This window comes from Gracilibacillus orientalis (assembly GCF_900114645.1).
Taxonomy (GTDB): Bacteria; Bacillota; Bacilli; order Bacillales; family Amphibacillaceae; genus Gracilibacillus; species Gracilibacillus orientalis.
This window is the reverse complement of the sequence record NZ_FOTR01000003.1, coordinates 1-115,343: the sequence shown is the minus strand read 5'-3', so window position 1 is coordinate 115,343 and position 115,343 is coordinate 1. Positions and strand designations below refer to the sequence as shown.

102 protein-coding genes and 2 riboswitches (1 of these 104 running past the window's edge) are annotated in these 115,343 nt (G+C 36.9%); of the genes, 79 read left to right on the top strand and 23 right to left on the bottom strand.

Annotated elements, in window-relative coordinates; translation table 11 throughout:
- From BM121_RS06640 to BM121_RS06615, 6 genes are all read right to left on the bottom strand, one after another.
- Positions 1 to 642, bottom strand: partial view of a phosphoadenylyl-sulfate reductase gene (locus BM121_RS06640; RefSeq protein ID WP_091482619.1) — the 5' portion only. It extends 84 nt beyond the left edge of the window; only the first 642 of its 726 coding nucleotides appear in the window; its start codon is at positions 640 to 642; its stop codon lies off the left edge, out of view.
- A 68-nt stretch (positions 643 to 710) separates the two neighbouring features.
- Positions 711 to 824, bottom strand: a riboswitch (SAM riboswitch).
- Between the two features lie 121 nt (positions 825 to 945).
- The gene (locus BM121_RS06635; RefSeq protein WP_091482617.1) at positions 946 to 1,890 is read right to left on the bottom strand and encodes an aldo/keto reductase family protein; all 945 of its coding nucleotides are present in this window, start codon (positions 1,888 to 1,890) and stop codon (positions 946 to 948) included.
- Between the two features lie 121 nt (positions 1,891 to 2,011).
- Positions 2,012 to 2,626, bottom strand: coding sequence for a PH domain-containing protein (locus tag BM121_RS06630; RefSeq protein ID WP_091482616.1), 615 nt, complete (start codon positions 2,624 to 2,626; stop codon positions 2,012 to 2,014).
- Positions 2,627 to 3,529: 903 nt separating this feature from the next.
- Positions 3,530 to 4,837, bottom strand: a complete 1,308-nt coding sequence (locus tag BM121_RS06625) for a hemolysin family protein (RefSeq protein ID WP_091482614.1) — start codon at positions 4,835 to 4,837, stop codon at positions 3,530 to 3,532.
- A gap of 221 nt (positions 4,838 to 5,058) precedes the next feature.
- The gene (gene gdhA, locus BM121_RS06620; protein WP_091482612.1) at positions 5,059 to 6,420 is read right to left on the bottom strand and encodes an NADP-specific glutamate dehydrogenase; all 1,362 of its coding nucleotides are present in this window, start codon (positions 6,418 to 6,420) and stop codon (positions 5,059 to 5,061) included.
- Positions 6,421 to 6,762: 342 nt separating this feature from the next.
- Complete coding sequence (locus BM121_RS06615) at positions 6,763 to 8,043, bottom strand: MFS transporter (protein WP_245780766.1); 1,281 nt, start codon at positions 8,041 to 8,043, stop codon at positions 6,763 to 6,765.
- 138 nt (positions 8,044 to 8,181) lie between these two features.
- Here BM121_RS06615 and BM121_RS06610 point away from each other — a divergent pair, with 138 nt between their 5' ends.
- The 4 genes from BM121_RS06610 (at position 8,182) to treR (ending at position 12,832) form a co-directional block, all read left to right on the top strand.
- On the top strand, positions 8,182 to 8,529 hold the full coding sequence (locus BM121_RS06610; protein WP_091482609.1) for a hypothetical protein: 348 nt from the start codon (positions 8,182 to 8,184) through the stop codon (positions 8,527 to 8,529).
- Between the two features lie 167 nt (positions 8,530 to 8,696).
- Positions 8,697 to 10,139: a PTS system trehalose-specific EIIBC component gene (gene treP / locus BM121_RS06605; RefSeq protein ID WP_091482607.1), complete on the top strand. Its 1,443-nt coding sequence runs from the start codon at positions 8,697 to 8,699 to the stop codon at positions 10,137 to 10,139.
- Positions 10,140 to 10,425: 286 nt separating this feature from the next.
- A complete protein-coding gene (treC, locus tag BM121_RS06600; protein WP_091482605.1) occupies positions 10,426 to 12,099 on the top strand; it encodes an alpha,alpha-phosphotrehalase in 1,674 nt (557 codons plus the stop codon).
- Positions 12,100 to 12,118: 19 nt separating this feature from the next.
- The gene (gene treR, locus BM121_RS06595) at positions 12,119 to 12,832 is read left to right on the top strand and encodes a trehalose operon repressor (RefSeq protein ID WP_091482603.1); all 714 of its coding nucleotides are present in this window, start codon (positions 12,119 to 12,121) and stop codon (positions 12,830 to 12,832) included.
- A gap of 159 nt (positions 12,833 to 12,991) precedes the next feature.
- On the opposite strand, the gene BM121_RS06590 is transcribed toward treR, so the two are convergent.
- From BM121_RS06590 to BM121_RS06580, 3 genes are all read right to left on the bottom strand, one after another.
- Positions 12,992 to 13,240, bottom strand: a complete 249-nt coding sequence (locus BM121_RS06590) for a hypothetical protein (protein ID WP_091482601.1) — start codon at positions 13,238 to 13,240, stop codon at positions 12,992 to 12,994.
- A 106-nt stretch (positions 13,241 to 13,346) separates the two neighbouring features.
- Complete coding sequence (locus tag BM121_RS06585) at positions 13,347 to 14,177, bottom strand: DUF2268 domain-containing putative Zn-dependent protease (protein WP_091482599.1); 831 nt, start codon at positions 14,175 to 14,177, stop codon at positions 13,347 to 13,349.
- Entirely contained in the window at positions 14,158 to 14,871 is a 714-nt protein-coding gene (locus tag BM121_RS06580; RefSeq protein WP_175495351.1) for a methyltransferase domain-containing protein, read from the bottom strand. Before BM121_RS06580 ends, BM121_RS06585 begins: the two co-directional genes overlap by 20 nt.
- A 143-nt stretch (positions 14,872 to 15,014) precedes the next feature.
- On the opposite strand from BM121_RS06580, the gene BM121_RS06575 reads away from it, so the two are divergent.
- From BM121_RS06575 to BM121_RS06565, 3 genes are all read left to right on the top strand, one after another.
- Entirely contained in the window at positions 15,015 to 15,512 is a 498-nt protein-coding gene (locus BM121_RS06575) for an Lrp/AsnC family transcriptional regulator (RefSeq protein ID WP_091482595.1), read from the top strand.
- The gene (locus BM121_RS06570) at positions 15,509 to 16,693 is read left to right on the top strand and encodes an aminotransferase (RefSeq protein ID WP_091482593.1); all 1,185 of its coding nucleotides are present in this window, start codon (positions 15,509 to 15,511) and stop codon (positions 16,691 to 16,693) included. The genes BM121_RS06575 and BM121_RS06570 overlap by 4 nt, the downstream gene beginning before the upstream one ends.
- 119 nt (positions 16,694 to 16,812) lie before the next feature.
- Positions 16,813 to 17,973 carry a glycoside hydrolase family 43 protein gene (locus tag BM121_RS06565; protein WP_091482591.1) on the top strand — a complete coding sequence of 387 codons (1,161 nt, stop codon included), beginning with the start codon at positions 16,813 to 16,815 and terminating at the stop codon, positions 17,971 to 17,973.
- A 143-nt stretch (positions 17,974 to 18,116) separates the two neighbouring features.
- On the opposite strand, the gene BM121_RS06560 is transcribed toward BM121_RS06565, so the two are convergent.
- Positions 18,117 to 18,404 carry a HesB/YadR/YfhF family protein gene (locus BM121_RS06560; RefSeq protein WP_091482589.1) on the bottom strand — a complete coding sequence of 96 codons (288 nt, stop codon included), beginning with the start codon at positions 18,402 to 18,404 and terminating at the stop codon, positions 18,117 to 18,119.
- A 178-nt stretch (positions 18,405 to 18,582) separates the two neighbouring features.
- On the opposite strand from BM121_RS06560, the gene BM121_RS06555 reads away from it, so the two are divergent.
- The gene (locus BM121_RS06555; protein WP_091482587.1) at positions 18,583 to 18,909 is read left to right on the top strand and encodes a MerR family transcriptional regulator; all 327 of its coding nucleotides are present in this window, start codon (positions 18,583 to 18,585) and stop codon (positions 18,907 to 18,909) included.
- A gap of 112 nt (positions 18,910 to 19,021) precedes the next feature.
- Here the strand turns inward: BM121_RS06555 and BM121_RS06550 are convergent, their stop codons facing one another.
- Positions 19,022 to 19,246 (bottom strand): Fur-regulated basic protein FbpA, encoded by a 225-nt coding sequence (locus BM121_RS06550; RefSeq protein ID WP_091482585.1) that lies wholly within the window; start codon positions 19,244 to 19,246, stop codon positions 19,022 to 19,024.
- Positions 19,247 to 19,570: 324 nt separating this feature from the next.
- On the opposite strand from BM121_RS06550, the gene BM121_RS06545 reads away from it, so the two are divergent.
- The 29 genes from BM121_RS06545 to larC all read left to right on the top strand — a co-directional run bounded on the left by BM121_RS06545 (position 19,571) and on the right by larC (position 52,592).
- Positions 19,571 to 20,383 (top strand): glycosyltransferase family 2 protein, encoded by an 813-nt coding sequence (locus BM121_RS06545; protein ID WP_091482584.1) that lies wholly within the window; start codon positions 19,571 to 19,573, stop codon positions 20,381 to 20,383.
- Between the two features lie 11 nt (positions 20,384 to 20,394).
- Positions 20,395 to 21,729 (top strand): MATE family efflux transporter, encoded by a 1,335-nt coding sequence (locus tag BM121_RS06540; RefSeq protein ID WP_091482582.1) that lies wholly within the window; start codon positions 20,395 to 20,397, stop codon positions 21,727 to 21,729.
- A 67-nt stretch (positions 21,730 to 21,796) separates the two neighbouring features.
- The gene (locus BM121_RS06535; protein ID WP_091482581.1) at positions 21,797 to 22,780 is read left to right on the top strand and encodes a Gfo/Idh/MocA family protein; all 984 of its coding nucleotides are present in this window, start codon (positions 21,797 to 21,799) and stop codon (positions 22,778 to 22,780) included.
- Between the two features lie 60 nt (positions 22,781 to 22,840).
- Complete coding sequence (locus tag BM121_RS06530) at positions 22,841 to 23,581, top strand: CAP domain-containing protein (protein ID WP_091482580.1); 741 nt, start codon at positions 22,841 to 22,843, stop codon at positions 23,579 to 23,581.
- An 826-nt stretch (positions 23,582 to 24,407) separates the two neighbouring features.
- Positions 24,408 to 24,716, top strand: a complete 309-nt coding sequence (locus BM121_RS06525; protein WP_091482578.1) for a hypothetical protein — start codon at positions 24,408 to 24,410, stop codon at positions 24,714 to 24,716.
- Positions 24,717 to 25,010: 294 nt separating this feature from the next.
- A complete protein-coding gene (locus BM121_RS06520; protein WP_091482577.1) occupies positions 25,011 to 25,823 on the top strand; it encodes a transporter substrate-binding domain-containing protein in 813 nt (270 codons plus the stop codon).
- Positions 25,824 to 26,006: 183 nt separating this feature from the next.
- Positions 26,007 to 26,663, top strand: a complete 657-nt coding sequence (locus tag BM121_RS06515; RefSeq protein WP_091482576.1) for an amino acid ABC transporter permease — start codon at positions 26,007 to 26,009, stop codon at positions 26,661 to 26,663.
- Complete coding sequence (locus BM121_RS06510; RefSeq protein ID WP_091482574.1) at positions 26,660 to 27,382, top strand: amino acid ABC transporter ATP-binding protein; 723 nt, start codon at positions 26,660 to 26,662, stop codon at positions 27,380 to 27,382. The genes BM121_RS06515 and BM121_RS06510 overlap by 4 nt, the downstream gene beginning before the upstream one ends.
- 744 nt (positions 27,383 to 28,126) lie before the next feature.
- On the top strand, positions 28,127 to 29,044 hold the full coding sequence (locus tag BM121_RS06505) for a fumarylacetoacetate hydrolase family protein (protein WP_091482573.1): 918 nt from the start codon (positions 28,127 to 28,129) through the stop codon (positions 29,042 to 29,044).
- Between the two features lie 314 nt (positions 29,045 to 29,358).
- Positions 29,359 to 30,954, top strand: coding sequence for a xylulokinase (locus tag BM121_RS06500; RefSeq protein WP_091482571.1), 1,596 nt, complete (start codon positions 29,359 to 29,361; stop codon positions 30,952 to 30,954).
- Positions 30,955 to 31,727: 773 nt separating this feature from the next.
- Positions 31,728 to 32,765 (top strand): N-acetyl-gamma-glutamyl-phosphate reductase, encoded by a 1,038-nt coding sequence (gene argC / locus BM121_RS06495; RefSeq protein WP_091482569.1) that lies wholly within the window; start codon positions 31,728 to 31,730, stop codon positions 32,763 to 32,765.
- Between the two features lie 16 nt (positions 32,766 to 32,781).
- Entirely contained in the window at positions 32,782 to 34,005 is a 1,224-nt protein-coding gene (gene argJ / locus BM121_RS06490) for a bifunctional ornithine acetyltransferase/N-acetylglutamate synthase (RefSeq protein ID WP_091482568.1), read from the top strand.
- 12 nt (positions 34,006 to 34,017) lie between these two features.
- Entirely contained in the window at positions 34,018 to 34,821 is an 804-nt protein-coding gene (argB, locus tag BM121_RS06485; protein WP_175495350.1) for an acetylglutamate kinase, read from the top strand.
- Positions 34,814 to 35,986, top strand: a complete 1,173-nt coding sequence (locus BM121_RS06480; protein ID WP_091482564.1) for an acetylornithine transaminase — start codon at positions 34,814 to 34,816, stop codon at positions 35,984 to 35,986. Before argB ends, BM121_RS06480 begins: the two co-directional genes overlap by 8 nt.
- Positions 35,987 to 36,053: 67 nt before the next feature.
- The gene (purU, locus tag BM121_RS06475) at positions 36,054 to 36,953 is read left to right on the top strand and encodes a formyltetrahydrofolate deformylase (RefSeq protein ID WP_091482562.1); all 900 of its coding nucleotides are present in this window, start codon (positions 36,054 to 36,056) and stop codon (positions 36,951 to 36,953) included.
- 142 nt (positions 36,954 to 37,095) lie between these two features.
- Positions 37,096 to 37,842 carry a C40 family peptidase gene (locus BM121_RS06470; protein WP_091482560.1) on the top strand — a complete coding sequence of 249 codons (747 nt, stop codon included), beginning with the start codon at positions 37,096 to 37,098 and terminating at the stop codon, positions 37,840 to 37,842.
- Positions 37,843 to 37,951: 109 nt separating this feature from the next.
- Complete coding sequence (locus BM121_RS22395) at positions 37,952 to 38,161, top strand: hypothetical protein (RefSeq protein WP_245780755.1); 210 nt, start codon at positions 37,952 to 37,954, stop codon at positions 38,159 to 38,161.
- A gap of 175 nt (positions 38,162 to 38,336) precedes the next feature.
- Positions 38,337 to 38,492, top strand: coding sequence for a hypothetical protein (locus BM121_RS22390; RefSeq protein WP_245780754.1), 156 nt, complete (start codon positions 38,337 to 38,339; stop codon positions 38,490 to 38,492).
- A gap of 131 nt (positions 38,493 to 38,623) precedes the next feature.
- On the top strand, positions 38,624 to 39,319 hold the full coding sequence (gene araD / locus BM121_RS06465) for an L-ribulose-5-phosphate 4-epimerase (RefSeq protein WP_091482559.1): 696 nt from the start codon (positions 38,624 to 38,626) through the stop codon (positions 39,317 to 39,319).
- A gap of 110 nt (positions 39,320 to 39,429) precedes the next feature.
- Entirely contained in the window at positions 39,430 to 40,914 is a 1,485-nt protein-coding gene (araA, locus tag BM121_RS06460) for an L-arabinose isomerase (RefSeq protein ID WP_091482557.1), read from the top strand.
- Between the two features lie 358 nt (positions 40,915 to 41,272).
- Positions 41,273 to 42,388, top strand: coding sequence for a GntR family transcriptional regulator (locus tag BM121_RS06455; RefSeq protein WP_091482555.1), 1,116 nt, complete (start codon positions 41,273 to 41,275; stop codon positions 42,386 to 42,388).
- 298 nt (positions 42,389 to 42,686) lie between these two features.
- A complete protein-coding gene (locus tag BM121_RS06450; RefSeq protein WP_091482553.1) occupies positions 42,687 to 43,811 on the top strand; it encodes a GntR family transcriptional regulator in 1,125 nt (374 codons plus the stop codon).
- 311 nt (positions 43,812 to 44,122) lie between these two features.
- Positions 44,123 to 45,643, top strand: coding sequence for an arabinosylfuranosidase ArfA (arfA, locus tag BM121_RS06445; protein ID WP_091482551.1), 1,521 nt, complete (start codon positions 44,123 to 44,125; stop codon positions 45,641 to 45,643).
- A 146-nt stretch (positions 45,644 to 45,789) separates the two neighbouring features.
- Positions 45,790 to 47,268 carry an alpha-N-arabinofuranosidase gene (locus BM121_RS06440; protein ID WP_091482549.1) on the top strand — a complete coding sequence of 493 codons (1,479 nt, stop codon included), beginning with the start codon at positions 45,790 to 45,792 and terminating at the stop codon, positions 47,266 to 47,268.
- Positions 47,269 to 47,747: 479 nt separating this feature from the next.
- Complete coding sequence (locus BM121_RS06435; RefSeq protein WP_091483157.1) at positions 47,748 to 48,629, top strand: carbohydrate ABC transporter permease; 882 nt, start codon at positions 47,748 to 47,750, stop codon at positions 48,627 to 48,629.
- Positions 48,629 to 49,471, top strand: coding sequence for a carbohydrate ABC transporter permease (locus BM121_RS06430; protein WP_091482547.1), 843 nt, complete (start codon positions 48,629 to 48,631; stop codon positions 49,469 to 49,471). The genes BM121_RS06435 and BM121_RS06430 overlap by 1 nt, the downstream gene beginning before the upstream one ends.
- Before the next feature lie 26 nt (positions 49,472 to 49,497).
- Complete coding sequence (locus BM121_RS06425) at positions 49,498 to 50,121, top strand: YesL family protein (RefSeq protein ID WP_091482545.1); 624 nt, start codon at positions 49,498 to 49,500, stop codon at positions 50,119 to 50,121.
- Positions 50,122 to 50,382: 261 nt separating this feature from the next.
- Complete coding sequence (locus BM121_RS06420; RefSeq protein ID WP_091482543.1) at positions 50,383 to 51,717, top strand: ABC transporter substrate-binding protein; 1,335 nt, start codon at positions 50,383 to 50,385, stop codon at positions 51,715 to 51,717.
- A 107-nt stretch (positions 51,718 to 51,824) separates the two neighbouring features.
- Positions 51,825 to 52,592, top strand: coding sequence for a nickel pincer cofactor biosynthesis protein LarC (gene larC, locus BM121_RS06415; protein WP_091482541.1), 768 nt, complete (start codon positions 51,825 to 51,827; stop codon positions 52,590 to 52,592).
- A gap of 900 nt (positions 52,593 to 53,492) precedes the next feature.
- Here larC and BM121_RS06405 read toward each other — a convergent pair.
- Positions 53,493 to 55,796: an AraC family transcriptional regulator gene (locus tag BM121_RS06405; RefSeq protein WP_091482537.1), complete on the bottom strand. Its 2,304-nt coding sequence runs from the start codon at positions 55,794 to 55,796 to the stop codon at positions 53,493 to 53,495.
- 44 nt (positions 55,797 to 55,840) lie between these two features.
- Positions 55,841 to 56,500: a YesL family protein gene (locus BM121_RS06400; protein ID WP_245780753.1), complete on the bottom strand. Its 660-nt coding sequence runs from the start codon at positions 56,498 to 56,500 to the stop codon at positions 55,841 to 55,843.
- Positions 56,501 to 56,887: 387 nt separating this feature from the next.
- On the opposite strand from BM121_RS06400, the gene BM121_RS06395 reads away from it, so the two are divergent.
- The 20 genes from BM121_RS06395 to BM121_RS06300 all read left to right on the top strand — a co-directional run bounded on the left by BM121_RS06395 (position 56,888) and on the right by BM121_RS06300 (position 77,239).
- Entirely contained in the window at positions 56,888 to 58,420 is a 1,533-nt protein-coding gene (locus BM121_RS06395) for an extracellular solute-binding protein (RefSeq protein ID WP_425432215.1), read from the top strand.
- A 371-nt stretch (positions 58,421 to 58,791) separates the two neighbouring features.
- Positions 58,792 to 60,300 carry an extracellular solute-binding protein gene (locus tag BM121_RS06390; RefSeq protein WP_091482531.1) on the top strand — a complete coding sequence of 503 codons (1,509 nt, stop codon included), beginning with the start codon at positions 58,792 to 58,794 and terminating at the stop codon, positions 60,298 to 60,300.
- Between the two features lie 248 nt (positions 60,301 to 60,548).
- Complete coding sequence (locus tag BM121_RS06385) at positions 60,549 to 61,523, top strand: ABC transporter permease (RefSeq protein ID WP_091482529.1); 975 nt, start codon at positions 60,549 to 60,551, stop codon at positions 61,521 to 61,523.
- A gap of 29 nt (positions 61,524 to 61,552) precedes the next feature.
- Positions 61,553 to 62,431 (top strand): carbohydrate ABC transporter permease, encoded by an 879-nt coding sequence (locus BM121_RS06380; RefSeq protein ID WP_091482526.1) that lies wholly within the window; start codon positions 61,553 to 61,555, stop codon positions 62,429 to 62,431.
- A gap of 24 nt (positions 62,432 to 62,455) precedes the next feature.
- Positions 62,456 to 63,601: a hypothetical protein gene (locus tag BM121_RS06375; protein WP_091482524.1), complete on the top strand. Its 1,146-nt coding sequence runs from the start codon at positions 62,456 to 62,458 to the stop codon at positions 63,599 to 63,601.
- 3 nt (positions 63,602 to 63,604) lie between these two features.
- Positions 63,605 to 64,816 carry an MFS transporter gene (locus BM121_RS06370; protein WP_091482522.1) on the top strand — a complete coding sequence of 404 codons (1,212 nt, stop codon included), beginning with the start codon at positions 63,605 to 63,607 and terminating at the stop codon, positions 64,814 to 64,816.
- Positions 64,816 to 65,127, top strand: coding sequence for a cupin domain-containing protein (locus tag BM121_RS06365; protein ID WP_175495349.1), 312 nt, complete (start codon positions 64,816 to 64,818; stop codon positions 65,125 to 65,127). The genes BM121_RS06370 and BM121_RS06365 overlap by 1 nt, the downstream gene beginning before the upstream one ends.
- Positions 65,128 to 65,138: 11 nt before the next feature.
- Complete coding sequence (locus BM121_RS06360) at positions 65,139 to 66,632, top strand: glycoside hydrolase family 28 protein (protein WP_091482519.1); 1,494 nt, start codon at positions 65,139 to 65,141, stop codon at positions 66,630 to 66,632.
- Positions 66,632 to 68,200 (top strand): glycoside hydrolase family 43 protein, encoded by a 1,569-nt coding sequence (locus tag BM121_RS06355; RefSeq protein ID WP_091482517.1) that lies wholly within the window; start codon positions 66,632 to 66,634, stop codon positions 68,198 to 68,200. Before BM121_RS06360 ends, BM121_RS06355 begins: the two co-directional genes overlap by 1 nt.
- 170 nt (positions 68,201 to 68,370) lie before the next feature.
- Entirely contained in the window at positions 68,371 to 69,045 is a 675-nt protein-coding gene (locus BM121_RS06350) for a rhamnogalacturonan acetylesterase (RefSeq protein WP_091482515.1), read from the top strand.
- A 94-nt stretch (positions 69,046 to 69,139) separates the two neighbouring features.
- The gene (kduI, locus tag BM121_RS06345) at positions 69,140 to 69,970 is read left to right on the top strand and encodes a 5-dehydro-4-deoxy-D-glucuronate isomerase (protein ID WP_091482513.1); all 831 of its coding nucleotides are present in this window, start codon (positions 69,140 to 69,142) and stop codon (positions 69,968 to 69,970) included.
- Positions 69,971 to 69,982: 12 nt separating this feature from the next.
- Positions 69,983 to 70,765: a 2-dehydro-3-deoxy-D-gluconate 5-dehydrogenase KduD gene (gene kduD, locus BM121_RS06340; protein WP_091482511.1), complete on the top strand. Its 783-nt coding sequence runs from the start codon at positions 69,983 to 69,985 to the stop codon at positions 70,763 to 70,765.
- A gap of 294 nt (positions 70,766 to 71,059) precedes the next feature.
- On the top strand, positions 71,060 to 71,905 hold the full coding sequence (locus BM121_RS06335; protein WP_091482509.1) for an amino acid ABC transporter substrate-binding protein: 846 nt from the start codon (positions 71,060 to 71,062) through the stop codon (positions 71,903 to 71,905).
- Positions 71,889 to 72,593 (top strand): amino acid ABC transporter permease, encoded by a 705-nt coding sequence (locus tag BM121_RS06330; protein WP_091482507.1) that lies wholly within the window; start codon positions 71,889 to 71,891, stop codon positions 72,591 to 72,593. Before BM121_RS06335 ends, BM121_RS06330 begins: the two co-directional genes overlap by 17 nt.
- A 12-nt stretch (positions 72,594 to 72,605) precedes the next feature.
- Entirely contained in the window at positions 72,606 to 73,355 is a 750-nt protein-coding gene (locus BM121_RS06325) for an amino acid ABC transporter ATP-binding protein (protein WP_091482505.1), read from the top strand.
- A gap of 94 nt (positions 73,356 to 73,449) precedes the next feature.
- Positions 73,450 to 73,914, top strand: a complete 465-nt coding sequence (gene larC2, locus BM121_RS06320) for a nickel pincer cofactor biosynthesis protein LarC2 (RefSeq protein WP_091482503.1) — start codon at positions 73,450 to 73,452, stop codon at positions 73,912 to 73,914.
- 158 nt (positions 73,915 to 74,072) lie between these two features.
- A complete protein-coding gene (locus BM121_RS06315; RefSeq protein ID WP_091482501.1) occupies positions 74,073 to 74,717 on the top strand; it encodes an FMN-dependent NADH-azoreductase in 645 nt (214 codons plus the stop codon).
- Between the two features lie 153 nt (positions 74,718 to 74,870).
- A complete protein-coding gene (locus BM121_RS06310) occupies positions 74,871 to 75,701 on the top strand; it encodes a PepSY domain-containing protein (protein ID WP_091482499.1) in 831 nt (276 codons plus the stop codon).
- Between the two features lie 306 nt (positions 75,702 to 76,007).
- Positions 76,008 to 76,871, top strand: a complete 864-nt coding sequence (locus tag BM121_RS06305) for a polysaccharide deacetylase family protein (protein WP_217649305.1) — start codon at positions 76,008 to 76,010, stop codon at positions 76,869 to 76,871.
- Positions 76,872 to 77,017: 146 nt separating this feature from the next.
- The gene (locus tag BM121_RS06300) at positions 77,018 to 77,239 is read left to right on the top strand and encodes a hypothetical protein (protein WP_091482495.1); all 222 of its coding nucleotides are present in this window, start codon (positions 77,018 to 77,020) and stop codon (positions 77,237 to 77,239) included.
- 61 nt (positions 77,240 to 77,300) lie between these two features.
- On the opposite strand, the gene BM121_RS06295 is transcribed toward BM121_RS06300, so the two are convergent.
- Positions 77,301 to 78,293 carry a LacI family DNA-binding transcriptional regulator gene (locus BM121_RS06295; RefSeq protein WP_091482493.1) on the bottom strand — a complete coding sequence of 331 codons (993 nt, stop codon included), beginning with the start codon at positions 78,291 to 78,293 and terminating at the stop codon, positions 77,301 to 77,303.
- A gap of 141 nt (positions 78,294 to 78,434) precedes the next feature.
- Between BM121_RS06295 and BM121_RS06290 the strand changes: the two genes are divergently transcribed.
- Together BM121_RS06290 and uxaC are read left to right on the top strand one after the other, a co-directional pair.
- The gene (locus tag BM121_RS06290; protein WP_091482491.1) at positions 78,435 to 79,925 is read left to right on the top strand and encodes a tagaturonate epimerase family protein; all 1,491 of its coding nucleotides are present in this window, start codon (positions 78,435 to 78,437) and stop codon (positions 79,923 to 79,925) included.
- 541 nt (positions 79,926 to 80,466) lie between these two features.
- On the top strand, positions 80,467 to 81,867 hold the full coding sequence (uxaC, locus tag BM121_RS06285; protein ID WP_091483156.1) for a glucuronate isomerase: 1,401 nt from the start codon (positions 80,467 to 80,469) through the stop codon (positions 81,865 to 81,867).
- An 84-nt stretch (positions 81,868 to 81,951) separates the two neighbouring features.
- Here the strand turns inward: uxaC and mgtE are convergent, their stop codons facing one another.
- Both mgtE and BM121_RS06275 read right to left on the bottom strand, forming a co-directional pair.
- A complete protein-coding gene (mgtE, locus tag BM121_RS06280; RefSeq protein ID WP_091482489.1) occupies positions 81,952 to 83,310 on the bottom strand; it encodes a magnesium transporter in 1,359 nt (452 codons plus the stop codon).
- A gap of 131 nt (positions 83,311 to 83,441) precedes the next feature.
- Positions 83,442 to 83,843, bottom strand: coding sequence for a secondary thiamine-phosphate synthase enzyme YjbQ (locus BM121_RS06275; RefSeq protein WP_091482487.1), 402 nt, complete (start codon positions 83,841 to 83,843; stop codon positions 83,442 to 83,444).
- A 102-nt stretch (positions 83,844 to 83,945) separates the two neighbouring features.
- On the opposite strand from BM121_RS06275, the gene BM121_RS06270 reads away from it, so the two are divergent.
- Both BM121_RS06270 and BM121_RS06265 read left to right on the top strand, forming a co-directional pair.
- Positions 83,946 to 84,323 (top strand): RidA family protein, encoded by a 378-nt coding sequence (locus BM121_RS06270; protein ID WP_091482485.1) that lies wholly within the window; start codon positions 83,946 to 83,948, stop codon positions 84,321 to 84,323.
- Positions 84,324 to 84,491: 168 nt separating this feature from the next.
- Positions 84,492 to 85,397 carry a DUF1002 domain-containing protein gene (locus tag BM121_RS06265; RefSeq protein WP_091482483.1) on the top strand — a complete coding sequence of 302 codons (906 nt, stop codon included), beginning with the start codon at positions 84,492 to 84,494 and terminating at the stop codon, positions 85,395 to 85,397.
- A gap of 86 nt (positions 85,398 to 85,483) precedes the next feature.
- Here BM121_RS06265 and BM121_RS06260 read toward each other — a convergent pair whose 3' ends face one another.
- From BM121_RS06260 to BM121_RS06240, 5 genes are all read right to left on the bottom strand, one after another.
- Positions 85,484 to 86,935, bottom strand: coding sequence for a polysaccharide deacetylase family protein (locus tag BM121_RS06260; protein WP_175495347.1), 1,452 nt, complete (start codon positions 86,933 to 86,935; stop codon positions 85,484 to 85,486).
- A 156-nt stretch (positions 86,936 to 87,091) separates the two neighbouring features.
- Entirely contained in the window at positions 87,092 to 87,895 is an 804-nt protein-coding gene (gene phnE / locus BM121_RS06255; RefSeq protein ID WP_091482479.1) for a phosphonate ABC transporter, permease protein PhnE, read from the bottom strand.
- On the bottom strand, positions 87,895 to 88,695 hold the full coding sequence (phnE, locus tag BM121_RS06250) for a phosphonate ABC transporter, permease protein PhnE (RefSeq protein ID WP_091482477.1): 801 nt from the start codon (positions 88,693 to 88,695) through the stop codon (positions 87,895 to 87,897). Before phnE (BM121_RS06250) ends, phnE (BM121_RS06255) begins: the two co-directional genes overlap by 1 nt.
- Positions 88,688 to 89,464 (bottom strand): phosphonate ABC transporter ATP-binding protein, encoded by a 777-nt coding sequence (gene phnC / locus BM121_RS06245; RefSeq protein WP_091482475.1) that lies wholly within the window; start codon positions 89,462 to 89,464, stop codon positions 88,688 to 88,690. The genes phnE (BM121_RS06250) and phnC overlap by 8 nt, the downstream gene beginning before the upstream one ends.
- Before the next feature lie 67 nt (positions 89,465 to 89,531).
- Positions 89,532 to 90,527: a phosphate/phosphite/phosphonate ABC transporter substrate-binding protein gene (locus BM121_RS06240; protein WP_091482473.1), complete on the bottom strand. Its 996-nt coding sequence runs from the start codon at positions 90,525 to 90,527 to the stop codon at positions 89,532 to 89,534.
- 285 nt (positions 90,528 to 90,812) lie between these two features.
- Between BM121_RS06240 and BM121_RS06235 the strand changes: the two genes are divergently transcribed.
- From BM121_RS06235 to BM121_RS06215, 5 genes are all read left to right on the top strand, one after another.
- Positions 90,813 to 92,534 carry an ABC transporter ATP-binding protein gene (locus BM121_RS06235; protein ID WP_091482470.1) on the top strand — a complete coding sequence of 574 codons (1,722 nt, stop codon included), beginning with the start codon at positions 90,813 to 90,815 and terminating at the stop codon, positions 92,532 to 92,534.
- Positions 92,527 to 94,344, top strand: a complete 1,818-nt coding sequence (locus tag BM121_RS06230) for an ABC transporter ATP-binding protein (RefSeq protein WP_091482468.1) — start codon at positions 92,527 to 92,529, stop codon at positions 94,342 to 94,344. Before BM121_RS06235 ends, BM121_RS06230 begins: the two co-directional genes overlap by 8 nt.
- Positions 94,345 to 94,405: 61 nt before the next feature.
- Complete coding sequence (gene helD / locus BM121_RS06225; RefSeq protein ID WP_091482466.1) at positions 94,406 to 96,775, top strand: RNA polymerase recycling motor HelD; 2,370 nt, start codon at positions 94,406 to 94,408, stop codon at positions 96,773 to 96,775.
- Between the two features lie 269 nt (positions 96,776 to 97,044).
- Positions 97,045 to 97,884: an aldo/keto reductase gene (locus BM121_RS06220; RefSeq protein WP_091483155.1), complete on the top strand. Its 840-nt coding sequence runs from the start codon at positions 97,045 to 97,047 to the stop codon at positions 97,882 to 97,884.
- 775 nt (positions 97,885 to 98,659) lie between these two features.
- Positions 98,660 to 98,899 (top strand): ferredoxin family protein, encoded by a 240-nt coding sequence (locus BM121_RS06215; RefSeq protein WP_091482463.1) that lies wholly within the window; start codon positions 98,660 to 98,662, stop codon positions 98,897 to 98,899.
- A gap of 169 nt (positions 98,900 to 99,068) precedes the next feature.
- Here the strand turns inward: BM121_RS06215 and thiW are convergent, their stop codons facing one another.
- On the bottom strand, positions 99,069 to 99,569 hold the full coding sequence (gene thiW / locus BM121_RS06210; RefSeq protein ID WP_091482461.1) for an energy coupling factor transporter S component ThiW: 501 nt from the start codon (positions 99,567 to 99,569) through the stop codon (positions 99,069 to 99,071).
- A 91-nt stretch (positions 99,570 to 99,660) separates the two neighbouring features.
- A riboswitch (TPP riboswitch) is annotated at positions 99,661 to 99,776 on the bottom strand.
- Between the two features lie 123 nt (positions 99,777 to 99,899).
- Here thiW and BM121_RS06205 point away from each other — a divergent pair.
- The 13 genes from BM121_RS06205 (at position 99,900) to BM121_RS06145 (ending at position 114,755) form a co-directional block, all read left to right on the top strand.
- The gene (locus tag BM121_RS06205) at positions 99,900 to 100,865 is read left to right on the top strand and encodes a ring-cleaving dioxygenase (RefSeq protein WP_091482459.1); all 966 of its coding nucleotides are present in this window, start codon (positions 99,900 to 99,902) and stop codon (positions 100,863 to 100,865) included.
- Between the two features lie 103 nt (positions 100,866 to 100,968).
- Positions 100,969 to 101,829, top strand: a complete 861-nt coding sequence (locus BM121_RS06200; protein ID WP_091482458.1) for a Cof-type HAD-IIB family hydrolase — start codon at positions 100,969 to 100,971, stop codon at positions 101,827 to 101,829.
- Between the two features lie 165 nt (positions 101,830 to 101,994).
- Entirely contained in the window at positions 101,995 to 102,309 is a 315-nt protein-coding gene (locus BM121_RS06195) for an L-rhamnose mutarotase (protein ID WP_091482456.1), read from the top strand.
- 77 nt (positions 102,310 to 102,386) lie between these two features.
- Positions 102,387 to 103,157 (top strand): DeoR/GlpR family DNA-binding transcription regulator, encoded by a 771-nt coding sequence (locus BM121_RS06190; protein WP_091482445.1) that lies wholly within the window; start codon positions 102,387 to 102,389, stop codon positions 103,155 to 103,157.
- 201 nt (positions 103,158 to 103,358) lie between these two features.
- Positions 103,359 to 104,285: an ArsR/SmtB family transcription factor gene (locus BM121_RS06185; RefSeq protein ID WP_091482443.1), complete on the top strand. Its 927-nt coding sequence runs from the start codon at positions 103,359 to 103,361 to the stop codon at positions 104,283 to 104,285.
- 190 nt (positions 104,286 to 104,475) lie between these two features.
- On the top strand, positions 104,476 to 106,245 hold the full coding sequence (locus BM121_RS06180) for a glycoside hydrolase family 2 protein (protein WP_175495346.1): 1,770 nt from the start codon (positions 104,476 to 104,478) through the stop codon (positions 106,243 to 106,245).
- 24 nt (positions 106,246 to 106,269) lie between these two features.
- A complete protein-coding gene (locus BM121_RS06175; protein ID WP_091482441.1) occupies positions 106,270 to 107,817 on the top strand; it encodes an arylsulfatase in 1,548 nt (515 codons plus the stop codon).
- A gap of 276 nt (positions 107,818 to 108,093) precedes the next feature.
- The gene (locus BM121_RS06170; protein WP_091482439.1) at positions 108,094 to 109,824 is read left to right on the top strand and encodes a cache domain-containing sensor histidine kinase; all 1,731 of its coding nucleotides are present in this window, start codon (positions 108,094 to 108,096) and stop codon (positions 109,822 to 109,824) included.
- Between the two features lie 13 nt (positions 109,825 to 109,837).
- Positions 109,838 to 110,617 (top strand): response regulator transcription factor, encoded by a 780-nt coding sequence (locus tag BM121_RS06165; protein ID WP_091482437.1) that lies wholly within the window; start codon positions 109,838 to 109,840, stop codon positions 110,615 to 110,617.
- 106 nt (positions 110,618 to 110,723) lie between these two features.
- Entirely contained in the window at positions 110,724 to 112,049 is a 1,326-nt protein-coding gene (locus tag BM121_RS06160; protein ID WP_091482435.1) for an extracellular solute-binding protein, read from the top strand.
- A gap of 151 nt (positions 112,050 to 112,200) precedes the next feature.
- Positions 112,201 to 113,079: a carbohydrate ABC transporter permease gene (locus BM121_RS06155; RefSeq protein ID WP_091482433.1), complete on the top strand. Its 879-nt coding sequence runs from the start codon at positions 112,201 to 112,203 to the stop codon at positions 113,077 to 113,079.
- An 18-nt stretch (positions 113,080 to 113,097) separates the two neighbouring features.
- Positions 113,098 to 113,964 (top strand): carbohydrate ABC transporter permease, encoded by an 867-nt coding sequence (locus BM121_RS06150; RefSeq protein WP_091482431.1) that lies wholly within the window; start codon positions 113,098 to 113,100, stop codon positions 113,962 to 113,964.
- 362 nt (positions 113,965 to 114,326) lie between these two features.
- Positions 114,327 to 114,755, top strand: coding sequence for a CBS domain-containing protein (locus BM121_RS06145; RefSeq protein ID WP_091482429.1), 429 nt, complete (start codon positions 114,327 to 114,329; stop codon positions 114,753 to 114,755).
- A gap of 367 nt (positions 114,756 to 115,122) precedes the next feature.
- On the opposite strand, the gene BM121_RS06135 is transcribed toward BM121_RS06145, so the two are convergent.
- On the bottom strand, positions 115,123 to 115,343 hold a 221-nt coding region (locus tag BM121_RS06135), incomplete at its 5' end, for a transposase (protein ID WP_175495345.1).

The window sequence follows — 115,343 nt, the reverse complement described above, 5'->3', positions numbered from 1 at the left end:
AGTAACTTGTGTAGTACATGGGATACAGCCGATACTAGGATAATTTTGATCATGTAGTTTATTATAAGGTAAATGATGTTGTTCAATATATTCCCATACATCATCCCAAGACCAATAAATTAGTGGACAAATTTTAATGGATTGGAAACGGTCATCCTTGTTAATAAAGTTGGTGTTGGCTCTCGTCGGAGATTGTGCTCTTCTTAACCCCGAAATCCAAGCAGTTGCTCCACTAAGTGCGTCTTCCAATGGTTTTACTTTCCTAATATAACAACATTGGTCAGGATTTCTGCTCCATAATGCTGATCCATACTGTTCTCGTTGTTCATCAACAGTAAGGGAAGGCTTCTGCATCACGATATCTAATAAAGGATAACGTTCTTTGACCTCATCAATCAGGTCATAGGTTTCTTGAAAATGCAAACCAGTGTCTAAAAATACTAATTTAGCACTTGGTTGGACAGTTGCAATTAAATCGATTAAAACCATACTTTCTGCCCCAAAACTACAGGCGTAGACTAAAGATTCACCATACGTTTGATAAGCCCAATCAAGGATTTCCTGAGCTCCTTTTGTAGGATCTTGTTGGTCAGGAGTCTTATTGTTCAACGGGCTGTCATAAAAATTTTCATAAGTCAGCATTTGTTGCTTCCTCCTCGTTAAAAAACCTTCTTATCGTGTGATAAGAAGGTAAGCATGTGTAGTCTTCCTTCTTATCTTTCGGGTTCAGTTTATGCTGTCCCGCAGGATTTGGCACAGTATTATCTTTCTAACCTGTTGCCGAGGATTCACAGGGCCTGCCCCTCCACCTCTCTGGATAAGAATTCCATTTATTGTCCGTTTAATATCATAGTAACATGAATAGAGAAAAAGTCAATGAAATTATTGTAAATATTGTAAAAATTAATACCAAGTAACTAGGTTTTTTATTTGGTGTGGATATTATTACCTTTGTAATATATCTTCCACTTTCGCAATGGTTTCCTTAGAGAGTGTTACACCAGAAGCTTTTGCGTTTTCTTCAATTTGTTCTGGTTTACTTGCACCGATAAGTGCACTAGATACATTGTCTTGACGTAAGATCCAGGCAATCGCTAATTGAGCTAATGACAAGCTCTCGTTAGCAGCAATTCCTTTTAATGCTTCGACACGTTCTAAGTTTTCCTCTGTTAATACACGCGATAAGTCTAAGTCTTTTTGAGCGGCACGACTACCTTCAGGAATGGCTTCTCCTTTTTTATATTTCCCGGTTAATACACCTTGGGCAAGTGGAGAGAAGACAACCTGGCCAATACCATGCTTCTCGCTTACAGGAATGACTTCATCTTCAATATTACGATGAAGCATACTATAGTTTGGCTGGTTTACGACAATGCGGTCTAACAGTTTTTTGTCAGCAAGATGAACGGCTTCTGTCATTTGCTCGGCAGTCCATTCACTGACACCGATGTATAACATTTTTCCTTGGCGAACAAGATCTTCTAAGGCACGTAACGTCTCTTCTAACGGTGTATCAGGATGGTAGCGGTGGCAATAGTAAACATCGATATAATCGAGTCCTAACCGCTGCAAACTAGCGTCACACTGCTCCACGATATGTTTACGTGAAAGACCTTGATCATTGGGGCCATCTCCCATTTTTCCAAATACTTTTGTAGCAAGGACATAGGAACTGCGTGGATATTTTCTTAAAGCTTTCCCCACAACTTTTTCAGCTTCCCCACGCATATAGACGTTTGCTGTATCAAAAAAATTAATCCCGAGGTCATAGGCTTTATCAATGGAAGCTTCTGCATTTTTTTCCTCGACATAGCCTCCATATGTAAGCCAACTTCCTAAACTAATTTCGCTTACTTTCAGACCAGTTTTACCTAAATGACGATATTGCATTATTTACTACCTCCTTGTTAAGCGTTTACAACATTATAAAAGAATGAGAGAAGAGAAGCGAATCATCTGTTTGTAGAGTTCCTTTCATAGAATAGAAAAAAGCACTTTTAAAAGTGCTTTTTTAGTTCTGTATATATCTCTCAAAAATTTCACTGAAATCTTTTCTTGTGTTGTCATTATAGGTGGATTGAAACCAATCGAAGGCAAATTTAGTTGCTTGTTCAAATTCACTAGATACCTTTCCTTCATGGAATCTATTATCGGTAAACAGAGACTGGGAAGCTTGCAAACTATCTTTTGCAAATCCTTTGATTCTTTCATTCTCATCCTGGATGTGTGAAATAGTTACTAATGATTTATAAAGGTCTGCAATAGCTTCACCTTCTTTTTTGTCGATATCGACAGAAAGTGACTGGCCTCCAAGCGAAAACTTGATTTCGAGATCTAAGTCGATCGTTCCGGCTGTTTCAACGGATACATTTTTAATATGGTTTAAGTAATAATCATACCGATAAATATTTCGTTTACTACTAGATGCTTTTTCTCCATCGAGGTGAATTAAGGCACGATTGGTAAAGCAGTATTCATCTGATTTTGACTTGATCAAAAAGTGGATCCGCTCGCCTTCTTCATGTAGCACATAATCATCAGATTCTGTCTTATCAAAGTCTTCTGGAAGGATAATTTTCCCTATATCACTTAACCCTAACGCATCACTTGCTAATTTTTTGAACATGAAGATCTACCTCCTAATATGTGTATCTCCATTCTATCATACCTTATAAACATAGAAAAAAATCATTTTTGGGGCAAAATGACACAATATTAGTGCCTAATGGTCTAAGCTAATTTTTTCTCACATGCCATAACAAACAGCCTAAACATGACTATTAGTGTTTTTATTACCCACCCAAACCTCTGAAGAAATCTCTTCACCTTATCCAAAAATTTAAAATTAGAAAATAAAAGTAAGTCGGATGGAAAAAAAAGAATGTCGAAAAACTCTATTAAATTCACTTAAATGTTATACTAGAATTATCAATAGATCGGCTTCATATGAGGGGTGGCACACCGGTATTACCTTCTTAAATATTTTCAAGAAGGAGGTGTCGCTTATGGATATCGAAAACGTTTTGACAATAATGATTTCTTTTTTGTCACTAATGATCTCTTTTGGGATGTTAGTTGCGTTTATCATGTCCAATAAAAATGATAAAAAATAACCCCTCATATGCTCTGGACAGGCTCTGAGGGATTATCTTCCTAATAGTGCCGCCCCTCTTAACGGGGTTCGGTCTATTGTAACCGTAGACGTACCAGCGTCTGCGGTTTTTATTATGATATGTCTTTCCTACTTACATTATACCCGATTGCATAATTTTTAACAACTGACTTTATCATTAAGAATAATGTCCGCCGATTTTTTCATTTCTATTGAGTGCTATTCCCTCTTTTATATTTTAATCCCTTTTTTAGTAGTGGGTTACGAAACAATGGTTCACCGGCGATAAAAGAGATTGTCTCATCTACAAAGAGATTAATATTGTGATTCACTCGAATCTTGAAGTGGGGGATTTACGGAAGATTAGCACCGTGATAAATGGCTATTTTAATGTAAGTGAAAATTATTAACATAACATTATTCGTGTTTTTTTTCTTCTGTGTTTATTTGTTTAGCTTCAATTAACCTTATTTGATGGCCGTCTACGTCTTTGATAGTAAACTTATAATTGTTGTACTCCATAGTAGTACCTTTCACAGGATCTAATCTTTGATTAAGAAACCAACCGCCAATTGTATCAATCTCATTGTCATCAATATCAGTATTGAGTAACTCATTCGTTTCAGAAATAAGAAGTTTGCCATTTAATAAATAAGTATATTCATTTATTTTTTGATACATAGGGCGTTCGTCTACATCAAGTTCATCTTGAATTTCTCCAAAAACTTCTTCAATAATGTCCTCCATTGTAATAAGTCCAGCTGTGCCGCCGTATTCATCTACAACAATAGCCATATGATTTTGTCGCTTTTGTAATCTTTTTAATATTGCATTTATCGGTGTATTTTCTGTAGCATGAATTATGGGTTTAATATAATTTGTTAAACCTTTTTGTTCTTCCTTAAGAAAGTCTTTAAAAAATTCTTTTGTATTGATAATACCTACAATATGATCTTTATCTTTATCTGCCACCGGATATCTTGTGTATTTTCCTGCTTTTAGTATATCTAGGTTAGCTTGATATGTATTATCTTGGTATAAACATATAATTTCAGTTCTTGGAATCATGACTTCTTTTGCAACACGTTCGTCAAATTCGAAGACATTATTTAAATACCTTATTTCGGAAGCATTAATTTCTCCACTCTTATAACTTGTTGCTAGGATAGAGCGTACTTCATCCTCCGAGTAGATCTCTCCACTTTCTGAGGCAGGCGGCAAACCAAACATACGTACAATTATACGAGCAGAACCATTTAAAGCCCAAATAAAAGGATACATCACTTTATGAAATATAACTAATAAAGGAGAAAGTAGCAGAGTAACTTTTTCTGTTTTTTGGATCGAAAAAGACTTTGGCGCCAGTTCACCGATAACAACATGTAAAAATGTGATAAAAAGAAATGCGATTATAAAGGAAATCGTTGAAATAACTGTTGCAGAAAAACCAAGTGATTCAAAGACAGGGTGCAGCAGTTGAGCTATTGCTGGTTCACCCAGCCATCCAATACCAAGTGCTGTAACTGTAATTCCTAACTGGCAAGCAGCTAAATAACCATCTAAGCTATTTGTGACTTTTTCAGCAGATTTTGCTCCCGCTTTTCCTTGTTTCACTAATGATCTAACTCTAGACTTTCTTATTTTAACAATCGCAAACTCTGATGCAACGAAAAATGCGGTTAATATAATTAAGATCGCAACAATGATTAAATTTATTATCTCCAAAACATCCCTCGCAAAATAATATGCAAGGGTTCCACCTCCTGGTAAAAATTTAATTTATGTTGTATTATCTCCTTAATTTTTATTATTAGTCATTTTATAGTCTCCTAAAGTTTTTGAATATCTAATGGCTTGCAAAATAAAAAGCATACACTCGTTCCATTTTTGAAAGGAACGAGTGTATGCTTATTGTGCTAAAACCTATTTATATCAATTAAGAATAATTAAATAACACCCTGTGCTACCATAGCATCAGCAACTTTGATGAAACCTGCAATGTTTGCACCAACTACCAGGTTACCAGGCTGACCATATTCTTCTGCAGCTTCGACACTGTTTTTATAAATGTTTGCCATAATCTCTTGAAGCTTTTCATCCACTTCTTCAAACTTCCAAGAAAGACGTGCACTATTTTGTGCCATTTCTAATGCAGATACGGCTACACCACCAGCATTTGCTGCTTTTCCAGGACCGAATAATACATTATTTTCTAAGAATACGTCAATCGCTTCTAGCGTTGAAGGCATGTTCGCACCTTCACCAACTGCTTTTACACCATTTGATAGAAGTGTTTTCGCAGCATCGTCATTTAATTCGTTTTGTGTTGCGCAAGGAAGAGCGATGTCACAAGGGATGTTCCAAATGCCTTCAAAGCCAGCAGTATACTCTGCTTCTGGATGTTCGTTAACATATTCTTTAATACGCTTTCTTTCTACTTCTTTTAGACGTTTTACTGTCGCTAGATTAATTCCATTTTTGTCATATATATAACCACTGGAATCACTACATGCAACAACTTTAGCACCTAGTTCTGTTGCTTTGTCGATAGCATATGTAGAAACATTACCAGAACCAGAAACAACTACTGTTTTACCATTGAAACTGTCACCTTTACCTTTTAACATTTCGTTTACGAAATATACTGTACCATATCCAGTGGCTTCCGTACGTGCTAAACTTCCGCCAAAGTTGATACCTTTACCAGTTAGCACACCAGCTTCATAACCGCCACGCATTTTTTTGTATTGACCGAATAAGTAACCAACTTCACGTGCACCTACACCGATATCACCTGCAGGAACGTCTGTGTCAGGACCGATGTGTTTAGAAAGTTCACTCATGAAGCTTTGGCAGAATCGCATAATTTCGCCATCAGATTTACCTTTCGGATCAAAGTCAGATCCACCTTTACCACCGCCGATAGGTTGACCGGTTAAAGAGTTTTTGAAAATCTGTTCAAATCCTAAGAATTTAATAATACTAGCGTTTACAGATGGGTGGAAGCGAAGACCACCTTTGTACGGTCCGATAGCACTATTGAATTGAACACGAAAACCACGGTTAACTTGTACTTTTCCTTCATCGTCAACCCATGGTACACGGAAAGATACTATTCTTTCAGGTTCAACAATTCTTCCCAGAATGTTGTGCTCCATGTATACGGGTTGTTTTTCGAATACTGGAACTAAGGAATCAAATATTTCCTTTACCGCTTGATGGAATTCATTTTCGTTTGGATTACGCTTTTTTACTGTTTCGAATACGTCATTCACATAATTTTGAGCAACTTGGTTTGCATTTGTCATATCTTATTTGTTCTCTCCTTACGTTTTTGTTTTTATCACGGACGCTAGCACCCTGATAACTTTCACTAACCATCAACGGGGGATCGCCCCCACTGATAGAAGTTTTAGCTTTATATAGTTTAAGCATAAGCGTGACACCAATTTTTGTTCTACCTGTTTTATGTTGTACTATCATACAGCATAAAATTTAAATGTTGATAGTATAAGAAAACTAAGGCTTTCGCCAGTACTTGGCGATAAGCCAAGTTTTTCTTTATCTAATTATTTTGAAAATAACTCATTAATTTAAAGTGTATTATATCAATTCGGTCTAAACAATGCTCAGGTGAGATGTAATTGATATCATTTTGAGATAGGTTGTGTTAGCGTCGCCAATTTTTTGTCGGAAGGAACAAAATAAAGAATAATCATACCAATGACAAATAAGATAATAAGACTTAAAATGCCTGCGTTCGATCGACCGGTAATTTGCGCAGTTGCACCTAAAAGCAGTGGACCGGTTATTGAGGCAAATTTACCGAATATATTATAGAAACCAAAAAATTCGTTCGCGTTATTTTTAGGAACTAGTTTGGCGAAATAGGACCGACTTAATGCTTGAATTCCACCCTGTGAAGAAGCAACAAGCATGGCGAGAATCCAAAAATCAATAGCGGTTTCTAGAAAATATCCATAAATACAAACAATGATATAAATGAAAATACCAACATATAACATGCTTTTAGCAGAGAAACGATTGGCTAATTTACCATAGATAATAGAAAAGGGGGCAGCAACGACTTGTGTGACCAATAAAACCACTAGTAATACAGTGGAACTAAGACCGACGTCTGTTCCGTAAGCTGTGGACATTGAAATAATCGTACCAACACCATCTATATAGAAAAAATAAGCGATTAAAAAAATAGTTAAGTATTTATATTCCTTCACATGTTTGAAGGTTTGAAACAACCTCTTGAAACTTTGACGAACCGGTTGAGAATCGCGTTTGATAAAATGCTTTTGCTTTACATTTTTAATCATAGGTACAGCAAATATTATCCACCATATACAAGTAATCAAGAACGCTATTTTACTCGCTGTGGTGCTACTAATCGGTAGCATACCCTGTTGAGCTAATAATATAATGGCAATGCTTATCACAAAAGGAATGGCACTACCGATATACCCAAGTCCAAATCCACGGGCAGATACTTGGTTCATTCGTTTATCATCGGTGACATCTACTAGGAAACCATCATAAAAAACATTAGCCCCGGTAGATCCGAGTGATGCTAGCGTAAAGAAAATCAGTAAGAGTAACCATTGACCTTCCGGTACAAAAATAAGAGCAAAAGTGGAAAAAACACCCATCCCCATAAAGCTTAAAAAGAATTTCTTTTTTAATCCCTCGTAGTCTGCTAGTGTTCCTAAGATCGGTCCAAGCATAGCCAAAATAAAGGTGAAAATAGCAATGGTGTAACCGAGGTATGCAGTAGAATTTGCTCCTGAAATACCAGCAGTGGTGGCTTGTGCTTTATAATAAATAGGAAAAATAGCCGTGGTGATAATGACCGAAAATGCCGAGCTTCCCCAATCGTAGAACATCCAACTATTTTCTTGTTTCGTAAACTTTTTCATAATTTCACCCATCCTTTTCTTTTATTTTACTAGAACCGACAAAGAAACACACATATGTACTGATAATTTACAGAAGTTTAATATTGCTAGAAACGGGTACATTAAAATCAACACTATATTAAAATGGAAAGGATGATGATGATGTATAAAGCTATTCAAGCGTTTTTCAAGACGGAAGATGATGCTGAAACAGTGAAAGCGGAGCTAAATAAACTGAAAACAAATGATATTAGAATTGATCATTTGCCAGACGCAGCTCAAACATTATTATTAACCCCATTAGCATACTCAGGTAATAATACTTCAGGGATGGGTACAGGTGGTGGCTTTGTAGCTGCATTTACAAGGACAGATAATGGTGAAACGGTCGATAATACGTCTAGGGAACATACGGTAGAATGCGAAGTAGAGGAAAATGATTACCCGGAAGCATTGAAAATTATTATGGATAATGACGGTTACGTGGATAAAGATGTATTGGAAGGATAAATTAGGAAAAGCAAAGGTCATTTCGACCTTTGCTTTCTTTTTTTAGTTAAATAGGATTTCGTATTTTAAAAGGTATATTTTATGTTGACATACATGTATATACAGGTTAATATGAAAACGTAACCACTTGTATATACAAGAATGCTGTTCATCGAGGAGGAAATGAATTGAGTAAGTTTACCGATCCTGCAAAAGAATTGTTGGATAAAGTTGGCGGTAGTGAAAATATCTCAGTTGTTACACACTGTGCAACAAGAATGAGATTCGTATTAAATGACCAGAACAAAGCGGATGTTGCTGCAATTGAAGATATTAATATAGTCAAAGGAACATTCACACAAGCAGGTCAATTTCAAGTCATTGTTGGAAATGACGTAGCTTCTTTTTATAATGAATTTACCAAAATAGCGGGAGTAGGAGATACTTCCAAAGAAGATGCAAAAGAAGCAGGCAAGCAAAATATGAATATTGTCCAACGTTTAGTAGCACATTTAGCTGATATCTTTACGCCGATTATCCCTGCTTTAGTTGTTGGTGGTCTTATTTTAGGTTTTCGTAATGTTATCGGCGAAATTGATATGGTGAGTAATGGGACGATGACTTTAGCGGAATCGTCTCAGTTTTGGCAAGGGTTATATGATTTCCTTTGGTTAATAGCTGAAGCGATATTCCACTTCTTACCTGTTGCGATTACTTGGTCTATTTCACGTAAGATGGGCACAACACAAGTATTAGGTATTATATTAGGTATTACATTAGTTTCTCCGCAACTGCTTAATGCGTATGGAGTACCGGGTGCTGAAGATATTCCGGTATGGGACTTCGGTTTTGCGCAAATTGATATGATTGGTTATCAGGCACAAGTTATTCCGGCGATTTTGGCTGGTTTCGTATTGGCATATTTAGAGATTTGGTTACGTAAAGTAATTCCGCAAGTAGTTTCCATGATTTTTGTACCGTTTTTTGCCCTAATTCCTGCTGTTTTAGTGGCTCATGTTGTATTAGGCCCAATCGGCTGGGAAATTGGTTCTTGGATTTCCACTATTGTGTATGATGGTTTAACTTCTGCATTTGGCTGGTTATTTGCAGCTGTATTTGGTTTTGCATATGCACCTTTAGTTATCACTGGTTTACACCATATGACGAATGCGATTGACCTCCAGCTTATGAGTGAATTTGATGGAACAAATCTCTGGCCTATGATTGCATTATCTAACATTGCTCAAGGTTCTGCGGTTGTTGCGATGATTTACCTAAATCGAAAAGACAAGAAAGAACAACAAGTATCTGTTCCAGCGGCAATTTCCTGTTATTTAGGTGTAACGGAACCAGCATTATTTGGTATTAATTTACGTTATCTATTCCCATTTATTGCAGGTATGACAGGCTCTGCGATAGCGGCAGTAGTCTCAGTTGGATCCGGCGTTATGGCAAATTCGATCGGTGTAGGCGGTATACCTGGGATTTTATCTATTCAAATTCCACATATGCTCATGTTTACCGTAGCCATGTTGATAGCGATTGTAGTCCCATTTATCTTAACAGTTATATTAGCAAGAACAAAAATGGGTAAAGACGCATACGAACGTCTAGGAAAACCAAGGCCATAAAAACATAAACCGAGAAATAACTTTACTTTCTTCCATTCTGAATTTTGATGAGTCTTGTCATACGCTTTGGCAGAATACTGCGCTTGGGTGAAAGGGAGTATATTACCGTAGCGACGAATTAACACTTAACTTCAGAAGAATGGAAGAAAGTAACATCAAAAGAATTATCACTGGTTCACAGTATTTTCTCTGGTTCGAATTAGAATTGGCCTTTTTTATAAATTGTTAAAAAGCGGAATGCAAGTATTCTAAATATTCAACACAGATCAACAGGAGGGTGTAATATATGGACGAGAAATGGTGGCAAAAATCTGTTGTCTACCAAATATATCCGAAAAGCTTTAATGATACGACAGGAAATGGTGTTGGGGATATCCAGGGTATTATGGAAAAATTAGATTACCTGAAAAAATTAGGAATCGATGTTATCTGGCTGACACCTATTTACGCATCACCCCAAAAAGATAATGGGTACGATATATCTGATTACTATTCCATTCACCCTGAATATGGCACGATGGAAGACTTTGAAAAATTATTAGATGAAGCACACTATCGAGAAATGAAAATTATCATGGATCTTGTGGTGAACCATACTTCTACAGACCATCAATGGTTCAAAGAAGCAAGGAGTTCAAAAGATAATCCATATCGAGATTACTATATTTGGAAAGAAGACGATACTCCGCCATCCAATTGGCAATCAAAGTTCGGAGGTTCTGCCTGGGAATTTGATGAAAGAACTGGTGAGTATTATTTGCATCTATTTGATGTCACACAAGCGGACTTAAATTGGGAAAAGGAAGTAGTACGGGACGATGTGTATCAAATGATGAATTTTTGGCTGGATAAAGGGATAGACGGATTTCGTTTAGATGTTATCAATTTGATTTCAAAAGACCAGCGTTTTCCTAATGATGATGGCAGTGTGCCTCCAGGAGACGGGAGAAAGTTTTATACGGATGGACCAAGAGTACATGAGTTTTTACATGAAATGAATCAACAGGTTTTTACGAATCGCGAAACGATGACTGTAGGGGAAATGTCTTCCACAACAATGGATAATTGTATTCAATATTCCAACCCAAAAAGCGAAGAGTTAGATATGACTTTCTATTTCCATCATTTAAAAGTCGATTATCCCGATGGTGAAAAATGGACAAAAGCACCGTTTGATTTCTTAGAGTTAAAACAAATCCTCTCCAAATGGCAAGTAGGAATGCAACAAGGTGGAGGTTGGAATGCATTGTTCTGGTGTAATCATGATCAGCCAAGAGTTGTGTCCCGATTCGGTGATGATCAACACTATCACAATGAATCTGCGAAAATGTTAGCAACAACTATTCATTTGATGAAAGGGACACCCTATATCTATCAAGGTGAAGAGTTAGGTATGACAAATCCCGGATTTAATAACATCGAACAATATCGTGATGTAGAATCGATTAATATGTATCACATGAAAAAAGACGAAGGTGTGTCAGAAGAAGACATTATTGCGATTCTAAAAGAAAAATCACGTGATAATTCCCGGACACCAGTACAATGGAATGATGGGAAAAATGCCGGTTTTACAGAAGGGACACCATGGATAGGTGTGCCAGATAATTTTACGACGATTAATGCTGAACAAGCTATAGCGGATGCAACATCTATTTTTTATCATTATCAAATATTAATCCAAATGAGAAAAGAGTATCAGGTCATAACAGATGGAAGTTATCAGCTGATTTTACCGGAGGATCTTGCCATTTTTTCTTATGTACGAGAAAATGATCAAGAAAGCATGCTAGTAGTAAACAATTTTTATGGTGACGAAGTGACATTAGAATTACCGGAAGAAGTGAAAGAGCAATTTGAAGGTGGAGAAGTTATTCTTTCTAATTACCAGCATCCGCCTACTCAATTGGAGCATATCACACTGCGTCCTTATGAATCATTTGTCTACTATATTAAGTAATAAATGGGGATAAGATGGAATGAGAAATAAGTATTTAGTAATTTATCAGGAAATGGTTCAACAAATCGAACAGGGGAAATTTAAAGCCAATCAGTTTTTGCCATCTGAGAACGAACTGACAGATAAATACGAAACGTCCAGAGAAACAATAAGAAAAGCATTGAACCTGTTAGCACAAAATGGCTATATACAAAAAATTAGAGGAAAAGGTTCGATGGTAATTGATCGTAGTAAATTTGATTTCCCTGTTTCAGGGCTTGTCAGCTTTAAAGAGTTAGCGGATAAAATGGGGGAAAAACCGGTGACTACGGTACATCGTTGTCAGCTTATTAAACCTGCACATTATGTCAAAGATCAATTAAAATTGAAAGGGAAGAACCAGGTATGGGAAGTGATTCGTTCCCGAGAATTCTCTGGGCAAAGTATTATATTAGATAAAGATTATTTGGTTGACAAATATGTTCCATATATCTCAAAAGATATTGCGAAAAAATCGATATATGCCTATCTTGAAGATGAATTAGATCTGATCATCAGTTTTGCAAAGAAAGAAATTGTTGTGGAAGAGCCAACAGAAGAGGATCGGAATTTATTAGATTTAGATGGATTTCACAATGTTGTAGTCATCAAAAATTATGTCTATTTAGATGATGCTAGCCTGTTTCAATATACTGAATCAAGGCACCGTCCAGATAAATTTCGGTTTGTCGACTTTGCAAGACGAAATCATTAAAGAACTTGTCTCATGCAACTATAGAAATCCAAGGCTTTCGCCCATTTGACGTATGCCTTAGATTTCTTATGCCAGTTTTATAATTAACAGTGTTAGATAGACAGACTTTCTTGTAAGACACTTTCGTTGGCTAGTACTTTGTATAGCAATTTCTAATCATTACCAAAAGAAAAATGGTAGAAAAGCAATTGTTGCGATAGCGCCGAGAGCAACACCAAGGCCTAGGCCTCTTCCATATCCGAAAAAGCCATAGCCATATCCTCCAATTCCTCGTTGTGCATCAAGTGGATCTATAAAAACTTTAGAACGATTGACTCCTCTAATAACACCTCTATGGACTGCCCCGTCGTGTGTAACAATTTTTACGGGACGACCTACATTTTGACAGCAGAAATCATAATGTGACATTATGAACCTCCTTTCTCCATATCAAGCAGTTCATGGAATAACTACTAATAGATTATGTGAGAAAGGAAAAAAGTTGTGGTCACCTGTTCTTCGGCATTTGCACTAATTATTTTTCTGTTAGAGAATCCACCTCTGCCAATATTTGATGATTTGGGGTGTGCAATAATGTGGTTATGGAGCCATTTTGTTTTGTCATATACCGTTGAATAATGTTGTAACCGATAATATAACCGATATTTCTAGGAACACCATGTAATCCGTACATAATCATGTTGTGTTTAGGATGATCTCTTGTCAATTGTTGAAGAGGTTCAATCCATTTTTTCCATAAATCTTCTAATAATTCATCTGTTACCATTTCTATTCTTTTGTTTCCATAAGCTGCTCCCACTTTTTTTCGTACGATCCATTCAGCAATGCCTTCTAATATGACAGCGTCTAGTAATGTATACTCCATTTCTTTCTTCGGAAAAAGATTTAGCCTACAAATATGACTGTATTCATGAAGAAATAAAGCAACTATTTCTCGATTTTCGGCATTCTTTTGTAAGAATAAGAACAGCTTGTCAGGGTAGCTTAAGCCTGCATTACTGTTGTACCATTCTTTCAGTTCCCTGATTTCTTCATTAGAGGGAAAAATAAATATATCAGGCTCAGGTCCGTTCCATGCGTTTTTGCATTTTTTATAGAGGATGTTCACTTTAGATAAATAGTTTTGTTGTAACCATTTTTGAGCATCTTCTTTCTTTAGATTGGATGAAAATAAACCATGGCGTAATAGGTGTTCCTGAATTGCTTCTGGTGGGAGTTCTTTAAAATACTTTGTTAATGGTTCGCAAATAACGGATTGATGTAAAAGATTCTGATCTTCTTGGTCTTTGACCCCTTTTTTATCCGTAAATCTCTTCATCCACTTATCAGTTGCGTGTATGGTCATGGGTATCTCCTCGCTTTTTAGCTATGAATAAATAAGTATGAAGGTCATGAGCATATTCAGTATTGAACTGGTAATGTTGATTTAATGTCTGCAACATATCAATGGATAGATGTTGAGGAAGTGTGACCGGCGTTTTTGTCTCTTTCTCGACTTTTTCTATATAGACGGTTTCATATCCATTGTCTAATAACTGCTTCAACCAGTCTTCTTTTGATAATAATTGAGGAAATTGATAAAATATTTTCATTTTTTCTTCAGCTATATGGGGTAAAGTCTGGGATTTTGCCATTTCTAATAGTATGATTTGTCCATTCGGTTTAAGTAAGTTCGTAAGTTTCGGGAGGCAATTATCGATAGGTGTAAAAGCCAACACAGATTCAGAAATTATCAGGTCGAAGAATTGATGTGTAAATAACAGATCTTCTATATTTTGCTGCATGACTTCAATATGGTGAAGGTGACTAGTTTTGGCTTTGGCTTTTGATACCATTTCGGCTGAGCTGTCGATACCGTACAAAAATGCAGCTGTTTGATGTCGTAAGTTTCGGAGAGTTTCACCGGTTCCACAGCCTACTTCTAATACGTTCTCCAAATTTTCAGGTATTTGTTTTACCCATTTTTGCGTTGCTGCTTTTCCTCCTGGATGTGTATAGTCTATACCGAGTTGTGTTATAAGTTCATGATAGCTACTCATTTCATACATTCCTTCCTCGGATTCGAAGTTTTCCTTTTGTGATGGTTTATATTTGGGATTAATTGTAGTATTATTAAATATTAGTAAGAATAAATAACAAGTTGTATATAGTGTATACACAACATCTAAAGAAGGTGAATGGATTGGAACAAAAAGAGATTGAATTATTGAAATTATTAGAAAAAAACGGTCGGATGGATAATGATACCATTAGTAAAATGTTAGATGTATCTTCTGCTGAAGTGGATGAAATGATAAAAAAATTAGAAAAGGAGCACGCTATTCTTGGTTATTCTACACTTGTAGATTGGTCTAATGTCTATGAGTATGAAGGAGTAGCAGCTTTAATAGATGTAAAGGTAACACCGGTGCGAGGTGTTGGCTTTGATAAAATCGCTTCCAGAATTTATCGTTTCCCGGAAGTGAAGGCAGTCTATTTAATGTCAGGAGCTTATGATTTAAGCGTTTCTGTGGAAGGGAAAACGATGATGGAAGTTAGTCGTTTTGTATCGGATAAGTTATCTACATTAGATACTGTACTCTCCACTACGACTCACTTCATCCTGAAGAAATATAAGCATGATGGTATTATTTTTGATGAAGGTGACGATGATGACAAACGAATCATGGTGACACCATGAGTGAATCATACTTAGCAAACCATGTGAAGGAATTACAGCCGTCAGGTATTCGGAAGTTTTTTGACCTTGCTTCTCAAATGGAGAATGTTATCTCTCTAGGGGTTGGGGAACCGGATTTTGTAACACCTTGGAATGTAATAGAAGCAAGTTATCATTCCTTGGAGCAAGGGTATACTGCATATACAGCTAATGCTGGTTTAATCGAATTACGAGAAGAGATCGGTAAGTATTTGCGGGAAACATTCTCTATTTCCTATAATCCGGAAGATCAAATCTTAGTCACAGTAGGTGCTAGTCAGGCGATTGATTTAGCTTTACGAGCAATTGTGAATGCTGGAGATGAAGTGATTGTTGTAGAACCGTGCTTTGTTTCATATAGTCCTACTATTTCGCTGGCAGGTGGTGTGTCTGTATCAGTAAGTGCTACAGCAGATAATGAGTTTAAAGTTACACCAGAACAAATCGAAGCAGCGATAACGCCAAGAACGAAAGCAATTGTTTTGTGCAGTCCGAACAATCCGACCGGTTCGGTATTAAGTAAGGAAGAACTGTATGAAATAGCGCAGGTTGTACAAAAACATGACTTAATTGTTTTATCTGACGAAATCTATGCAGAACTGGCTTATGATGAAGCGGTATCCAGTATCGCATCTGTTGATGGAATGGAAGAGCGTACAATTGTGATTTCTGGATTTTCGAAATCTTTTGCTATGACAGGTTGGCGACTCGGTTATGCTGTGGGTCCTGTAGCTATTATGCAAGCTATGACAAAAATCCATCAATACACGATGATGTGTGCACCTACTATGGCACAGCATGGTGCGTTAGAAGCGTTACGCCATGGAAATGAAAGTGTTAGAGAAATGAAAACAAGTTATCGCCAACGTCGAAATTTTGTGGTGAAGGCATTAAATGAGATGGGTTTATCGTGCCATTTACCTGGTGGTGCTTTTTATGTATTCCCGTCTATAAAAGAAACAGGATATAGCTCGGAGGAATTTGCGCAAAGATTATTAGAGGAAGAAAGAGTAGCCGTTGTACCGGGGCAAGTTTTTGGTGAAAGTGGAGAGGGATATATCCGTTGTTCCTACGCTACATCCATTAAACAATTAGATGAAGCTATGAAAAGAATGAATCGATTTGTTAAACGTAATAGTGAAACAAATGAACCAACAGTATAATATGCTGTTGGTTTTTGTTTGTTAATATAGGTTTTTATTTGTGAAATTAACTGTATAGTTGTAAGTACAAGTTGACTCGTTTATAATAGTAATTAATGAAAATGGAAAGGATGTCATATATGGATGTTAAACATATACATGAGGTCGAAATCGATGTTTCCAGAGATAAAAACATTCAATTACCGGAACGAGTGCTTGTAGATCTGAATGATAACATTACCGCAGAGTTTAATGTAAACTGGGACTCTGTTGATAAAAATGAACTTTTAGATAAAGGATATCTTGAGGTTGAGGGTAAGGTAGAACATAAAGATTACCCTAAGCCTTTTATTGAACAACGAGCTGATCCATATTTATATAAGCATACAGATGGGTATTATTATTTTACAGGCTCATACCCCTTGTATGACCGTGTTGTCTTAAGAAGAGCCAAAACAATTGATGAGTTACCACAAGCAGAGGAGAAAGTGATCTGGTGGAAGCATGAATCAGGTATAATGTCTGAACATATCTGGGCACCAGAGATCCATTTTATTGATGGAAAATGGTATGTTCATGTTGCTGCTGGAGACAAAGATGATGTTTGGGCAATTCATCCGTATGTCTTAGAATGTGATGCAGAAAACCCATTAGAAGGTGAATGGGTGGAGAAAGGACAAGTTAATACGGAATTTCAAAGTTTCTCTTTAGATGCAACAACATTCGAACATCAAGGAAAGCGGTATTTGGTGTGGGCGCAAAAGGTGGATAATGATCAAATTTCGAACCTTTATATCGCTGAGATGGAGAATCCTTGGACGATTAAGAAGCAAGTTCTCTTATCCACTCCAGAATATGATTGGGAAGTAATTGGTTTTGATGTGAATGAAGGTCCTGCTATGATTAAAGATGATAAGAAGATTTTCATAGGCTTTTCTGCGAGTGCTACAGATGAAAACTATGCGATGGGATTATTACATGCCGACGTAAATAGTGATTTATTAGATCCAAGCTCTTGGACGAAAAAGCAGGTTCCTGTGCTTGTTTCCAGTGATAACACGAGGGAGTATGGACCGGGCCATAACAGTTTTAGTGTTGATGAGGATGGTTACGAGCTTTTAGTTTACCATGCTCGCCCATATAAAGGGTTTAATACAGAGAATCCATTATATGATCATAATCGGCATGCACGTATTCAACGCCTGTTCTGGACAAAAGACGGTTTCCCTTACTTCGGTGAACCAGGTTATCAACTAGATTTTTCTAACTATAAAGCAAAAGCGAAAATTAGGTTGAAATAAGAAAAAAGCCGAGTGCTGAATGATCAGCACCCGGCTTTTTTAAGAAAAGAAATATAAAACTGTACACATGGATTTGCATACGGAAAAAAAAGAATATTTCAACCACTTTCTGTTTTAAATAGAGTGCAGTGAAATGTCCCGGATTAGTCGATGATATATTCGATTTCGTCGTACTTTCTTGAATATTTAATATGGAAGTTTTTCTCGTCGAAGTACCAGATGTCTGATTCTTCGACAAAGAAGTGAATCCCTTCCTCTGTTACTTCGGCTCCAGGGTTGTTGGGTTCTACGTTATCCAACGCAAGGGAAAAACCTTTATGTACACCGCCAAATCCACCGTATCTGGCAAAGAAGCGGATAGCATCTCCTTCAATTAAATCCAATTCTCTAATAAACCATTTTGCTGCTGGTTTTGTAATGGACATTTCCATTTGTGTTCACCCTCCTTAATTCAATACTAACGAAAATGTGATGATGAAGCTAGTAGTAGCATTTGTAAGATAATTACTGTAAGATTATCTAACAATACTTTGTGCAACACCAAGTTATCACTGTATACTGTTACTAAGGTTAGCTTACAACGGTATACGTAATTAGGTGGTGAATTACATGGCAGAAAGTCCTTCCTATAAAGAGCGAAAAGTTATAACCATTGGTGTCGTGAGTGAATTGACGGGTTTATCAGAACGTCAAATTCGTTACTACGAAGAAAGAAAATTAGTATTTCCAGAACGTTCACAAAAAGGAAATCGAAAATACTCTTTCGCTGATGTAGAATTGTTAATTGATATTGCGAATAAGCGAGAAGAGGGCGTTCAAACTTTTGAAATCAGACAAGATATGATTAGGGAAGAGAAAAAGAAGGAAAAAAGAATGCGCAAACAATTGTTGCGTGGGGAAATCAATGCTCGATTTGGTATCCAAAAAGAAAGATAAAGAAAAAAGCGGCTTATCGCCAAATACTGGCGAAAGCTTTAGTTTTCTTACATTTAATTTTGTTTCACTAACCATCATTATGTTTTCTGATGTTATAAAAAAGAAGAGAAGCCTAGTGGACATTGGGCTTCTCTTCTTTTCTTTCGGGATTATAACGAGTGAATTTCAAGGCGTTTTGCTTTTCGAATTCCAGACAAAATTTTTCATAATCATTGACAATTTCGCTAATTGGTTTGTTGTAAAGCTCTTGATTATTCTTATCCACAATACCCTTGGCCATCAACTGTTGAATTAAATAAACTTTTTGTTTTTCAACTGCTTCTCGTAAAAAAGCCATTGGATTAGCCTCCTAATTGTTTAATTCATAAGCATATTGAATGTAAGAAAAGTATTACCAATTTTGTTATATGTTATACAAAAAAGGATCATGTCATTTTATTCGAATTGTGTTTGAATTGTATAAATTTTGAAATATATTTAATATGAATGAAATGGATGATTTCGCTGATATCATAAATTGATATATAATTAAGGAAATAGTAAAGGTAGTAGAGTTATGAAGTAGAGTATGTCTTTACTATATGCCATAATTTTAACTTTGTCATGGCTAATGTCAACAAAGTTTACATACTTTTAAAGAATTTTATTAAGGGGTTTACAAATGTCTAAAGAAAACGTGTCAATTATCATAACAACTTATAATCGTAGGGTAGCACTTGCAGAGTTATTAGCAGCACTTGTCAAGCAATCTTATCAAGAATTTGAAGTGATTATTATTAATGATGCGGGTGAAAAAATCAACGATGTGGCTGAATTATATCCTGAATTAGATACAACCATCATCGATTTACCAGAAAATCGTTATCATGTATATGCAAGAAATAAGGGAATTGAAAAAGCAAATGGAGACTTAATTATGTTAATGGATGATGATGATTTGCCATTACCTACACATTTAGAAACGATGATTGAGCAGATGGGAGGTGCTGATCTCGTATATTCTGATGTGGAAATTGTTAATTATTACGAAACCAGTGAGAAAAGAATGCCAATTGATCATTACTTATTTGCCTATCACTGTGATGTCGAAGCTATGAGAAAGTATTCCACTTATGTACCATCTGGCAGTATTTATCACAAATCAATACATAAGGAAATTGGCCTTTTCGACGAAAATGTCCGTAACTATTGGGATTGGGATTTCTTTCTACGGGTGGCAGAAAAGCATCGGATTAAAAGAGTGCCAGTAGCAAGTGTCCTATATGAGTTTTCAGAGTCAGGAAATAATCAGTCAAAGAAACTTGATAACATGCGTTATTATTTAGACCGGCTTAGTGCTAAACATCAATTAGGAGACTTGCCTACCAAAAATTTTTATTTATTATTAGAAGAACCAGATGTGAAGAGAAGAGAGGCACCAAGTGAACGGATTTGGGATGGCGTGACGATGCCTGAATCAAGACTTGGAAGCTAGGGGGATTTTTCTTGAGTAGACACCGTGATTTCACCAATGGGAATATATGGGTAGATCTGTTTTACTTTTCTTCTCCCATTATGTTGGCCCAGCTCTTGCAGGTCTCTTATCAATTTATTGATAGCTTGTGGGTGGGGAATCTTATTGGAGCAAACGCATTAGGAGCGGTAAATATAGCAGGAACTGTTATTTTTACTGTACTCGCCTTTATTATCGGAATCAATAATACGACGTTAACGGTATTATCCCAACAAAAAGGAAAGGGGAATGAAGAAGGAGTCCAAACCTATGTGAATGCTTTTGTCGTGACACTGTCAGCTTTAGCTATTGTCATGGGTATATTGGGCTTTATTTTCGCCCGACCAATTTTGTTATTGCTAGGAACACCGGACACAATGATGCCAGAAGCAATAGCCTATTTGCGTATTAATGCGATAGGGATTCTCTTCTTAGTAGGTTACAACTTTATCAGCACAGCTTTACGTGCTGTGGGAGACAGTAAAACACCATTACAATTTGTTGCGATTGCGGTTCTGTTAAATATCGGGCTTGATCCGTTGTTTATTTCTGTACTTGACCTCGGTGTACAAGGTGCAGCCGTTGCAACCATTTTATCACAAGGTTTTTCTTTTGTTTATGGTGTTATGTTTGTAATCAAAAAGAAAATTATACCGTTGAAATGGCCGACATTACCATTATGGTCAGAAGTAAAGTTGATTCTTAATCTCGGAATTCCGTCCGGTTTGCAAATGGCTGTTATTTCTGCAGGTGCTGCAGCCATTATGAGTGTTGTTACATCACACGGTGAAGCGGCTGTTGCTGGTTACAGTGCTGCACAGCGTTTAGACAGTCTGTTTTTACTGCCGGCACATGCGCTGGGCGCCACTGTTAATAGTATGGCCGGTCAGAATATTGGTGTGGGCAAATGGGACCGCGTCAAACAAATCGCAACGTACAGTGTGATCTACAATACCGTGATGATGCTTCTATTTGCCGGTTTAATTGTTTTGTTTGCTGAGTTTGGTATCAGCCTATTTATCCAAGAAGAAGCAGCGGTACAGTTTGGTGCCAAATATTTAATAATTATTGCCTTCTTTTATCCATTTCTGGGAATTAATTTCGTCTTGAACGGGATTGTCAGGGCTTCAGGGGCAATGTATCAGATTTTGATATTAAACCTACTTTCCTTTTGGGCGCTTCGTTATCCATTAGCATATCTTTTCTCCGAAAAAATGGGGGAAGATGGCATTGGTTACGGAATTGGTGTAAGCTTTATGTTAAGCAGTGTAATAGCCTTTTTATATTATCGCTTTGGAAAGTGGCGTGACAAACGTATCTTTTCCTAAGGCACCTCCGATACGGGAGGTCACATAAAATGTAACCGTTTAATTTCAGGAGAAGGAGTGAATGTAAATGATTCGAGTTGGATTCATCGGTACTGGCGGATTTACGAAGCATCATGCGGATATTTTACAGGGAATTGAAAATGTGAAAATCGTAGGATTTGTTGGCTCGAGCCAGGAGAAAGCAGAGCATTTTGCTGAAAGGTATTATGAAACAACCGGTTATCAGAATCTAGAATCAATGCTAGCTTATGAACGATTAGATGCCGTGTATATTTGTGTCCCTCCAATGGCTCACGAAAATTATGAAGAAATCCTAATGGAACACAACATCCCCTTTTTAGTAGAGAAACCATTAGGAGTCGATGAAGATAAAGTGCGGCAAGTAAGAAAAAAAGTAATCGAAAAAAATCATCTTACAGCAGTTGGATACCATTTTCGTTATGCTGATACGGTGAAGAGATTTCAGGAGATGCTGAAAGAATCTGATGTAGGTACAGTTTTGGGAAAATGGATGGGTTCTATGCCTGGTGTTTACTGGTGGAAAAACCAAGCGCAATCAGGTGGACAATTTAATGAGCAGACAACCCATATCGTTGATTTAATTCGCTTTTTATTTGGTGAGGTGAAGTCTGTCTATGCACAAGAGAGCAATGCAGTTACTGCAAAAAAAGATCCATCCATAACTGTAGGGGATGTCGGGTTGTTCACGTTAACATTAGAAAATGGTTTGTTAGTCCAAATATCGAATACATCTGTTTTGCCAGGCGGGAGTGGAGATGTGGGTATTGAAGCATATACAGACCAAGGGATTATTGAATGGCAAATGGGTCATATTGAAAAGAAAACGCCTGTTAAATTAGAGAAATATATTGCAAGGCAAAATCCTTATAAAAGGGAAAATGAAGCGTTTCTGCATGCTGTAAAAACCGGTGATCGCTCTAAAATTCTTTCAGATTATGAGGATGGCTGGCATTCCTTTAAAGTCGCATTGGCAGCCCAAAAATCGATTCGTGAAAACAGGGTTATAAACTTAAGTGAATGGGACGAATAAATAAATATGTTTCGTACATAGTAAACCTACAGGTAAAAAAATTCCTTGAGGTGATTATATATGTACAAACATATGGTTTATTTAGTCCTGTTTTTAATGATTGGTTTAATGGTTGGCTGTAATGAGTCTTCATTAGAGCCGGAAGATCAAAACATTGAACCAGAGAATGTTGGTTTTGGTGGAAATCAACAAAATAGAGGAGACGATAACGAAATCCCAGTTAATCCTGGTCGAGAGCAAAATATTTTTGAAGATGCTAACCCAGGTGAGTGGTTTGGTCAGGAAGAGCGCAATAATGGAGAAAATCAGCAACAAACCACACAACAAAAACAGCAGACAACTGAGAATAATCAACAAACAGAGCAACAAAATGAGAATTATGTAGATCAAAATGAAGAGCCCCAATCATTTGACAGAGAATCGTTAGATGGGCTAAGACAAAAAGTGGTCGAGTTAACGAATCAGGCACGTAGTGAAAATGGTGCCGGAACTTTAAAATTCAACCATGAGTTAGGAAATGCAGCACAGAAAAAGTCTGAAGATATGGCAAAGAATAATTATTTTTCTCATACTTCGCCAACATATGGGTCTCATTCTGATATGTTACAACAGTTTGGTATTGACTATTCAAAATCTTCTGAGAATATTGCAGCTGGCCAGAAGTCGGCAGAAGAAGTCGTACAAGCCTGGCTGGATAGTAAAGGGCACCGTAAGAACCTGTTAGACCCTGAGGTTACTCATATTGGTGTCGGCTTTACTTCTGATGGGAACTATTGGACTCAGCTTTTTATTAAGAAATAAACTGAACCAGAAATATTTGATTTGTGAGATAACACGAACATCAAAGTGATGTTCGTGTTTTTTACATGTGCCGGGCATACATTTAAACTATGGGGTTAAAGTCCCGAGCAGGGAAGGCAGTATTAGGACAAGGGTGTTGTTTAGGGTGACCTAAAATCTGGAGGAAGTCGGAGGCAAATTCCTAACCCTGAAAAACACGAACTTCATAGAAGGCGAAGAGGTTGCCTAAAACAAACAATTCATGACGCATTAGCAGATGACAACTATCAATTCACCAGAACATTTAACGCTGCACCATTCTTTGGTGAACGTGCCTAGATGTATTAGGGATTGACATGGACACCCACACAAATCCGGCCATTCCGATCGATACGGTGTGGAGAAGTTCCTATGATGATAAGGTATTCAACCACCAAATGTCTTTGATGTATTACATGTAATCGGACAATACTTGGAATCGGAGAAACTAGGTCGAGAAATCACTGCCTTTGATTACAAAAATGGTGGAGATGTATTAGACGAACAAGATATTGACTTTGACATATTAACTGATATTATATGCAACATATGAGGAAGAAAAAGGCGAAATCGAAGCATGGAATCGATTAGAACTTGCTCGAGAATTATATTACCTTAGTAAATGGATTACAGATCAAGCAGAAAGTGATCCGGATTTCCAAGCACAATTAGACGAATTAGCAAGTTCTAGCAATGAATTAGTGAACGCACATGCATTAACTAATTTCTATCCATTTTTGAACCAGATACAATAAGAGCAATGGTGAGGAGGAAACCCTCCTCACCACTTTTAAAAGGAGGATGGATTATGTTAAAAACTAGTCTTATCTATATTTTATTAAATCTTCTATTATCTCCAGTATATATTTTTTATGGCTTTTTAGGCTTTTTCAGCTTTACCCTATTAGGTGACGATGCCAAACTAACAGACTTACTTCTATCTTTTGTTATTACACTTAGTCCTAATATAATTACTTTTTTAATCATTTACAAATGGGCAAATAAATTCAATTTGAATAGAAAAGTAAATCTTGTATGGTTTATAATCATTACCATTATGTTACTTTGTTTTATCATTTTAAATCCACTAGAATTTGGAGAAGTATGGAATCCTTAAAACGCATGTCAGGTCTTTTAATACTATCTTATCTCCATGTGTGTTCTGTATACTATTAGAATTATCGCTAATGCCCCCTCATAATTTGGAATTCAAATATTTGTTATAAAACATTCATCTTTTTTCTGAAATTTCTAAATCAGTTTAAAATTAATAAGAATGTAACATAATAATTATACAAATATTCAGAATTGTTTTAACTTTAGAATTTCTGACAAAAGTATTGAATTTGCAGACTGAATGCTATATGATAATCGTTATAAAATGTATAAATACAAAACGGAGTGAATATTTATGAATAAATGGATGATAAAAGGATTTGCTGTCTTTTTATTAGCAATTCTTGTAGCGTGTGGTACCGATGACAGCTCAGATCAAGCGGAAGGAACGAATGATTCAGATGATAAACCAACTCTTTCTGTTGTAACAGAGGCTGGATTTATGCCTTTTACGTATTTAGATAAAGGGGAAGTAGTAGGATTTGATATTGATTTATTAGCTGCTATCATGCAAGAAGCAGGTTATGACTATGAATTAGATAATGTAGGCTGGGATGCGATGTTACTTTCCGTAGAGGATGGCGAAGCTGACCTAGCTATTGCGGGGATCACAGTAGATGAAGACCGTAAACAAGAATATGATTTTACTGCACCATATTTTGAATCTACACATAAGGTAGTTTTCCGTGAAGGAGAAGATATTACAAGTGGTGAAGATATTAAGGAATTAAATGTTGGTGTTCAATCAGGGACAACTGGTGCAGCAGCAGTGGAAAAGATTTTAGGGAAAAATCATGAAAATATCTCAAAATATGATTCCAACACGTTAGCATTAATGTCACTTCAATCAGGTGATGTCGATACAGTAGTAACCGACAATGTAGTAGCGGAGGAATATGTTGCCAATAATCCAGATGCTAATGTTGAAATGATTGCAGATCCTGATACGTTTGAATCAGAATTTTACGGAATCATGTTCCCGAAAGGAAGCGAAATTCAGGAAGACATTAATGAAGCTCTTCAAACTGTAATCGATAATGGGACATATGCAGAAATCTATCAAGAATGGTTTGGAGTAGAGCCAAACATAGAAGTGCTAACCCAATAAAACACCAATCAAAAAAGCGTAACGACCCTGTTACGCTTTTCATTTGTGTGAAGGGAAGAAAACGCAAAGTACCTGTTAAGAAACATAGCGACTGAACTGAGTCATTATTTTTACGAAATATAGATATTTCCCGGCGTAACCAGGAAAACTAAAAGCAAAGCAAGTAAGAAAGGAGCCAATAATATGGATTTTAGATTTGATATAATCGTCGAGTACTTCCCATTTTTTATGGAAGGTATGGGTTTAACCATCCTTATGTCAGTAGTCGGTGTCTTAATGGGTTGTATACTCGGCTTTTTTATAGCATTAGGGAAAATGTCGCCGATTCTGATTGTTCGTCTACCATTTATTTGGTATATTAACTTTTTAAGAGGTACCCCTCTACTCGTGCAATTATTTTTATTTCATTATGCTGTTTTACCAACATTACTCGGATCAACCACTCCTGTAATCTCCGTAATGGTGACCTTGTCACTCAACTCCTCAGCATATGTTGCAGAGATATTCCGTGCAGGGTTACAGTCGATTGACAAAGGCCAGGCAGAAGCGGCACATTCATTGGGTATGAATAAATTCCAAGTAATGCGCCATGTTCTCCTGCCACAAGCATTTAAACGTTCGATCCCGCCATTAGGTAATGAATTTATCGTTTTACTGAAAGATTCGTCACTAGGTGCGATGATCGCAGCGCAAGAATTATTATACTGGGGGAGAGCAGCATCCGGACAATACTTAAGGGTATGGGAGCCATACTTAATGGTTGCTTTAGTCTACTTAGTGTTAACCCTTAGCTTAACGTACTTATTAAATTATCTAGAAAGAAGGTTTGATGTAAAATGATTTCTGTCAAACATTTAAAAAAATCCTTTGGCGATTTAGAAGTGCTGAAGGACATTAATGTAGATATCGGTCAAAAAGAAGTTGTCGTTGTAATCGGGCCTTCAGGTTCAGGTAAATCAACATTTCTGCGCTGTCTTAACTTAATTGAATCAATAACAAATGGAACGGTATCAATTGATGGTGTGGAGTTAACAGATAAAAAAGTAGACATCAATAAACTAAGAGCAGAGGTTGGGATGGTATTTCAACAGTTCAACCTTTTTCCGCATAAAACCGTTTTGGAAAACATCACCTTACCAATTGTCACAGTAAAAAAAGAAAGTAAACAAGATGCAGAAAAAAAGGCAAAAGATTTACTTCAAAAGGTTGGTTTATTAGATAAAGCAGATGCATACCCAGAATCGCTTTCAGGTGGTCAAAAGCAACGTGTGGCTATTGCAAGAGCCTTGGGCATGGAACCGAAAGTAATGTTATTTGATGAGCCTACTTCTGCATTAGACCCAGAGATGGTTGGCGAAGTGTTGGGCGTTATGAAGCAGCTAGCTGAAGAAGGAATGACGATGGTAGTTGTTACCCATGAAATGGGCTTTGCAAAAGAGGTAGGAGACTGTGTTATTTTTATGGATGAGGGTTATGTCGTAGAAGAGAAAGAACCAAAACAACTATTCGAAAACCCGCAACATGAACGAACAAAAGCATTTTTAAGTAAAATATTATAATAGCTTCAATATGTATGAACCCGTTTCGATCACTGATGAAACGGGTTTTTGTTTGAAATTATTTAACAATGTACAAAAACCATAAACTGCGTAATAACTCTATAAATGAATTGCTTCCTTCCATTCTGCATTTTGATGGTTGCTGCAATACGCTACGGCAAGATACTGCGTTTTTACCCAAGGGCACAAGTGCGACATCTGCTCAAGCAAGCTTTCACAGTGTCTTCTATGCCACTGGGCACGGCCTTAGCCTCCTCAGAAAACAAAGAACGTTTTCTTGCGGGGTCTTCGGCTCGCGCTGTTCCCGTAGGAGTCTACGTATATTGCCTCCGCTTTGCGTAGTGTTCTGGTTTTAAAAAGAAGTAATACATGGGAATTAGTTTCCGAGTATTTTCACTTTTAAAAAGATAGAATCATGTTATTAGCGGAGGCAGAATACGGAGACTCCTGTGGTAACAGCATGGCTGAAGATCCACTTGGTAAAGTGCTTTTCTTTACCAAGTTAGCTGAAGCCGTGCCCATGGAAAGCGCAGTGTTCTGCCGAAGCGTTTCCCAGCACTCACCATCAAAAAGGTGGAAGAGCAAATCTACGCAATAAGTTGTTGCGCCAGTTTGTATCTACTGCGAATGAGATGGGGGAGACTACTGTGGTACGATATAGGTGACAAACTGAGCAATTGCTTTCTTTCCATCTCTATGCTTGTTCTGTGATAAAATGATCTTAAATCAGAGGAGGGTTATTAAATGAAACTTGTTAATTATCAGTTGAAACATCCATATGCACAAAACAGAATCGGAGTAATAGAAGAAAATAAGATTATTGATTTACATGCTGCACAACAAGAGTTACTCGAACAAAATAAAATTGCTGCAGACAGTCACATCATCCCAGCTGATCCTCATACATTTTATGAACAGGCAAACGTACATATCAAACATGCAGAAGCTCTTCTAGAACAAATCACAAACCATTCCACAGTACACGTTTTTGACCGCGATGAAGTTGTATTAAAAACACCAAGCCCTACGCCATCAAAAATTATTTGTATCGGAACTAATTATGCAGATCATGTGAAGGAGATGGGCAGTGAATTGCCGGAATATCCCGTATTATTCTCTAAATTTAACAATGCCTTAATTGGACCTGAAGCTGACATTCATAAATCAGAAGCTACAGATAAGCTAGATTATGAAGTGGAGTTAACAGTCGTTATTGGTGAAAAGGCATCGAAAGTAGCAAGAGAAGAGGCATTAGAATATGTAGCAGGTTATACTATTGGGAACGATATTTCAGCACGTGACCTACAAAAGCGTACACCGCAATGGTTGCAAGGAAAGTCATTAGATCATACCACGCCAATCGGTCCTTGGTTGGTAACCCCATCTGAATTAGCAGACCCAAGCAATCTGGCAGTCAAATCCTATGTTAATGGTGAATTACGTCAATCCTCTAATACAGAACATTTAATATTTGATATCTCGGATTTAATTAGTTTTATTTCCAATTTAATCACTTTAGATCCAGGAGATATCATTTTAACGGGAACACCTGATGGAGTTGGTTTTGCGATGAATCCACCTAAACTGCTTCAATCCGGGGATATCGTCACGCTAGAGATTGACAAAATCGGCACATTAGAAAACAAAGTGATAGCGAAATAGCGATAAATTCCACCCGTAGATGAACAATCTGCGGGTAGTTTTAACAATGTTAGACCCTAATCATTTTTCAAGCAATACACGTACGTACAAATTCAGATTGACGCTTACGTAGATTTGATGGTATGATGAGTAGAGAAACAATTGACGTTGATTATATGTACAGATAAGTTGAAAGACTTTTTACCCAAAGACAATTGTGGTGTGATGTAGACTAGCTTTTCAGCACATGAATTACAATGAAAGCGCTAATATATTTACTGTGACAGGTTTAACTCTGTATTTACATAATTTTTTTTATATTGGAGGAAAATGATATGAATGATGTGAAAAATGCTATTCAAAATGGAAAGACAGTGCTTGGTATTGAACTCGGGTCAACACGGATTAAAGCAGTTCTTGTCGGAGAAGATCATACAGCGATTGCTTCTGGCAGTCATGATTGGGAAAACAGTTATGTAGACAATATGTGGACTTATAGTATTGATGAAGTTTGGAAGGGGCTACAAGACAGCTACCAGAAAATGGCGAATGACGTAAAACAAAAACATGGCATCACACTGAAAAAAATAGGTGCTATCGGCTTTAGTGCCATGATGCACGGTTATATGGTGTTTGATAAAGACGAACAGCTACTCGTTCCTTTCCGTACTTGGAGGAACAATATTACAGAACAGGCTTCCACAGAACTGACAAAACACTTTACTTATAATATTCCGCAGAGATGGAGTATTGCTCATTTGTATCAAGCTATTTTAAATCAGGAAGACCATATTCATAATATCCAATTTCAAACAACACTTGCCGGTTATGTTCATTGGAAACTGACAGGGAAGAAAGTTCTTGGAGTTGGGGAAGCATCTGGTGTATTTCCTATTGATCTGGATACAAAAAGCTATAATCAAAAAATGATCGATCAGTTCAATGAAATGATTGCACCACAAAATGCACCATGGAAGTTGGAAGATATTTTACCAGAGGTTTTAGTAGCAGGTGAAAATGCAGGAACTCTTACAGAAGAAGGCGTGAAATTATTAGATGTTACAGGTGAATTGGAGGCAGGTATTCCACTATGTCCGCCAGAAGGTGATGCAGGAACAGGAATGGTTGCAACAAACAGTGTAGCAAAGCGCACAGGTAACGTTTCTGCCGGTACTTCTGCATTTGCAATGGTTGTAATGGAAAAGGATTTATCAAAAGTACATCCAGAGATTGACCTAGTGACAACACCTTCAGGTAATCTTGTAGCAATGGCACATTCGAATAATTGTACATCAGACTTGAATGCATGGGTTGGATTATTTGAAGAGTTTACCCAAGCTATCGGTTTTGACGTGGATAAGAATAAGTTGTTCGAAACGTTATTTGAAAAAGCACTACAAGGAGATGCTGATGGTGGTGGATTGCTATCTTACGGCTACCTTTCCGGTGAGCATATGACCCATTTTGAAGAAGGTCGTCCATTATTTACGCGTACTTCTGAAAGTAATTTTAACCTTGCTAATTTCATGCGTACTCATTTATATACTTCATTTGGGGCAATGAAAATCGGGATGGATATTCTAACCAAAGAAGAGGGAGTCAAGCTAAATGAAGTGTTAGGCCACGGTGGCATTTTTAAGACAGAAGGTGTTGCTCAAAGCATTTTAGCATCTGCCTTTAATGTTCCTGTTTCTGTTATGGAAACGGCAGGAGAAGGTGGAGCATGGGGAATCGCACTGCTTGGGTCTTATATGATTAATAAAGAAGACAATGAAACATTGGAAGATTATTTAAGTGGGAAAATCTTTGCAGAGCAAGCGGTTAAGACTGTGTCACCAGATTCTAAAGATGTAGAAGGTTTTGAACAGTTTATGGAACGTTATAAGAATGGACTTACAATTGAAAGAGCAGCGGTAGATAATCTTAGATAAAGTATATGAAGGTAGGGGATGGGATTCTCCTATCTTTTTTTATAAGCAAGGAAAGTATTAAAACGTTTTGGTAACCAATTCTTATTAAAAGGTGAAATAAACAAAGATTTTGTTGAATGGTTATGGAGTTCTTGTGTGCAAGGCAATCGCTACGGCTGGCCACTTCCTTTTCCGAGGGGTTTTCCTCTCAGCTAACTTTTCCAAGCAAAAACCGCTTGAAAAAGTGGATCTTCGAGTAAAACAGTTCCCACTGGAGTAGAAGCGTCCGGCCTTCGCTAGATAGTTGCAGTCGTCATCACTACTTACACGCAATGTCGAGCATTATTTAGCGTAGGAGGCCATTTCGACTCCTGGGTAGATCAGCGTGATCGGAAAATCCACTTTGCAAAGTTAGCTGACGAGCATGCCACCCGGAAAGCGAAATGGACAAGCCGAAGCGGGTGTTATCTATACTATTCATTTCAACCTAATAAACGTATGTGAGCAAAGTAAACGATCAGATATCCCCCTTTTTTGCATGTTCACGATTCTTGTTTTTGTCAGGCATATTTGGATATTTATACAAGTGAATGAATGTTTGTATGTGATAAAATTATACATAAAAATGAATGACTGTTAATATCTATATAATCTAAGCTATTTATGAGGAAAGCAATATTGTTTTAGTTAAAAGAAACAACTTTCTGAATTTTTTATATAAACTTTATTGCATGAAAATGCAAAATGGAGTATAATTATAAACTAATCACACACGGAAATTAGGGGGAAATATTGTGGATGTAGCAATCATAGGTGGAACGGGTTATGGAGCGGTGGAATTACTACGATTTTTGCATAACCATCCACATGTTGAAGTGAAAAAAGTTATATCACATTCAAATAGTGGAACAGATTTAGCCGAAGTATATCCACATGTTGTGGATATTATCGATATGGAAATGGCAGAATTGGATGTTGATACGCTTGCAGAAGAGGTTGAGCTAGTCTTTTTTGCTACACCTTCTAACGTGAGCAAAAATGTCATTCCAGCATTAGTGGATAAAGGAGTGCGATGCATTGATTTATCAGGAGACTTCCGTTTGCGAGATGGGGAGAAATACCAAGCGTATTACGGAGAGGAAATCGCGCCTCGGGAATATATTGAAAAAGCAGTGTATGGATTACCCGAGATTAATAAACAAGCAATCAAACAAACTAGCATTCTAGCAAATCCAGGCTGTTATCCAACTGCAACGACTTTGGGATTAATGCCAGCCTTTGATAAAGATTTGGTTGACCGGTCATCGGTCATCATAGATGCAAAAACTGGTGTATCCGGAGCTGGACGAAGCTTATCACTGAATGTTCATTTTTCAGAAATGAATGAAAACTTCAAAGCTTATAATATTGGGGTCCATAAGCATATTCCTGAAATAGAGCAAATATTAACAGATCGAGCAAATAAAGATATTCAAGTGATCTTTACTCCACACATTGTGCCAATGACAAGAGGAATCATGAGTACAATATATGTTGATATGAAAGACAATTATTCTACAAAACAGTTGATTGATACCTATCAAACTTACTACCAAGATCATCCTTTTGTACGTGTACGGAAAGAAGGGGTGCTCCCTTCAACAAGAGAGGTCTATGGCAGTAATTATTGTGACATCGGATTATATGCAGATGAAAGGACAGGAAAACTTATCATTGTTTCTGTCATTGATAATTTAGTAAAAGGAGCATCTGGTCAAGCAATTCAAAATATGAATATAATGTACGGCTGGGAAGAAAAAACAGGCTTAGATCAGTTACCTATTTATCCTTAAGGAGTGAAAAGCAGACATGGGAGATCATCAAGAACATTTTAAAATAATTAAAAATGGAAATATCGCCTCTGCAAAAGGCTTTCAAGCCGGAGGTTTACATTGTGGACTACGTAAAAAGAAAACAGATTTAGGTTGGGTATATTCTGAAGTACCAGCACAGGCGGCAGGAGTTTATACGATGAATGTCTTTCAAGCTGCCCCGCTTAAAGTAACAAAGGAAAGTATCGCAAAGGAAAACCAATTACAAGCAATTATTGTCAATTCAGCCATTGCGAATGCTTGTACAGGTGAACAAGGATTGCAAGATGCTTATGATATGCGTAAACAATTTGCCGAAACAGTAGGAGTAGAAGAACATCTTGCGGCAGTGGCATCAACCGGTCTGATTGGTGAATTATTACCTATGGGAACACTGCAAAAAGGAATTAGCCAAATCCCTGAAAATAATCAAGTTGGCGCTGAAAAATTTGAAACAGCTATTCTAACAACAGATACAAAGGAAAAGGGAATTGCGATTGAACTAGAAATAGATGGTCAAACAGTAACAATCGGTGGAGCTGCCAAAGGTTCTGGTATGATCCATCCGAATATGGCAACAATGCTAGGTTTTGTTACTACCGATGCAAATATATCTTCTTCTCATTTATCAGATACATTAAAAGCGATTACGAATCAATCGTTCAACATGATTACTGTTGATGGAGATACAAGTACAAATGACATGGTTTTAGTATTAGCAAATGGAAAAGCAGAAAATGAAGCATTAACATCAGAACATAAAGAGTGGCAAAAGTTTTACCAAGCTTTAAAATTTGTATGTGAATACTTAGCGAAAGAAATTGCGCGTGATGGAGAAGGTGCTACCCGATTAGTGGAAGTACAAGTAGACGGTGCGTTTACAGATGAATCAGCTACAGCAATTGCTAAATCAATTATTTCGTCCAATCTCGTAAAAACAGCGATTCATGGAGCAGATGCTAACTGGGGGCGTATTATTACAGCGATCGGTTATAGTGGTGAGTCTTTAGATCCAGATAAAGTGAGCATTTATTTAGGTGATATTTTAGTAGTAGAAAACGGTGTGCCCCATCCATTTGATGAGGAAGCGGCAAAACAGTACTTATTGAAAGATGAAGTAATGATTCTTGTAAAGTTAGGCGATGCCAACGGGAAGGCAACCGCATGGGGCTGTGACCTATCTTATGAATATGTCAGAATAAACGCTTCTTATCGTACGTAAGGAGGAAGTATTGTGAACTATGTAGTGATTAAATGTGGTGGTAGTGTGTTTGAACAGCTGCCTCCCTCTTTTTATCAAGATATTGTGACCATCCAGCAACAAGGGGAATGGCAGCCGATCATTGTCCATGGTGGCGGGCCGTTAATTTCTCAATTATTAGAGCAAACAGGAGTGAAATCTACTTTTGTAAACGGCTTACGTGTGACTACTAATGAAGTATTAGATGTGGTGGAAATGGCTCTTAGTGGTTCAATGAATAAAGGAATTGTCCGTAAAATAGCAGAAGTGGAAGGCAAGGCAATTGGTGTAAGTGGGATAGATGGAAACTTATTAGAAGCAAAGCGGATGACGGATGATACTACTCTCGGTTTTGTTGGAGAAGTGATACAAGTCAATACAAGTTTGTTAGAAAGCTTTGCCAGTCAAGGTCTAATTCCTGTGATTTCACCGATTGGTATGGATAAAACAGGGCAACGTTATAATATAAATGCAGATATGGCAGCATCAGCTGTTGCACAAGCATTAGAGGCGAAGTTATGTTTTATTAGTGATATTCCAGGAATATATCACGAAGTAGATGGTGAAAAACAAGTTTTTCATCAACTGAATGAAGCAACAATTGAAGAATTAATCCAACAAGAAGTCATATTTGGCGGGATGATTCCAAAGGTTAAATCTGCTTTATCCGCCTTGCGCAAGAATGTACGGGAAGTATCGATTGTCGATGGTACAGCTGACCATGGTTTAATAGAGTTTATGCAAGGGAAGCAAGTGGGAACAAGAATTGCTTTAGAGCAGGAGGTGCCATATGTATAAAGAGAGCGAAAGTCCTGTGATGCATACATACGGACGTTTTCCGATTACCTTAGTAGAAGGGAAAGGAAGTTATGTATGGGATGAACAGGGGACAAAGTATTTAGATTTTACGTCTGGTATTGCGACATGTAATTTAGGACATGTGCCAGATGTGGTAGAGCAAGCAGTACAAGAACAACTGTCCAAGCTATGGCATTGTTCCAATCTCTATCATATTCCCTCCCAGGAAAAATTGGCACAAGCATTAACAGATCATAGTTTTGGTGATCAGGTGTTTTTTTGTAATAGTGGGGCAGAAGCAAATGAGGCAGCTATAAAAATTGCCAAGAAATATGGTCATGATGTATTGAAGCAGGATAATCCGCTAATCATTTCCTTTAACAATTCGTTTCATGGCCGGACGATGGCTACATTGTCTGCCACAGGTCAAAAAAAAATCCAAGAAGGATTTACCCCTTTAACACCGGGTTTTGCGTTTTTACCTTTTAATGATGATGATTCACTTGATGAGTTAGTTAAACAGAAACCAGTTGCTGTATTACTAGAACTCGTCCAAGGAGAAGGCGGGGTCATACCAGCTGATCCTGTGTGGGTGAGTAAACTGGCAGCGACTTGTCAAGAACATGGTATTTTACTCATGATTGATGAAATTCAGACAGGTATGGGACGGACAGGGAAACTTTTTGCGTATCAGCATTACGGTATTGAGCCAGATGTGATTAGTGTGGCAAAAGGTCTGGGATCTGGTTTTCCGATTGGTGCCATAATTGCTAAAGAGCATGTTGCTAAAGTTTTTTCTCCTGGTACACACGGAAGTACATTTGGAGGTAATCCGATCGTAACAACTGCAGGTCTAGCAACAATTAACCATCTTACCCAAACAGATATATTAGATCATGCTAACAAAATAGCGGACTATTTATGGAATGCATTAGAGAATTTAGTGGAACATAAGAAAGAAGTGAAGTCTGTCAGAGGTGAAGGATTGTTAATCGGCCTTGAAGTAGATGGAAAAGCGATTGATTATGTCAATAAAGCAAGAGAGGAACATCAATTATTAATTGTGGTTGCGGGACCGCAGATCGTTCGTTTATTGCCACCATTAACGGCAAATCAAGAGGAAGTAGAGCAGTTTATTGCGATTATGGATAAAATATTTTCATAAGAACTCTTGACCGTCATCTGTAACGTGGTAAAGTAATAAAGAACGATTAAAGTAAAGAGGGATTAAGATGAAAAGTTATATAGCAGAAAAGATAGCAGCATTTAAGAAAATAAATAAAAACCGAGCACGTTTGTTAATTAATTGTGCCGATCAGCCCGGTATTGTGGCGGCAGTGTCTCAATTTTTATATGAGCACGATGCCAATATCATCGAATCCAATCAATACTCTACTGACCCGCATGGTGGCGAGTTTTTTATTCGCATAGAATTTGAGATGGATAATTTAAAAGCTCAAGTTGAAAAATTAGAGGCTGATTTTCAAAAGATTAAAACAGCGTTTAATATGAAAGCAACATTTAAATATGTGGACCAAATAAAGAAAGTGGCGATCTTTGTTTCCAAAGAACCTCATTGTTTATTAGAATTGCTATGGGAGTGGCAAAGTGGTGACCTAATGGCAGATATCAGTCTTGTGATTAGTAATCATGAAACATCACGGGAATTTGTCGAACCGCTTGGTATTCCATATTATTATATTCCTGCCAATAAAGATATCCGTAAACAGGTAGAGGAAAAGCAAATTCAATTATTACAGGAAAATGAGATAGATGTGATTGTTTTAGCACGCTATATGCAAATTCTCACACCAAATTTCGTAGAGACATTTAAAGATAAAATTATTAATATACATCATTCCTTTTTACCAGCGTTTATTGGCGCAAAACCTTATGAACGCGCGTATCACCGCGGGGTAAAATTGATCGGTGCCACGTCACATTATGTTACGAATGACCTTGATGAAGGACCGATTATCGAACAGGATATCAGTCGAGTTGATCATCGCGATAATGTTGAAGCAATGAAAAAAATCGGTCAATCTGTAGAACGTAGCGTGCTAGCAAGAGCAACTAAATGGCATCTCGAAGACCGGATTATCGTATATGGAAATAAGACAATTGTATTTTAGATAGAGAAAGCATTCTTATCGTGTAAAGCGGTAAGGGTGCTTTTTTGTTAGTCAGTTGATAAAAATAAAAAATCAAAAATGGGCTGCTTCCCCCTGTGCCCTTGACTAGTTTTTTTCATATTCTATGGTGAGGTGGTTTGTAATGGAGTTTTTTAATGTGTGGATTCGGAATGGTTTGGTGTTTGTGAGACCTTGTGTGGATGATGTGCGATTTAAGGTGTATGAGAATGATGTATGGGTGGCTAGCGGTTTGGATGATGATGGTGTTTTGGTTACATTGCAGGAGCGGAAGCCGAACACGATTTTAACGATAGAATACTTGTTCGAAAATAAATTAGGAAGAGAGCATTTTCCGTTAATATCTTATTATGCAATAAGGGAACGTAACTATCAAGCTGGCGATATCTTAGTAGCCAGTGATAACTTGAAATCAGAATTAACGGGATACATGGGACATTCCGCACTTGTAATAAATGAGAATGAATTAATTGAATCACCTGGCCTTGGGCCTGCCATTATTCGTAGCTCAATCAAACAGTTTCTGGATAAGCATCCAGTACATGCTCAATTTCGACCGGTACAATCAGAGGTAGGAGAAAAAGTAGCACAATATGCGATTGAATATTATCAGAAATATAAGCTTAATGTGGAAAAAGGTATTCATAAGCCAACCTTTTCCTTTGACCTTTCACAGGAGTTAGATGATCCCTGGGATAAAATTTATTGTTCGAAATTAGTGTGGATCTGTTATCACTTTGGCGCAAATTATACTTTTGAGAATGACCATTTATGGTTCTCACCGGAGGATCTATATCACCAATTATTAGAAAACCAGGATTTTGAGTTAGTTTATCAGCATCAAAACGTAAAGTTTTTGATTGATACCTAATCATCCGTACAATTTAGTTGACTTGTATTTGTCATCGAACTAACATATGAAACATACAAGAATATGTTAGTTCGATGTATACTAGAAGGGAAATAATGGAACATTTTATGTGTATGGTACAAAGGGATATCAAATATGTTATGACAAGTCATTAACCGAACTAGTGTCTTACCAAATTTCATTTTCCACGGGTGAAACGACGATTATGCAAATTGCTGGTCGGGATGACTTAGGGATTATTCACGGACTTTTATACATAATTAGAGAATTTTCAGGTGTAGATCCTTTTTGGGTTCTGGGCAGATATTTTACCGGCTAAAAAAGAAAGCGTTAATATGCAGATGAAAACCATTCATTCTAAAAAAGCGAAAGTGAAATGTCGAGGTTGGTTTGTTAATGATGAAGTATGTATGATTGGCTGGAAAGAAGAATATCCGCCAACGAAAGAAGTTTGATTTCCAGTATTTGAACCATTATTACGTTGTGGAGGGAATATGGTTATCCCTGGAACAGATTTATCAAAACAAGAGATCCACTTTGATTTAGCCACTGAAATGGGATTGTGGATTACCCATCATCATGCTGAACCGATACAGGTAAAATATACATTCAGCATTATCATTTCTGAGCTATGTAAAGTATCTTTTTAAGTATTTTGTATAAAATTTCATAAAAATAATAATTATATATTGAATGTACGTACGAATTGTATTATGATAAAAGTAATTACTTTTACACATACGTACAAGAATGAAATATGAAGAAAAGGGTGGATGTAAGCATGCTTGAAGAATTAAAACAGCAAGTATTGGAAGCAAACAGTGATCTACCTAAGTATGGTTTAGTAACATTTACTTGGGGCAATGTAAGCGGTTTCGATAAAGAGTCGGGTTTGATGGTAATTAAGCCAAGTGGTGTACCGTATGAGGAATTAAAGACTGAAGATTTAGTTGTATTAGATTTGGAAGGCAATATTGTCGAAGGTGATTTGAAACCATCTTCAGATACACCGACACATCGTTTGTTATATCAAAAGTTTCCTGGGATCGGCGGTATCGTTCATACTCATTCTCCATGGGCGACAAGTTGGGCTCAGGCTGGTAAAGGAATCCCAGCGCTTGGTACGACACAAGCAGATTATTTTTATGGCACCATCCCATGCACTCGTCGTATGACAGAAGAAGAAGTGACGGGTGATTATGAATGGGAAACAGGTAATGTGATCGTGGAATCATTCCAGGATATTGATCCGTTACAAATTCCGAGTGTGTTGGTACACAGTCACGCACCATTTAATTGGGGAAAAGATCCGCATGAAGCACTTCATAATGCAGTAGTCATGGAAGAGGTTGCGAAGATGGCATTGCATACGTATCAAATTAACCCAAATGCACAAGATATGGACCAATTTTTGTTAGATAAACACTATTTAAGAAAACATGGTGCCAATGCGTACTATGGTCAAGATAAAAAATAGTGAAGAGATTATGACAAGAGAATGCAGGATAATTCATTTGCAAGCAGACTCTTAGGACATATTACATTTATTAACAACTATTAAAGAAAATAATCAGAGGAGGAAATCACATGTTAGAAGTACGTCCTTATACATTTTGGTTTGTCACAGGTAGTCAACATTTATATGGAGAAGAAACACTGCAAGAAGTAGCTAATAACTCAATGGAAATAGTATCAGGGTTAAACAAAGAAGGTACCTTACCTTTTGAAATAGAATTTAAAGAGGTATTGACAACAGCACCAGATATTCACACCTTAATGCAAAAAGCAAACGCAGATGAAAATTGTGCAGGTGTGATCACTTGGATGCATACATTCTCTCCAGCAAAAATGTGGATTGCTGGTTTAAAAGCACTGCAAAAACCTTTATTGCACTTGCATACACAGTTTAACCGTGACATTCCTTGGGAAAGCATTGACATGGACTTTATGAACTTAAACCAGGCAGCACACGGTGATAGAGAATATGGTTTTATTGGTACTAGAATGGATGTATCTCGAAAAGTAGTGGTAGGTCACTGGCAAAGTAAAGACGTTGTATCAAAAGTTTCAGATTGGATGAAAACTGCTGCAGCTGTTGCAGAAGGTAGTAATATCCGCGTTGCTCGTTTTGGTGACAATATGCGTAATGTTGCCGTAACAGATGGTGACAAAGTTGAAGCGCAAATTAAGTTCGGTTGGACGGTTGACTATTACGGTATTGGCGATCTTGTAGAAGAAATGGATCAAGTGACAGATGAAGAATTGGATGCTCTATACAAAGAATACGAAGATTTATATGAATTGCCTGCAGAAGCTAGTGAACCAGGTCCAATCCGTGATTCTATTTTATATCAAGGAAAAATCGAGTTAGGATTAAAATCATTTTTAGAAAAAGGAAATTATACGGCATTGACGACAAACTTTGAAGACTTACATGGTATGAAACAGTTACCGGGTCTTGCAGCACAGCGTCTTATGGCGGAAGGTTATGGTTTTGCTGGTGAAGGTGACTGGCGAACAGCAGCTTTACTTCGCTTTATGAAAATTATTTCCAATAATAAAGGCACGTCTTTCATGGAGGATTATACGTATCACCTCGAACCAGGTAACGAAATGATCCTTGGTTCTCATATGTTGGAGATTTGTCCAACTGTATCAGCAACAAAACCTAAAATTGTAGTTAATCCATTAGGTATCGGTGGAAAAGAAGATCCAGCCCGTCTGGTATTTGATGGACGTGGTGGAGATGCTGTTAACGCATCCTTGGTTGAAATGGGTGGCCGTTATCGTCTTGTGATTAATGAGGTAAAAGCAGAACAACCGGAAATTGAAACACCAAATTTACCAGTTGCAAAAGTGTTATGGAAGCCGGAACCATCACTAAGCGAAGCAACGGAAGCATGGATTTATGCAGGTGGAGCACACCATACGGTATTCTCCTTTGATGTGACTACAGAACAATTATACGATTTTGCTAATATGACAAAAATCGAATGTGTAGTCATTGATGAAGACACGAAACTTCGTCAGTTCCGTAATGAATTAAAATGGAATGAAGCAGTTTATCGTTAAGATATTATAGTGAGTTTCAAGAGGGTCTCATGTAGGACGGCTTGAGAATATGTATACACGCGTTTCGACCATAAGTGAAACGCGTGTATACTTTTAACTATTCTCACATTCATTATGTTACCAAAGTAATATAAACGGCACAGTAACACTTTGGGACTTTCTTTCTTCCATTCTTCTTTAGGAAGTGCTGGATATCGCTTCGAAAGCTCACCGTGATTCCTTTATCTCAGTTGATTCGCTCCAGCCGCTCTTGTTTTAAGCGGGTGCTCCTGAGCTTTTCTTATTCCAAAAGTGCTTGACAGAGTTAGTTAAACCTTTATCCTTATTAGTAGATAAGGTAAAAAATGAGGTGCGAGCAATGCAGACAAAATACAGTATAGTAAAAGAGGCAATAAAATCCCAAATATTAGAGGGTACATTTCAACCACATCAAAAGATTAGTTCGGAAAGTCAATTAATGAAGGAATTTGGTGTGAGCAGACATACAGTCCGCTTAGCGATTGGTGACCTAGTTAATCAAGGATGGCTTTACCGTGAACAAGGAGCGGGGACATTTTGTGCCGATCGTTCAAAAGGTAATTCACAAACGATGGTTGATCAGAAAAACATAGCGTTAATTACAACGTACTTATCTGATTATATTTTTCCTTCGATCATTAGGGGAGCTGAATCCTATTTAAGTAAGGAAGGATATCAAGTAAGTCTGTTCAGTACGAATAATGATCATGATATGGAGCGTAAGTTTTTGGAAAAAATCCTGATGCAGCATTTCGATGGTGTCATTATTGAACCAACCCGTAGTGCGATAAGCAATCCTAATATTAATTACTATTTGAATTTAGAACGTGAGCACATTCCTTACTTAATGATCAATGCTTATTATGATGAGTTAGAACCTTTTCACATTGTAGTTGATGATGAAAAAGGAGGTCTGATTCAAACAGAACATGTCATTGAATTAGGTCACCGAAATATTGTAGGTTTTTTTAAAAATGATGATATCCAGGGAACCAAACGGATGAAAGGTTATTTAAAAGCACATCGTAAGCATAATATCGAAATATTACCTAATAATATTGTGACTTATAACACAGAGGAAAAGTCATCAAAGCCAATTGACATGTTAAAACAAATACTGAGTGAACCAGAAGGTAAACGTCCAACAGCAATTGTATGTTATAACGATGAATTGGCTATCAAATTACTGGATGTTTTAAGAGAAGCAAAATTAAAGGTACCAGAAGATATTTCGATTGTAGGATTTGATGATTCATTTATGGCTGAGCTAACGGAAGTTAAACTAACTACTGTAAGCCATCCGAAGAGTGAAATGGGAGAATTGGCAGCAAAAGTGATTTTAGACATGGTGAAAAAAAATAAAGGATCTAAGAAACAACAAAACATGGAAAATGATCTTATTCGTTTTGATCCTAAGTTGGTTATCCGTAACTCGACCGCACCATTTAAAGATTGAATGGCTGAGCTGCATGTTTTTAAATCTCCGAAAAACGTATACACATGTTTCGATCTGATCTGAAGCGTAAGGTATACGTTTTATTTGGTGATATCTGATGTCAAAAAGATACCATACAATTATTGTAATAACTTCATAATCTGCTATACTAGTAGTACGTATAATTTAGAAGATTCTAATATGAACACATTGTTGTAATCGCTTTCAAATTGTGTGTCGATATATTAGTAATTTCTGCTTATAAAAAGCGTTCGCTTAAGTCATTGTTTGTGTACAGGAAGTAGGGGGATCAGAAGACATGGAGGCTAAATATAAAAAGATAAAGCAATCAATAAAATCAAAGATATTAGAAGGTTTGATCCAGAAGCACGAAAAAATAAGCTCAGAAAGTGAACTAATGCGACAGTTTGATGTAAGCAGACATACTGTAAGGTTAGCATTAGGAGAATTGGTGAATGAGGGTTGGTTATACAGGGAACAAGGAGCAGGTACTTTTTGTGCAGATCGATCTAATCAAGGGAAGACCCATTCTTTTGTTCAACAAAATAAAAGTATTGCGATTGTTACTACATATATTTCTGAATATATCTTTCCTTCCATTATTCGGGGGGCAGAAGCTTATTTAAGTGAACAAGGCTATCATGTCAGTATTTTTAATACAAATAATAAATATGAACAAGAGAAGAAAATACTAAGCCATTTGTTGTCAGGCAACTATGACGGAATTATTATTGAACCGACACATAGTGCTTCAGCTAATCCTAATCTAAAATATTACTTAAATTTGGAACGAGCAAAAATTCCATATGTAATGATCAATGCATTTTACGAAGAATTAGAACCGGTATATTTTATGATAGATGATGTGAAGGGTGGATATATACAAACAAAACATTTGCTGGAATTAGGCCATATGGAAATTGCGTGCATGTATAAGACAGATGATGCGCAAGGTCAAAAAAGGTTAAAAGGTTATATTAAGGCACACAGAGACCTGAATATATCATTAAATCCGAAGAATATTGTTACTTATTCCACAGATAACCAACTTACCAAACCTTTAGTAGAATTAAAAAAGTTGTTAGCAATGAAGGAAAATAAACCAACGGCAATTGTTTGTTATAATGATCAATTAGTATTATATTTAATGGATGAAATAAGGAAGTTAGGAATTAAAATACCTGAGCAATTATCTTTAATTGGTTTTGATGATTCCATGTTAGTTGAGATATCGGAAGTTAAATTGACATCAATTAAACACCCGAAAAGTCAATTAGGTTTAGATGCAGCGAAGGCGATTATACAAATGACTAAGAGGAGTGAAGCGATACACAACAAAGATCAGTTATCCCATCTGTATGAACCGGAATTAATTGTTAGACAGTCAACTACAGAGCAAAATATGGAACAACTTAATAAGTAAGAGAAGAACTAGTTAACCATCATAACTAGTTCTTCTTTTTAAGCGTTGACTATGAATGTGAAAAGAAAATTAGCAATCTATAGATATTACTTTTCTAGTTGTTAGAATCTTGACAAAAATTCATTTATGCCATAATCTTAATATACGTACATATTTTTGATAAGTATATAATCATGTACGTTTAACTTACTTTTATGTAAGCGTATTAATTTATCATGATGTTAATCGTCCGTAAAATCTCCACTGATGGAAGTCTCACTTTATTAGTAATGTTGTAATTATAGTACTTTTAAAAAGAAAGGATGAAAGACATGGTAAATGAAACAGTGAAGGCAAAGATGGTTGTAGACAAAGAGTTTCAGATTTCGGAAATTGACCCTAGAGTTTACGGATCATTTATCGAGCACTTAGGAAGAGCTGTATATGGTGGGATTTTTGAGCCAGATCATCCTACAGCAGACGACAAAGGTTTCAGACAAGATGTTATTGATTTAGTAAAAGAACTGCAAGTGCCAATTGTCAGATATCCTGGTGGTAACATGGTTTCAGCATACAACTGGGAAGATGGTGTAGGCCCAAAAGAAGACCGTCCAAAACGTCTCGAATTAGCATGGAGAGTAACGGAGACAAACCAAGTTGGTACGAATGAGTTTATGGATTGGGCAAAAGCAGCCAATACCGATGTTATGATGGCAGTTAACTTAGGTACGAGAGGCATCGATGCTGCTAGAAATCTATTAGAATATTGTAATCATCCAGGTGGAACATACTGGAGTGATCTACGTAAATCACATGGCTACACAAATCCTCACAATATTAAAACATGGTGCCTTGGTAATGAAATGGACGGGCCATGGCAGGTTGGACAAAAAACAGCCCATGAATATGGACGTCTTGCTTATGAAACAGCTAAAGCAATGAGACTTGTAGATCCCGAAATAGAGTTAGTAAGCTGTGGTAGCTCTAATTCCAATATGCCAACTTTCCCTAGTTGGGAAGCAGAAACGTTAGAACATACCTATGAAGTAGCAGATTATATTTCCTTACACCAATACTATGGTAACCGTAGTGGAGACACTGCTAACTTTTTAGCAAAATCAATGGATATGGAAAACTTTATTCAAACTGTCATTTCTACGTGTGATTATATTAAAGCGAAAAAACGTAGCAAAAAGAATATGTATCTAAGCTTTGATGAATGGAATGTATGGTTCCACTCAAATGAACAAGATAAAGAAATTGATCCATGGACAGTAGCACCGCCACAATTGGAGGACGTTTATACATTTGAAGATGCGCTCTTAGTAGGGAGTATGTTAAATACCATGCTACGTCACTCTGATCGCGTAAAAGTTGCATGCATGGCTCAACTTGTAAACGTTATCGCACCAATAATGACCGAAAATGGTGGAGCTGCATGGAAACAGACGATCTTCTATCCATATTTCTATACATCTGTATATGGACGTGGTGTAGCACTTAAACCAGTAGTAAGTTCACCTAGATATGATAGTAAAGATTTTACAGATGTTCCCTATCTAGATCCATCTGTTGTATACAATGAAGAAAAAGAAGAGTTAGTAGTATTTGCTACTAACCGTCACTTAGAAAAACCATTAGAAGTTGATATCGATGTCCGTTCCTTTGAAGGTTATGGTGTGGTGGAACACATTGTTCTTGAAAATGAAGATGCGAAAGCAGTAAATCTCCCTGGTCAAGAGAATGTAAAACCACATGCTAATGGAGAATCTTATTTAGATGACGGGAAATTAGTAGGTATTTTCCCTAAGTTCTCTTGGAATATGATTCGTTTAAAAAAAGTAAAAGCGTAATTATATGAAATAGCTGGAGGAGTGTATTTGGTATACCTCCTCCGTAATATTTTGGGATCGAAGGTTACGGGTTAGCCTCGCATGCCATAATTAATAAAAATACAAATGTAAATATTACATGACTAAATCTATAATGAGGTGAGAGTATGACAAAAAAAGTAATTGTCAATGCCGATGTTGGTAAAGGTACGATTAATAAAAATATTTATGGACACTTTGCGGAGCATCTAGGCCGGTGTATTTATGAAGGTTTTTGGGTAGGTGAGGATTCTGACATACCAAACACCAACGGGATACGAAATGATGTGGTAGAAGCATTACGTAACTTGGATATTCCAGTGCTTCGTTGGCCAGGGGGTTGTTTTGCTGATGAATACCATTGGAAAGATGGTGTAGGTCCGAGAGCAAATCGTAAACGTATGGTCAATACACACTGGGGTGGCGTTATTGAGAATAACCATTTCGGAACACATGAATTTTACATGCTCTGTGAATTGTTAGATACAGAGCCATATATCAATGGAAATGTTGGTAGTGGAACGGTTCAGGAGATGTCCGAATGGGTTGAATATATGACTTTCAACGGTGAGTCTCCAATGGCTAATTGGCGGAAGGAACATGGTAAAGAAGAACCTTGGAAATTAAAATATTTTGGTGTAGGTAATGAAAACTGGGGATGCGGTGGAAATATGCGTCCGCAATATTATGCTGATTTATATCGTAGATTCCAGACATACGTAAGAAATTATGGTGATAATGAAATTTTCCGTATTGCTGGTGGTGCCAATGTAGATGACTATAACTGGACAGAAGTACTAATGAGAGAAGCTGCTCATCTGATGGACGGCTTAAGCCTACATTATTATGTCCATCCAGGAGGTTTCTGGAACAAGGGACCAGCGACAGATTTCACGGAAGATGTATGGGATATTACGATGGAGAAAACTCTTCACATCGAAGAGTTAATTGAGAAACACGGAACTATTATGGATAAGTATGATCCGGAAAAACGAATTGCCATGATCATTGATGAATGGGGTGCTTGGTATGATGTGGAACCAGGTACGAATCCAGGTTTCTTATATCAGCAAAATACGATACGTGATGCATTGGTAGCTGGTGTTTCACTTAACATCTTTAATGAGCATAACGATCGTGTTCAAATGGCAAACATTGCACAGACAATTAACGTTATTCAGTCTATGATTTTAACGGATAAGGAAAAAATGATTTTAACACCTACGTATCACGTGTTTGAAATGTATAAAGTGCACCAGGATGCGGAGCGCTTAAACTTAAACATCGAAACTGGTTCCATTAAAGTGGGGGATAAAGAAATCCCACAGGTATCAGCTTCAGCATCAAAAGCAGCAGACGGTTCAGTTACGATTACATTATGTAACTTAGATAAAGCGGAATCAGCAGATTTAGCAATTGATTTGCGTGGTAAAGATCTTGAGAATGTTTCCGGTCGCATCATAACAGCAGATGAAATGGATGCACATAATACGTTTGATAACCCAGACAATGTAAAACCAGAAGCATTTAATGATTTTCAGACAAATGGTAGTGAATTAACCATGAGATTACCTTCAAAATCAGTATTAAGCATTAGGGTAAAATAAGAAGTGATGAAAGCCGATAAGGATATCCTTATCGGCTTTTCTCATTTACCATGGTGAATAGTTGCCCATAATAGCTCCACTTCAATGCTTTGAATAATAAGTGAGAGTGTTTTTAGTATTTTTTATTCATATTATAGTTCAAAGAATGAAGTTGTTTTTTATTTAACAATAACTAAATGATGAATAAATAGAATTGATAAAAAAACTATCTTAATTAGACTTGAATTGAATGTATTTGTTTATAAAATTAGTTTTTTTGTAGAAAAAGATTGAAAAAACTTATACAGTTATATATAATAGAATCACACACCACTTATACGTACGTTTTAGTAACTATTGATTTAAATATGTTACTGAAACAACTAGTACTACAGAAGAGTTTTAGGAAGGCTTTAATTCTTGAAAGCGTATACATTAGAGGAGGGGTTACATTGGCAACAAATCAAACAGTTGATACAAATAAAGGTCCAAGCCCATTTATGAAATTCTTAAATTCCAAGAAGGTTGTACCTTATGTTTTTGTATCACCATTTATACTTTCTTTCTTAATACTAACTGTTTATCCGGCAATTCGTGGTATTATTATGAGTTTCCAAAGTGTACTACCAGGTCAAGTTGAATTTATTGGATTGCAAAATTATGAAAGGGTTTTTAATCCAACCTTTTATAAAGCGTTGTCAAATACAACGATATACGTTGTCCTAACGGTGATATTATTAACCATATTACCAATTATTTTTGCAGTTATATTAGATTCGAAACTCGTGAAGCTAAAAACGCTATTTCGTGCTTCCTTATTTATGCCGACATTAGCATCAACAATCGTAGCAGGTATGATTTTTCGTTTGATGTTCGGGGAAACGGATACAGCTGCAGCTAACCAACTTTTAAACTGGTTAGGAATGGAAGCAGTTGACTGGCGATTCCATGCATGGTCAGGGATGTTCTTAATGGTAATGCTTTGTGTATGGCGTTGGTTAGGGGTTAATATCCTTTACTTTTTAGCTGCACTACAAAATGTACCAGATGAATTGTATGAAGCAGCAGACATTGACGGTGCATCCATATTCCAAAAGTTTTGGTATGTAACATTGCCTTTCTTAAAACCGGTTACAATTTTTGTGGTAACTATTTCTATTATTAACGGTTTCCGAATGTTTGAAGAAAGTTTCGTATTCTGGGAAGCGGGATCACCTGGAAATATTGGTTTAACAGTAGTTGGTTACATTTATCAACAAGGTATTCAACAAAATGACATGGGATTCGGCGCAGCTATTGGTGTTATCCTAATGCTCATAATCTTCGTTATTAGTTTTATTCAATTAATTCTAACAGGTGCATTTAAGCGAGGTGACGAATAATGAAAAGTGAACAAAGAAAAAGAACGTTAACATGGGTTGCAAATATTGGGATGGCAATTGTATGTTTAATCGCTCTATTCCCAGTAATTATGCTATTGATTTCATCTTTAAGACCTTCATCAGAATTGATGCGTACAGGTATTAGTTTAGCATTTGATTGGAGTATTCTAAATGTAGATAACTATAATTATATCTTTACACAAGCGGGAAGTTATTGGACATGGTATACGAACAGTCTAATTATTTCGGCTGTTACCATTGTATTATCCTTATTTTTCTCATCAATGGTAGGTTATGCTTTAGCAGTATACGATTTTAAAGGTAAAAATCTATTCTTTACATTTGTAGTATTTATCTTGATGGTACCTTTTGAAATTTTAATGTTACCACTATTCCAAATGATGATTAAAGTTCAATTAGTAGATTCTTATCTAGGTGTCATTTTACCGATGGTTGTAGCACCGATTGCAGTATTCTTCTTTAGACAATATGCATTAGGGTTACCAGTACAGTTAATGGATGCAGCACGTATTGATGGTGCCACTGAATATGGTATTTTCTTTAAAATTATGCTTCCATTAATGGGACCATCACTAGGAGCAATGGCAATTTTACAAGGCCTTGGAAGCTGGAATAATTTCTTGTGGCCATTGATCGTATTACGTTCAAACGATATGTTTACCTTACCTATTGGTCTGGCAACCCTATTAACGCCATACGGTAATAACTACGATGTATTAATTGCAGGTTCCGTTATGACAATCGTACCAATTATTATCTTGTTTATTTTCTTCCAACGTTACTTTGTTGCTGGTTTAACAACAGGAGGAGTAAAAGGATAAAAGTGTTTTATTAGGATGTGACAAAGATGTTTGGACAACAATTAGTAGGTTCATTGGATCGGATTTTAAAAATAATATTACAGGTAGTTTGGCTCAATTTTCTATGGGTATTATTTACGCTAATAGGGGTTGTAGTAGCTGGAGTATTTCCAGCTACTGCTGCAACTATGAGTGTCGCAAGAAAATGGGTTCAGAAAGAAGAAGTAGTATCTGTTTTCCAGACATTTAAACAAGCATATAAAAGGGAATTTGCAAAGGCTAATATGATTGGTTTTATCCTTAGCATCATGGCCGTGATTTTGTATTTAAATTATGTTGCATTGGTACATTTAGCGGCCCAAATCCCAATATTTGTCGTAATTGCTTACTATTTTGTGCTTTTCTTGTACGGAATTTTAGTTCTTTGGATTTTTCCTTTGTTAACGCATTATCAATCAACCATTAAGCAATATTTTAAAAATGCTCTAATAATCGGCTTAAGAAAAATGCCAACGACAATAACAATTGGGTTATCAATTTTTATATTACTATATATGTCGTTATCGCTACCAACAATGCTATTATTCTGTACGATGAGCTTAATTTGTCTAGTGATAGCCTACTTATCTATTAACGTATTTGTAAAAATAGATAACGATGAAGCTAATTAAAGCATGTACGGACTATTGTTCAAAATATTAAGTGAATAAAAATGTTAATCATTAGTTATTTATTATAACTTAGAAAACTTATTGACAAATTAAGTAGTAAGTGTTATCTTATAGTTAACCACAAAGTGAAACTAAGCGAAGTGATAATCACTACTCTTCATCTTGTACGAACAGGTATTCAAGATGAACACTTCGTTTATTTCTTTCAATATGCTGAAAGCGGTTACTATATTTTCCATAAAACTTTTAGGGGGTAAAAAAATGAAAAGAAAAAGTTTATTAGCCGTATTATTTGGAATCATAGCCTTATTCTTAGTAGCTTGCGGTGGAGGAGATGATTCTTCAGAAGACGCAGAAGATGTAACAACGGTTGGAGATGATATAGAGGATGCTACAGAATTAACATTATGGGTATTCGCAGGTCAACACGTTGATTTTTATAAAGATGCCGCAACGAATTGGAATGAAGAAAATCCTGATAAGGCAATTAAATTAACAGTAGAAACTTATCCATACGACCAATTGCATAATAACTTATTATTAGCGTTACAATCAGACGATGGTGCGCCAGATATCGCTGATATTGAAATAGGTCGTTTTCCTAACTATTTAGAAGGTGAACCACAATTATTACCAATGAATGAACATGTTGAACCGATTATTGATGAATTTGTTGAGTCTCGTTTTCAGATTTACTCTAAGGATGGAAACTATTATGGAATGCCAACACATGTTGGAGCATCTGTAATGTATTATAATACTGAAATAATGGATGCAGCAGGTGTAGATATCGATTCTATTACTACTTGGGATGACTTTATGGCTGCAGGTGAACAAGTTGTTGATAACACGGATGCAATGATGTATAACTCGTTCCCAGGAGATTATTTACCATACTTCCAGATGGTATCTCAACAACAATCAGATTTTATCGATGAAAATGGTAATCCAACGATAAATCGTCAAGAAAATGTTGATGCGTTACAATTATTATTAGATATGCAAGAATCAGAAATTGCTGAAGTTGCTCCAGGTGCACAACCACACGCTGAAGAATTTTATTCTTACATGAACGATGGTGGTGCAGCAGCGGTCAGTATGCCGATTTGGTACATGGGACGTTTTACAGATAGTATGCCAGACTTAGAAGGCAAAATAGTAGTTCGTCCAATGCCAGCATTTGAAGAAGGTGGAAACCGTTCTGCTGGTATGGGTGGTACAGGTACTGTAGTAACCAATCAGACTGAGCACCCTGAATTAGCTAAAGAATTCTTGGCATATGCTAAACTTTCTGAAGAAGGTAACGTTAAATTATGGACTATCCTAGGCTTTGACCCAATTCGTCACAGTGTATGGGATGATGAGAGAGTATTAGAAGATAATAAATATTTCCAATACTTCGGCGATGATATCTTTGATACATTAGCTGAAATTCAAGATGAAATTGCTGCTACAAATGTAACACCATTAACGCCAGATGTTGTAAACGAACTGAACACGAATACGCTTAATAATGTATTACGTGATGGTTCTGAATCACCACAAGAAGCACTTGATGCAGCACAAGAAGCAATAGAATCACAAATTACAGATTAATTAATAAGTGGAAGGACTATTCAAAACGAATAGTCCTTCTTTTCATTGCTTTGAGATCCTACTTTAAGATAAAATGATACCAGAGACGATAAATGGAGGATAATTACATGCCTAAAATTTTGTATTTTGACTGTTTTTCTGGAATAAGCGGAGATATGACTATTGCAGCATTATTGGATACAGGTATCTCTTTGGAGTGGTTGGAGAATCAACTTAAAGCGTTACATTTAGAAAAAGAGTATCAATTAAAAACTGATAAAATCGTAAAGAACGGCATTCATAGTAATAAGTTTGATGTGAAATATGAGGAGGAACATCACCACCATCATCATGAACATAGTCATCATCACAATCATTCCCATCATCACCGACAATATAAAGACATTGTTAAACTTATTGATGGTAGCGAACTAAACGAAGCAGTGAAAAGAATGTCTTTAGAAATGTTCCGTGTGATAGGTGAAGCGGAGGCAAAAATACATGGAATGAACTTGGATAATGTGCATTTTCATGAAGTAGGTGCAATAGATTCGATTATTGATATAGTTGGTACTGCTATACTAATAGATGAATTACAGATCGATCGAATAGTGTCTTCTTCCATACCAGTTGGTTCTGGCCATATACATATTGATCATGGGATTTACCCTGTGCCTGCACCAGCAACATTAGAAGTATTAAAAGATATTCCATTAAAAGAAAGCGCCGTAAAAGGGGAATTAACAACACCTACAGGAGCGTCCATCATCAAGACACTCGTAGATGATTTCTCCGGAATACCAAACATCACAGTAGACAAAATTGGCTACGGTGCAGGAACTAAAACATTTGAAAACCACCCTAACGTACTGAGGGTTATAATTGGTGAAAATTAAGGTAAGCTGACTGGAAAATAATACTGTCATTAATCGAACTTCAATAGAATAGTATCTACCCAAAACTAAGCTTGTATATGCTATTTTTATTAACTCCCTTTTTTATATAAAGGGAGTTAATTTTGTAGAAAAGCTAGCGCTGATGCCTTTCTTCATAATATATAGTTAAAAGCAATATCTAGTCTCTAACTATTCAGCATAAGTGCTAAGATCACAAAAAATAGTACTAAGTAGAGGAACGACAAAAAATACATCGCTATCGACTTCCGTAATTCTCCATTTAATGTATAAATAACAGCTTTACTAAAGAAAGATATTAGCCCAAAGACAAGTATTATTAATAATAGAGCAAAACCATTTCCAACAGCTATACCAGAAAAATACAAAATACAATATCCAACCACAAAACTTAAAAAAAGTAGCAAGTCTGAAACAATACTTATTTTTTTAAATGATTTATTCAATTTAATACCCCCATTCATTACATATTAACACAATTTTTTACAAAAAAGGGTTGTTTGTGGATGATAACTACTTTAACATAGTATAAATTTCATTATTATTACATTTTTGTGGTTGGATGTCCTTTTGGAATGATTAATAGTATCACCATAAATGAAATCGAAAGTTTTTCAGAGGTGAAAGAAGATTCAGATATTGAGATAACAGAATCAAATGAAATTAAGTTTTAAAAAAAACAGGTGTTGTTGATATAGCAGATCCATAGAAGTAAGTTGCGCGTTTATGAGGTTCAACAAAACAACAAAAAATAACCCCTCATATGCTTGTAGGATCGGTGGTGACCCAGGCGCTAGGGGTTATTTTTTTGTCCGTAAAACTGATGGAAATATTACTTTATCATTAAGGTATCTATATCAAATAACGAAACCTTTCCTTTTTCTATGCTTCTTTACTTTTATATCGCGCGCGGTATTTACCTGGAGTGATTTCCTCCATTCTTCTAAATGAACGGATAAAATTCTGAGAGTTATTATATTTTAGCCTCTCTGCAATCTCCTTTACTGACATATTAGTTGTCGTGAGCCATTCTTTAGCTTTGTTAAGACGATAACGAAGTAAATATTCACTAAACGAATATCCTGTTTCCTTTTGAAAGATACTGCTTAAATAGTTTGGATTATAGTGTAACTCGGCAGCAATTACATCGAGTGAAATGTCTTTATCATAATCCTCATGAATAATCCGAATCATTTTATCAGAGATTTTCTTATTCTTTGAATCGTCTTTGGCATCAATACTCTCAATCAGAGGAATGATAAGTTGACCGCTAACCCAATCGTGGATCGCCTCAATCGAGTTTAAGTTTTGATAATACGTAATCATATCTGTCGATTGAAAATCTTCTACATTTGCTCCTAGCAACTCTTTTAATTCATATAATTCATATAAGAACCTTGATAAGATAATTTCCAACTGTTGATGGTGAATATCGTTTCGGTCCAGATAATCGAAAAACTTGGAAAGCTCAGATACTGCTTGCTCTTTATCACTTAATTTAATCGCATCAAAAGTTTTATTCTTAATTGCTGTCGGATAAGGCGCAACACTAGAGTAGCGTCTATTCAGGTTCTCATAGAAAATGATGGATGATTCGCCCATTTTCAGACGATATTTTAATGCTTCCTTACTTTCCTTAAAGGCAATATTTGAATCTTCTAATTCTTTGTAACGGTTGCTGATACCGATGCTGACAGATAAATGAAATAACTCCATTACTTTGGTTTGGATTATTTTAACCTTCTGATTTATTATATGTGTATAGTCCGCTTCATTGTCGCATTTCGTTATAATGAGAGTGGATTGAGAATCATTAATTACTACTGGAGTAAATCGCTCCTGACTTGGAATCAGATCCTCAATTAAATTGTTGATTGCAAAAAGAATCAGATCCTGGTCATTTTTATTGAATTTATCCTGATCTATTTCATCTAATTTTAATGAAAAAATCGTTAATCCGGTCCAATCCTGATTATAATTAAAAGATTTCACTTTAAGCGGCAGTTCGCTACTTGTTACTTTCCCTTGTAATAATCGGATCATGAAAAGTTGTTTTAATTGTGTAACCTGACTTTGAACACGCCTTTCTAACAAATGATTTTGATTTAATATTTTTTCGATATGTGTCTCGATTAAATCAAATTCATTAGTGGCATTTTCTGATACAGCCTTACCCTCACTCGAAGAATCTATCACACTCTTTAATTTTTTGATAGGTTTATATAACACTTTGCTGCCAATGAAGGCAATACATAATGAAATAATTAACAATATAGAAACAATTAATACCGTTAACCAACCGATAGAGCTTGATTTCATATGCAAGTCACTTAATTTCACTAATGAAAGATAAGTCCAGTCATTATACTCAGAACTTTGATAAGAGATTTTAAAATCTGTTCCATTAATTTTATACTCAAATTGACCTTCTAACTCGTTACGATCTATCTTATTAAATAAATTTTTTGGTATATACCCATCTTCACCTGTGTATTCCGCATTACTATGGGCGATTGTCTGATTATTCTCATCTAAAATAATAAATGACTCACTATCATTACTTTGTGCCATAATTTCCGTCAATTCACAAGTTGGAACAATAACTGATATGAGACCCTCTGGTTGAGATGATAAGATTGGCAGTTTTTTCACTAAATTAATATAATGAGAGCAGCTTTTTTTTGTCGCATTTGGTAATTGTATCTGATCCGCTTCTTCCATTAGCCAAGCAGATTTCTCAGGTATGCTTAAGTAATTTTTGTTTATTTGTTCATAAGTTTTATTATCAAGGTTTACTAAACCATCGTTATTGATTAGCCATCTCTTATCAAAACTAACTAGAATAACATCTTCAATACCAGTATCAATTGTTTGTAAATGGTTTAAATCCTTTCTTAATTTATGAAAGTTACTAAATGATCTGCCATTCATATCTTCCTTTACAAATTCTTGTGTTTGAGCTGAACGGACAAAATAGGTCGTAGATAAATCGATGTACTGTAGTACTTGTTCTACGTTTGTTTGTATTTGATAAATATTTTGCTTTTTTTCATCATTAGAATAATCCACAATAGCTTTAGACGATTGCCAAAAAGATAATCCGCCGGTAATAATAACAGGAACTGTACTTAAGATAACTAAAAATGCAATTAATTTAAAATAATGTTGAGTAGATAATTTTTTCATAGACATACTTCCTTAATCGTTATATTTGAAACAGATGTATAGCGCTAGGAAGCGGATAATGTTGTTTCTTCCAGTTGTTCTTTTTGTTTTTTAAGCAATTGACTAAAACCGATGTGAACAATAAACATCGTAACGTAAGCGCTAACACTAAAGCTGAAAAACAGTGTTATACCAGGAAACTTCAAAGAAGCAAAATAAATCCCGGCTAAAAGTGTAATAGCACAGATGGAGTAGTGCAAATTCACTGCACCAATCGATACCGCATATCGAACATATTGCCAAAAACGAAGCTGGTAATGAACATAAACCGGAGCAATATACAAAACAAGCATAACATAAAGGAATGCTGCTAATACAAAAACACCAAGCAGTACCGGATACAAACTGGAATTGTTCATCAGTCCTGTATACTTTAAAAAGACAGATAAAACATAACCAATAATGAAAATGACTAAGCCAAATAGGTTAGCACGAATAAAATTAGACTTATATTCTTTGAAGAAGGTTTCAAAAACAGGTATATCATATTCTTTTAAAACCCATTTACGGACGACAGCAAACATAGCGATCGTTGCTGGCATAATACCAAAAAAAATGAGACCTAATAAAGTAAAAGCAATCCAAAGTATGTTTAACCATGCAAGCCTGGTAATCCATAAACTTATCCGATAAAAACCTGCCCACACCCCTGAAAGTTCCATCATAAAACCCACCTAATTCTAAAAGTTAAATACTACTATGATAATAGAATACCTTTTTATTACCTTTCCGTAAATGGGTAACTTGAAGCGCTTTCAACCTATGATCATCTTATAAGGAAGCGTAAACCCGCATTAAATAAGGGATCTAATGAGCTAAAACAAATAAAATAATCATTTCTTAATATTATTTTCGTCTGGACAAAAAAATGATCATTTTTAAAGAAAAAGCTTCAATTTTTCTTTTTGTAGTAAGCGTTTTCAATGGCTATGAAGAAGTGATTATATACAAAAGCTTTTTTATTTCTTACTATTAGATTGTACACAGCTAGATGTTGTTGTACAAAAATTAGATTCTGGAGGGTGGTTAATTTGAGTAATTGGAAAAAACTTATGGGAATCATCTTATTACTATTATTTGTAGTATTAGCTGCATGTAGTAGTGATAGTACAACAGAAAGTGGAGATAATACCGCTTCTGATGATGACTCTTCTCAAGAAGAAACAGATAATGGCGAAGGAGAAGAGGCTGAATCTGAAGAGGCGTATTCATTCACGATTATGGCAAACTTACACACACCAGAAGTACCTAATGAAAAAGTATTAGAAGAAATTGAGGGAGCAACTAATACAGATCTTGAAATTCAGTGGGTACCAGATAATAACTATGAAGATCGATTAAACACAGCATTTGCAACCAATTCTTTACCTGAGGCAGTATTTTTGAAAAACCAGGCAACGTTTATTCAGTTCCGTGATGCAATGGAAGATGAGCAGTTCTGGGAAGTGGGACAATATTTAGATCAGTTTGAAAACTTGTCTAAATTAAAAGAAAATGTACTTGATAATACGAGAGTAAATGGGAACTTATACACATTATATCAAGGTCGTCCGTTATCAAGACAAGGTTTAATCTACCGTAAAGATTGGGCTGAAAACCTTGGATTAGAAGCGCCGACTACAACAGACGAATTTATGGAAATGGCTAGAGCATTTACGGAAGATGATCCAGATGGAAATGGTAAAGATGATACATTTGGTGTTACGGATCGTAGTGACTTAATCTACGGTGCATTCAAAACGGTATCTTCCTGGTTTGGTACTCCAAACAACTGGGGTGAACAAGATGGTCAGCTGTTGCCTGAGTTTATGTTCGATGAATATAAACAAACAATGGACTTCTTTAGAGAAATGCATGAAAACGAATATATTAATCAAGATTTTCCTGTAACTAGTAAAACGGATCAACAAGAATTCTTTAAAAATGGAACAGCAGGTATGTACGTAGGTTCCATGGGTGATGTGGGCAGTCTTAAGAATGATGCAGAAGCCATTAATCCTGATGTGGAATTTGATGTGCATAACCAAATTGCTGGACCGGATGGGGAATTCGGTGTCTGGGCAATTCCTGGTTATGGTAGTTTACTGATGTTCCCGAAAAGTTCTGTTAAAACAGAAGAAGATCTTCTTAAAATCTTAGAATTCTATGATCAGTTAATGTCACCAGAAGTCATGAACACTGCTTACTGGGGGATTGAAGGCGAGCATTATGAGGTAGTAGAAGATAGTGCTCTTCCAACAGATGATCAAGCATTGTTCGATCGAGAAGTAAAACCTTACCAAGCAATTGAAATCGGTGAGCCGGAATCAAACGGTCGCTATGAAGGTCACTTCGAATATGAAGTGAAAGCTAAGTCCGAAGAATTGTTTAAAGATAATGAAAACTATTTAATTGAAGATCCTACTGTACCACTTTATTCTGAAACATTCGTAAATGATGGTTCTAGACTTCAAGCAATTATTACTGATGCAACTTATAATTACATTCTGGGACAAATTGATGAAGCAGGATTTGATGAAGCAGTAGAAAACTGGAAATCTCAAGGTGGAGATGCGATTATCGAAGAATATAACGCATCCGAATGATTTTAGTAAGTGGGCTCTTAAAATATTATTTTAAGGGCCCAACCCATATCTGAAGGTGGTATGAACAGGAGATGATCATTATGTTATGTTAGTTGCCTATGCTAAACAAAATTATAAAGATAAACCTATTCAACAACATGAAGGGTAACTCGTAAGATAATGATTATTTACGTTATATTACTAATAAAGTAAAGTTTTGTTAAGGCAACAATGTATAAATGAATTTTAAAAGAGAGGATTTTGCTTATGGAAACCACGACACGAACTGGTTAAAAAAAGATTACATAAAAAAGGTTTTCAGCTGCTTACTATATTAACCTGTAAACAGCGCGCATTGTTGTAAAACAAAATTATTCTAAAGGGTGGTTAATTTGATTAATAGGAAAAAACTAAAAGTAATCACGTTATTACTTTTATCGCTTATAGTTTTTGCTGGTTGTAGTAGTGATAGTGCATCGAGTGATGAAGGCGGTGATAGTGGAGGTGATTCAGGAAGTGACCATTCATTTACGATCATGGCAAACTTGCATTCACCAGAAGTACCAGATGATAAAATCTTAGAAGTAATTGAAGATAAGACAAACAAAGATATTGAAATCCAATGGGTACCAGATAACAATTATGATGACCGATTGAATACAGCATTTGCAACAAATTCACTACCTGAAGCAGTTTTTTTAAAGAACCAAACATCATTTATTCAATTCCGTGATGCAATAGAAGATGGCCAGTTCTGGGAAATTGGTCAGTATATGGATGACTTTGAGAATCTGTCGAAATTAAAAGACAACGTATTAGAAAATACGAAGGTAAATGGAAATCTATATACGTTATATCAAGGACGCCCTTTATCAAGTCAAGGTCTTATTTATCGCAAAGATTGGGCTGATAATCTTGGTTTAGATGCTCCAACGACGACAGATGAATTTATGGAGATGGCAAGAGCTTTTACGGAAGATGATCCAAATCAAAGTGGTACGGATGATACATTTGGTTTAACAGATCGTAGTGACTTGGTATACGGTGCATTTAAAACCGTCGCTTCCTGGTTTGGTACTCCAAATAACTGGGGTGAGAAAGATGGAAAGATATTGCCGGAGTTTATGTTTGATGAATATAAAGATACAATGAATTTCTTTAAGGAAATGTATGACAACGGTTATATTAATCAAGATTTCCCAGTAACAAGTAAACCAGACCAGCAAGAATTCCTTAAAAATGGAACAGCAGGTATGTATGTTGGTTCAATGGGAGACGTTGTTAGTCTAAACAATGACGCAGTAGCGATTAATCCTGATGTAGAATTCGATGTACAGAATAAGATCGAAGGGCCGGATGGTGAATTTGGAGTTTGGTCAATTCCTGGTTATGGTAGTTTGGTGATGTTCCCGAAAAGCTCGGTTAAAACAGAAGAAGATTTGATGGAAATTTTAGATTTCTTCGACCAAATGATGACAGCAGAAGTAGCGAACAATTCTTATTGGGGCATTGAAGGAGAACATTATGAGGTTGTAGATGGTCGTGCTTTGCCGTCAGATGACAAAGCATTAACAGATAGAGAGGTTAAACCATATATGGCAATTGGGATTGGAGAGCCTGAAACAAACGGTCGTTTTGAATCTGTTTTTGACTATGATGCTAAAGAAAAAGCCGAAAAGTTAACAAAAGATAATGAAAATTATTTAATTGAGGATCCAACGGTATCACTATATTCAGAGACATATGTAAATGACGGTTCGAGACTTCAAGCAATGATTACAGACGCAACATATAACTATATTATTGGTCAAATTGATGAAGCGGGCTTTGATAAAGAAGTAGAAAAATGGAGATCTGAAGGTGGAGATGCGATTATCGAAGAATTTAATGCATCTGAATGATCCTTGTTAATGGGCTCTTAAAATGAATCTTTTAAGGGCCCAACCCTTATATATAAGGGTGTATGAACAGGAGATGATCATTATGTTATGTTAGTTGCTTATTCAAAACGAAATGATGAAGAAAAGCCTATTCAATAACATGGATAGCAACTCGTAAGATAATGATTATTTACGTTATATAACCTATAACGTAGGATTTTGTTAAGGCAACCATTCATAATCGAATTTTAAAAGAAAGGATTCTGCTTATGGAAACGACGACACTAACTGCAAAACAAGAAGCGAAAGAAGAAGCGAAACAAATTAAAAAAATGAAACGTTCCGAAACATGGCGAAGAACCAAACGAAATAAGATGATTTATTTGATGATTCTGCCAGGGTTAATTTACTTCCTTATTTATAAATATTTACCAATGTATGGATTGATTATTTCGTTTCAGGAATATAAGCCATACCTGGGGATTTCAGGTAGTGAATGGGTAGGGTTCGAACACTTCAGTCGGTTATTTGCGAGCTCTGAATTCTGGATGATCTTTAAAAATACAATAATTTTGTTTGGACTACAAATATTTATTTATTTTCCAATTCCGATTATTATCTCGCTTATGCTTAATGAAGTAAGACATAGCTTTTTTAAACGAGGGGTGCAAACGCTGATCTATATACCACACTTTATGTCATGGGTGGTTATTGTATCGGTTAGTTATGTAATGTTGACTTTAGATGGCGGTATTGTAAACGCTATCTTGGAGGAGTTGGGCTTTCAGAATATTAACTTCTTATTAAATGAGGATTGGTTCCGGCCAATGTATATTTTACAAGTCATCTGGCGGGAAGCTGGATGGGGAACCATTATATTCTTAGCAGCAATCACAGCGGTAGACCCACAGTTATATGAAGCTGCCAGAATGGATGGGGCAAACCGTTTCCGTCAAATGTGGCATATAACTTTACCAGCGATCCGTAACGTTATTATTGTACTTTTAATTTTAAAAATAGGTGATGTGTTAGAGTTAGGTTTTGAACATGTTTATTTATTACTTAACTCATCTAACCGTAATGTAGCTGAAATTTTTGATACGTATGTATATGTTGCCGGTTTACAACAAGGACAATTCAGTTACAGTACCGCAGTAGGCTTCTTTAAAGGGGGCGTCGGACTTGCGATGGTTGTCTTTGCTAACTGGCTAGCGAAGAGAATGAATGAAGAAGGTATTTACTAATACAGAAAACAATAGGTGAGGTGAAAAAAATGGCACAACGACGAATTTCTACGGGTAGTAGGGTCTTTGATTTCTTTAACTATTTCTTATTAGCGCTTTTAGCATTGATTACCATACTTCCATTTATTCATGTGGTCGGTAGTTCTTTTGCGACAAGTGCAGAAGTTGCAAACACTAAATTTTTGCTTTTTCCAACAGATTTTTCATTAAAAGCTTATGAATATATTTTCTCCACCAATACAATTTTCAGAGCTTTAGGAGTATCCATCCTTGTAACGGTTGGGGGAACATTGTGGAGCATGTTATTTTCCACTTTAACAGCATATGGTCTATCACGTAGAGACCTTGTTGGACGTCGGGTTATTAACTTCTTAATTGTGTTTACCCTTCTGTTCAACGGTGGGATGATCCCGACATTCTTAGTTGTACAACAAACGGGTTTATTAGATACATTATGGGCGCTTGTTATTCCGGTAACGATCAATGCCTTTAATATGATTATTTTACGAAGCTTCTTCCTAAACTTACCGCCGGGACTGGAAGAATCGGCCAAAATTGATGGGGCAAATGATTTTAGTATTTTGTTTCGGATTGTCATTCCGATTTCGCTACCCGCAATTGCGACGATTTCCTTATTCTATGCGGTAACCTACTGGAATACTTATATGCATGCGATTCTTTATTTGGCAGATGCAGATAAATGGCCTGTGCAGGTACTGCTACGACAAATTGTAGTATTGGCTAGTGGAATGAATTATGATGCCGAAGCGTACTCAGATGTTCCGCCTCCAGAAGTAACAGTAAAGATGGCAACGATCGTGGTTGCAACTGTTCCGGTTCTATTAGTGTATCCATTCTTACAGAAGTACTTTGCTAAGGGTGCGCTCTTAGGTTCTGTAAAAGGTTAATTCTATTCAAGAGGAGTAGTTTTCATGACGCATTGGCTAGAGACAGAAAGTAACAGGTTGGATGGTTTATTTAACGGAGTATTTCCCTGGTTATTAGAACAATTTGATCCACTTACCGGAGGATTTTATTACGCAAGAAGTTCTGTACTCGATGACCGGTTCACGCCGGATATCGAGTCCACTTCTCAAGCAATCAATATTTTACGTAGGCACCAACTCTTAGATAATATGCCACAAACGATGAAAGAAAAAATGATTGCTTTTTTTCAAATGAGGCAGGATGCTGCAACCGGTTATTTTTATGATCATGATCCCAACATGAAAAAAGATGAAGTGATGGTGCATCGAGCACTTCATTATTCTCGGAATAGCCTCATGCGACTTGGGGCATCACCGTTGTATCCATTGCCTGTAGAAAATCAATTGGCTCCTTCTTACACAAAATCATTGTCTTTATACCGCAAGAAGTGGGAAAGTATTGATTTGCGTAACAGCTGGAGAGGAAGTGACTTGCTTTCTTCTTCTACCGTATATTTTGCAGAAATGGATGAAGCAAAACAACAGAAATATGTACAGACATTTACCGAATATTTAGCAGAAAAGCAAGATCCGGAAACAGGTTTATGGGGGGAAGGATCCCTATATGTTCGGATATCTGGTACGTTTAAACTGCATGCTTTTTACCGGAGATATCAAATACCGATGCCAAATCAAGACCGTATCTACCAGACAATCTTGCATTGTCTGCGGGAAGAAGAAGCTGTAGATATGTGCTATATCCGCAATCCTATTGACCTGTTAAGTTATATAGAACCAAATATCTCAAAGATAGAGCTAAGAGAAATATCAGAGATAACCATTAACAACATGAAAAGATTAAAACAAAAAGACGGTGCCTTTTCCAGAGAATTAGCACATTCACCCAAGGCACCAAATGTTGCTCAAGTGAAACATGGAGAATATTATCCAAACATGCCCGAAGCTGTAGAATTAAGCCTCGGATTAAAAGAAGGCGATATGAACGCAACTACACAAGCAACACTTATCCGAAAACAACTACACCAGCTCTGGCAAAAACAACCCAAGCCGATCCCAACTAACTTTTGGGACATTGGGGAAGTGGGAATATCCCATTTTAAGGATAAAATAAACAAACAGAAAGAAGTGTAAAGTTTGGTTCGATCGATCAAACAAAACAATGATAAGCGCTTATCATCACATGCGGTAAATATTTTAATCAATCATGCGATCTTTCAATTTGGTGGGGCATTATCGATTATCTTTGTGAACTTATACTTATGGCGCTTGACGAACAGTTTATGGGTAAACGGTATTTATAACCTAGTTGCGATTCTTTCACAAGCTGCCACAACCTTTTTAATTGGAAAAATGTCGAAGAAAAAAGGCAGGACAACAATATATCGTTACGGAATATTGATGACTGCCATTTTTTATTTACTTATCGTTATTGTTCAAGAAGAAATTGTTCATTATTTTTATTTATTTGCGTTGCTACGTGGAATAGCACAAGGCCTTTATTGGGTTGCCTATTTTACCATTGTACATGAAGTCTCTTCTGATCAAAATCGGCACCGATATTTAGGTTGGAATCAAATAGTAATGGGTTCCGCAAATCTTGTTGCACCAGCACTCGCCGGGTTTATTATCGGTTTATCTACAGGGTTGTCTGGGTATCTTATCGTTTTCTCGGTTGCCTTTCTTATGTTTCTGACTGCGACGATCGGCAGCTTTCGTATTAAGAAAGAATCGATTCGTCATCGCAACTATTATATGAAGTATTTAGGTCAGATTATTGAACGTAAAAAAGCGTTTCGACACGCGTTAACGGGATGGTTTATTATCGGTTTTCCTCAAGGGATTCTCATGTATTTACCACCCATTTTGATCTATAGCATTTTTGAAGATGAGAGTGTTGTCGGATACTTAAATGCTGGTTTTCTAGCCGTCTCTATATTGGCAAGTTATATTATTTCTCGCTTTGCCAATATTGAACAAACTAAAAAATATTTATGGATCGCAGCAATTGGTTTCTTTGTCGCAGGCTCTTTTTTAACTTGGGAAATCGCGACATGGAGTGTCATCTTGTTTATGGTAACGCAAAATATGTTTAAACCATTACAAGCGAATGCGTACGCTGCTTATTATTTTCAATGGATTGACCGGATTCCACTTGGTTCCGAGTTTCGCGTCGAATCGGTCGTCCTAAGAGAAACAATTATTAATGTTGGTCGTGGTTTAGGAATCATTGTGTTTATGGTGTTTTCCAATGAGATTGATACGAGCACGGTTGCATATGTGATAATGTTAGCAATGGCAATACAGTTCATTTTGCCAATGATAACAAAATTAAAGGAGGAATCATAATGACTGTAAATAGATGGGAACAAGCAGATCCAGGAGTTACTAGAAAAATTCATACCCCAGGAGAAAAACTAATGATGATGGAAGTGTCGTTTGAAGAGGGTGCGGAAGGATCATCCCACAGTCATCCACATGAACAGTTAACCTACTGTTTGGAAGGTAAACTAGCTTTTCATGTCGATGGAAAAGAAATTATTGTCGAAAAAGGAGATTCCCTACGGATCCCCTCCAACGCTGTGCATGGTGTCAAGGCATTAACTAAAAGCCAACTATTAGATGTATTTACACCATTAAGAGAAGATTTACTAGATTAGAGGTGGATGAAATGAGTCTATTCAATATAAAAGATTATCACGTTCAAGAGAATACTGACAGTACAGCAGCGATTCAGCAAGCAATCGATGACTGTGAAAAAGCGGGTGGAGGTACTGTATATATTCCATCCGGAACATATCATACCGGGCCTTTTGCTCTAAAAAGTAACATGACATTGTATCTTGATGCTGGTGCAGTCCTATCCTTTACCGATGATTTTGAGCGCTATCCGGTAGTGAAAACCAGATGGTCTGGTTATGTTTGTCAAGGATTTATGCCGCTAATCTTTGGTGAAAATGTGACGCATGTAGCGATCAAAGGTGATGGTGTAATAGATGGAAACGGTCAAGCATGGTGGAAGGTGAATGGTCAGCTAAGAAAAGGAGAACACTATCAATCTCCTAAAACAGAAGAGATAGCGGAAGCAAACAAAGGTTTTAGCGAACCTGCAGATACCACTTTAGTGGAATGGTCATCACAATTTTTACGACCACCACTTATCCAATTTTTCGAAGCCGAGCATGTCACCATCTCAGGAGTTACCGTTAAAAACTCGCCATTTTGGAATACGCATCTTGTCTTCTGTGATCATGTTTCGATTCAAAATGTGACATTCCAGAACCCTTCAGATACACCAAATGGTGATGGATTAGATATTGATTCCTGCCAGAACGTCAGAATATCTGCTTGTCATTTTGATGTAGGGGATGATTGTGTTGTGCTGAAGTCAGGGATTAATCAAGATGGTCGGAACTATGGGGTACCTACAAAGAATGTAACAGTGACTAATTGTACGATGCATCACGGTCATGGCGGTGTTGTATTTGGCAGTGAAAATTCCGGTGGGATTGAAAATATTACAGTATCTAATTGTATATTTGATGGTACAGACCGTGGCATCCGGATTAAAACAAACCGTGAGCGAGGAAGTTATATTCGCAATATTTTAGTACAAAACATTATGATGGATAATGTTCTTTGTCCAGTAGCGATTAATTCGTTTTACCGTCATGGTGTAAGTAAAAGTAACCAGGAATTACTAGATTCTGCTCCAGCAGCTGTTACAGAAAAAACACCGGTAGTCGAACAAATTAATATTAGTCATATTACGGCGAGAAACTGTCGTGCCGCAGCAGGGTTCATCTATGGCTTACCAGAAATGCCAGTGAGAAAGGTAAGTTTAGAACATGTCACACTGGAGATGACCTTAGACGAAACTGTTCCTGGTGGCGAGCCGGATATGGTTCGCGAGGTGATTGAAATGGCAGGAGAAGGTATTTTTGCAAAATATGTAGAGGACCTTCGTTTCCATCATGTAGAAGTAAAGCAGCGAAAAGGTCCAGCACTTCAATTACATAATGCGAAGCGAATTAAAATTGATGAGTTAACCTCGACAAATCAAAGTGATCAAGAAGCGATTCTAGTATATGAAGATACAGAAGAACTGCATATTACTGGAGATGTTCGTGAAGAAAATTATCTTAAAAAAGCAGGTGAATCTTAATGAAAACATATAAAAATCCTATTATTCCTGGGTTCTATCCGGACCCTTCTATTTGTCGTGTAGGTGACGATTATTATCTAGTTACCTCAAGCTTTGAATATTTTCCCGGTGTTCCGATTTTTCACAGCAAAGATCTAGTCAATTGGAAACAAATCGGTCATGTGCTCGATCGTCCAGAGCAACTTAATTTAGATCAAACACCAAATTCAAGAGGTATCTATGCACCAACGATTCGCTATCATGATGGCATTTTCTATATGATTACAACCTTTGTGGTGAGTAAAGCAGGTGCAAGGCGAAACTTTTATGTAACCGCTACAGATCCTGCCGGCCCATGGTCTGATCCTCACTGGTTAGAAGATGCACCAGGAATTGATCCATCCTTACTATTTGATGATGATGGTAGAGTCTATTACACCGGTAACCGAAAGCCACCATCAGGTCAACAGTATAAAAAACATAATGAAATTTGGTTACAAGAATTAGATTTAGAGAAGAAACAATTAGTGGGACCAAAGTACAGCTTGTGGGATGGAGCTTTAAAGAATGCCCATGCGCAAGAGGCACCGCATTTGTATAAAATAGATGGTTGGTATTATTTGATCATTGCCGAAGGTGGAACAGGTCATACGCATGCGGTTACGATCGCCAGAAGTAAGGAGGTAACAGGACCGTACGAAATGACGGAAACCAATCCAATTTTAACACACCGTCATTTAGGTAATCACCATCCAATTGTAAACGTCGGCCATGCTGATATTGTTAAAACACAACACGGTGATTGGTGGATGGTTGCACTGGCATCAAGGCCATTTGGCGGATATTATCGAAACCTCGGTCGAGAAACGTTTCTTGTGCCATTTATATGGGAAGACGGTTGGCCAATTGTCAATCCAGGGAAAGGAATTATCGAACCGGAGATGGAATTTCCCAACTTAACAGAACATAAATGGCCTGCATTACCACATTCCGATTCGTTTGAATCCGAGCAGCTAGATGATATCTGGAACTTTTTACGGACACCACGAGGGGACTTCTGGTCTTTAACCGCACGCCCTGGATATTTAAGGCTAAAGGCAAAGCAAGAAACCATTATCGAAGAAGAGAATCCTGCTTTTGTTGGTAGAAGGCAGCAACATATTAACTTTTTCGCACAAACAGTTCTGGAGTTTGAACCGAAAGCTGAACATGAAACGGCAGGAATGGTTCTTTTACAAAATCATAACTATCAATTTCGTGTCGAAGTACTGCTAGAGGGAAATCAAACCTTCGTACGCCTAGTAAGAAGAGAAGCGGGCGAAGATGAGGTCATGGCTAAAGAGCAGGTTGACCAAGATAAGATTTATCTAAAAGTAGAAGCACAAGGTCAAGATTATACATTCTCTTATACAACGAAGCTTTTTGAGTGGAAAGTGTTGGCTGAAAATGTTGATGGTAGAATTTTAAGTACGGATTTGGCTGGAGGGTTTATCGGAGCTTATATCGGTATGTATTGTTCAGGAAACGGAAAAGACACTACCAATTATGCTGATTTTGATTGGTTTGAATATCGTGGGCTAGGGGAATGAGCAGGTTAACAGTAAAACAATTATCAGCCTTGGATTGTCCCCCAAAAGGCATGTTTTACGTTAATATGAACTGGTGAAATTACGACCAGATTATTATGTCCATTACAACTACTAATGACTTGCATGGTGTCGGTGTGTGTACAACTTGAAATGGGAAAAGAGGATAGCTAATGCCATTACGTTTATTGTTAGCAGGAGATTCTACCATGGCGACAGCTGAAACAACTAAATATCCGCAAATGGGATGGGGGCAAACACTCGGGCATTATTTCACTAATGAGCTAATCGTTCGCAACCATGCGGCATCAGGTCGCAGTACCAAGTCCTTTATTGCGGAAGGGCGATGGGATGCGATCGAGAAGGAGTTTCAAGCAGGTGATTATGTCCTGATTCAGTTTGGCCACAATGATCAAAAGCCTGATGAGGAACGGGCAACCAAGCCTTTTACAAGCTATCAGGATAATTTGAGATTTTTTATTCAACGTTCGCGCGCTTTCGGTGTTACACCGATATTATTAACATCGATTGCCCGAAGACATTTTGATGACAATGGTCTTTTACAAGAAACACATGGTGATTATCCGCAAGCTGTTAGAGAACTCGCGGACAAAGAAGGTATCGTTTGTATCGATTTGCTTGCCTGCACGAGAGAGGCATTATTAGAACAAGGCGATGAGAAATCAAAAAAATGGTTTATGAGACTCGAACCGGGTGAGTACGAAGCATATCCTAACGGGGCAGAAGATAATACTCATTTACATCAAAGAGGAGCACATCAGCATTGCCGATTATTTGTAAAAGAGTTAATCCAGATTAAACATCCCTTAGCTTCTCTGGTTAAATGAAATGAGTCTGTGAAGAAATTACACGTCTCACGAAATCTATGGTGAGACGCTTTTGTGATAACAACAGATCACCTTTACAAGGAGGAATTTTAAAATGGAATTACGTTATGCCAATCATCCGGAGGAAATTAGAAGATATAATACAGATGAGTTACGAGAGAAATTTTTAGTGGAGAAATTATTTGAAGCAGGAAAAGTCCACTTAACTTATACACATGTGGAACGGATGATCTTTGGGGGTGTGACACCTGTATCAGAGGAATTGACAATCAAGCTTGATAAACAGTTAGGTGTGAACTATTTCTTAGAGCGTCGTGAACTAGGTATCATTAATATTGGTAATGATGGCTATGTGCTATTAGATGGTGAACGTTATGATATGAAACGTCACGATGGATTATATGTAAGCCGTGGTACAAAGGAAGTTTGGTTCGGTTCCAACGATCCGGCTAATCCTGCGAAATTCTATACCTTATCATCACCAGCACATCATACTTATCCCACTGTGAAAATTGATATAAAAGATATTAAGCCATTAGAGCTTGGTGAATCAGGTACTTTAAATGAAAGAAAAATTCACCAATACATCCATCCAAATGTATGTGAGAGCTGTCAATTGCAGATGGGCTTAACAATGCTTCAGCCTGGTAGTGTATGGAACACAATGCCCGCCCATACGCATGATCGTCGCAGTGAAGTGTATCTATATTTTAATATGGAAGAAGACACTCGCGCATTCCACTTTATGGGTGAACCAAGTGAAACAAGACATCTTATATTGAAGAATGAGCAAGCAGTTATCTCTCCAAGCTGGTCAATCCATTCTGGAACGGCTACAAGTAACTATACTTTTATTTGGGGTATGTGTGGCGAGAACATAACGTATAGCGATATGGACCATATTAGTATGGATCAATTACGTTAAGGAGGATGCTTCATGGGTGAAGGTTTACAGGATTTTTCACTAGACTATTTTTCATTAAAAGGCAAAACGGCAATTATTACAGGTGGTAATACGGGCCTTGGTCAGGCATATACAGTAGCACTGGCTAAGGCTGGTGCCAATGTATTTGTAGTAACACACGGTACTAACTGGGATGAAACGAAAGCATATTTAACTAATGTCGAAGGCAAAGCAGAATTTTTCCAAGCTGATCTAGCGGATCGCGAACAATTACATAAGGTTGTCCCTACTTGTATCGATATCTTTGGTACGGTAGATATACTTGTAAATAATGCGGGTACAATCAGACGAAATCCGCTACTCGAATTTAATGATGAGGACTGGGATGCTGTACTGGCGTTAAATCTCGATGCAGTTTACTTCTTAAGTCAGGCGACAGCGAAAGTTATGGCTGAGAAGGGTTCCGGAAAGATTATTAATATTGCGTCCATGCTTTCTTTCCAGGGCGGTAAATTTATTCCGCCATACACCGCAAGTAAGCATGCTGTGGCTGGTTTAACCAAATCCTTTGCCAATGAGTTAGCTGAACATGGAATACAAGTGAATGCTATTGCACCAGGGTATTTCGCAACGAAAAACACTGAACCAATACGTTCAAACGAAAAAAGAAGTGCGGAAATCCTAGCAAGGATCCCAGCTGGCTACTGGGCAGATCCAAGCGATTTAATGGGAACAGTAGTTTACCTGGCAAGCAAAGCATCAGACTACATGAATGGCCACATCCTGGCAGTAGACGGTGGCTGGTTAGCAAGATGATTCAAACAGAAGGGCAGTGGTCATTTTAACAAATGGTCTCTGTCTTTCTTCGTATTAAAAAAGAAACAGTGGAAAAAAGCAGAAACCATTTATTGAAGTGTTATTAGAAAATACAAAGTAGCCATATATTGATAAAAGTATTCAGTATCTGTGGCAAAAGTAGCATATTTATCATGAAAGAGAAGAGACTAATTTATTGATCCGTCCCTTCTCTTTTGTTTTACTTTAAATATGCCGTGATGTATAATCAGCAAAGAAAGTTTAAAACCGACAACATTACTGGGGGTTATCAACATGAAAAGAATCCAATTTTTTATTCTGATTATTGGTTTACTTGTTTTACTTGCAGCATGTGGAACTGCTGATCAAGAAGAACAAAATACAGGAAGCGACAATGAACAAGACACAACAAATGAGGAAGCTGAAACAGCAACAAACTCATATGAACAAATTCAAGAAGCTGGTGTGATTACAGTAGGTACGGAAGGAACATATGCACCATTTACTTTCCATGATGAAGAAGATAATCTAACAGGTTATGATGTGGAAGTGATGCGTGAGGTAGCTTCTCGTTTAGATTTAGAAGTGGAATTTAAAGAAACACAGTGGGATTCCATGTTTGCTGGTTTAAATGCAGCACGCTTTGATGTGGTTGCTAACCAAGTAGGGATTAACGAAAAGCGTTTAGAAACTTATGACTTATCGGAACCATATACTTACACAGGTGCAGTAGTGGTTGTTCCTGAAGATAATGATGATGTTACATCGTTTGAAGATATCGAAGGTAAACAATCAGCGCAGTCCTTAACAAGTAACTTCAGCTCAATTGCGGAAGAAAATGGGGCAGAAATTATTGGAGTAGAAGGTCTTGCTCAAGCAATTGAAAATATTAAACTAGGACGCGTGGACCTAACGGTAAATGACAGATTAGCGATATTGGAATATATCAATGAAACAGGAGACGAATCAATTAAAATTGCAGCAGAACAGGACGATGTTTCTGAGTCGGCTTTTGCATTCCAAAAAGGAAATGAAGAACTGGTAGAAGCATTTAACGAAGCATTAGCAGAAATGAAAGAAGATGGTACATTAGCGGAAATATCCGACGAATGGTTTGGTGAAGATGTTTCTAGCCAATAATCTGTTGTATACTGTCACAAATGGGTCAGGGAATTGGGATTTAATTCTTCGAGCACTCTGGCCAATGGTGGAAGGGGCAATCAAATATACGATTCCCCTTGCACTTGTTTCTTTTGTACTTGGTGTCATTCTTGCTTTAATTACAGCGGTGATGCGCTTGTCACCGGTTGCCATTGTACGTGCACCTGCTGTTTTTTATGTCTCGGCTGTTAGAGGTACACCGCTATTAGTACAATTATTTATTGTGTTCTACGGGTTACCAACTATCGGTTTAACGATTGACCCATTACCAAGTGCTGTTATAGCTTTTTCATTGAATGTCGGGGCATATGCATCAGAAGTGATTCGTGCGTCGATTTCTTCGATTCCAAAAGGTCAATGGGAAGCTGGCTATACAGTCGGGATGACATATGCAACAACTTTGAGAAGAATTATCTTGCCACAAGCAACAAGAGTTTCCGTTCCACCTCTCTCGAATACATTTATTAGTTTAGTAAAGGATACGTCACTAGCCTCGTTGATTCTAGTAACGGAATTATTTCGTAAAGCACAGGAAATTGCAGCTAATACATTTGATTTTCTGCTTTTATATACAGAAGCAGCGGTCTTATATTGGATTATTTGCTTTTTATTATCCATTGTACAGGAACTCATTGAGCGCAGGCTGGAACGTTATATAGCAAAGTAGAGGGGGGATAACGTGCTTTTAACAATCAAAGGACTTCAAAAAAGCTTTGGTGAATTAGCGGTTCTTAAGGATATTGATTTAAACATAGGAAAAGGAAAAGTCGTGACGATTATGGGTCCTTCTGGTTCTGGTAAGACAACATTATTGCGTTGTTTAAATGGACTGGAAATACCTGGACAAGGACACTTTCAATTTCATGACGATTTTTCATTAGATTTTAACCAGAAGCTAAGAAAAAGTGAGATGCTTCAATTGAGAAGAAAATCGGGAATGGTTTTTCAATCGTATAACCTTTTCCCACACAAGACCGCATTAGAGAATGTTATAGAAGGTCCTGTCATCGTACAGAAAAAGGATAAACAAACAGCAACAAATGAAGCAGAACGATTATTAGAAAAAGTAGGCTTGCAGGATAAGATGGACTTATTCCCACATCAATTATCAGGTGGCCAGCAACAACGTGTCGGTATTGCGCGTGCACTTGCGATCGAGCCGGAATTAATGCTGTTTGATGAGCCGACATCTGCACTTGATCCTGAGTTGATTGGTGAGGTGCTGGGCGTTATTAAAGATTTAGCAAATGAAGGCTGGACCATGGTAGTCGTAACCCACGAGGTATCTTTCGCTAAACATGTGTCCGACCATCTCATCTTCATGGATGGCGGTTATATTGTCGAACAAGGTGATCCAAAGGAAGTACTGGAACAACCAAAAGAGCCCAGAACAAAACAATTTCTAAATCGGATTTTACCAGAAGTGTAAAGCAGGATATTAATAGTTTTAAGTTAACTGTGGTGGTTAAAAAGTAGCTGTGTATCTGAAAAGTACTATAGTAAAAGGGTATGAGGTGAAGTTAATGAGTAAACACCCGCCAGATCATGAACATATGGATCAAAATATGATCAAAATAGAAGTGAATTTGGATGACACTCCGGGGGAATGGCTTGGCTATGTGATGGATAAGCTGTTCGAAGCAGGAGCAAATGATGTATATTATACACCTATTTACATGAAGAAGAATCGCCCTGCTGTCCAATTACAATTGTTATGCAGTGAAACTCAGTTAACAGAAATGAAGAATATCCTTTTATCTGAAACGACAACCTTGGGAATTCGCTACTATCCGTTGACAGTATACCGGATGGAGCGAAGCATAAGGACAGTCGACACAGAGTGGGGGCCTGTCACCGTAAAAGAAGGTGTACAGAAAGGGAAGGTAGTCAAAGCATCCCCGGAATACGAGGATTGTAAAAAGATAGCAGAGCTTCATAATATTCCGCTTAAAGATGTATACCAATCGGTATGGAAGCTATTAAAATAACTGGCTTCCAGTATTTATGTAAAATTGTTTTGCCAAATATTTAATAGTATCCTTTTTGATACTATGCCACTTTAAAGTGCGTACTATAGGTTATCAATCTATTATATTACAATAAGGTTGGTTAGAAATAAATTAGTAACAAAGGAGAGTTTTTCAACATGAATGTATTAGTGGTAAAGGCGAACAATCGCCCTTCAACAGAAGGGATTTCCAGTAAAATGTATGAAGCTTTTACGGATGAATTGGAAGGTAAAGAATTAAATATTAAAACGTATGATGTGTATGAAGAAGATACACCATTCTTCGGTCAGGATATGTTCAATGCTTTTAGTAAAGTAGAAAATGATGAGGAACTAACAGATATAGAATCACGCCTTCTAGCTGCAAAACAAAAAGCAATGGATGCCGTTTCAGCTGCAGACGTAGTTGTTTTTGCCTTTCCGTTATGGAATTTGACAATCCCGGCAAAATTACAAACTTTCATTGACTATGTATATGCAGCAGGCTTCTCATTTAATTATAGCGCTGAAGGTAACTTGATTCCGTTATTAACAGATAAAAAAACAATTTTCCTAAATGCTCGTGGAGGGATTTACTCCACACCTGAAGCAGCTCCAATGGAAATGGCAGTGAACTATATGCGCAATGTAGTTGGTGGAGTATTTGGTATGGAAGTTATAGATGAGGTAATTATAGAAGGACATAATGCCATGCCTGATAAGACTGATGAGATCATTGCTGCAGGTTTGGAAGAAGTAAAAGCATCTGCACAACGTTTAGGAGAATTAACTCTTAAAGTTTAAATATTAACCCGTTTTCGACAAATGTTGGAAGCGGGTTTTTGTTTTTTAGAGAGAAAATGTAATAATTTCTCACGGTTTTCTCATTTTTCTCTCAGGGTATACTCATCTTCCTTGGCTATTATATAAGTAACAACAAACAAGGAGGAATTGAAAATGAAAAACAAAACCTTTCTCACAATAGTATCAGGGTTAATTGTAACGGGAGTGGTATTAGCAGCAATACAATTCTCAGTTACTCCGGCTAGTGCTTATTTATCACAAGAAGAAGCAGAACAAAAGGTAGCTTCGAAATTCTCAGGAGAGGTTATGGAGTTTGAGTTAGACGACAATGAAAAAGTATATGAAGTTGAAATCGAAGAAACAGATCGTGAATATGAGTTAAAAGTAGACGCTGAAACTGGTGAAATTATTAATATAGAAGAGAAAGAATTAAGAAAAGATAAGGAGCAAGTAACAAACAACCAGTCTGAAAAAGAAGTTACGACAGTATCACTTTCTGATAACCAACAAAATAGCAGAGATGATGATAAGGGAGAAGCAAAGAATCAAACAAGTACATTACTTTCAATTGAAGAAGCAAAAACAATTGCAACTGAAATGTATTCTGGAACAGTAAAAGAGATTGAACTTGATGAAGACGATGGAAATTACAATTATGAGCTAGAAATTCTGACTGAAAAGGCTGAAGTAGAGTTAGAGATTAATGCAAATTCTGGTGAAGTTGTTTATATCTCAGTAGATGATGATGATGAAGCAGAAGCTAAACCAAAAAAATCATCAGATAATACGAATAGTATAATTTCAGCAGATGAAGCCCGTTCCCTTGCATTAGAAAAATATTCTGGAACAATCAAAGAATTAGAATTAGATGAAGATGATGGCAGATACATCTATGAAATCGAAATTAGAACAGATAAAGGGGAAGTAGAGTTAGAGATAGATGCAAGAAATGGTGAAATCCTTAAAGTAGACTACGATAATTAATAGGTAGTATAGCGTATGAGTTTATGAAAGCTCGTGTTAAAACAAGTCAGTGGGGAAAATATCTCCACTGACTTGTTTTGTTAACAGAATTCTTATTTAATCACAAGAAATATAACGAAACAATGTCCAACCATCACAAAATAAATGATTCTATCGAATATTAATTTATAAGCAATGAGGAGGAATGTAATCAACATTATGCTAAAAAAGGTAACTATTTTAAGTTTAATAGGCTTAGTTTGTCTATCTGTGTTTCATAAAACGGTTATCGCCGAGTCTTATACAGTGCAACCCGGAGATACATTATTGAAAATTTCTGATAAGTTTGGTACATCAACAGAGACTATTGCTAATCTAAACCAATTACAATCTACTATACTTAATCCAAATAAATATCTGGAGGTTCCCGATTCGTATATAGTGAAGGAAGGCGACACACTTTATAAAGTAGCTATTCAATTAGGAATCCCATTACCAGAATTAATCGAAGCTAACCCATCGCTTCTAACATTTCCATTTCTTACATGGATTTATCCAGGACAAAAAATTAATAAACCGATACAGCATGATAAGGTTTATCTAGGGGATTCAAGTAAAAAAAGAATGGCACTAACATTTGACGACGGTCCAGAAGATACATATACTCCGGAGATTTTAGAGATTCTAAAGAAAAAGAATGTAAAAGCAACCTTTTTTGTTTTAGGAGAGAGGGCTAAAGAATATCCAGAAATAGTAGAACAAATACATGAAGAAGGTCATGTGATAGGTAATCATACTTGGGATCATCCGCATTTGCCTGAGTTAGAAGAAGAGCAATTTATCGATAACATACAATCTGCCAGTGAAGAAATAGAAGAAATTATCGGTATAAAACCCAATTTATTCCGGCCCCCATTTGGAGAAATAGAAGATCATCAACTGGAATTGCTTCATAACAGGGGTTACAAGGCTGTTATGTGGTCTGCTGATACAAAAGATTGGAGCGGAATTTCTGCAGAGGAAATTGTTTCTACAGTGATGAAGGAGGCTAATCCAGGTGTAATTGTGCTTCAGCATAATTATCATGCTTCAGGACCATTCGAAACAGTCGAGGCATTGCCCCAAATGATTGATGAATTACGTGCAGAAGGATATGAGTTTGTAACAGTACCAGAAATAGTAAAAGATTAGAGTCTGGATACTGTTATGTAACAAAAATGCTTGGGTGTTTGACACACTCAGTTATTCTGTTCGATGTGTTCGTCCTGTGCACCATTTTCATTATTTGTTGGATGACCATTATTTTTGCCGAATGTAGTACATAAGGAGAGACAGCAATGATGTTTAAAAAAACAAAAGACCAATATAAAATCCAAACATTTTTCGAAGAAGGTATGCAACAACGCTTTATTCGAGTGTTAGACCGACTGGCTTGCAAGACGTTTGTATACCATCAAGACGAAGTAGAGCTTATAACTAATAAAAAGCAAAAAGACTTGAAAAATCATCTCGAAAAACGAATGCATTTGATTCGTTCAGGTGCATATGATACACGCTAATACCCTGATAAGTTTAGTTGGGGTCAAAAAACCCCACTAATGGAAGTCTCACATTACCGTTCTAGCTAGAAGTTACATCTTCTTCTGGTACTGGTCCAGCGCTTTCTCGTTCTGTTAGAGATGGATTTAGCTTCTTGATAACATTTTTTTCTTCAGATTCAATCCGCTCAATAATTGTCTGCACGATCTCTTCGGCAAGCTCGTCTACCGGCACCCCAATACAGGTCATTGGAATTTCGGTTGTTTCCATTTGGGGAATATTATCATAGCTGATTAAAGATATGTCATCTGGTACGCCGAACCCTTTTTCTTGTAGTGCACGTAAAATACCACTACTAATATCATAACTACTACCTATAATAGCAGTTGGACGTTTGTCTAAATGTAATACATCATCGACTGCTAGGTAACCATCAAACCAATCTAAGCCATTGGTAGCAATATTTAGCTCGGTAAGTCCCATTTTTTGTATAACCTTTTGATACCCTTCTACTTTCTCATTTTGCAGCGCGTCATCTGTATTCATTAACCCGACATAAGCAATGTTTCGGTGCCCTAAATCATATAAGTATTGAACGGCTGTATCCATGGCCTGTTCATGATTGGCATCTATGATTGGGTAAGTTACCTCGCTTTTCCCCGATACACCGTAGGCAACGAGGGGAATATTTTCTTCGGGGACCATGTTTTCTGATTCAGCAAAAACAATCATGCCATCCACTTGGAATTTTTTAAAGGATTCCATCGCTGTTTCTGTGGAGTCTACAGACAAAATCATCGAATAACGAGTGGATGCAAATGCCTTACTAATATTGGTTACTAAAGTGGCGAGTACGATTCTTTCAATTGTTGGCCAAATTAAGCCTACTACTTCTGTCTTTTTTCGAACTAATTGTTTGGCGGCTAAATTTGGTTCGTATCCCATTTCTTTTGCGACACGCAGGATTTTCTGTTTTGTCACTTCTTTTACAAGAGGACTACTATTTAATGCTTTGGATACAGTGGAATAGCTGACATTCGCTTCTTTGGCAATATCTTTTATGGTTACACTCATGATTAATCACCTTTAACTTTCTGAAAAATTGTATGATTTATAGTTGTGTTCTATTTTCAAATAGTATATCATAAAAATAACAACGTTGTTATTAATTTTGTTGAAACAATGGAACCGTTAACAAAAAAGGAGTGGAGATAATTGGAACAATTTCAATCAGTAGTGGAAGCATTGCAAGCGGGAAAGTTACCGAATTCATCGGAAGCAATACATGTTTATGAGAAATCTTTTGAAAAGAAAGATAATGCTTTCGTTGTTATGGCGAAATCAAATACAACAAAATATTTGGTAGCAGCAGGAGCAGGACCATTATTCGATGCTTTACAAGGGGATGCCGTGGAAAACGGGAAGGTATGTCCATTAACACATGAAAATAGTAAAATATTGAATCAATTCTTTGATTATACGAAACCACAGGCATTTGGTACGGAAATTGCGACTATGGGTCTTGGTGACCGTTTAGGTATAGCATCGCCTGGACATATTGAGACGGTCAAAGGGAGAAAAGTAAAGCCGATCTTGGCTCAGCAAAGTGTTCGTGAATTAACCTTGTTAAACCGCACAATGACTGATATTTTAGATGCCGCAACTTTCGCTGTATTCCAGGAAGGCTATAAAGACGGATTTGGAGCAGATGCTGACCATATTAAGCTGGAAAAAGATATTGAATATGCGTTGGATTTAGGTTTTTCTTTTGTCACTTTGGATTGTTCCGAGCAGATTCGCAATGATATTGAAGGTGCAACAGAAGAAGATGTGCATAAGGCATATGCAGATTTACCTGTAGATCGCAAAGAATACTTTAACAGTCATTATTTAAACAAAACATTTAATGTACAGGGACTGGATATATCGTTTGATGAAGCAAGTCTTCATAAAAATGTACTTGTTTATGGTGAAGCGGTTGATTTTATGGAGCATGTGTATAACGAATATATATCCAAAGCAGAAAAAGCGATCGATTTTGAAATCTCGATTGATGAAACAGAAACAGTTACTGCACCAGAAGCTCACTTTTTCGTTGCAGAAGAGCTCCGCAGAAGAGGTGTTACCGTTCAAAGTTTAGCTCCTAGATTCTGTGGTGAGTTCCAAAAAGGTATTGATTATATTGGAGATCTTACGCAATTTGAAAAAGAATTACATGAGCATGCTGAAATTGCTAAGTACTTTAGCTACAAGTTAAGTATTCACTCTGGTAGTGACAAATTCAGTGTATTTCCGATCATCGGTAAGCATACGGAAGGATTACTGCATATTAAAACAGCAGGTACCAACTGGCTAGAAGCAGTTCGAGTTATTGCACAATTGAATCCGGATCTTTATCGTCGTATGCATGCCTATGCCGAAGAGCATTTTGAAGAGACGTTGAAGTATTATCACGTAACACCAGATTTAGACAGCATTGCACCATTAGCAGAAACAGCAGATGAGGATTTGCCATCTTATATGGATTATGACGCATCTCGTCAATTATTCCATGTTACATATGGCATACTCTTAACGGCTAAAAGTGAATCCGGTGCTGACTTGTTTAGAACAGAATTCTTCACTACTCTAATGAAGAACGAAGATGCCTATCGATCAGCGTTAGTAAAACATATCGGAAGACATTTAGATTTGCTAGAATTATAATTTCGAATTATTATGAACACAAGATACAAACTGCGCAATAGTGAAAATACATCTTGGGTAAGATGTTCTTCCATTCTTCTGGAGCTGACTGCTTATTTCGTCGCTGCGGAAAAATACTCCCTTTCAGTGGGGAACGCTTCGCCTCCTCGGCAGAAAACCACTGCCTGTGGGGTCTTCAGACTGTTCTTTTCCCACAGGAGTGTCGCATTTTTCCGCAGCTTAGAGTAGATTTTCTAATAAAGTGAGAAGAAATCCAAAAGGTGTATACTCCATGGATTTTATTCTTTCGATAGTCAGTAAATCCTTACCAGCGTAGGCAGAATACGCAGACTCCTGCGGGAATAGCACGGGCTGAAGATCCACTTGGTAAAGTGATTTTCTTTACCAAGTTAGCTGAAGCCGTGCCCGCGGAAAGCGAAGTAGTCTGCCGCAGCGGTGATATAACAATCTCTACAAGAAAGAAGGAGAGGAAGCAACACAATGTCACTGCGGAGTTTATCAAAACTATGTTATTTTTAAATTTAAGGAAAGTGGGGATATGATGAAGTCGTTTATGGATGAAAATTTTGTACTAACAAATAAAACTGCTGAAACATTGTATCACAAGTATGCAAAGGATTTACCGATTATCGATTACCATTGTCATTTAAGTCCACAAGAAATTTATGAGAATACGCAATTTGAAAACATTACAAAAGTATGGTTATACGGGGACCATTATAAATGGCGTGCAATGAGAGCAAATGGAATAGAAGAAAAATATGTGACAGGCGATGCGAGTGATTACGATAAGTTTTTAGCATGGGCAAAAACAGTACCACAGTTGATCGGTAATCCACTTTATCACTGGACACACTTAGAATTAAAACGCTATTTCGGAGTAGAAGAGCCACTTAATGAAAATACCGCACCTGCTATTTGGGAAAAGATTAATAAGTTGCTCAATAGCGGAGAGTGGAATGTTCGTGATTTTATCGTGAAGTCCGGAGTAGAAGTAATTTGCACCACAGATGATCCCACTGACTCTTTGGAATATCATGAGAAAATAAAAGCAGACTCCGACTTTAATGTAAAAGTCTTACCAAGCTACCGTCCAGATAAAGGGCTTGAAATTAACCGTGATGGCTTTACGGAATGGGTGAAAAATTTAGCTGACGTTTCTGGTGTTGCTGTTGATTCTTATGATGCTTTCTTACAAGCGTTACAACAACGAATTGACTTCTTCCATGAAATTGGTGGTAGAGTTTCCGATCATGCATTAGACGAAACGATGTATGAGCAAGCAACAGAGGAAGAAGTAAGTGACATTTTTGCCAAAGCATTAAAAGGCGAGAAAGTATCTGTTGAAGAAGAGAAAAAATATAAATCATTTACGCTTACCTTTTTAGGAAAAGAATATCATAAAAAAGGCTGGGCGATGCAATATCATATTAATGCTCACCGTAACAATAATACTCGTATGTTTAACGAGCTTGGCGCTGATACAGGATTTGATTCAATGAATGATAGTTTACTAGCTCAACCGTTAGTCCAACTACTGGATTCATTAGATAAGGCAGATGCATTGCCGAAGACTATTCTTTATTCATTGAATCCAAGAGACAATGTGACCATTGCAACCATTATTGGGAGTTTCCAAGGTGGAGGCGTACCAGGGAAAATGCAATTCGGAACAGCATGGTGGTATAATGATACGAAGTTAGGCATGATTAATCAGATGGAAACATTGGCGGATATTGGTGTGTTTAGCCGCTTTATCGGAATGCTTACCGATTCACGCAGCTTTTTATCCTATACGCGTCACGAATATTTCCGCCGTATTATGTGTAACTTAGTCGGTTCATGGGTCGAAAATGGTGAATATCCGAACGATGAGGAAACATTGGCAGAGATTGTACAAAACGTTTCCTATTACAATGCAAAAGAATATTTTGATTTTTAATAAAAAGCGCTCAGATGTTAAAGTCTGAGCGCTTTTATGTTATGACTTCATGTTGAAACCCAAACTACAAAACAGCTTCTTGCATTACATTAACTTTGTAATAAATGCTGTTGCGATACCGAAATAAATCAATAATGAAAAAATATCGTTAATCGTTGTAATGAGTGGACCAGAAGCGACAGCAGGATCTATTTTCAGTTTATACAGAATTAATGGAATAATAGTACCAGCTAATGTTCCAATAATTAAGGTGATTAGTAAGGAGCTGCCAACTACTAATCCGAGTGTCATATTTCCTCTCCATAAATAAGCAATGACTGCGATCATAATTCCACAGGTTACCCCGATAATAATGCCAACCCATAATTCCCGGATAATAAGTTTAAGTATTTGTTTGAAATTCAAATCTTCAGAAACCAGCCCACGGACTACCACAGCTAATGATTGTGTGCCGGTATTACCTGTCATTCCGGCAATTAGTGGCATAAAGAATGCTAAGGCAACAGCAGTCTCTAAGGTGTCTTCAAAGCTACTAATAATACTGCCTGATATAAGCCCAATGAATAGTAATAGAATTAACCAGGGAAGTCTTTTATAAGCTGCGACAAAAGGTTTCGTGTTAAAGTTGATCGCTTTACCGGATGCCGATAACTTTTCAATATCTTCATTTGCTTCCTGCATCACAATATCAATGACATCATCAACCGTGATCACACCGACTAATGTGTTATCTTCTTGGATAATTGGTAAGGATACGAAATCATAACGACTGATCAGATTGGCAACATCTTCCTGATCAGTATGTACATCTGCCTTTACTACCCTTCGATACATTACCTTTTCCACTTTGTCTTGTAAATCAGCTAAAAGTAGATCTTTATACGATACAACACCGACTAGCTTTCTATTTTCATCAATTACGTACAAGTAGTTAAGGTATTCAGCAAGTTCTGCAAAGTGTTTTAATTTATCAACGGCCTCACGGATGGTGTAATGTTGAGGAATCCAAACATAGCGATTGTTCATGAGTCTACCGGCTGTTTCAAGTGGATAATTCATGAGACCTTGTACAATTTTTGATTCATCCTCATGCATTTCCGATAATAATTCTTCTATTTTTTCCGGCTCTAAATCGGTAAGTAAAGACGCTAAGTCATCATTTTGCATCAGATCTAATACTTTGGAAGATTTCTCAATTCCTAATTTATAGATAACTTCTAACTGCTCTGTTTTATCCAGCTCTTGCAAAAGGTCAGTTAATTGTTCAATGGACAAATAGAGCAGAAACTTATTTCGATGTTTTACAGGAAGGCTGTGATATTGTTGTGCCATATCATATGGTTGTATTAAGTCGATGAATTCTTGAAATACTGTTTTTTTTCCATCTTTTAATGCTTGAATGATTGCTAATGAGATCTCATTTTCTGTCATGTTTAACGACATTTTTACCCCCCTTTTCACATAGGATTCCTCCTAGAATAGCAGATATGTAAAAAACTCTTGATGCTTTCATTTCAGTTATTACAGTAAAATTGCCAACCATCCAAAAGTAAGGCTGCTCTTTTTTGAGTAACCTAGCCTTCGATTACTTTGACATGGAATTTACGATGACGAGGGCCATCAAATTCACAGAAATAAATTCCTTGCCATGTACCCAAGACAAGACGTCCGTTGGAAACAACCATTGTCTGATTATGACCAACTGTGCTCACCTTCAGATGTGCAGCAGTATTTCCTTCCATATGTAAATCCTCTTGGTGTTCCCACGGATATACTTCACGTAATCTGCGCAAAAAATCTGTTTTTACGTCTGGATCAGCATTTTCATTCACAGTGATTCCTGCTGTTGTGTGTAGTGATGACACAATCACAATTCCGTCTGATATATTTTGTTCTCGAAGATATTGTGCCACCTCAGTCGTAATATCAATCATTTGATCATGGTGACTCGTTTTCAAACTAAACATCTTTTCCATTATCATCATCCTTTTTTAAAAATGGTGTTATAAATATTCTACTAGAAAACAATTATATGTTAAAATTTTCTGTAAATACAAATATGGAAAGGATGCAGTAAAATGGTTAAAGCAATACATACAGAAAAAGCACCACAAGCAATTGGACCATATTCACAAGCCATTGATGCAGGGGATTTAGTCTTTGTGTCGGGTCAAATACCATTAAATCCAGAAACAATGGAAGTAGTGGAGGGTGATATTGCTGTTCAGACAGAACGAGTGATGGGAAACTTAGAGGCGATTTTAACAGAGGCAGGATTAACATTTGCTAATGTGGTAAAATTCACGATCTATATTACGAATATGGATGACTTTGCTACCATCAATGAGGCATACGCGCAATTTTTACAAGAACCATATCCCGCAAGAGCTACTGTAGAAGTAAGCCAACTGCCTAAAGGTGTTGGTGTAGAAATGGATGTCATTGCAAAAAAATAACCAAAGTTAACTTCCGGTCCGATTAATTGGCTGGAAGTTTTTTTGTCTGCACCGTTTAGCCGCTTTCATTTTAGGAAAAAGTATATAAAAAAGCATAAATTCCTTCCCATAATTATAAAAATCGATCATACTATAATAGTAAGTATTATCGTGAAAAGGAGTTAATCTATGAAAAAAATAACATGGATGCTTGTTGTAGTGACCTTAATTGGACTAGCTGTCACACCTTTTGTCCTAGCAAGTACGGGCGATCAAAATGTCATTGACGAGAAAAATGGTAAACCGAAAGTAGTGCTCGGTGAGGCGCTATCAGATTCAGATAAAGATAAAGTAAGAAGTTTATTAAACGCAACAGACCCTGAACAAGTAGAAGAATATATTGTCACGGCAGAAGACCTTGTTAATTACATTGGTGGAGATCCAAGTTCTAATATGTACTCTTCCGCAAAAATCACGCGTAAAGATGAAGGGAATGGCGTGGTTGTCAATGTTGTTAATCCGGAAAATATTACGGAAGTAACCAATGAAATGTACGCAAATGCCTTGTTAACAGCAGGTGTAGAGAATGCACTTATTGAAGTAGCATCACCGAAAAAGGTATCTGGACATTCAGCACTTACAGGAATTTACAAAGCATTTAATGTCGATGGTGAATCACTAGACAAGGGTCGAATGGAAGTAGCCAATGAAGAATTAGATGTAGCAACAGATTTAGCAGAAGATTCGGGCGTTGATCAAGAAAAAGTAAGTGAGCTATTAAGTGAAATTAAGCGAGAGATCGCAGAACAAAATCCAGCAACCAAAGAAGATGTAGAACGCATTGTCAGTGAGCAATTGGACCAATTAAATATTGAATTAAGCCCGGAAGACCGGGAGATGCTCACTAATCTTTTTGAAAAAATGCGAAACTTGAATATCGACTTCGGTCAAGTCACTGAACAATTGGAAACAATCGTTAGTGACCTCAAAGGAAAAATAGACGAAGTAACTGGAGGCGACACCGAAGGATTTTGGCAAGGAGTCAAAAACTTTTTCCAAAACATTCTCGACTCCATTAGAGGTCTATTCAATTAATGTAGGTTAGGGGACAGGTGGGACCTTACCCAAAAACTAAGCCGTCATAGTTAATAACTGTGACGGCTTTACTTATTCGGTCTTTATTATCCTTTATAATACGGGCCGATATCTTTCTTATTATGAAGTTGAAGTAATTCAGATACAGTCACAAAATCATATCCTTCATTTTCTAGATTGGTTAATAACTCAGATAAGGCATCTGCTGTTGGTTGGTGAATATCATGCATGAGTATAATCGCACCATTGTCGACATTGTTAATAACTGTTTTATTAATGCTGTCAGCATCTCTGCTCTTCCAATCAAGTGAATCTACTGACCAAAGGATAGTGGTCGAAGCTAACTCTTCAGACACAGTTAACAGATTTTGATCATAAGCGCCATATGGTGGTCTAATCGTTGTTGGTTGCATCCCAGTGGCTTCTTTAATTAGTTCATTTGTATCTTTAAACTCTTCTTTTATTTCCGATTGACCAACCTTTGTCATATCAGTGTGGTTGAACGAATGATTGCCAATTTCATGTCCTGCTTCTGCCACTTGTTTAGCTAAAGTAGGATAATATTCTACTTGTGTGCCCAACATGAAAAATGTTACTTTTGCGTCATGTTCCTCTAATGTATCAAGTATTTGCGGCGTTACCTTAGGATGTGGTCCATCATCAAACGTTAATGCTACATATTTTCCGTTTGGATCGAGCTCACTAATCTCTTGTTCAACTTTTTCCTTTTGCACTTCCTGCTTCTCTGTAAGCTCCATTTCTTTAACTAGATCATCCTTTAAATGAAGAATTACATCATCGATGGGAATGTCTACTTGAATGGCACCAGCAGCACCTGAGGCGACCTCATATTCATCAAAATAAATAGTGAAGAACTCTTTACTAATTCCCCATTTCCAATCAGAAGGTTTATCCATTACTTCTTCTATTTTATCAAAGAAAACGAATGAGGCTTTGTCTTTATCCTCTTGAAGAGTGGTCTTTAATTGCGTGATGATCTTTTCTTTAGCATCCTCGTCTACGTCCATTACATCATCAATTTTCAGGACTTTTCCTTTTTTAACATCAATCGTAAATGGCATAACCTCATCCATACCATTGGCGCCTCCAGCGTATTGATACGTTTGGAACGTCAAGTTATAGACATTGTTAGTAATTTGGCTTGTTTCTAATTGAATATTCAAATGAGCAAGGTAATCCTCTTCAGGTAATTCAATATCCGTATCTAATCTATTTAAGAATTCCTCTTCTTGTTTATTCAACCATTGGTGAATTTCATCATTAATATCACTACTCTCAGTAGTTGGAACCGTGATGGATGAAGTATAATTGTTTGCTTGTTTTGTCTTTGTTACAACATCCAGGCCTGGATGTTTGCTTTCAACGGGAGTCTCTATTTCGCTTTTCTTTTCGGGCTTATCTTGATCAATTGTTTGTTTTGTTTGTTCGCTTGACCAGACAGGCTGTATCAATGTGAACAACAATACACCAATTAATATAATGAAAACGAACCACAATGGTCCTTTGATTTTTTGCATGATTAAAGTCCTCTCTAAGATGTTCTTTACAAATTGTAACATGAGATAATATAAGTTGTGAGAAAAATGCATAGATTAATAGAGTAAAATATGATTATGTCCAATAAAAAAGAGTGAGCTGTTATTTAGCTCACTCTAAAAACATTGTCATAGATTTTAAACCAGTCGCTTACGAATAAACCCTGAAATCTGATCAATAATGGTAACAGTAATTATAATTACTAACAGAATCATCCCAACTTCTTCCCAATTCCGATTCATATAGGCAAAGGTAATCAATGTACCGATACCACCCGCACCAACGATCCCCAGCACGGAAGAAGCACGAACATCGATCTCAAATCGATAAATCGCATAGGATAGAAATTCAGGTAATACCTGTGGAAAGATCCCGTAAAATAGAATTTGTAATTTATTTGCTCCACTAGCTTCCAAAGCTTCAATAATATTCATATCAATTGACTCAATAACCTCGGAATATAACTTTCCAAGCATTCCTGTCGATCCAATTGCAATCGCCAATACCCCAGCAAAAGGATTTGGGCCTACAGCGGCCACAAAAATAATTGCAAGCACAATCTCAGGAAAGGCTCGTACTCCACCTAAAATCCACATGCCGATATTATTAAGAAATTTGTTGCTTACCATGTTTGAAGCACATAAGAATGCAAGTGGCACGGCAATGATAGCTGCTGCTAATGATCCGGTATAGGCTATAAACAATGTTTCGAACATCATTTCGAGAATATTCCCGGTTTCTTCGACAGCTGGCTGGAAGAACTTCGGTATAATTCGATCCATGTTATCTAATGTACTTTCACTGAAAATAGTATCCCAGCGTATTTCAAGGCTTGTAAACGTCCAAATATAAATCAACGCAATAATTATAAAAATGACAATTCGTTTATATAATGAAAACTTACTTTTTGGTTTTTCTGGAAGGGTCAATTGTCCTGACATTATACAAGTCCCTCCCTTAACTTACCACTAATGATATCAATCACAATCACAACGGCAAATACAATAATAATAATCGTACTAACAGCTGGATAATTCATGAAGTTAATTTGTGTGTTTAATAATTGTCCAATTCCACCGGCACCAACCAACCCTAATACTAGTGAGGCACGGATGTTTATTTCAAATACGTACAGGCTAAATGAAATAAATTGTGGCAGTACTTGAGGCACAATAGCAAAACTAATTGTTTGCAATCCATTACCACCTGATGCACGAATGGCCTCTATTTGATTCATGTCAATCGTTTCAATTACTTCACTCATCAGTTTCACCAGAATCCCGACAGCGAAAATAATTAATGCGATAATCCCAGAAAAAGCACCAATACCGAATAAACCGACGAATACAACCGCTAAAATAATATCCGGGATCGTACGGATAATATTTAAGAAGAGACGCATTGCTTGATAGATCCAAGTATTGGTTGTCACATTACTTGCAGTTAATAAAGAAAAAGGAATACTGATAATAACTGCAATGGTGGTTGCGATAATAGCTATATGTAATGTTTCAAACAATTTTGGCCATACTTGGTTGATATAGCTCCAATCAGGAGGGAAAAAATCACTAATTAAGCCAAAAACATTCGGAAGCTTCACAAAAAAGTGAAAAATAAATGATTCCGTTTTGATTGAGCTAAGTAAATAAAAGCCGATGACAACAATTAAAGCTAAAGTAATGATCAACTTGGTTTTAAAAGGATATAAACCTTTTGGAACGAAGGAAGATTCTTTACTCATCCTCCACCCCTCCTCGACGATCTTCATCACGGATAGAGCGACCATAGATTTCTTCAAATGTTTGTTCAGTCACATCACTAACTGGTCCATCAAAAACCACTTCACCAGCACGCATACCGATAATTCGGTCTGCATATTCCATTGCCATATCAATAAAGTGAAGATTCACAATCGTTGTGATTTTATCTTCACGATTAATCTGTTTTAAATATTTCATTACCTGATGAGATGTAGGTGGATCAAGGCTTGCCACCGGTTCATCTGCTAATATTAATTTCGGTTTTTGTGTCAGCACACGTGCAATACTAACACGTTGCTGCTGCCCACCACTCAGTTCATCAGCACGGTTATATAATTTCTCCTCAATGTTTACACGTTTCAAATTTTCATAAGCTAATAATTTATCTTCTTTAGAAAAAATGTTCAAAATACTTGTTAATGTACCTGTATAACCTAAGCGACCTGATATAACATTTTTCAAAACGGTTGACCGCTTTACCAGATTATAGCTTTGGAAAATCATGCCGATCTTGGTGCGGAGCCTTCGTAAGTCTGTGCCATTAGCTTTTAAAATATCTTCATCTTCTACTAATAAAGAGCCACTAGTAGGTGTTACGAGACGGTTAATACTGCGAATAAAAGTAGATTTACCTGCACCAGAAAGGCCGACAATAACCACAAATTCTCCTTCGTTGATTTTTAGATCTATGTTTTTTAACCCTTCTGTCCCATTTGGATAGACAAGTGAGACATCATTGAACTCAATCATGGTCTAGCCCCTTTCATTTATATGGAAACAGGAGAGAGCATGCTCTCTCCTGTTTAAACTTTTCTTATTAATCTAAGCTTATATCGTCACCAAACTTGTTGTAAGTGCTGCGTACAACGTCATATTCGCTGTCTTCAGCTTTTATGATTGCATCCCAACTGTACACATCATTCATAATTTGGATCATTTCTTCATCATCATTAAATGATAAGAAGGAATCTTTAATAGTTTGTACCAACTCATCACTTAATTCCGGTGTTACAGAAATCGTATCGTTTGGTATTTCATCTGTATGTCCAAGAATTTTTGTTTCTTCCATGATATCCGGATATTCTTCTTCCAATTCAGTACGAACATCATCGAAGGTAGTTGCTACATCTGCACGTCCTTCATAAACTTCAATTGCTGAGTTATCGTGCCCACCAGTTTGATATGCTTCAGAGAAAAATTCTGTTTGTGGATCATCTACACCAAATTCGTCCATAATTTGTGCTGCTGGGAATAAGTAACCACTTGTAGAAGATGGATCACCAAAAGCCCAAACTGCATCTTCTAGATCCGCTAATTCTTCGTATTCAGAATCAGCGCTGACAATGTATTGTGCTACATATGTTCCACTTCCATAACGTTCAGATTTCAAGATAACCTCTACATCATGTTTTTCGTTTGCTAGTACATAAGCAAAAGCAGGGATAAAACCGATTTGTACTTCATTTGTTCCCATTGCTTCAACTAATGCAGTGTAGTTTGTCATAACTTTTCCTTCTACCGGAATTCCTAATTCTTCTGAAAGCTTGTCTGCTAGAGGTTCAACGGTATCTGCTATTGTGTCAGAATCTTGTGATGGAACAAAGCCCATAACAAGTTCTTCAGGCATGTCTGCCTCTTCACTAGTTTCTGCTTCATTCTCTGCTGTTTCTTCTGTATCTGTATCCTCGTTGGTATTTTCTTCTGTGTGTTCACTCTCATCATTGCTGCTGCCGTTTGAATCATCACTTTGACCACAAGCTGTGATAACAAAGAAAGTTAACAAAGCGACTAACAATAAAAGTAATTTTTTCATGTCTCTTAAATCCCCCTTAAAAATCTTAATATTACAAGAATATTATCTATGGATTAAACAATAAATTCTATTATAGTGGTAAAAAGGTGACAGGATCCTTGTGAACTCCATAGTTTTCTTGCAATGTCATTATCTATCGAACACGTTAAAAAATCTATATGATTTACCAAAACATAACAATTTTATCGGTTACTTTACAAAATTTACACCTTCTTAAACAACATGAATGGAGGAAGCGCTTTAATTCCGTTATAATATAGAATAGAGAGATAATGGAGGATAACAATGAAAATTATATTTAAATATGCAAATACATATAGAAAAGCAATGTTCCTAGCACTATTTCTAATGGTTGTAGAGTTAATTGTAGAATTGGTACAGCCGATTATTATGGCAAAAATGATAGATGATGGCATTATCGCAGAAGATATGTCAACTATTTATTTGTATGGAGCCATTCTGTTAGCAATCACCTTATTGGCATTTGCAGCCGGTATTACAAGTTCCTTTTTTGCAGCAGAAGTCAGTCAAGGTGTAGGATATGATATCAGAAGCGATTTGTTCCGTAATATTCAAATGTTTTCAGCGATGAAAATTCAACAATTTGCCACATCTACATTATTGACGAGAATGACGAATGACGTGATACAAGTCCAAAACCTATTATTTGCCTTTATGCGGATTATGTTGCGGGCTCCTTTGTTTATCATTTTTGGCATTGTGATGTCATTTACCTTAAACATACCTTTGGCTCAAATTTTATTAGCTACGATTCCTATCTTATTTGTGGTTATGTTTTGGTTAATGTTGAAAGGAATGAGGCTATTTCGTCATGTGCAGGGGTGGATTGATCAAGTTAATAACGTTATTCGTGAAAACCTGTTGGCAATAAAACTAGTGAAAGCATTTCATCGTATGACATTTGAAAATAACCGTTTTTCAAAAGTGAATACAAAACTGAAGGATAAAAATAGACAAGCATTATGGGTAATGGAAATTGTCATGCCCATTGTCATGTTAATTATGAACATAGCTATGATTGGATTATTATGGTTTGGTTTTATTCAACTTGACACAGGTTCAGCTAGGGCTGGTGAAGTAGTCGGTGTTATCAACTATGCAACAAGAATGCTGGCATCCTTTGGTGTGTTTGCCTTTTTACTCATGAACCTATCAAGAGGGCGAGCTTCCGCGAACCGAATTAATGATATTCTTGTGCAACCGGCAGATGATGTGGTTATCAAACAGCAGCAAAGAGAGATGATTAAAGGTGATATTCAATTTGACAATGTTTCTTTCACCTATCCCGATACAAGTCAGGAAGTATTAAGAGCTATTAATTTCCAGGTTAAGGCAGGAGAAAAGATAGGTATTTTAGGAGAAACCGGGGCAGGAAAAACAACATTATTACATCTTATTCCATATCTCTATCATCCCTCAGCAGGAACCATTTATGTAGATGGTAAACCGATGGAGCAATTAGGAAATAAGGTAAGACACGATGTGACGTTAGTACCTCAGGAAGGTTTTTTATTCTCTGGAACAATACTAGATAATATTACATGGGGAAACGAGCATCTGTCACAAGAGCAAGCAGAAAAAGTTGCGAAAGAAGCCCAACTGCATGATTTTATTATGACTTTGCCAAATACCTATCAAACCGTAATCGGTCAAAGAGGTGTAAACCTGTCAGGGGGGCAAAAACAACGATTATCCATTGCCCGCGCACTAGCAGATAATCCGCATGTATTACTGCTCGATGATAGTACCAGTGCACTAGATGCTACTACTGAGTCAGATGTGTTAGCAACGATTAGGGAGAGGCGATGTACTACTTTTATCGTTTCACAAAAAATTAGTTCTGTACAAGATGCTGATCAGATTATTGTGTTAGAAAAAGGGAGTATTGTCGGATTGGGAACACATCGGCAGTTACTACAAACGAACGCCTTATATCAAACATTATGGGATTCACAGCAAAAGAAAGGGGTGACACTTGATGACTAACAAAAAAGGAGAAGTTCAGCCCCCATCAAGACATCACCCCATGATAGGCAAAAAACCAAAAGTAAAAAACTTGCGCGCTACCATAACTCGCATTTGGAACTATATGAAAGCAGACAAGATCATGTTTTGGCTCGTTTTAGTCATGGTGTTTTTAAGTGCTGTTTTGTCCTTGCTTGGCCCATATTTTATTGGAGTAGCTGTAGATATAATGACAGGAGCAGAAAGTGTTTTAGCATTTGAAGTAATTCTTATGCTGTTAGCCATCGTTTTTGTTTTACACTCTGTAACACTTGCACTGCAAAATTATTGGATGATTGATGTTTCGCAAAATGCCGTTTTTGCAATGCGGAAAGAATTATTTGAACATGTTATACGTTTGCCGATTATACAGTTTCAGAAATCCCAAAGTGGGGATTTGATGAGCAGGCTGACCAATGATATTGAAAATGTCAGCAGAACGTTGAACACTGCTGTCATTCAAGTGACGACAAGTATATTGACACTAGTGGGAACATTAGTTGTGATGGTCTTGCTTAGTCCGCTTTTAACTCTAATGATTATAACGATTGTTCCGTTAATGTATCTCGGAATGAAATGGATTACGAATAGAACGAGTTATTATTTTAAGGAACAACAGAATGAACTGGGTGAAATGACTGGTTTTTTAGAGGAAACATTATCAGGTCACTCGATGGTGAAACTGTTTCACCAGGAGCATCGTGTGATCGATCAATATCAACAACATAATAAAAAATTAAGAAAGGTAGGATACTGGGCTCAAGTATATTCCGGGTTTATTCCGAAATTAATGAATGGTTTAAATAACTTCGGTTTTGCGGTTATTGTCGGGTTTGGTGGCTGGGTTGTGCTAGCTACGAACGCAACCACCATTACAATTGGTATCATTGTGACTTTCACGACTTATGCACGCCAGTTCACCCGTCCGCTAAATGATTTAGCTAATCAATTTAATACAATTTTGTCCGCAGTGGCCGGTGCTGAGCGAGCGTTTGAAGTAATGGATCAAGAAGAAGAAACAGACCATAAGAAACAGGATATTCAACATGTAAAAGGGGATGTGGCTTTTCGTCATGTTTCATTTTCCTATCATACCGATGAACATGTCTTACAAGATATCTCGTTCCACGCAAAACAGGGTCAAACAGTAGCATTAGTTGGACCTACAGGAGCAGGGAAAACAACGATTATTTCCTTGTTAGCCAGGTTTTTTGAAGAACAAGAAGGAGAGATTTTACTAGATGACCAATCGATGAGGAATTTGACAAATAAAAGCATTCGGAGTCATTTAGGTATCGTATTACAGGATTCTTCCTTATTTGACACAACGGTTAGAGAAAATATTCGTTACGGAAAGCTAAACGCTACTGATCAGGAAGTGGAAGAATCTGCTAAAATGGCGAATGCCCATGCTTTTATTGAACAATTACCAAAGCAATATGATACGGTGCTTAAAGGTAATGGGCAAGGGATTAGCCAGGGACAACGGCAGCTGCTTGTGATTGCAAGGACGATGCTCGCAAATCCTTCTATTTTAATATTGGATGAGGCAACAAGCAGTATTGATACGATAACAGAATTAAAAATAACAGATGCATTAGAAACATTAATGAAAGGGAAGACTAGCTTTGTGATTGCACATCGCTTGAATACAATTGAGAAGGCTGATATGATACTTGTCCTAAAGGAAGGAAAAATCATTGAAAAAGGAACCCATTTGTCTTTAATGAAAGAAAAAGGTTTTTATGCTAATCTAGTCACAACACAAACTGTACAAACTGTTTATGATTGATACAAGTTTAGTTGGAATATAATAAAGAGATGACAAAATAAACGTCACGGAGGTGGAATCAGTGGCAGAGCAGCGAGAAGATCAAGAATGGCAGCAAGAAAAACATAGGGTAACTGAGGTAGTGGGTGAAATTAGAAAGAAAATCACATCACTGCAATCGAGAGTAAAAGGTTTAAAAGAAGATGTCATTGATATCAGACGTGATTTTTGGGAAGACGTAACGGTAAATATCGAAGAAATGGACGATAAAGTTGAAACAGAAGCCAGTATCAAACAGCAAGCAGAGTTTCTGTCGGAACGGGAGCGAAGTCATGGGCAAGTAAGTGAACGTTTAGATATTCTGCACCGTCTAAGGAATAAACCTTATTTTGGACGAATTGACTTTAAGGAAGATGGCCAGTCTGCTGAACAACCGATTTATATTGGTTTGGCCTCTGTGATGGATGAAGAAGAAGAAAATTTCCTCGTATATGACTGGAGAGCACCTATTTCGAGCATGTACTATGATTATCCACCAGGTCCGGCAAGTTACGACACTGTTCAAGAAAATATTTCCGGGGAAATAATGCTAAAACGACAATATATGATTCGTAATGGTGAATTACAAGGAATGTTCGACACGGGTCTGACAATTGGTGATCATTTACTCCAGTCTGTACTAGGTAATCAGGCAAGCACGAAAATGAAAAGCATTGTATCAACAATTCAAAAAGAGCAGAATCAAATTATACGTAATGAAAAGTCAAGGGTACTTATTGTTCAAGGTGTTGCAGGTAGTGGCAAAACTTCTGCAGCATTGCAACGTGTAGCTTACTTATTGTATCGATATCGCGAAACATTAACGTCCGAGCAAATCGTACTTTTTTCACCAAATCCATTATTCAACAGTTATGTAGCAACTGTTCTGCCAGATCTTGGTGAAGATAACATGCAACAAATGACCTTTTATCAATATTTGCACCGGCAATTAGATGACAGTTTTCAATTGGAAACTCCTTTCGAACAAATGGAGTATTATTTACAAAAACAAGCCGAGAATTATGAAACAAGAGTAGAAGCAATGCACTACAAAGCTAGTTTAGAATATAAAGATTTAATCGATCACTTTTTAGATCAACTTGCTAATAAAGGACTTGTTTTTCGCAATATTACGTTTAGAGGGCAAACCGTTATCCCAAAACAAATGGTTGAAAAATATTTCTACCAGACAGAAAGCTCTTTAGCTATTCCAGAGCGCCTAGAAAAAGTTGCCAATTGGATACTGTATCAACTGAAAAGACTAGAGAAGGTTGAGAGAGAGAAAGATTGGGCATTAGAAGAAAGTGAATTATTGGAAAGGGCAGATTATGTCGATGTCCACAATACATTGCAAGAAGAAAACCAATTTTCGGAAGAGACGTTTGATGACTATGATCGTGAAGAAGAACTGTTACGTAAACGAGTAGTTGCTTGGCGACTTCGACCACTAAGAAAGAAGGTTAAGCAATTAGCGTTTGTTGATCCACTTAAAACGTTTCGCCAGTTATTTACAAGCATGGAATGGACTGTGGATAAAAAAGTTACACTTCCAACTCAATGGCAGGAAATATGTCGTATAACGGATGAATATTTAAAACAAAAATATATAACCTGGGAAGATGCACCTGCATATATTTACTTTGAAAAAGGCTTGTTGGGATTTGATGCTCAGCGCTCGATTCAACACTTGTTCATCGATGAAGCACAAGATTATACACCTTTTCAGTTTACATTGATGAAGCAGATGTTCCCGGTAAGCCGTATGACATTATTAGGGGATATTAATCAAGCCATTTATGCACATGCTTTAAGAGAAGAGACTTTATTATCAGAGAAATGGCAGGAAAAACATGAAAGAATTGTATTGACCAGAAGCTATCGTTCGACAGCTCCGATCGTAGAATTCACCAAATCATTTATGCCCAATGGTGATTTAATTGAGCCATTTGAACGCGATGGGGATACGCCAATTGTAATGGAAGTAGAACAACGTGATATTTTGATTGAAAGAGTGTTGGATCAAATAAACGAATATAAAGAAGAAGGTAACGAAACGATTGCATTAATCGGAAAAACGATGAAAGAGTGTTTGGACTTATATGTGCGATCAAAAAATCGCATTGACGTTCATTTAATGACACAGGATGCACACACTTTTGAAAAAGGTATTGTAGTAATCCCTGCATATCTTGCGAAAGGAATTGAATTCGATGCGGTTATTATTGCCGATGCATCTAATGACAATTATCAGGATGAGTTAGAACGAAATTTATTCTATACCGCATGTACAAGAGCTATGCACCAACTAGCACTATTTACAATCGGTAAACCAACTCACTTTATCGAAAACATACCTAAACAGCAATATCGCTATTACAAAGTTCATCAAATTGGGGACAAAGGGACAGGGTGAATATCAGATATTAAACGGGCGCACAAACTTTTATTGAGATAAGAAAGTTTGTAACGGTGATGTCTAGTTCCGAGCGCCCAGAAACTAGGTGACTTCACGAATCGCCCTTATGCCCTTGGGTGAAAGTCATCATCGTGTCACTTGCTCACCGTGATTCCTTTATCTCCGTTGATTCTGAAGCCGCTACATTTCTAATGAGCACAATGTTTTTCATTTTTGGTGGATTGTGGCAAGATAGTATAGACAATGAACAAAGGGAGGAATTTGAGATGGTAAATAGTTTGCAATCAACTACTACGCTACATAATGGTGTCAAAATGCCGTCGTTTGGTTTAGGCGTTTTCTTGGTGGAAGAAGGAGAAGAAGTATACAATTCCGTTAAGTGGGCACTTGAACATGGTTACAAGAGTATTGATACAGCAGCCGTTTATGGTAACGAAGAAGGTGTAGGCAAAGCAATCAAAGATTCTGGTATTCCTCGTGAAGAATTATTTATTACTTCTAAGCTTTGGAATGGAGATCAAGGCTATGAAGAAACACTTAAAGCATTTGAAACAAGCTTAAATAAATTGGAATTGGAATATTTGGATTTATATTTAATCCACTGGCCAGTTCCAGAGCTAAATAAATATAAAGAGTCTTGGAAGGCAATGGAGAAGTTATATAATGATGGGAAAATTCGTGCAATTGGTGTAAGTAATTTTAAAGAACATCATTTAGAAGATTTGATCAATGATGCAGAAGTGGCACCAATGGTAAATCAAGTCGAATATCATCCGCATCTGCAACAACGCAGTTTGCAAGAATTCTGCAAAAAACATAATATTCAGTTAGAGGCATGGTCTCCACTGAAACAAGGAAAACTTTTAGATGATCCAACATTAACTGATATTGCAAAACGTCATGGTAAGTCGACAGCACAAGTTATTTTGCGTTGGGATTTACAACAAGAGGTTGTGACTATTCCGAAATCAGTGAAACAGCATCGTATTCATGATAATGCAGATGTATTTGATTTTGAATTATCAGAAGAGGAATTGAAATTAATTCACGATATGAATAAGGACGAACGTGTTGGTCCTGATCCGGACACATTTAATAAACGATAATAGCTACTATATTTTATAACTAAGAACCCGTTTCGAAAAATGAATCGGGTTCTTTTTTTTGCAAGTATTTTGGCAAGTAAAGGAAGCATATAATCATTGGTATCACAACTTTTATCACAGTGCTAACTGTCTGTAAGACGCCATTTTGAAAGATAGCTTGTGCAAGCCAACCGCTGCGGCTGACCGTTTCACTTTCCTAGGGGCATGTTCTTCAGCTAACTTTTGCAGGAGGAGTTCGCTCCTGCAAAAGTGGATCTTCAGATCATGCTAATCCCTCAGGAGTCGAAACGTTCGGCCTCCGCTATATCTTTTTCTACAACGAATATCAGAAAAAACATAGTGGTTTTATAACCATTTTTAGTGATTTTCAACGCCGTAGCTTTGCATTTTCCCAGGGATAATAACCCAAGTTGCTAGGTCTGACACATGTTGTAGAGCATGATTCAGCGCAGGCCGCCCACTTCAACTCCAGTGGGACACGTTTTCCTGAAGATCCACTTTTTCGAGTGGTTTTTACGCGAAAAAGTTAGCTGAGGGAAAAAACCCACGGAAAGGGGAGTGGGCAGCCGAAGCGGGGGTCTTACAGACGGTTAGCACCGTGATAAACATATCAACATTACTATATGGAGTCTGAGTTAAAGATAAGGAGCGGATGGATTTCCTCGTTTTTCTTCATCCACTTTTAAGGTTATATTTTTTACTCAAACACTTGCAATCCTAGTCGAACATGCTTTATCGTAAATAATAGATTGATAAACATCTAGGAGGATGTAAGATGGCATTTGTAATAACTGAACCATGTGAAACAGAAAAATCTGGTGAATGCACAACAGTTTGTCCGGTAGATTGTATTGTCGAAGGACCAGATCAATTTTATATAGATCCGGATATTTGTATCGATTGTGGAGCATGTAAATCAGTGTGTCCAGTAGATGCAATTGAAGAGGAGTATGATCTTACTCCAGAACAAGAAAAATATTTAGAAAAAGCAGAAGCCTTTTTCGCAAAGGATTAATACGCAAGCGACCATATTGGAGATGGTCGCTTTTTATTTTCTCTATGAAAAGTTTTGAAAACAGAGATAAACAACAAATCTAACGAAGATACGCGATGATTTGTTGTTTATCAGCCATTTTTATCACAGTATTCATCGTCCGTAAAACCCCACTAACGGAAGTCTCGTGTTATTTGCTGGAAATTGGTTGTTGCATCAAAGTGGTATGCTTTACTTTGGATAAAATCAAGAGTCCGATAATAGTTCCTGTTACACTGCTGACAAGGAATCCTGGTAGAAATGCTAAAGCACCTACGGAAGTCCCCATCAAAATTTTGGAAAATGGAACGGATAGTAATGAACCTAACACACCGGTACCAATTATTTCTCCGACACCAGCCAAGGCTTTTTTATTCGTCCATCGATAAAGGTAACCAGCAAGTAACGCGCCTATCATGCCACCTGGAAATGCAAGCAATGTTCCTATTCCTAATAAATTGCGTAAAAGTCCGATGGTAAAAGCAATGATTACAGCTGGAACGGGTCCTAGAGTAACAGCGGCCATTATATTAACGGCATGTTGCACAGGATAAGCTTTGGCGATACCGGTTGGGAACCATAGAAATTGGGAACCTAATGTACCAATTGCAATAAAAACAGCCATCGTTGTTAATAATAATGTACGATTCATGCAATCTCCCTCCTTTTTTAAATACAAGTGCATACCACTATCCTGAAAAAATAAAAAGCCAGATTCCGAATAAGAACCTGGCTATACCATGCAAATAGTTTAGCTACTTCCCTCCGCTGGTATAAGCCAGATCAGGTTCTCAGGGTTAAAAAGCTTCAACGTGCTTTTTTCTCAGCCCATACTTAAAGGGCACCCCTAGTAGTGATAACACTTATGTAATTACAAAAGATTGTAACAAAAACCCTCCAGTTGTCAAGACTTCTCGTTATCTTGAATTCAAGATAACAAAAGTTTATAATGAAATTAACAACGATTTCAAGGAGGCGGCTTATGGAACTCAAAGGAATACATCACGTATCAGCAATTACAGCTACTGCTAAAGATAACTATTATTTTTATACGAATATTTTAGGAATGAGATTAGTCAAAAAAACGGTCAATCAAGACGATCCCAGTATGTATCATTTATTTTATGCAGATGAAATTGGACGAGCTGGAACAGATTTAACTTTTTTCGAAATAACAAATGCAGGGCATACGTATGCTGGTAATAATAGTATTTCTTGTACCTCTTTACGTGTTCCTTGTGATGAAGCATTAAGCTATTGGGAGGAACGTTTGGACGAATATGATGTTGTCCATGATGGGATTGGAGAAACATTTGGTCGAAAAGTGTTACCTTTTCAAGATCATGAAGGGCAGCGTCTTGTTTTTGTATCTGATGAAAATAACAAAGGAGTAGCAGCAGGTGTGCCATGGTCAAAAAGTCCGGTACCAAAGGATTATGGTATAACTGGCTTGGGACCAGTTCGATTAACAGTTCCAGAATTAGCACCTACTGAAAGAATTTTAACAGAAGTACTCGGCTTTCGTCATGCTGGTTTTTATCCTAATCCTGAAGGAGAAACTGATATGCAAGTGTTTGAAACGGGGGCGGGTGGTACAGGTGCAGAGGTGCATATGGAAGTACTTCCGGTATTGCAAAAAGAACGTCCTGGAAGAGGTAGTGTTCACCATGTGGCTTTTCGTGTAGCAGATTATCAAGAGCTCGAAAAGTGGCATGAGCGAATTACCGAAGAAAAATTGCCTAACTCAGGACTTGTCGATCGTTATTATTTTCAATCATTATACTTTCGTGAACCTAATGGTATTCTATTTGAACTAGCCACAGATGGGCCAGGCTTCAACACAGATGAAAAGAATGAGCGCCTGGGAGAGACCCTCGCCCTGCCACCATTTCTAGAGCAAAAAAGAAACGAAATTGAAGCCAATCTCCAGTCTGTAGAAGATAAATAAACTGTTCTGATTTCTAGCTCACTTATCGATATGCGTCGATGGTGGGCTGATATTTCTTATGCTATACTAGTTAACGGCTAGTTTATAAGGGGGGACCGTAACAATGACATTCTCACCAAAAGCAATATGCTTAGATATGGATGGGACATTACTGAATAACCACAATCAATTAACGCAAAACACACTCGACACCATTCAAAAAATAAGAAAAACAGGTATTAGTGTGTTTATCGTGACAGGTCGTTCCTATAATGAAGTATTTGACTCAGCACCCAACAACCTAGAATTGGATGGATTTGTTACAGCAAATGGTATGATTACATACGTAGATGGAGAAAAGCTGTTAGAACATAGCTTATCCACAGATCTTGTGGATAAAGTGATACAATCTGCACGATCATATCAGATTTATTATGAAGTGCATCCCAATGATGGGGAACGACTTTCCCTAACAGAGGATCAAGCGTATATGGAGTCCATGATCAGTGCTGAGAAACCAGATGAAGTAGGAATCAATGAATGGTTGGAAAGGCAAGCTGCGATCGAGCACGAAATTCGATGGCATGCCACTTTACCGGAACAAAAATATGCGAAAATATTCTGTTTTTCTAACGACCATGACAAGATGCAGGCATGGATCAAAGAACTGGAAAATATGAAACAAGAAACCAATTTCACCACTTCTTCATCCTCTCATCATAACGTAGAAGTAATGGTAGAAGGGGTAAATAAAGCGACAGGAATTGAAGCATTGTTGAAGCATTATCAGATCAGCTCGGCAGATACCATGGCAATCGGCGATAGTAACAACGATATCCCAATGATGAAGTATGTAGGTTATCCTGTAGGTATGGTCAATGCTACAGATCAAATTAAATCGTTAGTAAAGGAAATCACAGAGTTTACTAACGACAAAGAAGGCGTCTATCACTATTTAGAGCACTACTTCAAACACAAGCTATAAGCAGCTTGTGTTTTCCTTTGTCATGGGGCTTTGTGATGATCTATCATTTGAAATCCACCTCTAAATTTTTGTTTGTATTTGTTTTATACTGTGATAAAATGTAAACAAACACAAGCAAAAACAAAACAATGAAATGAATACGATTACAATGAAGAGGAGGATATTATGGCACGTTATATGTTTATAATGGAGTGCAAGGAAGGCTCGCAGGAAGAATATAAGAAAAGACATCAGGAAGTACACCAGGAGTTATTAGCAGCATTAAAAGAAGTTGGGATTAGCAATTATAGTATTTTCATGGATGGCACCAAGCTTTACGCATATATGGAAGTGGATGATTACCATCGTGCAATGAAAGAATTGGAAACCAATCCAGCTAACCGTAAATGGCAAGAATTTATGAGCGATATTTTAGCAATGGATGAAAAAGGTGACCCGAAAATGCATTTAATTGATCAAGAAGTCTTTCATCTTGACTAAACAGTTGATCTTTATGGTAGACTTTTCTATAGTCAATAATAGACAGGGTTGAAGAACGAGAAGGTAGGAGAAATCAGATGCTAGTTGCAGAAAGACATCAGCGAATCGTAGAAGTTGTCAATCAGAAGAAAAGTATCAGAGTATCAGAGCTTGCGAACCTTTTTTCAGTAACTGATGAAACAATTCGCCGAGACTTAGAAAAATTAGAAAAAGAAAAGAAATTAGCCCGCAGTCACGGAGGGGCGGTCAGTATAGCCTCTTCTCAGGATGGACCGGAAATACCTTTTCAGGAAAGAGAAGTAATGTATGTAGACGAGAAAAGAGAAATTGCCCAGGAAGTTGTAAAACATATTGTTGAAACGGATAAAATTTTGTTGGATGCCAGTACGACAGCTTGGTATGTGGCGAAGAACTTACCCAATATACCGGTCACTGTTTTAACGAATTCTGTTAATGTGGTGTTGGAATTAAGTAAAAAAAATCAAATCACTGTGATTTCGACTGGTGGTACGTTACTTGCTAGGTCCCTTTCTTATGTTGGTCCTTTAGCGGAACGTTCACTTGATTTATATCATGTAAATAAAGCATTTCTGTCCTGCAAAGGAATTCACTTCGAGAGAGGGATTAGTGAATCAAATGAACAACAAGCCCGCGTGAAGCAAAAGATGATTGAAATAGCGGACACCACTTATATCTTGACTGATCATCATAAATTTCATTATCAGGCATTTGCACATGTTGCGCCTTTAACAAAGGTAGAACGAATAATTACCGATAGTAACGGATCGGATCAGGATATAGACAATCTGCATGAAATCGGCTTAGAGGTTATAAAAGCACTTCGTTAATGCTATGATTAACGAAGTGCTTTTTCTGCATAATTAATTGCCTGCCAACATGACTATATAAATGAAATCGCAAAGCATATATTTTATCAAAGTTGTATAATTCTAATTAATTAAGCTGGAAAACTAGATAAATACTGTTTTTTCGTTTATATTTAAAACAACAAACATTTTTAATATAAACGTTCACTGGAGGGATGAATTTTGTTAGAATTATCTATTAGCGATCCTGAAAAACTAAGCAAAGTAACTCATGCGTTATCATCAAAGGTACGCTTGAATATGATTAAGTTACTTAATAAAGAAAATTTGAATGTGCATCAACTATCAGATGCATTGCAAATCCCTGTTTCTACTACTGCCTCTCATGTGCGAGTTCTAGAAGAAGCTAACCTAATACTTACAGAGCTTAGACCTGCAAGTAGAGGGGCAATGAAGGTGTGTACAAGGAATTTTGATGACATTCATATTCTTTTGAATAGTACAAATAAATCTTCTAAGAATGACTTGAAAAATTATGAACTAGAGATGCCTATTGGACAATTTGTTGACTTTCAAGTTGCTCCTACATGCGGCATGGCAAATCAGGAGAAATTGTTAATTCCTGAAGATGAGCCAGTTTATTTTTATAGCCCTGAGCGAATACACACACAACTTATATGGACACGAAAAGGATTTCTTGAGTATAAATTTCCTATAGTCATTGCTCCTGATGCAACCATAAAAGAAATGCAGTTTTCCTTAGAAATTTGTTCAGAAGCACCTAATCATGATCACAATTGGCCATCTGATATCACTGTTTGGGTCAATAATGTTGATATAGGAACATGGACAAGCCCAGGTGATTATGGTGATCGTCCAGGTAAGTTAAACCCTAAATATTGGGCAGAAACAACAAGTACTCAATATGGTACGTTAAAGGTTTGGAAAATATCAAACGAAAATACAATGATAGATGATTTCCAGCTGTCTAATGTTACATTGAATGATGTAAATGTACAGCGCAAAGATTATGTAACATTTAAAATAGGCATAAAAGAAGATGCTGTTCATAAAGGTGGAATGAACATCTTCGGCAAAGAATTCGGTGATTTCGAACAAGATATAAAATTGAATATAAAATTTGAATAATACTTTAGTGGTTATATTTCTCTCCAATCAATGGGGAGTTTTTTTGCTTATAAAAACAGTAAAAATGAATTAAACTAAAAATATTAAAAAACAAAGTTGACTTTTTATTTTTGAGAGCGTATTCTTATATAAAATAAACATGATATAAGTATTAATACACAAAACATGTAATAAAGGGAGAGGTAAGCATATGACGACAACCACTATTACAACTTCTAAAAGGGTTGAATATCCAAGGCCTCAATTTCGGCGTGAATTCTGGCTTAATTTAAATGGAACGTGGAAATTTACGTTTGATGATCAAGATATCGGAGAAAAAGAGGCTTGGTATACTAAACCAAACTTTACAAACGAGATACAAGTTCCATTCACATATGAAACAAAAGCAAGTGGTATCGGAGATCAAACATTCCATCCTTGTATTTGGTATCAGCGAATGTTTGAGGTACCAAATAATGAAATAGATAAACAGGCCATTCTAAGATTTCAAGCGTCTGATTATTTAACAAAAGTATGGGTAAATGGACATTATATAGGAGAGCATGCTGGTGGAAATGCCGCTTTTTCTTTTAATATTAGTCATGTAGTTAATAAATTGGAGGAAAATGAATTAGTGGTGAAAGTAGAAGATAGCCAGAGCTGTTATCAGCCTAGAGGTAAGCAGCGTTGGACAGATAGTAATTTCGGCTGCTGGTATGTGCAAAATACAGGTATATGGCAGACTGTTTGGTTGGAATTTCTGCAGGAGGAAAGTATTGAAAGAGTTAAGATAACACCTAATATGGATGAAAATACAGTTTCATTTGATTATAGACTTAATGGTGATCTCAACGAAAATGGCAAGCTGGACACGATAATTAGCTTTAAAGGAAAAGTAGTAAAGCAATTTTCACTAGTTCCAGATCGTGCCAATATGCATATGGAAGTTGATATTACTTCTGAATTACATGAATGGGGAGTAATGTATTGGACTCCTCAACATCCTCATTTATATGATGTTTCATTCCGATTATCTGTAAATGGTGATGTAGTAGACGAAGTTGATTCTTATTTTGGAATGAGGAAAATTTCGATTAAGGATGACCAAGTACTATTAAATAACACACCAATCTATCAAAAGTTATTATTGGATCAAGGTTATTGGCCAGACTCCATGCTTACTCCTCCTTCTGATGAAGCTATGATCGAAGACATTGAAAAAACGTTAGCAATGGGTTTTAACGGAGTTCGTAAACATCAAAAAATCGAGGATGAGCGATTTCTGTATTGGTGTGACAAAAAAGGTTTACTTGTATGGTCGGAAATGGCGGCAACTTATGAGTTCTCTGATGAAGCGGTTGAGAACTTTACGAAAGAATGGTTGGACATTATTCAGCAGCACTATAATCATCCATCTATCATTACTTGGGTTCCTTTTAATGAATCATGGGGTGTTCCTAAAATATTTAAAGACAAAAGGCAACAAGCGTTTACAGAGTCAATCTACTATTTAACCAAGGCAATAGATGCCCAAAGACCTATTATTGTTAACGATGGATGGGAACATACTATTTCAGACATCATTGCGCTTCACGATTATGAAGAACTGGGAGAGTTGTTTTATGAACGTTATAAAGATAAAGATTTAATACTCGATAATAAAATCCCTCACAACAAGCATAAGTACGCGTTTGCTGATGGATATAAGTATAGAGGTCAGCCAGTGATTTTAACAGAATATGGAGGGATTGCTTTTAATGACGACAGCGGTTGGGGCTATGGTAACCAAGTGGAAACAGAAGAAGAATTTTTAAAGCGTTATCAAGATATTACTGGTGCCATTAAAGCTACTCCGTATATTTGTGGATATTGTTATACTCAAACAACGGATGTTCAACAGGAGATAAATGGGTTGCTAAAAGAAGATAGAACACCAAAGATTTCCTTAGAAAAAATCAGAGCAGTGAATGATGCAAAATAATAATTTGAAAATGGAGGGGTAGTGATGAATAAACAGAAATCCAATATCATTTTAATACTTGTAGATGATCTTGGGTATTCAGACTTAGGCTGCTTTGGAAGCGAGATAGATACACCAAATATAGATAGTCTTGCTTCAAGTGGTCTGCGTTTTACTCAATTTTATAATTCCGCGCGTTGTTGTCCTAGTCGAGCATCATTATTAAGTGGCCTTTATCCACATCAAGCAGGGATAGGCGAAATGGACCAGGATTTTGAAACGCCAGGTTATCGTGGATTTTTAGCAGATCAATGTGTCACTCTGGCTGAGGTACTGAAGGAAAGGGGATACCACACCTACTTGTCCGGTAAATGGCATGTTGGCAAGCAGGGACCGATTAAAAAAGGTTTCGATGACTTTTATGGTCTATTGGGTGGTTTTACAAGCTTTTGGGATAAAAAAGATTATGTGCGTTTACCTGAAGGTCGACCTGAACGTACATATAAGAAAGGTGAATTTTACGCAACAGATGCCATAACTGATCATGCATTAGATTTTATCGAAGAATCTAGAAGCGATGATAATCCGTACTTTCTGTATTTGTCTTATAATGCCCCACATTTTCCTTTACAAGCACCGGAAGAAGAGATTGCAAAATATGAAGGATTATATGAAAAAGGCTGGGATAAAATTCGTGAGGAACGTTTGGATCGAATGAAGGAATTGGAGATTATAGCGCCAGATACACCGTTAACACCTAGGTCTGAATATTGGAATCGGGATAGAGATATACAAGGTGTTAATCCAGCATGGGATTCTATCGATCCAGATCGTAGGAAAGATTTAGCGAAAAGAATGGCCATTTATGCTGCAATGGTAGATAGAATGGATCAAAATATTGGAAGAGTAATAAGCGATTTAGAAGAGAAGCAGGAATTAGACAACACATTGATTTTATTCTGCTCTGATAATGGGGCGTGTGCGGAATGGGATCCGTGGGGATTTGATGATTGGATAACAACAACAAATATATTACATCGAAAACAAGATTTAAAGAAAATGGGTGGTCCTGATACTTACCATAGCTATGGTTCTGGTTGGGCAAATGCTTGCAGTACACCTCTTCGTTTATACAAGCACTATGGTCATGAAGGCGGTATTAGTACTCCTTTAATTGCCCATTGGCCAGAAGTAATAGAACGTAATGGCGAAATTGATCATAGACCAGGACATTTTATTGATTTTATGACAACCTTTGTAGATATTACAGGATCAAAATACCCAGAAAAGTATAAAGGGCGCGAAATTCTTCCAATGGAGGGGGAAAGCCTGATGCCTGCATTATTAGGTGAATCTCCTCAAGAGAGAACCCTTTGCTTTGAACATGAGCAAAATTGCGGGATTCGCCGAGGTAAGTGGAAGTTGTCGAAGGTTAAAGAAAGAGACTGGGAATTATATAATTTGGAGAAAGATAGAAGTGAAATGGTGAATGTAGCTGATCTATATCCAAGTATAGTAGAAGAATTAACCTTAGCATGGGAGGAATGGGCACAAAGAACAGATGTTATTCCTCGTCCCGATCGTACAGTATAATAAAAACTCGTGATGGACGCCAAAAGTGGGTAAGGATAGTTAGAATGAAAAAATTAAATAGGTGGAAAAAACACTGAATAGGTATGGACTTATTTAGTGTTTTTTTATGAGAGACAAGAAAGTATAAAATTTGTGCGGGTGTCTAGCATCAAAAGGAGGTAAAGGATACCTTTCTGGTAATAAAAGAAAGTTTCGAGATATTGACTTTCATAGTATAATGGTAGCAGGACTTAGGATATCGGATGAACAAAGTGAATATTGTTTGGAGTGAACAGGGTGCTCAAATATTTAAGAAAATGGAATACGTTACGCAATCAGTTATTGGTTGTTTATTTGTTTGTGATGTTTATTGTGCTATTTATTGTAAGCGCAATTACGTATATTTTAGTTGAAGATTTATTGCAAGATAATGCGGAGGAGCAAATAAGGCAAACAGCAATGGAGTCATCTGGCAGGTATGACTCATTGTTTGAACAATTAAATATGGTAACAAAACAAGTGTTAACCAATGAAGAGTTACAGGGTGTTTTATTACAGGAATCTGAAGGGGAAATTACTTCTTTTAATGATAAGCAATCGTTAATGAGTACAACCAATTTAATTCAAGCAAATGTAGATGGTATTTATTCGATCGAGATTTATAACAACGATTATCAACGTATAATTCCGATCGATTCTACTTTATTGCTAGACCGTATTGATCCTCACTGGATTAACCGAGCAAATGAAGTTGGTGGCAAGTTAATATGGATGGGGGAAGATCCGTTAGATCATAATTATTTCTTAGTAGGCAGACAAATTAATTTGATGGATGATGACTTTAATAATGGTGGCTACATCATAGCAAGAGTGAACCGAAACTATTTTCAATTAAATTCAAATCAGCAAGAAGGTGAATCGAATGATTATTCGATTTTAGTCGATAACAGGAATAATCCTATTGTTACCAATTACCACGGGAACACTGTAGGTGAAATTATGGAGTCTGATGACGAGACGATCACCATTGATGATCAAGAATACATGCTGGTGAAGGATACATCAGATTTAACAGGATGGACGATGCATATTTTGACACCTGTTAATCAATTGACAGCCGGTATTTCAACTGTACAAGCAGGTATTCTGATTGCTGGATTAATTGGATTATTAATCTTTTTTATTTTTTCATTCTTTTTGTCGACTTTTATAACCAAACCTATTACACGACTGACGAAGACAATGAGACAAGCTGGTGAGGGTGTGTTAGCCCAAAACCCTGTAGTGAACTCTACTAATGAAATTAATGAATTAAACCAGACATATAACCAACTGGCAGAAGAGACCAATTATTTAGTTCAAATGGTATATGAAAAAGAAATTATTAAAAATAGAACAGAATTAAAAGCATTACAAGCACAAATACATCCACACTTTCTATTTAACACATTGGATGCCTTGTACTGGTCGTTGGATGAAAAGGAAGAAGAGGATCTATCAAATGTTGTTCTGGCCATGTCAGAGTTATTCCGTTATACAATTACGAAGGAAAATGAGGATGAATGGGTAACTATTAAGGAAGAATTGGATCATATTGAGCGTTATATGAAAATTATGCGTATGCGTTTTGGTGAACGATTGAATTGGGAAAAAGATGTTGATTTTGATTGGTTACATGTCAAAATACCGAAATTAATGATACAGCCATTAGTCGAAAATGCCATTTTACACGGAGCCGGTAATGTTGTGGGTAATAGTCATATTACTGTCAGAATAGAAAAGATAGCAGAACAACAGCGAATACGAATTGCCATAAGTGATGATGGTCCAGGTATGAGTGCAGAAAAAGTAGTGGAAGTAACGAAACAGATGGATGGTGGTATTAGACAACAAAAACAGCAAAGTATGGCATTGCAAAATGTACAGCAGCGCTTACGTATGTTTTATGAAGCAGGTGACAGTCGTGACATTATCATTTTAAGTGAAGAAGGTAAAGGAACCATGATAAGCTTTGAAATTCCAGTATAGGGAGGTTAGCGATATGGAAGAAAAGGTGATTCTTGTAGTTGATGACGAACCAAGGAGCCGACAAGGGATCAAAAAAACAATTGAAAGAGTATCTCATCATCAATATGAAGTCATCACGGCGGCAAATGCAGAAGAGGCCATTAAACGGATCGATAATGAAAAAATTCACGTTTTAATTACAGATATCCGGATGCCTGAGGTTTCTGGGTTAGAATTACTTAGAAAGCTGAAAGAAAAGGCGAAAGATCCTGTTGTCATAGTTATTTCGGCGTATTCGGAATTTGAATACGCCCATGAAGCTCTTGAGTTAGGTGTGGTTAATTATTTGTTAAAACCGATTGCTAAAGAAAAATTAATGGAAGCAATTGAAAAAGCAATTGAACTTGAAAACCAAAGAAAAAAAACAGGTATGTTCAATAAAATAGTAGATGATAAATTAATGGAGATGCAACAGCTGAGTAAGTATAATCGTGCAGTGAAAGAAGCGATGGATTATATTGATCAGCATTATGACGAGGAATTAACGTTGAAAGAAGTAGCTAAGCAAGTCCATCTAAATGCGAGCTACCTGAGCGCATTATTTAAGGAAGAATTGCAGATTACATTTAGCGAATATCTAACAAGAAAACGAATGCAGGAAGCTAAAAAACTACTCTTATCAACAGATTTTACGATTGCCGAAATAGCTGAAAAAAGTGGTTACCAGACGTCTAAGTATTTTATTAGGCTTTTTAAGCAATTTGAAGATATGACTCCAAATGCATTCAGAAAGCACAATGAAAACGATTTCTAAAATAAGTGGTATTTTACCTAATCATCGTTACCTTACGGATGAAGCCCCATGGTGCTACACTTATAACTGTACTAAAAAATAATTCATAAAATAGGGGGTTTCACAAATGAAAAGTGCGTGGCATAAAGTATTATTTTCATTTGCTTTAGTTTTAATGTTTGCGCTTGCAGCATGTGGCGGAAATGACGAAGAAGAAGAGAACGCAGCTTCAGGTGAAAATGAAAGCGATTCAAGTAAAACAATTGAGTTTATGCATTTATGGCCTGAGGGAAGTTCAAAACAACACCATGAAATTGTAAATAGCATTATCGATGAATTCGAATCAGATCATCCAGATGTAACAGTAGATGTCGAGATTTTAGGTAATGAACAATATAAGGAGAAATTAAAAGTATTATCTACTTCCAATGAATTACCAGACGTAGGTATGACATGGGCAGCAGGTTTCTTGGATCCATATGTAGGCGGTGATATGTTTGCTCCGCTTGACGATATTTTAGAAGGACCACTTAAAGATAAGTTTGTTGCTGGTACGGCAGAAGCATACGCAGTTGACGATGTAACATATGGCTTACCTTTAGAGTTAAACATTACACCACTTTACTATAATCAAAGAATTTTTGATGAAAATGGTGTAGAAGTTCCAGGAACTTTCGAAGAATTAAAAGAAGCAATTCAAACATTAGCTGATAATGGTGTAACACCAGTTGCATTAGGTAACAAAGACCGTTGGACAGGTTCCATGTGGTATATGTATTTAGCAGACCGTATTGGCGGGTCTAAAGCATTAAATAGTGCGATTGATAGAACTGGAAGCTTTGAAGATCCAGCTCTCATTCAGGCTGCTGAAGAAATTCAAGAGCTTGTAGATATGGATGCATTTATTAATGGTTTTAACGGATTAGGCAATGATGAAGCGAAAGGTTATTTCATCAATGAACAAGCAGCAATGTATTTAATGGCTACTTGGGATCTGCCAGAATGGACAACAAACGAAGATAATCCACAAGAATTTAGAGATTCTGTTGATTATGCAAAATTTCCTACTGTCGAAGGTGGAGAAGGAGATGCTAACAGTTATGTAGGTGGACCTGGTGTTGGTTTATTCGTAGCAGAGAATTCCGATGTAAAAGATGAAGCTAAAGAATTTGTTTCATTCTTTGTGGAGAAATGGGGAGAACGTTCTGTTACTGACGCTGGTGTAATTCCGGCAACTGTAGTAGATACAGAAGGTTTGGATTTACCACAAATGTATATTGATATCTTAAATGACTTAAATGAAGCGTCCAACTTAACATTATATGCAGACGTTCAAATGAGTGCCGGTGTAGCTGATGTACATTTAGACAGTATTCAGGCATTATTCGGTAAAGCAATCACACCGGAAGAGTTTGCGAAACAGCAAGAAGACGCGTTAGCCGCAGAAGAATAAACAACAAATTTAAAAAAGGGCATATTTAAAGTTAGAATATGCCCTTTTTCTACTCTAAATAAGTTTGACCTAATCGTATTAAATAGCAAATGAAAACATGGATAGACGTCAAGTCTTATATGTTTATCCTAGACATAAAGGAGCAATAACCATGAACAAAGTGATGTCCAACAAAGCAGTCATTGCTTTATATGTATTGCCAGCGTTTATATTAATCGTGGCATTAATTTATGGCCCGATTCTCATAACTGGTTACTATGGGTTAATGGACTGGGATGGTATCGGTGCAAAGACATTTGTCGGTTTAGACAACTATATGGAATTAATTAAAGACGCGAAATTTTGGCAAAGTGCATACCACTCGTTTTTATTGGCATTTTTCTCAACATTAAGTTTAGTACCATATTTAGCAATTTCATTAATTTTAGCAGGAAAAGTAAAAGGATCTGACTTATTAAGAAAAATTTATTTGATTCCGATGCTTTTATCTTCCGTTGCGATTGCGCAATTATGGGTGAAGATCTATGACCCGAATAATGGGATGCTAAATAGCTTGTTAACGATGGTGGGAGTTGAAAATCCACCAGCATGGCTAGCAGACACCAATTTAGTTTTGTATGCAATTTTTGTAGCAATACTTTGGCAATATGCAGGTTTTTATATCATTATTTACTATGCTGCTCTGAAAGGGATTCCGGAATCATTAGTGGAGGCAGCTAAGATTGATGGAGCTAGCCCTATCCAAATTGCTTATAAAATTAAGGTGCCACTTATTTCAGGTGTCATTAAAGTAACTGTCGTTTTAGCAATTGTTGGTTCATTGAAATACTTTGACCTTATTTATGTAATGACTGGTGGAGGTCCGAACGGTGCCAGTGAAGTTATCGCATCTTACATGTACAAAAAAGCGTTTGATACATTTGACTTTGGCTATGGTAGTGCTATTGCCTTTTTCCTATTATTAATCACGCTTATTGTTACATGGATAACACGTAAATTAACTGCATCTGAAGACGAAATTCAATATTAACGGAGGGAAGGAAAGCAGATGGCTCAGACTCAAAGCACAGCAGGCAAAGATAACAGTATACTAACTAAAGTTGGTATGTCCGTACTTTATATCGGTCTAATCATTGTTGCTGTTTTTCAAATATATCCACTGATTTGGTTATTTCAATTTTCACTGAAAAGTAATTCTGAAGTGTTTGGCATGTCTCCATTCGCATTACCACAGGACCCAAAATGGGAAAACTATGTGAGAGTGTGGACAGATGGTAATATCAACTTATACTTCTTTAACAGTGTATGGATTACTGTTGTATCGGTTTTGTTAACCCTTCTTTTCGCAAGCTTTGTAACCTTTGCGATCACAAGAATGAACTGGAAGTTGAACAAGTTAGTATTAGGACTCTTTATGGTAGGGTTAATGGTTCCTATCCACTCTGCTATTATACCGTTGTTCTCCTTTTTCTTAGAATTAAACCTAATAGATAATCCATTATCGATTATTTTATCTTACACAGCATTTAATTTACCGTTAACCATCATGATCTTATTAGGTTTCTACTACACGTTACCTCGTGAAATTGAAGAAGCAGCGGTAGTGGACGGTTGTTCCATTCATCGTATCTTTTTCCAAATTACGTTACCGATGACAACACCGGTTCTGGCGACAACAGCCATTATTAACATGATTTACAATTGGAATGAATTTATTTTTGTAAACACGTTTATCAGTTCCGACAAATTTAAAACATTAACTGTCGGTATCCAGAATTTCATTGGTCAATATCTGACAGATTGGGGTGCAATTGGTGCGACGTTAATGATTAGTATTATTCCAATTCTGATTGCTTTCTTAATCTTGAGTAATCGTATTGTCGAAGGTATAGCTGCAGGTTCTGTAAAAGGTTAGGAATGAAAGCAAACTAGTTAAAATCAATACGAAATAAGCAAAAAAGTCAGGGGCAGAAACTACTCGAATTATGAAAAAACATGACCATCAATTTTGATGTTCGTGTTTTTTTGCTCCTTGGAAAAGTATCGTTCTTCCTTGGAAAAATGAATATATCCAAGGAACAGCAGCACTTTTCCAAGGAAGGCAACTAGAATTCCAAGGAAGGAGCAACAAGTCCCAGAAGTAGAGCATTGACCCTATGTAGATGAGAAAGACCTTCGCATTTGATTCGAGTTTTCAGTATTTAATTTCTTTTTGTGCAATAATTTTAAAAAGTTGGTCATACTACTCCATGATGACTTATACAAGGAGGTTTTCGGATGAAAACAGTAAGAGACATTATGGAGCAGGATGTATCATTTTGTAAAGCGAATGATTCATTGACCGATGCAGCAGATTTAATGAAAAAGAGAGATGTAGGTGCCATTCCTGTATGTGGAGATAATAAAGAATTATTAGGAATGGTAACAGACCGTGATTTAGTTATCAGAGGTTATGCTGATAACAAAGATGGATCAGCAAAAATACAGGAAGTAATGAGTGATCACTTATATCATGTATCTCCAGATGTTACCCTTCAGGAAGCAAGCCAAACAATGGCTGAGCACCAAATTCGCCGTCTCCCTGTCGTAACAGATGGACAATTAACAGGTATTATATCACTGGGAGACTTATCATTGGATGAAATGTCAGATGAAGCAGCAGGACAAGCACTGGAAGACATTTCAGAGCATACAGAATTACATTAATTTAAAAAAGTACCCTATAAAGTAGTCCTTTTATAGGGTACTTTTTATATCACCGGTCTTTATTTGCACTACAGGAATGCAGCGAATCAATGGAAATTTGTCTTGATAAGCTTCCTCCCATTCTGATTAATGAGGAGTGTTTGGAAATGCTCCGGCAGAATACTGCGCTTTCCATGGGCACGGCCTCAGCCTCCTCAGAAAACAAAGAGCGTTTTCTTCCGGGGTCTTCGCCTCGAGTCAAGTCCTTAATTTTGTGTAAAAGTAAAAATACAATGTTTCCACCACATATGACGGTTATTTATTTTTTCACTGGGGGAAGGGGATCCCCTTCCCCCAGTGGAAAATGGGCATGCTATCAAAGTGCTTTTTAATTTTTCAAAAGTGCTCTTTGTTGTTGCTTTGTTTCTGCATATTCCATTAAGTAAGCAGCTAAGAGACGAAAAGCGGATTGAGTGTTTGGAAAGATCCGGATGACACTCTCACGTCTTCGAACTTCCTCATTTAATCGTTCTAAATGATTGGTACTATGAATAAAAGGATGGTATTTATCCGGTTCATTCATATATTGAATGGCATCATCAAATCCTT

Bases quoted from the DNA above. Each gene is read 5' to 3' on its own strand.
- BM121_RS06555 (WP_091482587.1), top strand. From the start codon at position 18,583: ATGGCAGAAAGTCCTTCCTATAAAGAGCGAAAAGTTATAACCATTGGT.
- BM121_RS06215 (WP_091482463.1), top strand. From the start codon at position 98,660: ATGGCATTTGTAATAACTGAACCATGTGAAACAGAAAAATCTGGTGAA.
- BM121_RS06265 (WP_091482483.1), top strand. From the start codon at position 84,492: ATGAAAAAAATAACATGGATGCTTGTTGTAGTGACCTTAATTGGACTA.
- BM121_RS06150 (WP_091482431.1), top strand. From the start codon at position 113,098: ATGGCTCAGACTCAAAGCACAGCAGGCAAAGATAACAGTATACTAACT.
- BM121_RS06585 (WP_091482599.1), bottom strand. From the start codon at position 14,177: ATGACCATACACGCAACTGATAAGTGGATGAAGAGATTTACGGATAAA.
- BM121_RS06545 (WP_091482584.1), top strand. From the start codon at position 19,571: ATGTCTAAAGAAAACGTGTCAATTATCATAACAACTTATAATCGTAGG.
- BM121_RS06355 (WP_091482517.1), top strand. From the start codon at position 66,632: ATGAAAACATATAAAAATCCTATTATTCCTGGGTTCTATCCGGACCCT.
- araA (WP_091482557.1), top strand. From the start codon at position 39,430: ATGTTAGAAGTACGTCCTTATACATTTTGGTTTGTCACAGGTAGTCAA.
- BM121_RS06240 (WP_091482473.1), bottom strand. From the start codon at position 90,527: ATGAAAAAATTACTTTTATTGTTAGTCGCTTTGTTAACTTTCTTTGTT.
- BM121_RS06510 (WP_091482574.1), top strand. From the start codon at position 26,660: ATGATTTCTGTCAAACATTTAAAAAAATCCTTTGGCGATTTAGAAGTG.
- BM121_RS06205 (WP_091482459.1), top strand. From the start codon at position 99,900: ATGGAACTCAAAGGAATACATCACGTATCAGCAATTACAGCTACTGCT.
- BM121_RS06275 (WP_091482487.1), bottom strand. From the start codon at position 83,843: ATGGAAAAGATGTTTAGTTTGAAAACGAGTCACCATGATCAAATGATT.
- BM121_RS06560 (WP_091482589.1), bottom strand. From the start codon at position 18,404: ATGGAAATGTCCATTACAAAACCAGCAGCAAAATGGTTTATTAGAGAA.
- BM121_RS06420 (WP_091482543.1), top strand. From the start codon at position 50,383: ATGAAAAGAAAAAGTTTATTAGCCGTATTATTTGGAATCATAGCCTTA.
- BM121_RS06220 (WP_091483155.1), top strand. From the start codon at position 97,045: ATGGTAAATAGTTTGCAATCAACTACTACGCTACATAATGGTGTCAAA.
- BM121_RS06145 (WP_091482429.1), top strand. From the start codon at position 114,327: ATGAAAACAGTAAGAGACATTATGGAGCAGGATGTATCATTTTGTAAA.
- treR (WP_091482603.1), top strand. From the start codon at position 12,119: ATGAGAAATAAGTATTTAGTAATTTATCAGGAAATGGTTCAACAAATC.
- BM121_RS06395 (WP_425432215.1), top strand. From the start codon at position 56,888: ATGGGAATCATCTTATTACTATTATTTGTAGTATTAGCTGCATGTAGT.
- BM121_RS06520 (WP_091482577.1), top strand. From the start codon at position 25,011: ATGAATAAATGGATGATAAAAGGATTTGCTGTCTTTTTATTAGCAATT.
- BM121_RS06455 (WP_091482555.1), top strand. From the start codon at position 41,273: ATGCAGACAAAATACAGTATAGTAAAAGAGGCAATAAAATCCCAAATA.
- BM121_RS06260 (WP_175495347.1), bottom strand. From the start codon at position 86,935: ATGCAAAAAATCAAAGGACCATTGTGGTTCGTTTTCATTATATTAATT.
- BM121_RS06180 (WP_175495346.1), top strand. From the start codon at position 104,476: ATGACGACAACCACTATTACAACTTCTAAAAGGGTTGAATATCCAAGG.
- BM121_RS06405 (WP_091482537.1), bottom strand. From the start codon at position 55,796: ATGAAAAAATTATCTACTCAACATTATTTTAAATTAATTGCATTTTTA.
- phnE (WP_091482479.1), bottom strand. From the start codon at position 87,895: ATGTCAGGACAATTGACCCTTCCAGAAAAACCAAAAAGTAAGTTTTCA.
- phnE (WP_091482477.1), bottom strand. From the start codon at position 88,695: ATGAGTAAAGAATCTTCCTTCGTTCCAAAAGGTTTATATCCTTTTAAA.
- BM121_RS06310 (WP_091482499.1), top strand. From the start codon at position 74,871: ATGAAAAACAAAACCTTTCTCACAATAGTATCAGGGTTAATTGTAACG.
- BM121_RS06335 (WP_091482509.1), top strand. From the start codon at position 71,060: ATGAAAAGAATCCAATTTTTTATTCTGATTATTGGTTTACTTGTTTTA.
- BM121_RS06535 (WP_091482581.1), top strand. From the start codon at position 21,797: ATGATTCGAGTTGGATTCATCGGTACTGGCGGATTTACGAAGCATCAT.
- BM121_RS22390 (WP_245780754.1), top strand. From the start codon at position 38,337: ATGGTTATCCCTGGAACAGATTTATCAAAACAAGAGATCCACTTTGAT.
- BM121_RS06155 (WP_091482433.1), top strand. From the start codon at position 112,201: ATGAACAAAGTGATGTCCAACAAAGCAGTCATTGCTTTATATGTATTG.
- BM121_RS06590 (WP_091482601.1), bottom strand. From the start codon at position 13,240: ATGTCACATTATGATTTCTGCTGTCAAAATGTAGGTCGTCCCGTAAAA.
- araD (WP_091482559.1), top strand. From the start codon at position 38,624: ATGCTTGAAGAATTAAAACAGCAAGTATTGGAAGCAAACAGTGATCTA.
- BM121_RS06580 (WP_175495351.1), bottom strand. From the start codon at position 14,871: ATGAGTAGCTATCATGAACTTATAACACAACTCGGTATAGACTATACA.
- BM121_RS06385 (WP_091482529.1), top strand. From the start codon at position 60,549: ATGGAAACGACGACACTAACTGCAAAACAAGAAGCGAAAGAAGAAGCG.
- BM121_RS06480 (WP_091482564.1), top strand. From the start codon at position 34,814: ATGTATAAAGAGAGCGAAAGTCCTGTGATGCATACATACGGACGTTTT.
- BM121_RS06425 (WP_091482545.1), top strand. From the start codon at position 49,498: ATGTTTGGACAACAATTAGTAGGTTCATTGGATCGGATTTTAAAAATA.
- BM121_RS06315 (WP_091482501.1), top strand. From the start codon at position 74,073: ATGAATGTATTAGTGGTAAAGGCGAACAATCGCCCTTCAACAGAAGGG.
- BM121_RS06200 (WP_091482458.1), top strand. From the start codon at position 100,969: ATGACATTCTCACCAAAAGCAATATGCTTAGATATGGATGGGACATTA.
- BM121_RS06270 (WP_091482485.1), top strand. From the start codon at position 83,946: ATGGTTAAAGCAATACATACAGAAAAAGCACCACAAGCAATTGGACCA.
- BM121_RS06175 (WP_091482441.1), top strand. From the start codon at position 106,270: ATGAATAAACAGAAATCCAATATCATTTTAATACTTGTAGATGATCTT.
- kduD (WP_091482511.1), top strand. From the start codon at position 69,983: ATGGGTGAAGGTTTACAGGATTTTTCACTAGACTATTTTTCATTAAAA.
- thiW (WP_091482461.1), bottom strand. From the start codon at position 99,569: ATGAATCGTACATTATTATTAACAACGATGGCTGTTTTTATTGCAATT.
- BM121_RS06610 (WP_091482609.1), top strand. From the start codon at position 8,182: ATGTATAAAGCTATTCAAGCGTTTTTCAAGACGGAAGATGATGCTGAA.
- BM121_RS06165 (WP_091482437.1), top strand. From the start codon at position 109,838: ATGGAAGAAAAGGTGATTCTTGTAGTTGATGACGAACCAAGGAGCCGA.
- BM121_RS06375 (WP_091482524.1), top strand. From the start codon at position 62,456: ATGACGCATTGGCTAGAGACAGAAAGTAACAGGTTGGATGGTTTATTT.
- BM121_RS06450 (WP_091482553.1), top strand. From the start codon at position 42,687: ATGGAGGCTAAATATAAAAAGATAAAGCAATCAATAAAATCAAAGATA.
- BM121_RS06160 (WP_091482435.1), top strand. From the start codon at position 110,724: ATGAAAAGTGCGTGGCATAAAGTATTATTTTCATTTGCTTTAGTTTTA.
- BM121_RS06230 (WP_091482468.1), top strand. From the start codon at position 92,527: ATGACTAACAAAAAAGGAGAAGTTCAGCCCCCATCAAGACATCACCCC.
- BM121_RS06365 (WP_175495349.1), top strand. From the start codon at position 64,816: ATGACTGTAAATAGATGGGAACAAGCAGATCCAGGAGTTACTAGAAAA.
- BM121_RS06380 (WP_091482526.1), top strand. From the start codon at position 61,553: ATGGCACAACGACGAATTTCTACGGGTAGTAGGGTCTTTGATTTCTTT.
- BM121_RS06440 (WP_091482549.1), top strand. From the start codon at position 45,790: ATGACAAAAAAAGTAATTGTCAATGCCGATGTTGGTAAAGGTACGATT.
- phnC (WP_091482475.1), bottom strand. From the start codon at position 89,464: ATGATTGAGTTCAATGATGTCTCACTTGTCTATCCAAATGGGACAGAA.
- BM121_RS06195 (WP_091482456.1), top strand. From the start codon at position 101,995: ATGGCACGTTATATGTTTATAATGGAGTGCAAGGAAGGCTCGCAGGAA.
- BM121_RS06505 (WP_091482573.1), top strand. From the start codon at position 28,127: ATGAAACTTGTTAATTATCAGTTGAAACATCCATATGCACAAAACAGA.
- BM121_RS06300 (WP_091482495.1), top strand. From the start codon at position 77,018: ATGATGTTTAAAAAAACAAAAGACCAATATAAAATCCAAACATTTTTC.
- BM121_RS06630 (WP_091482616.1), bottom strand. From the start codon at position 2,626: ATGTTCAAAAAATTAGCAAGTGATGCGTTAGGGTTAAGTGATATAGGG.
- BM121_RS06235 (WP_091482470.1), top strand. From the start codon at position 90,813: ATGAAAATTATATTTAAATATGCAAATACATATAGAAAAGCAATGTTC.
- BM121_RS06525 (WP_091482578.1), top strand. From the start codon at position 24,408: ATGTTAAAAACTAGTCTTATCTATATTTTATTAAATCTTCTATTATCT.
- argJ (WP_091482568.1), top strand. From the start codon at position 32,782: ATGGGAGATCATCAAGAACATTTTAAAATAATTAAAAATGGAAATATC.
- BM121_RS06550 (WP_091482585.1), bottom strand. From the start codon at position 19,246: ATGGCTTTTTTACGAGAAGCAGTTGAAAAACAAAAAGTTTATTTAATT.
- purU (WP_091482562.1), top strand. From the start codon at position 36,054: ATGAAAAGTTATATAGCAGAAAAGATAGCAGCATTTAAGAAAATAAAT.
- kduI (WP_091482513.1), top strand. From the start codon at position 69,140: ATGGAATTACGTTATGCCAATCATCCGGAGGAAATTAGAAGATATAAT.
- arfA (WP_091482551.1), top strand. From the start codon at position 44,123: ATGGTAAATGAAACAGTGAAGGCAAAGATGGTTGTAGACAAAGAGTTT.
- BM121_RS06470 (WP_091482560.1), top strand. From the start codon at position 37,096: ATGGAGTTTTTTAATGTGTGGATTCGGAATGGTTTGGTGTTTGTGAGA.
- treC (WP_091482605.1), top strand. From the start codon at position 10,426: ATGGACGAGAAATGGTGGCAAAAATCTGTTGTCTACCAAATATATCCG.
- BM121_RS06435 (WP_091483157.1), top strand. From the start codon at position 47,748: ATGAAATTCTTAAATTCCAAGAAGGTTGTACCTTATGTTTTTGTATCA.
- gdhA (WP_091482612.1), bottom strand. From the start codon at position 6,420: ATGACAAATGCAAACCAAGTTGCTCAAAATTATGTGAATGACGTATTC.
- BM121_RS06330 (WP_091482507.1), top strand. From the start codon at position 71,889: ATGTTTCTAGCCAATAATCTGTTGTATACTGTCACAAATGGGTCAGGG.
- BM121_RS06515 (WP_091482576.1), top strand. From the start codon at position 26,007: ATGGATTTTAGATTTGATATAATCGTCGAGTACTTCCCATTTTTTATG.
- BM121_RS06570 (WP_091482593.1), top strand. From the start codon at position 15,509: ATGAGTGAATCATACTTAGCAAACCATGTGAAGGAATTACAGCCGTCA.
- BM121_RS06430 (WP_091482547.1), top strand. From the start codon at position 48,629: ATGAAAAGTGAACAAAGAAAAAGAACGTTAACATGGGTTGCAAATATT.
- BM121_RS06565 (WP_091482591.1), top strand. From the start codon at position 16,813: ATGGATGTTAAACATATACATGAGGTCGAAATCGATGTTTCCAGAGAT.
- mgtE (WP_091482489.1), bottom strand. From the start codon at position 83,310: ATGTCGTTAAACATGACAGAAAATGAGATCTCATTAGCAATCATTCAA.
- BM121_RS06500 (WP_091482571.1), top strand. From the start codon at position 29,359: ATGAATGATGTGAAAAATGCTATTCAAAATGGAAAGACAGTGCTTGGT.
- larC (WP_091482541.1), top strand. From the start codon at position 51,825: ATGCCTAAAATTTTGTATTTTGACTGTTTTTCTGGAATAAGCGGAGAT.
- uxaC (WP_091483156.1), top strand. From the start codon at position 80,467: ATGAAGTCGTTTATGGATGAAAATTTTGTACTAACAAATAAAACTGCT.
- BM121_RS06635 (WP_091482617.1), bottom strand. From the start codon at position 1,890: ATGCAATATCGTCATTTAGGTAAAACTGGTCTGAAAGTAAGCGAAATT.
- BM121_RS06295 (WP_091482493.1), bottom strand. From the start codon at position 78,293: ATGAGTGTAACCATAAAAGATATTGCCAAAGAAGCGAATGTCAGCTAT.
- BM121_RS06360 (WP_091482519.1), top strand. From the start codon at position 65,139: ATGAGTCTATTCAATATAAAAGATTATCACGTTCAAGAGAATACTGAC.
- larC2 (WP_091482503.1), top strand. From the start codon at position 73,450: ATGAGTAAACACCCGCCAGATCATGAACATATGGATCAAAATATGATC.
- BM121_RS06190 (WP_091482445.1), top strand. From the start codon at position 102,387: ATGCTAGTTGCAGAAAGACATCAGCGAATCGTAGAAGTTGTCAATCAG.
- BM121_RS06350 (WP_091482515.1), top strand. From the start codon at position 68,371: ATGCCATTACGTTTATTGTTAGCAGGAGATTCTACCATGGCGACAGCT.
- BM121_RS06400 (WP_245780753.1), bottom strand. From the start codon at position 56,500: ATGATGGAACTTTCAGGGGTGTGGGCAGGTTTTTATCGGATAAGTTTA.
- BM121_RS06530 (WP_091482580.1), top strand. From the start codon at position 22,841: ATGTACAAACATATGGTTTATTTAGTCCTGTTTTTAATGATTGGTTTA.